Here is a 115343-nt window from a genome sequence, read left to right on the forward strand (position 1 = left end):
CGACGATTCAGCAGCTTGATCCTATCAATGTGGATATCGCTCAATCGAGCGCACAGTTACTACGCCTTAAAGCTAAATTGAAGCAAGGTAAGCTGCAAGCATCTGATAATGCTGATGTGCAATTATTACTCGAAGACGGCACACAATACAGTCATCCAGGTAAGTTGCAGTTTGCTGAAGTGAGTGTTGATCAAAATACAGGTTCGGTTATTTTGCGTGCAGAGTTTCCTAATCCTGAAGGTATTTTATTACCTGGTATGTATGTGCGCGCTATGTTGAATGCGGGCACCGATCCACAGGCCATTTTAGTACCACAAAAAGCGATCTCTCGTAACTCTAAGGGCGATGCTGTGGCTATGGTGGTTAATGAGCAAGGTATAGTTGAAGCGAGAACTGTGACAACTGCGGAAGTCATCGATAATCAGTGGCGCGTGACTTCGGGTTTAGTAGTTGGTGACAAGCTGATTGTGGAAGGATTACAAAAAATTCGTCCCGGCGCTCCAGTAACTACCAAAGTTATTTCTGAAACGAAAGCACAATAGGGCATAGCTATGGCACGTTTTTTTATTGATCGCCCCATCTTTGCATGGGTGATCGCTTTGATGATTATGCTGGCGGGGATCCTCTCGATCCGCTCGTTGCCGGTATCCCAATATCCAAGTATTGCCCCCCCAACCGTGGTAATCACTGCTAACTATCCCGGTGCGTCTGCAAAAATTGTAGAAGACTCAGTGACTCAGGTAATTGAGCAACGGATGAAAGGGATTGACCACCTGCGTTATATTGCCTCAACCAGTGATAGTTTTGGTAATGCAGAGATCAAGCTAACGTTTAATGCGGAGGCGGATCCTGATATTGCACAGGTTCAAGTGCAAAATAAGTTACAGGGTGCTATGACCCTGTTACCGCAAGAAGTGCAGTCTCAAGGCGTTAACGTTAACAAATCGAGTTCAGGCTTCCTAATGGTTTTGGCCTTTGTATCGTCTGATGGTTCGTTAGATAAAGGCGATATTGCTGACTACGTTGGTGCAAACATTCAAGACCCTATGAGCCGTGTTGCGGGTGTAGGTGAAATTCAGCTGTTTGGTGCCCAGTACGCGATGCGCATATGGCTAGATCCGCTGAAATTAACCCAATATAATTTAACCAGCTTAGATGTCATGTCGGCAATTCGTTCGCAGAATGCTCAGGTATCAGCGGGACAATTAGGTGGTTCGCCATCATTGCCTGGCCAAGAGTTAAACGCGACCGTATCGGCTCAAAGCCGATTACAAACACCTGAACAGTTTCGCAAGATTATCCTTAAATCAGATACGTCAGGCGCAAACGTCTATTTAAGTGATGTAGCACGTGTTGAGTTAGGTTCTGAAAGTTATGCAGTAGTGTCGTTGTATAACGGTAAACCTGCAGCAGGATTAGCAATTAAGCTCGCAACGGGCGCTAACGCGTTAGACACGGCTGCTGCGGTACGTGAAAAAGTTGCCGAGTTGAAGCCGTTCTTCCCGCAGGGACTAGATGTTGTTTATCCATATGATACAACGCCTTTCGTTGAGCAATCGATTGAAGGTGTGGTGCATACTCTGCTTGAAGCGATTGTACTGGTGTTTATCATCATGTACCTGTTCCTGCAAAATTTCCGCGCAACGCTGATCCCGACTATTGCAGTACCTGTTGTACTCTTAGGTACCTTTGCGATTCTGTCGATAACTGGTTTTTCGATTAATACCTTAACCATGTTTGCTATGGTGCTTGCTATCGGTCTGTTGGTGGATGATGCGATTGTGGTGGTGGAAAACGTCGAACGGGTGATGGCAGAAGAAGGCTTGAGTCCACTTGAGGCCACCCGTAAATCGATGGATCAAATCACCGGAGCTTTAGTGGGTATTGGTCTGACGTTGTCGGCCGTATTTGTCCCTATGGCATTTATGTCGGGTTCAACGGGTGTGATTTATCGTCAATTCTCGATCACTATTGTCTCTGCAATGGCGCTTTCGGTACTGGTCGCAGTGGTGTTAACACCGGCACTGTGTGCGACTATGCTTAAACCGCTTAAAAAGGGCCATGGTCATATTGAAACTGGGTTCTTCGGTTGGTTTAACCGCACATTTGACAACTTAACTAACCGTTATGAATCTAGCGTTGCAAGTATCATTAAGCGCGGTTTTAGAGTAATGGCGATTTATGTGGTGCTAGTTATTGCCGTAGGTTGGATTTTTATCCGCATGCCTACCGCATTCTTGCCCGATGAAGACCAAGGTATTTTGTTTACCCAAGCGATTTTGCCGACTAACTCTACGCAAGAAAGCACGTTAAAAGTATTGGAAAAAGTCTCTGATCATTTTATGGCTGAAGAGGGCGTAAACTCAGTGTTTAGCGTGGCGGGCTTTAGTTTTGCCGGTCAAGGGCAAAACATGGGTCTAGCTTTCGTTGGCCTTAAAGATTGGTCTGAGCGTTCAGAGCCTGGGATGGATGTTCAGTCTATCGCTGGTCGCGCCATGGGTGCATTTAGCCAGATGAAAGATGCCTTAGTCTTCGCTTTCGTGCCGCCAGCAGTAATCGAATTAGGTACTGCTAACGGTTTCGATATGTACCTGCAGGATAAGAACGGCCAAGGTCACGATAAGTTACTGGCGGCACGTAATCAGCTGCTCGGTATGGCGGCGCAGAATCCTAATTTGGTTGGCGTACGTCCTAACGGTCAAGAAGATGCACCAATCTATCAGCTACACGTTGATCACGCTAAGCTGAGTGCATTAGGTATTGAAATTGCCAGTGTCAACAGCGTGCTCGCTACGGCTTGGGGTGGTTCTTATGTGAACGACTTTATTGACCGTGGCCGGGTGAAAAAAGTGTATGTGCAAGGTGATGCGCAATATCGGATGCAACCAGGCGACATAGATAAGTGGTACGTACGCAATAATAGCGGTGACATGGTACCTTTCTCTGCCTTCGCAACAGGGGCATGGGAATATGGTTCTCCACGTTTAGAACGCTTCGATGGTTTACCAGCGATGAACATTCAAGGGGCAACCGCACCAGGGTTCAGTACGGGTGCTGCGATGACTATTATGGAAGATTTGGTAAAGCAGTTACCGCCAGGCTTTGGTATTGAGTGGAATGGCTTGTCGTACGAAGAACGTCTGTCGGGTAACCAAGCGCCAGCTCTGTATGCGCTATCTATCTTAGTGGTCTTTTTAGTATTGGCAGCACTTTATGAGAGCTGGTCAGTCCCGTTTGCCGTTGTGCTTGTGGTTCCGCTCGGGATTATCGGCGCATTGATAGCGATGAATGGTCGCGGGCTACCCAATGACGTGTTCTTCCAAGTAGGGTTGTTAACTACGGTGGGCTTAGCAACCAAGAACGCCATCTTGATTGTAGAGTTTGCTAAAGAGTTCTACGAGAAAGGCTCTGGCTTGGTCGAGGCAACGTTACACGCGGTTCGTGTGCGTTTACGTCCTATCTTAATGACGTCTCTCGCCTTTGGCCTTGGTGTTGTGCCATTAGCCATTAGCTCGGGTGTGGGTTCTGGTAGCCAAAATGCCATCGGTACTGCGGTACTTGGTGGTATGTTGAGCTCGACTTTCTTAGGTATTTTCTTTGTACCATTATTCTTTGTGATAGTGGAGCGCATCTTCAGTAAGCGCGAGAAGAAAGGTCAAGAAGAGAAACCAACCCCAACAGAATAAGCTTAGTTTTCTCTACACTAAAGCCCTGCAATAGCAGGGCTTTTTGTTATTTACATATGAGCGTATCAGTATAAATAACGATATTGATAGTCAGTCAGCTGTGGCATATTAGATTTAGGTCATCATTACTGACAGGGAAAATATGCACGATTCTACGTTGGAATTACAAGAATTAGATGCGCGAATCGCTAAGGGTAAGTTGCACAGTATTTTAGTTGTTGGTGTACTTTATTGGGGCATGCTGACATCGCTTATCGTCGCTTTGATAAATTATTTTATATGGGACGATTCATTTGGGGTAGAACTGCAAAAAGCACTCTGTATTTACCCCATTTGTGGTATTTTATTTGGTTGGTCTGCGTGGGTGCAGATTAATCACAGACGAGATAAACTGCGCGCGAATATCAGCAATCGTTAGCGTAAAAGCGAGTATAGGAGTGACATGGTATTTTCGTGGGGTAATCTTGCAACTAAGCAACTTATCGTAGGAATGGTATGCCATATCATAGCACTGGCTATTTTGGCTTATGGTGTTTATACGTTTTATTGGCTTGAGCTTATTCTGCCTGAGTTAACCCGTTGCGTCGGTGGCGCGGTATTATTTGTGGCTATGGGGTTAGCGCCTAAGCTGTTTTTTATGCCTGTCAGCCAGATAGTGTCACAAGCCGAGAACACGACAGAAAAATCTGCATTGCAGACCTATGTGTTTAATCTAGGTATTTTTTTGATGATTTGCAGCCTGTTGATGGAATGGTTATACGATTAGAATCGACCTGATAAAGTAAGGGCGTCGACTTCATCATCGTCGCCCTTTTTATTACGATTTTTATGTGTATCTAAGGTGTATAGTAAGTCGCTGCGCCTGGTCCTACTGGTAGGCCAAAACCAAATACCCATAGGAAGAAAAACGCTGTCCAGCCTACAAAAAACACTAAAGTGTACGGCAACATAGTCGCAATCAGTGTGCCGATACCTAGGTTCTTTTGGTAATGGCAAGCCACCGCTAAAATTAAACCGAAGTAACTCATCATAGGTGTGATTAAGTTAGTCACTGAATCTCCAATACGGTATGCCGCTTGAATTGTTTCGGGCGCATAACCCACCAGCATCAGCATAGGTACAAAAATCGGTGCCGTAATAGCCCATTGAGCCGAGGCGCTGCCCAGCATTAGGTTGATAAAGCCGCAGAGCACAATAAAAAATAGAAATACGATTGGGCCAGTAAGTCCAATAGATTGCAGGCCATCAGCGCCTAATACAGCTAGCACCGCGCCTAAATTACTCCAGTTGAAGAAGGCAACAAACTGCGCTGCAAAGAACACTAGCACAATATACATTCCCATAGTGCTCATACTGTGGGACATGGCATTAATGACATCTTTATCATTTTTAATACTGCCCACAATTTTACCGTAAATAAAACCCGGAATAGCAAAGCAGATAAAGATAAAGGCGACTATCCCCTTAAGGAATGGTGAGCCTGATATAAGTCCTGTTTCTGGATGTCGCAGTGGTGCACCTTCTGGTACGACTGAAAGTGCTAAGATGGCAGTGAGCACTAACATAGACAATCCTGCCCATTTTAGGCCGCGTATTTCAATGGCACTGACACTTTCCATCGATTGCAGTACGGTTTCATCCGCATCATCATCTTGATATTTACCTAACTTAGGCTCGACAATTTTCTCGGTGACAAAGGCGCCAAGAAAAGTGATTACAAAAGTTGAGACAAACATGAAGTACCAGTTTACTTCTGGGCCGACGTTATAATCAGGATCTATCATACGTGCGGCAACTTCGGTAATACCCGATAATAAAGGATCGACAGTACCCAGTAACAAGTTGGCACTATAGCCGCCAGAAACCCCAGCAAATGCGGCAGCTAAACCCGCGAGAGGATGACGGCCAAGAGAATGAAAAATCATTGCCGCCATAGGGATCAATACGACATAACCAAGTTCCGCTGCCGTGTTAGACATAATGCCAGCAAACACTGTGGTTACAGTGACCAATCGCTTTGAAGCGCCTATGACCAAGGTGCGCATGGCTGCAGATAATAAGCCAGAACGCTCAGCAATCCCAACGCCCAGTAGTGCCACCAGCACAGTACCGAGCGGTGTAAAACCGGTAAAATTAGTCACAAGATTCGAGACAATCATCCGTAAGCCTTCAGCATTCATCAGGCTTACAACATGGATTAAACCGTCGGCGCTACGACCGTGAGATCCTATGGGCCTAGGATCGATAACGGTCAGTCCAAAGTAGCCAGCAATACCTGAAGCAATAATGACTGCGATACAGAAAAGTGCAAATAGGGTGATTGGATGTGGCAGTAGATTACCTAAGCGTTCGACAACATTGAGCAAGCGTACAAACCAACCACTGGCGCTGATATCACTATGTTGTGGGCCTGAAGCTTTTTTATTGGTGATATCACTGGAGTTAACACTCATTATCTTTCCTTTATATCGACCTTGACGCAGTGCTATTCCCTTGACTCTAAATACGCCATTAGCCAATAAGACCGCAGAGAGATGATTGCGGATATAGAATGCTGGATAAACATCAAGGTGAAAGTTAAAAAATTAGCCAAGAAGTATGATTGTTAAGGTTTAATTGAAACTTAAATGTTGCGATTGGTTTTGCGGAAGTGATGAGGCAAAAATAGTATAAAAAAAATGGACTCTCGGAGAGTCCAGTATTCACGAGCAAAATTGGATGCCCTAATGTTGTGCCATATCACTATAGTCGTTATTTGCTGTATCGGAGCTGAATATCGTTAAATTTATATTTTGATTACGCTTTTTTAATCGTCAGGATCACTATTTGTTGTCGTCCCAGTTACGGCATTTAGTGGGGATATTGGATGCTAAATAGCCGTAATCCCCTCATCAGCTCTGACCAGCACAGCATTTGATCGTCTTAATCTGTACTGTAGGTGAAATTTCCACTCATTTATGATTAGCTGTATTCTGCTAATAAGAATAAGAAACCTAAGGATGGAAGATGGAAAAATTATTATTGGGATTAACGCTGATTTTTATCGTGGCCTATCTTTGGTACGTCAGCCTAGTCAAAAAGCGTAATACCGCGCTCGAAGCTCTATCGGGTATTGATGTGCAGTTAGCCAAGCGTGCTGATCTTGTGCCTAATATTCTAAAAATAGCCAAACGATTTATGGATCATGAAAAATCGCTGCTAACTGAAATCACCGAATTACGAACTCAACTGAGCAGCAGCTATACCAAGACCGATCCTAAGGCGGTTAAAGAGCACTTAGCTCAGGCTGAACGGTTGAATGATAAAATGGGCACATTGATGGTCAATGTAGAAAACTATCCTGAGCTCAAGTCCGACAACACTATGCTGCAGGCGATGCAGACCTATAACGAGGTCGAGGCCCATATTTCCGCTGCGAGGCGTTTTTATAATTCGGCGGTTTCTGAGCTAAACACTGCCGTCGAAATTTTCCCCGGTTCTATCATCGCTTCTATGGCGAACATTAAAGTAATGCCATTTTATGAAGTCAGTGAGTCGGCAAAAGCGCCCGTTGATGCAGCCGAATATTTGTAACTTTATCGCGACGGGTGATTGATCACCCTGCAATACGATGACATCAATATGAATATATTAACTTTTATTTTAGGTGTCCCGATTCGCGCTGTTCGCGGCCCGGTAAGTTTGTCAGCAGATTTAGAGGCTTTGCCTCAGCTACAAGCGTATTACGATAAAAATATCGCCCCCATCAGTCGCAAATATGAAACTCAACGCGTGGCCTGCCTTAAGGCTGCGCGCAAACGCTTGTATTTGAGCTTTATAATAGTGCTTGGGCTCACCTTGCTCACTGTTATTGGCTATCGCAGCGGAGCGGCTTATTTTCCTCCTTTGCCATTGCTTGCGTTACTTGGATTGGGTTGGTGGAGTTTTTCCCCAGTTCGCGATTTTAAACAGTCGGTGCAACAATATGTTTATCCACTGATGTTTAAATATTTTGGTGATGATTTTGTTTATAACCGCGAAATGCGTCTCGACATGAATCGGTTAGTTGCGGCTAAGGTATTGCCACATTTTGATAAAGTACGCTTTGGCAACTATATTCAAGGCTGCTATCAAGGCGTTGACTTGATGATTAATGAGCTGACCTTGACTAAAAAAGTGACAGTTGAAACGCAGGGTATCAATAGCAATAAACGAAGAACCGTTACGCGCACTCACACCCTATTTCGCGGCTTAGTGGTTGAGCTGAGTAGCCATAAGGCGTTTACCGGCCACACAGTAGTGCTGCGAGACCGTGGCGGGTTAGTTAACTTTGTATCCGATAACTATGCAGGGCTGACACGAGTAAAGCTTGAAGATCCGCAATTTGAAAAAGAGTTTGATGTGTTTTCAACGGATCAAGTGGAGTCACGTTACTTGCTAAACACGGCATTTATGGAACGCTTACAGCAACTTGCCAAACATTTTGGCAGGGATATCCAATGTGCTTTTTTTCGTAATAAGCTAATGATGTTTTTACCGAATCGCAGTATCCATTTTAATATGCAGTCTATTTTCAATGGGGCGACTTTTTCCGCTGAATTTAGTCAGATAAACCGCGAGATGAAACAACTCTTTGCTATTATTGAAGTACTTAAACTTAACCAGCATACGGGACTCTGATGTTGCCTATTCGTTCACCACTTACCCGTAGATGGACTGTAGCATCTTGTTTATCGTCTCGCAGCCTAGTCGCGCTGGGCTTGAGTTTACTACTATTACCAAGTGCTTATGCGCAAGAGGCTAGCGAGAACTCAAAACCACGTATTGTTGCGCGTTACTCCGATAATGGTATCGTCAGCCGTGAAGGCCTAGAGAAACTTAAGATTTACCAATATCAGCAAACTAATGGTGTCACTGTCTTTACCGACAAAGCTCCCGTTAATAGCACCTATCAAATCTTACTCTATGACTGTTTTGCCTGCCGCCCAGACTCAACCATTGATTGGAATGGTATCCGTCTATTTACAGCTAATTATGATGCAGTTATCACCCATGCAGCGCATAAACATCAGCTTGACCCCGCCCTAATCCGCGCAGTGATCCATGCCGAGTCTGCTTTTAATGCGCGTGCCGTTTCGCGTACCGGTGCGATGGGCTTAATGCAATTGATGCCAAACACAGCCAAAGAGATGGGCGTGGCAAATGCTTTTTTGCCTGAAGAAAATATTTTAGGGGGCAGTCGATATTTGGCACAAATGCTAAAACAGTTTAACGGTGATGTGGCATTGGCTTGTGCCGCCTACAATGCGGGGCCGACAACGGTAGTGCAGTACAATGGCATTCCACCTTATCCTGAAACTCAAGCCTATGTTGAGCGAGTAAAGATTTTATTGAAACGTTATCGTGAGCAGGCGGGGGCTTAACGGCTGGATATTAGATCCTAAATAGCAGGTTAATGGCAGCTAAAATTTAATTTTTTGCTGCCATTAAAATAGAGCGTTATTCGCCCACTTCCCATTTCACAGTAATGTTACCGCCAGCTTGTCCGAGTGTCTTACCTAAGTAATCCATTAACTCAGTTGCAATTTCATCTAACTGCCAAGGCGGGTTGATGACCCATAAGCCAGCTGCTGTCATACCAAACTCATCAGAATCGGGCTTGATTGCTTGTTCTATGCGTAGTTGGCGTTTAATACCACTGTTAGCAAGGCGCGATAACATGCCCTCGGTTTGAGCACGATTCACGACTGGATACCATAATAGGAAAACCCCAGTGGCAAAGCGTTTGTGCGCTTTTATCAGTGTTTCGGCCACATCTTGATAGTCGGTTTTCATCTCATAACTTGGATCAACCAGTACCAAAGCGCGGCGCTCTAGTGGCGGCACTGCGGCGATAAGACCTTGTAAACCATCACCATTAAGTACTTTAACTTGTCTATCTTCGCAAAAGTAATCGTCCAGTAACACATAATCAGTGCTGTGCAGCTCGTGTAGCACCATGCGATCTTTAGGCCCTAATTCCATGTCTATAATGGCGGGCGAACCCGGGTAGAAGTTGAGTTCATCAGGGTTTTCTTCATTAAAATGACGCACTGCGGCGACATAGTCCTGCAGCGATTGCGGCAAATCCGTTTTATCCCAAAGCTTAGCTACGCCTTCGAGGTATTCACCGGTTTTTTGTGCAAATTCATCGCTTAAAGCATAACCACCTGCACCCGCATGGGTATCGATATACACAAGTGGTTTGTCTTTCTTGTGCATCAGCTGAAAGGTTTGAAGCAAGATGGCGTGTTTCAACACATCGGCATAATTGCCTGCGTGATAACCATGGCGGTAACTTAACATGGAATCTTCCAAGGTGAGTGGTGCAGGTGGAATACCCGCATTCATAAGGGCAATTATAGGGATAATAGTCCTTAGGGTAAATTGGCCAAGCCAAGACAGTATTCAGCTAAGATTGCTTTTGGCATAATGACCGCAGTTTTTAATTGTATAAACAGTGGTCCCTTTGCCTATTCCAGTCTTTTTCAATCAGCAATACCCGACACTTGTGGAGATTTGTGTGCGTTGGCAACTTGTCTATGATGCGAATGCTCCCTTCGAATTGCGTTTTGAATCAAATACCTTATCACTGTATAAACGTGATGAACCTAAGCTCGATGGCATAGTGGTCGATTTTGTCACTGGCGCCGTAGCGCATCGACGTAAATTTGGTGGTGGTCGTGGGCAATCGATCGCTAAAGCGGTGGGATTAAAGCAAGGCGTCACGCCGAGTGTGGTTGATGGTACTGCAGGTTTAGGGCGCGATGCCTTCGTGCTTGCGAGCCTAGGTTGTACAGTCACTATGGTTGAGCGTCATCCTGTGGTTGCGGCATTGCTTGAAGATGGTCTGCGCCGCGCCTATCAAGATGCCGAAATCGGTGATTGGATGCGTGAGCGGATGCGTTTGTTCCCTGGTTCTAGCCTAGAAGCACTCGCGAAACTGGAGCAAGACGTTGACGTGGTTTATCTTGATCCTATGTATCCACACCGTGATAAATCGGCCTTAGTGAAAAAGGAAATGCGTGTATTTCAATCCTTAGTTGGCGCCGATTTAGATGCTGATGGCCTGCTTGCGCCAGCGCTCGCTTTAGCAACTAAGCGTGTGGTGGTTAAGCGTCCCGATTATGCTGAAGATTTAGACGGCGTGAAGCCTAATACCGTTATTAAAACTAAGAAAAACCGTTTCGATGTGTATGTAAAAGCTGCGATGAAATAACAATCACCCAAGTATAAATACTTACGTATAAGCACTTGTCGCTGAACCCATACACTGACATAATGTACCCATAGTCTGACAAAATTAACTCATTCAATGACATAAAAATGGCTTTTGTAATCATGTTACAAAAGCCATTTTCTTTAATATTAGTATGTTGAACAATTAATAACCCATAGGTTGACAATAAACTGCATGTCAGTATGCTAAATGTACATTATTCGTTCGAATTATACTTATGTATATAAGAAGCTTACGTAAACCATCACCGAACAAAAACGTATTTAAATTCGCTAGCGCAAAAGTTAGCGAAACGATAATGTGTGAAAGTTCATTGGAGTTTGATGCGTGCTTTCATCATGAATACAATGATTGTATAGAGGTGTTTGGTAGCCAGCCTGAAGGGTTCTATTACGCTTTTGAGGGCAAAAGATTGCCCTATACTCCTGATGCGATAATTCAGTTTTTTGATGGGACAGTAAAGTTCCATGAATATAAACCTTATAGTAAAACATTCGATCCAATCTTTAGGGCTAGATTTCTAGCAAAGAAAGCGGCTGCTCAGTCTTTAGGTGCAGATCTTATCTTGGTCACTGAACGTCAAATCCGTGTAAACCCGATTCTAAATAATCTTAAAATTTTGCATCGATATTCGGGAGTTTACGGCTTGAGCGACATTCAAGTTGAACTGCTCAATCTTATAAAAAAAACAGGAAAAATTAGTGTTAACGATGTGGCTGCAAAGCAATCATTAGCATTAGGGGAAATCCGTTCACACTTGTATTCCCTTATGCATAAAGGATTGGTTAAGGCGAACTTAAGCCAGGATGATCTTGGTTGTAATCCAGCGGTATGGTGCATTGAATGATGGATTTTGAGGATGAATTTAGTGAGTCTGAATTAGTTAAAAAACCAGATACCCCGATTCAATATGTGAAGTTAGAAGATACAGCATTAGTCAAAAGAGACTTAGATACCTTCCCTGAATTTTTAAGAGACAATGCGTTAAACAAATATCAACTCATTGTCTTCATAGACAAAAAAATTTCTGGTGGATGGACTCAAAAAAATCTAGATCCAATTCTTGATGTTCTTTTTACTACAGCCATGGACAAGCGGCCTAACTGGCGAACGTTAGTCCGTTGGCGTAAAAGCTACATTGAAAGTGATGGTGACCTTGCATCATTAGTCGTTAAGCGACACAAAATGGGTAATAGAACAAGTCGAGTTAAGGGGGATGAAGTTTTTTTTGAGCAAGCACTAACTCGTTTTCTAGATGCCAAAAGACCTAGAGTATCTACAGCATATCAATACTATAGAGACGCTATCACAATTGAAAATGAGAGCATTGTTGATGGACAAATTCCTATCATTTCTTATAAAAGCTTTAACCAAAGAATAAAGTCATTACCTCCTTATCCTGTTGCAGTAGCGCGGCATGGTAAATTTAAAGCAGATCAATGGTTTGCATATTGCTCATCCCATATTCCCCCAACGCGAATATTAGAACGGGTAGAAATCGATCACACTCCACTAGATCTAATCCTGATTGACGATGAATTATCTATCCCAATTGGTAGACCTTATTTAACTTTGATTGTTGATGTTTTCAGCGGTTGTGTTTTGGGATTTCACTTAAGCTATCGGTCGCCTTCATATGTTTCAGCTGCCAAGGCAATCGTACATGCAATAAAACCTAAATCACTTGAAGGTCTTGATATAGAGCTTCAAAATGAGTGGCCTTGCTATGGTAAATTTGAAAACCTAGTTGTGGATAACGGAGCTGAATTTTGGTCGAAAAGTTTAGAGCATGCCTGTAAAGAGGCAGGAATAAACATTCAATATAACCCAGTTCGTAAACCTTGGTTAAAGCCTTTTGTAGAACGTTTTTTCGGGATGATTAACGAATGCTTTTTAGCCGAAATGCCAGGTAAAACCTTCTCGAATATCCTAGCAAAAGAAGACTATAAACCGGAAAAAGACGCCATTATGCGCTTTTCTACTTTTGTTGAAGAATTCCATCGCTGGGTTGTTGATATTTATCATCAAGATTCAAACTCACGTGAAACACGAATTCCTATAAAACAGTGGCAGCGTGGCTTTGATATTTACCCGCCACTAAAGATGAGTGCAGAGGACGAACAACGGTTTACTGTGCTGATGGGTATTTCAGATGAGCGAACATTAACCAGAAATGGTTTCAAATTTGAAGAGTTAATGTATGACTCTACTGCTTTGGCCGATTACAGAAAGCATTACCCACAAACCAAAGAAACCATCAAAAAAATCATTAAAGTCGACCCTGATGATCTATCGAGTATCCATGTTTACCTCGAGGAATTAGGCGGTTATCTTAAAGTCCCCTGTACTGATAATAGTGATTATACCCACGGTTTGAGCCTTCATGAGCATAAAGTGATTAAGAAAATTAATCGTGAGATTATTCGAGAAGGGAAGGATGATTTGGGATTAGCTAAAGCGCGTATGGCTATTCATGCTCGAGTTAAACAAGAGCAAGAAGCATTTATAGCATCCAAAACCAAAGCAAAAATTACAGCGGTTAAGAAACAGGCTCAGTTGGCTGATGTGAGTAGCACAGGCCAAAATACGATAAAAATGAAAAGTGATGATCAGAGCTTACTTTTACCTAATAAATCAGCAGCTAAACAAATCCATATTTTCGAAAACTGGGACGACGATTTAGAGGCTTTTGAATGAAGACATTAAGTCCTACTCAAATTGAACAACTGGGTAAATTTAGCGACTGTATTGTCATGCATCCTCAGTTGATAACCATTTTCAATGATTTTGATGAACTAAGGTTTAATCGAACTTTTCAATCAGATCAGCAATGTATGCTCTTAACGGGAGATACCGGAGTAGGCAAAAGCCATCTAATTAACCACTATAAAAAACAAGTATTAGCTAGCCAGAATTACGGACGTGAATCTATACCAGTTCTAGTTAGTCGTATATCTAGTGGCAAAGGATTAGATGCAACACTAACTCAGATGTTGATGGATCTTGAACTGTTTGGAAGCCATCAAAGAAAGAAGCATGGCTATGCCACTGACTTGAGGAAAAAACTGGTCGATAACTTGGTTAAAGCCAAAGTTGAGCTGCTTATCATTAATGAGTTTCAAGAATTAATCGAGTTCAAAACAGTTCAAGAGAGACAGCTGATTGCAAATGCGTTCAAGTATATAAGTGAAGAAGCCAGAGTTCCTATTGTGTTAGTCGGTATGCCTTGGGCCGAACAAATTGCAGAAGAACCACAGTGGTCATCTCGCTTAGTGAGAAGAAGAAAACTTGAATATTTTAGTCTTCAAAAAGACAGCAAGTATTACCGCCAATATCTGATGGGTTTAGCTAAGTACATGCCCTTTGAGGAGCCTCCCAAGCTGGAAGATAAACATGTGGCAATTCCCTTATTTGCAGCCTGTAGAGGTGAAAATAGGATTCTAAAACACTTTCTTTTAGAAGCATTGAAGAATGCGCTACTCGCAGGTGCTAACACGCTAGAAAATCAACATTTTGCGGACGCTTATACAACACTTTTCAATCGAACATCAGGGACTGTCTCAAATAATCCATTTACTCAACCAATAGAGGATATTCTGATTTCTGAAGTTTTTGAGCATTCTAGGTATAACTCAAATGCATTGTCAGCAGAAGAAATGCTGATTGCTAGAGTATTTTCTAAACCACAAACCTTGGCTCAGCTACTGAGTAAATAATTATCAAACATTCTGACGATTTGCTCTTTATATGAACCTAGCAATGCCAAATTGTAAGAGTTCTCTTCGTCAATGGCTGACTTATGTGAAGCGCTAGCACGCCCATTAGTATTGGATAATGAAAAACCTGACAGATCTACATGTAACTTATTACCTATATTCCCTTGGGTAGCCTCACTCGATGTTAATTGCGGTAACTCTAGGTCTAAATCCTGTGATCCAGTCTGCTCGATAACCACAGATTGCTCCGGTAAATCTTGGTCAATTCTATAAGCAAACTCTGTCAGGCTTGATTCTGCTAACGTGAATAACCAAGCTTGTTGAGCCTCATTTGAATTAACCCTTAATATTCGACCTAGCACTTGTCGGTAATGCATTTCAGTTTTTATTCGGCTCAAATGACAACATACTTGCAGCCGAGGGATATCAGTACCTTCAGAAATCATCCCTACACTAACAATCCACTGGGTGTGACTTTGTCGAAATCCATCAATAATACAGGAAGGATGCTTTGAGTTAGATGTCACGATACACGCACTTTGTTTAAGATCAGAGACAAGTATTTGGAGTAATCGTTTCGCATGCTTAATTGATGCCGCGACAACTAAACCGCCGGCATTCGGGTTACTCAGGCGTATTTCAGCTAATTTTTTAACGCTTTGATTCAACATATAATGCATTATTTGATGATGATTTATTAACGCTTGATAACTGTATCTTGGGCCTAACAAGAGCTCAGCTATAGATGCAAATGTCTCAATCTCTTGATCAATTTCTAGTTTGATTTTGTTGTTATCAATTAAAACGATATTAGGCTGACGACAGACGTTATCCGCAATTGCCTGCTTTAATCCATAGCTAAAATCACAGTGGATTGTATTATCTGGTTCAGTGAATCGTGAAAGCACAATAGGGGCCTTGTCTGAGCGCCAAGGTGTACCAGAAAGCGCTAACGTATATGCCGCATGATATTGAATGTTTAGTAGTACCTCTTCTCCCCATGCATTGGCATTACTAAGAAGATTGCCCTTTAGATGATGAACTTCATCCATGATCACAAACACTTTATGTGTTCGTAAGAGCTGCCAAAACGCCTCAGTTAAGGAGGGCATGAACTGATAGGTATAGACATTACCAATTGCACCCATTAGCCCGTCAAATCGCTTGTTCAGACGCTTTGAAAAGGTTGAGCGAATGCTGTCATTCACCTCTGATGATGGAGAGAAGCACAGCACAAAATCAATTTTCCCCATAGCAATCAGTCTTGCAGCTAGTTCTGCAGCCATAATAGTTTTACCCGCACCTGGCGTGGCTAAACACATAAAGTGACTTTGAGTTTGGTATCGTACCAACGCCGCATCAACGCATTGGCTTTGCCATTGTCTTAACTTCACCGTCATAGGCCTTTGAGGTCGTTAAGGCATGACTCTACAGCTTTAATCTTCCCCATCAATGTTGTAATGGTCTAATGAAACTGTAGAGATTTATAGCTTAAAATAAGCCAAATCTTAAAGGTATTTATTATGATTAGAAAATCGAAAGTCACTGTCAGCCCGCTGCAAAAATTAGAATATGCCAAGCTGATGGTCGAACAGGGTTACACCAACAAGCAAATTGAAGATATGTCTGGTGCAGGTAAATCTGCGGTGTCTCGATGGAAAATCCAGTACCAGGCTGAATTAGCGGGTAAAACCCCAGAAAATGCCAAAGCATTCACTGAAGAACAACGAAAAATTCAACTCTTAGAAGCTCAACTAAAACAAGCAATGAGGGATAATGACATCCTAAAAAAGGCTGCAGCTTTCTTCATTCGAGACAATCAAAACTTAAAATGATCCGCGAAGTAAAGAAAGCAAATCTAGGCTTTAGAATGAGTGAGTTGTGCCGAGTATTCGAGCTCAGTTGCAGTAGTTTATATTACAAACCGATCCCCCAAAGCGCTGAAAAGCAGGCACGGATACAATTAGTAGAACAAGCGTTCTCTGACTCAAATTCGACGTATGGTAAACGTCGAATACAGGCAGACTTAGTCGATTTAGATTGTAAGGTAGGGGTTTACGCTATTGCTAGCATAATGAAAAGTATGGGGTTAATAGCGATTAGGCCAAAGAAAAAGCATTACTATCCTAACTCAGGTGATGAGCAAGTTTACGCACCTAATTTGCTCAAGCGGCAGTTTAACCCTACGACGTATAATACTCATTGGGTGGGTGATATTACCTACATAAAATCCCATCAAGGGTGGAGTTATTTAGCTTGTGTGCTTGATTTAGGCACCAAAGAAATTGTTGGGTATGCCTTATCAAGCCAACCCAATGCAGCGTTAGCGACAGCGGCCTTAAATAACGCGCTACAACGCCAGAGGCCAAATACACAGGCGTTGATGTTTCACTCTGACCAAGGTTGCCAGTACTCGGCTAAGGTGTTCAGAGAAAAGCTAAGGGGCTTAGGTATTGAACAAAGTATGAGTCGTAGAGGAAATTGTTGGGATAATGCGGTGATGGAACGATTTTTTAGGAGCTTAAAGACTGAACGATTAAACCATTTAGCCTTTATCAATCACAGCTCTGTAGTGAGCGTGGTTGAGCAATATATCCAGTTTTACAATTACAAACGTAGGCATTCAGCAATAGATTATAAGACGCCACATCAAAAATATAATGAGTTAAAAAAAGCGGCTTAACATCCCTCCAGAAAAACTTGACCATTACAACTCTAATGAGTTGTTGGATAAAGAGTAGGCAAAAACAACACCAAAAGGTTTTGGTCTGGGATAAGTCATACTCATGAATGAATTCGTAGTCTTTGTCACTGATTCATTTGGACATAAAGATTTAACAGATTTTATGTTTTCCAAAGATTTTAATAGTTCTACCTTTGATAATTTTGACTTTACCTCAATGACGCCAAAAACGGACTCAATAGGATATATTTGTACGTTATCATCATAGACTAGAGACATTCCATCAAGTTGATCATAGATGACTAAATCGCTTTGCTTAGATACATTTCTCGTCGGCCCTATTATTTCACCTGTACCTATACCAAATCTCTTTGGGAGGCGACCTGAAAGCAAAAAATCGCGTAAAGCACTTTCACGATAAGTTCCTTTATTTCCTTGGTGATTAATTTCAGAGGATATTTCTAAATCAGTTTGAAGCTTTTGGCTTATCCCTCTAAATACTTTCTTTATGTCCATATTCTACCTTTATAGAAAATCCATGACTGGGCGTATAACTTCTTAGTATTTATGCGCTGTTTGCAGGGCATAAATCGCTTGTTGGACTTGGCCGCTGCCACATCCGTGTAAATGGGCAGGGCGGGATTCAACTTTTTAAATCAAGTAACAAATTCCTCTATCGCTCGGTAAATGTACAATTCGTGAGTAAATAGCACTCAGCTTTACTCTTGGCATGATTACTTTTTATTCTAGTGACAGACGTTTTACGCTAATTGTTCATTTTTTAGGTTAGTTCGCTCTCGCCCTGTGTAAATGGGTATGAATGATGCTATAGGAATTTGCTTTTTTGCGGTAGCGGTTTTTTATACAGTTTGATGGGTAATCACTTGATATCGTTTTAGCTTTCTCATTCTTTTACGCTCACTTTCGACTGATTATTGACTTTGGTTGACAGTATTTTGTCTCCGCATTCAGACTAACACTCGTACCACATTTTCTCATTGACTAGGGTCATTGCGGTTGATAACTAATAAGGCTAGAACTCTGTAGCATTACTAAAATTTGGTCAACATACTGATGCTGAAGTGAGCTAAATGCCATTTGCTAACGAGGAATGGGGCAATTTCGATTTAGAAATTGCAGCGTAACTATGCGATCGCTGCCATTTTAGTATCAAACTTATTGTTCCCCCACAGTTACAGCTGAACAATTCACAGATAGAGAGTCATTAAAGGCCGCTAAAAAATTTGCGCAAGATCTAGGGAAGGATTTAAGAAGATAGGTCGCTAGTAACGAATGCTGGATACTCAATTAAGCAACTTTTCAATACCAATTTTGATTCACTGGTGGCTAAATTAGTAATACTACCAATACTGTTTAGTCCAATTGTCCGTTTGCAAAGGTTTAATAGTCATTTGTAGTAAAATTACATTTTCTCACTTGAGTTATTTTGTAGTTGTTCCTATTTGTCAGACTATGAGTACATTTTATGTCGATGTATGGTTACATGATTTAGCTAAGTAATTGTTTCTGGGTATACTGCTATGTCATAGTTTGGTTTCAGCGACAGCACTTGCGTATAAAAAGTCAGCTTTAATGGCGTAAGATAATAAACACCTATATTCAGACGATAGCCTTCTACTTTATTTATCAATGGATAAGTATTTCATGGCGATTTTTTGGGGTAGTGAGATTAATCATTACTTATTCCAATAATGCGTAAGTAAAAAGTAAACTAGACCGCCAGTTTAGCGATAATACTCAAATAGTTTGCTTGCCGATGAACTATTGTTACAATCCTCCGGTCTTATACTCCGCGAACGTTTGATACCAAGCTGTTTATATTTTTCTAGCAAAAAAGACCAGAGACACTCACATCATTAAGTTATTGACTAAACAAACAGGCAATTTATGGGGCGTAATGGTTTTTACCATACTGACCTTGTTTTGTTTGACGCAAAATAGTGGAATGCTTAAATTGCTACTCAATCCATCGAGTACGCAAGCGATTGCTGGCACCTCTTTTTCGAGCGATACCGCCAAAGGTGTGAATGTTAGTCACCTTTCTAGCGAGGGTGATTTAGCTAAAACTGAGCCTAAAAAATGTGAATTGTCTGAAAAGTCGATCCGCACCTGTATTGATGTACCGAGTTCTATCCCTTTTCTAACGTTATTGTTCCTACTGCCATTACTCCCCCGCGCCTCCCGCGTGATAACCCTGTTGCCTATACAGCGTTATCAAGCCAAACCTCGGCGAATACATCTCACCCATTGCCGCTTTCAAGAATGAAAATAATTTACTTATCAATTTGATAGGTGATTTTTTCAGCGTGAACTTTGTCTGTGGATCGTTAATTATCTCATCAGCTTATTGCTGATAAACAGAACTAAGTCGCGGCTGAACATCAGCTTTATACCTTTATCTCCCTATCAAATTTTTTGAACTACACCTTTTAGCGTATCGCTCCTATTAAGTCGTGAGGACTTAAATAACGAGATCATAGCGTTAGCCTGCACTTCGATGGCTAAAAGATGAGCTAAGGCATAACGTAAATGCACTTTGGAAATACACTCAACGGCGATTCACGCTTAAGTGTTACCTCGGTAGTTATGCTGACGAAATATCAAAGAGATTAATATGCAATTGAATAACTTACAGTTAATGCATACTTTGGGGATAAAATGCACATTCTAAAATTCATCTCAATCCGATTGTGGATGCTGGTTTTGCTCGTGGCGAGTCCGGCGTTATCGGCAGCATCAACCCCATGGTTAGTGAATGAACATCATTTGCCCGTCAAGGTTCGATTTATGCTGACTGGCGCAGTAGATCCAGTATCGAATACTTTGCCTGCGGTACTCGAGGTTCAACTTGAGGGCGATTGGAAAACCTATTGGCGTAGCCCTGGGGAAGGCGGTATTGCCCCGGCGATTAAATGGGATGAGTCCCGTAATCTACAACATGTTGATTGGGCATGGCCTGCACCTGAAGAGTTCTCATTATTAGGGCTACAAACCTTTGGCTATAAAGGTAATACGACCTTTCCATTACTCCTAACTGTTGATGATATTAGCGCGCCAACTCAGCTGCGCGGTAAGGTGACGTTATCGACTTGCACCACCATCTGTGTACTGACTGATTATCAAATTAATCTTGATTTCACCCCTAATGCACTGCAAGCAAATACTGATGCCATGTTGGCTTACAACAAGGCTATATCGCGGGTGCCCCAAAAGGTAGTGGCAGCAGAGGGCGCGCCGCCTGTGATGACATTAGGTTGGGATGCCGCTAAAAGTCAGCTTGAAGTCAGGCTGAATGATACCAACTGGCAGCAGCCCAGCATTATTATTGATGGCGAGCCCGATACTACATTTAAACGAGTGAGCTTAACTAAGAGCGAAACGGCCCTAGAGGGCCAGCAATTAGTCGCTATTTTTAATGGCACGAGTTGGCTAGGTGAGCCAGAAGTATTAGGTAAACCACTCAATGTTACGGTTATTGATGGTGAACGAGCACTCGAATATAGCGCCAAGGTTGAACCTAAGGTGATTACGCAGGAAAACACCTCGATATTCAGCATCATATTGTTGGCGCTTATCGGTGGCTTGATTTTAAATGTAATGCCCTGTGTATTACCGGTACTCGGGATGAAGTTGAGCTCAGTAGTCGCAGCGCCTCATTTACAGCGCAATCAAATCCGCCAACAGTTTATCGCCTCAGCGCTGGGTATTTTAGTCTCATTTTGGCTACTGGCTGGCTTCATCTTAATACTCAAACTCACTGGACAAGCGATTGGCTGGGGCGTGCAGTTCCAAAATCCGTGGTTTATCGGCTTTATGGCGCTTGTGACTACAGTGTTTGCTTTCAATATGTTAGGTGTGTTTGAGATTAACTTACCTTCTAACGTACAAACCAAGCTGGCGACAACCGGCGGCAATAGCAACCGGGGCCACTTTTTACAGGGCATGTTTGCGACTTTGTTGGCAACGCCGTGCAGTGCACCTTTTTTAGGCACCGCAGTGGCATTCGCTTTGGGCGCTGATGTACTGAGTCTGTTGGTTATCTTTACTGCTTTAGCTGTGGGGATGTCGCTGCCTTGGTTAATGGTGGCGGCATTTCCACAAGTGGCGGGTTATTTCCCTAAACCCGGCCGCTGGATGAACATAGTAAAAGTATTTTTCTCCGCCATGTTGTTACTCACCAGTTTGTGGTTAATCAGCCTATTAGCGAGTTTTGTTAATGTGATTTATCTGTGGCCACTCGGTGCTGCCATTGCGCTGATTTTTATGTTCTTTATGGCTAAAAAATACGGCGCTATTGCCATTGTCAGCAGTTTGGGTGTGGGTATTTTATTATCGGCTGTCATCGCGTTTAGCACCTCAAATCAATGGGCAAAACCCTTACCAACAGACCTTACTTGGACGCCACTGGATCAAGCGTTAATTGACCAACAGGTTGCCCAAGGAAAGACTGTATTTGTTGATGTAACTGCAGATTGGTGTATTACCTGTAAGGCCAATAAAGTGGGCGTGATCTTACAAGAACCCGTCTACAGCTTGTTGCAACAGGCACATGTATTACCCATGAAAGGCGATTGGACCACAGCATCGCAGCCTATTACTGATTACCTCCAAAGTCACAATCGTTTCGGCGTGCCCTTTAATATCATCTATGGCCCTAATGCGCCGCAAGGTATTGCATTACCTGAAATTCTATCTAGCCAACGGGTAATTGATGCGCTTAAACAAGCCTCATCTATGCCTAAAGAGGCGACAACTGAACACTAACGCTATTAACACTCGATCTTTTGGTTAATTAACTGAGAGATAGTTAACGACTGGAACGACGCGAGCTCTGGTCCATGACATTGGAAAACCTATCACGAAATCAACGATTCACGTCAAAAATGTAGTTCAAACTGATAAATTAACGCACGAAAATGGAGTCACAAACATGTCGAAATTAAGCACAATTCTTAAGCACCGTAAGCTGCAAATGTTTGCGGTATCGGGTGTAGCAATGGCGATGTTCGTCGTGTCATTACCCTCAATCAGCACTTTTGCCCATGCAGATGCTAGCAGCCTAACCGCTGCACAGCAGCAAGAAGTACGCGCCATGATTAAGGATGCTTTGATCAATGATCCTGAGTTATTGAAAGAAGCCATTATTGCGTTGCAATCACGAGAGCAACAGGGCGCTGATGCCGCGATGCAGACGAGCTTAGTGATGAATCATGAGGCCATGTATGAAACGAAAAGCGATCCATGGAAAGGTGCGGCAACCCCCGAGGTCACTATGGTGTATTTCACCGATTTTAATTGCCCTTATTGTAAAAAAATCGAACCCGCATTGAACCAATTGATTGAAGAATTCCCGCAGTTAAAAGTTATTATCAAAATGGTGCCACTGCAGGGTGAGGCGTCAAAGCTAGCTGTCGACTTTGCTCAAACCGTATGGTTAAACGAACCTGAAAAGTATCTCAAAGTGAAGGACATGTTGATGTCGAGCCCGCGTGGACTGGATGCTGCCGCTATTACCAAAGTCGCTAAACTGACAAAAACGGAGCGTTGGGCTGGTAATACAGACCCACGAGTTGCTCAAATGGTAGATGATAATGTTAACTTAATGAATGAGTTAGGCATAGGCGGCACGCCAAGTATGATAATTGCCGATACGGTTATTCCTGGCTTAGTTCCCTATGAGGTTCTAAAAGAGCAACTAGAAGCCGCGATAGCAGCGCAAGATAAGACTCAGAAGAGTAGTTAAGATGAAGCCAAAGCAAACCGAACAGACGAGCGCCGCACAGGTTTCGATCTCATTGCCTAAGCGCATATGGGATTTTGCCAAACAGTTGCTGTTGTGGCTGATCATTGCCCTTGTGGTGACGAGTGTGATGGACCTTTGGCGTGGTAAAGACATCCCGCGGGATAATTTACCCCCACTACGAGGTATAACCTTAGCGGGCGCCGAAGTCGATATTACCACTCTTAGCCAAGACCAAGCGGTACTGGTGTATTTTTGGGGGACATGGTGCCCAGTGTGTAATTTTGTCAGTCCGGCGGTTAATCAACTGTCTGAACATTATCCCGTGGTAACAGTAGCGATGGGATCGGGTGAAGACGAAAAGCTAAAGAAATACCTTCAGCATCAAGGCTATGATTTTGAAACGATTAACGATAGCGATAATACTATTGCTCGTGATTGGTCATTACAGGCGACGCCAACGATAATGGTCTTTAAAGCGGGAGAACTCCAATACTACACTACAGGCTTTACTAGCTTGCCAGGCATGTGGTGGCGAATGTTGTTTGCCTAAAATGCACTTTTTATCGGTGCTAAATTAATCAATAAAAAAGCGCTAACCTAAGTTAGCGCTTTTTTTAGCAGAATAAACTGAGCTTTACTGAGTTAACGTCAATAATGGTGTTTGGCTGACCACTTGAAAATCTAGCGCCATAGTCACACTGAGCGCTGTAATAGTGATGATTGAAAAACCAAACACTTGGCGAGCCCAGCGGTGCATATCAATACCGTGACGATAACCTTTTAATGCCATAGCAAGCCACCACAGGCTAGTCGCGCAGGTGACCGCCATAAAGGCGATACCAGTGTAACCAGCCAGTGGTAGCAGTGCGCTGACCAAAGCGAACACCGCAATATAAAGTACGATATGCAGTTTTGCCTTAGTCATGCCTTCGGCAACCGGTAATACCGGAATATTTGCAGCGGCATAGTCATTAAAGCGGAAAATCGCGATGGCATAAGAGTGTGGCATTTGCCATAAACTGAACATTAGCAGCAAAATAACTGCGCCCATGTCCATTTGCCCTGTCACGCTGCAATAGCCGACTACGGGCGGTACAGCACCCGAAAAGCTACCAACCAAAGTGCCATATACTGAGTTACGTTTCATGTAGAGGCTATAAACGCACACATAAACAAGGTAACCAATAACGGCAAATAGCAGGGCCAATGCATTGGTAAATATCGCTAAAATACCAAAGCCAATAACGCCTAATATCACACCGAAAATAAACACATTCACTAGTGCAATTTCACCCGTGACGGTCACGCGTTTACAGGTGCGTTGCATTTTGGCGTCGATATCGCGATCAATACAGTTGTTGATAGCGCAGCCAGATGCCACGACCAAAGACAATCCCACTAAGCTTGCTAGCATCAAGACTAGATTTACATCGCCTTTGGCGGCCAATAAAAAACCGCCAGCAACGGAAATCAAATTCCCGAAAATGATGCCAGGTTTAGTAACCTGTACATACCCTTTGAAGCGTGCTTTCCATTGCGGTGACATAAATCTGTCTTGTATATTCATCTGCGGCCTCTCATTACATCATCAAAGTGTTAGCTTCGAGGATGATCCACACCGACAAGCCTACTACCATGACAATAATCAAGGCGGTAAACAGGAAGGAGAAGGTATTAATTTTTCCTTCCTTGGAGAAGTCTAAGTGCAAGAAGTACTTAAGATGTACCACTATCTGCACTATTGCCATCACGAGCACTAAGCTCAGTGTGGTCGATTTCTCGAAGTGGTGGGTCATTACCGCCCAAAATGGAATAGCGGTTAATATCACCGACAGTACAAAACCCATTAAATAAGATTTAATGCTTGCGGCCAGATCGTCTGTCTTATGGCTATCAAGATGTGCGCTCATTACAGTGCTCCCAATAAATACACGACAGTGAATACACAAATCCACACGATATCGAGGAAATGCCAGAACAAACTTAGGCAACTCAAGCGGGTGATGCTGCGAGGACCTAAACCGGTTTTCGCCACTTCAACCATCATGATGACCATCCAAATTAAACCCGCAGTTACATGCAAACCGTGCATGCCGACAAGGGCGAAAAAGGATGATAGGAAAGCACTGCGCTGTGGGCCATTACCGTGTTCAATCAGGTGATGGAATTCATACACTTCCATTCCGATAAACACACAACCAAGTGCAAAGGTGATAACTAACCAAGCTAGTGTCGCGGCTTTGTTATGGCGTTTAGCAAAAATCAGCGCTAGGCCGTAGGTAATACTACTGACTAACAGAGCGGCAGTTTCGATCAACACAAAATCGAGTTCGAAAATGTCTTTACCTGAAACGCCACCATCGGTGTTCATGTAGAGCACCGCATAGGTTGCGAAAACCGAGGCAAACAAAATGCAGTCGGTCATTAAGTAAAGCCAGAAACCAAATAGAGTGTTGCCACTGGTATCGTGGTGTTCATGGTGCTCGTCACTGTGAGCAACATTTAAATCTGCTGGGATTGTAATACTCATATCAGCCCCTTACTACATGGTTTAAGTGAGCATCTTCAATGCGAGCCACTTCATCGGGTTGAACGTAATAGTCGACGTCATTGTTATAAGCACGGAAGAGGAACACGATGAACGCGCCTACTAAGCCCACAATGGCTAACCACAAGATGTGCCAAATCGCAGCAAAGCCCACAGCCGTAATGCCCAGAGCCATTAAGATACCGCTTGGGGTATTTTTAGGCATATGGATAGCTTGGTAATGCTTTGGACGTTGATACGCGGTGCCTTTTTCTTTGGCATCGGTAAAGGCATCAATATCAGCAACCTGTGGCAGCGTAGCGAAATTATAAAATTGTGGTGGTGATGCGGTTGACCATTCTAGGGTGTGGCCATTCCATGGATCGCCCGTAGTATCACGGTTTTGGTCACGATCACGAATACTCACATACAGTTGTACGAACTGTAGAATAATACCCACTAAAATAATGGCAGCGCCCACAGCGGCTAAGTAAATCCAAATGTTCCATGCTGGGTTATCAATGTGGTTGATACGGCGTGTCATACCCATAAAGCCCAGTACGTACAACGGCATAAATGCCACATAGAAACCAATTTGCCAGCACCAGAATGACGCTTTACCTAAACGTTCATTTAAGTGGAAACCTGTCGCTTTAGGGAACCAGAAGGCAAAACCGGCTAAGTAACCAAACACTGCACCACCAATAATCGTGTTATGGAAATGCGCGATTAAGAACAAGCTGTTGTGCAAGACATAATCGGCACCCGGTAAGGCCAATAGCACCCCAGTCATCCCGCCTATGGTAAAGGTCACCATAAAACCTAACGTCCACAATACGGGTACCGTGATACGCAAACGGCCACGGTAGATAGTGAACAACCAGTTAAATAGTTTTACCCCTGTCGGCACAGCAATAACCATAGTCATCACCCCGAAAAAGGCGTTAACGTTGGCGCTTGAGCCCATGGTAAAGAAGTGGTGTAGCCAAACAATAAAACCAAGTACAGAAATAACCCCACTTGCCCACACCATTGAGGTGTAACCAAAGAGTCGTTTTGACGTAAAGGTTGAAATGACTTCTGAAAATATACCAAATGCAGGCAGAACCAAAATGTAAACTTCAGGATGTCCCCACGCCCAAAATAGGTTGATATACATCATGGCGTTACCGCCACCTTCATTGGTGAAAAAGTGGAAATCCATGTAACGGTCAAGAGTCAGTAAGCCAAGTACCGCGGTCAAAATAGGGAACGAAGCAACAATGAGTATGTTTGCCCAAGTACAAGTCCAAGTGAAAATTGGCATTTGCATTAGCTTCATACCTGGAGCGCGCATTTTGAGTACCGTGGCGATAAAGTTCACCCCAGTTAAGGTCGTCCCTATACCCGATATTTGCAGTGCCCAAATATAATAATCGACCCCAACTCCCGGACTATAAGCCAGCTCTGAGAGTGGTGGATAAGCAACCCAACCAGTTTTAGCGAATTCGCCTAATCCTAATGAAATATTGATCAGCACAGCACCCGAAGCGGTAAGCCAGAAACTGAGATTATTCAAGAAAGGGAAGGCAACGTCGCGGGCACCAATTTGTAGCGGTACCACTAAGTTCATTAGACCGATCATAAATGGCATAGCCATAAAGATAATCATAATCACGCCGTGGGCAGTGAAGATTTGGTCGTAATGTTCAGGCGGCAGATAACCAGCTGCGCCGTTGGTTGCGAGTGCTTGCTGGGTACGCATCATAATGGCATCTGAGAAGCCACGGATAAGCATCACCATCGCAAGTATGATGTACATGATACCAAGGCGTTTATGGTCAACTGAAGTTAACCAGTCGTTCCAAAGTACGCTCCATTTCTTATATTTAGTGATCAAGGCTGCGATGAACAGGCCTGCGATCGCGACGACCGCGAGGGTCACCATGATGATTGGCTCGTGATACGGGATCGCATCTAAGCTTAATTTACCTAAAAATGACATGATTACTCCGCCTCCACTTTTTGGGTGGATGAGTGCTCTAATGATAAAGGTTCAGTAGATGAATCCTTTGTTAATGACGGTGCAGAATGTGTTGAGCTATCCATGTCGGCCATGTTCTGTGTATTTTCCATCGCGTGCTCGCCAGCCATATGCGCCATATCGTGCTCAGTGCCCGTATGTTCCATACCTGCGTGCATGTCCATTTTTTTGTGACCTTTCATGTCTTGATGTGAGTCCATGTGCATGTATTGCATCACGATTTGATCAAACATCCCTTTGCTCACTGAACCAAAGTATTCCACCGGGTTGTATTCGCTTGGTTTAGCCAGAGCTGCATAAGATACTGAGTCTAATGTGTGCTTCTGTTGTTTTAATTTCGCAATCCACGCATCGAAGTCGGCAGGTGTTTGAGTGGCAATCGCTTTAAATTTCATGCCTGCAAAACCTGCACCGCTGTAGTTCGCTGAAATACCATCGAAGGTACCTGGCTCGTTGGCGATCAAATGCAATTTAGTGGTCATGCCCGCCATAGAGTAAATCTGGCTGCCTAGCTGTGGGATGAAGAAGGAGTTCATTGCAGTGTCTGAGGTGATCTTAAAGTTCACCGGAACATTAGCTGGGAATGCTAGTTCGTTAACGGATGCAACACCTTGTTCTGGATAGATGAATAACCATTTCCAGTCCATTGAAACGACTTCAACCGTAATAGGTTTAGCCTCGTGGACGAGTGGTTTATAGGGGTCAAGATCATGGGTTGAACGCCAAGTGATCACGCCGAGTATAATCACAATCACAATAGGTACTATCCACACCACGGTTTCAATTGCCGTTGAATGTGCCCATTTAGGCGCATAAATCTCTTGGTCGCGACTGTCGCGGTATTTCCATGCGAAGTACAAGGTCATGAAAATAACAGGAATAACCACAATTAACATGAGTAGGGTGGCGACGACGATCAGGTGCTTTTCATCGATACCGATTTGACCCTTAGGGTCCAATACTCCGCCGTCACAACCCGCAAGCATGAGCACTAATGCTGCGGATGCTGCTTTACTTAATTTTCGAATTAACAAAGGACGATTCCTCTAACCCTAAGGTTTACAACTCTGCCAAAAAAGCACTGGCAGTTGCATTCAGTGGTGTTATCTACAAGAAGATCCGAAAAAACCAGAGGCAAAATACAGTAATGTTTTGCCGCCTCGAGCAATACGAGGGTCTACTTTTAGCACTAAATGCTTAATTTTATTTTATAAACAAAGGATTAAAATGGTGGGGCGCGACAACCGTGGGCTGTTTGTTCGAGGTATTTTAGCCTTGGAGGAGCTAAAAAAAGTGAAGCGTTAGTTAGATCTATATTATTGATAGATTTGCAGTTGCTATCGATCAAATACCATAACTGCTGAATAATAAGCGGATTAAGTAATAATAAGCTGAGCAGGCTAGCACCAACAAAATCGGTCAAAAAGCCGTCGTTTAGACAAATTAGTCCACTGACATCGATGCTGCTACCCATCAACATGCATAAAACCTCAGCGACAGGCAGCACAAACAATAACCCGAATAATAGGGTTAAGTTTGTCACGCTAAAATGAGAGAACCTAATTATCAGGCTCAATCTTTCAGCAATGAATTGGCTTATAGCTAATTTCAATGAGTGGGTCCGGCTGAACAGGAAAGGGGGAGTTAGTTGGCTGAGCAAAAAATATTCAGCATGCAACTTTTTTGTGCGACAGAGGATACCAATAAGCGGCTATTGAATGAAAGCGGTTCTCTTGTCTAAACTGGCTTAAACATTAAAAAAACCCTAATAAAAACATAGTTAATCATATAAAATAACTAATTTAACCATTATTTAACTGACCTATGTCTCATAAACTAAAGATGTGTGATGATGGTGGTACATCTATTTTGGCTAAAGTTGACTTGCTGCGCGCCTTGCTTGTTAGGTGATCACGCTGCTTTAAGTGTCAGTTGAATAGTCATAACGTTGCGAGTCGATCTCGAATATCGATCCTCGAGTATCAATCATAGTGTTACTTGGGCTTTGTCTGCCAATAGTGAGTGTGTTTAACGTAAGCATGTGCGGTGAAAAAACATACAGAGGCATGCCATGAGATTTAAATCACTTTGCTTATGTACATTAGGCTATGTGACTATATTACTTTGTGATCATTTCAACGTTAATATGAGGTTGAGATTAAACCTGTCAGTAGTGCATGATGCTCTACTCTATTAAATATCACTAATGTGAAGGGACCAACTATAAAGTCATTTATCCCATACATTACGGTAAATTTTTTCATTGCCGTCGCTTATTTAGTGGTTGGGAAGCTAGGCTTGATGATTGCTTTGCCGCCTGGATATTCGGCTGCCATTTGGCCTGCTGCAGGCATTGGCATTGCTGCTTGCCTCCTTTGGAAACCCTATGCACCTTGGATTGGCATATTCATAGGGTCAATGTTGATTAATTCTCATCTGGGTGGATATCTACATTGGAGCTGGTTGGCATTATCTATCTCAATGGGCTCGTGTATACAGGCAGTGCTCTCTGCCCATGTTCTTAGGCGCATAGATCCTTTATTCACTTTAGATAATCCTCGTGTTGTCCTTAAATCTAGCTTGAGCGTAGCGTTAACGTGTTCAATAGCGGCGATTATTGGTAACAGTTCATTGCTTTTCAGTGGTGCGATTGAGCGCTCAGATATGTGGGGCAATTTAGTTTACTGGTGGACGGGAGACCTGTTGGGTGCAGTGATTTTTATTCCGTTAACCATGCTGCTGTTTGATAAACGGGCTATTTGGCGCTCACGCCGCCTGCAAACTGGAATGTCTTTATTGGTCGGTTTTTTATTGTGCGTCGGAGTTTATTACTATGCACAGCTGAATCAGCGTCACGAGTTACAGGATAAGTTTCAGATCCAATCTAATGCGGTTATTAATAATGTTCAAAGCTTACAAACCGCGAGCCTTCAGCAAGTTATTGCATTAGCTAGTTTATTTGATAATAGCGAGCAAGTGTCTTTAAATGAGTTTACCCAGTTTGGTAAACGCAACATGGCGCCAAAGGATGAATTTAGAGTCTGGTCTTGGCTACCGTTAGTTACTGCGTCCGAGCAGAAAAATTTTGAGGCATTAACGAGTGCGGCCATTGGCAGAGCTTACAAAGTGAGCCGTCCAGAAGGTTGGCAAGCTAATAGCGATGGATGGTTAGTGCCAACCATGTATGTTCAGCCTCTGGCGGGTAATGAGGCCGCATTAGGAGTCGACCTGAATAGTGAGCCAATACGCGCCGCCGCTATTGCTAAAGCGCGCTTAACCTTAGCTCCAGTGATGACGGCCAAAGTTCAATTAATGCAAGAACCCGACGGTCCAGGTGGTGCGTTAATCCTTGTGCCTACATTGGATAAATTAGGCGAGGTTTCGGGTTTTTGCTCTGCTGTCATCGACTTTAAAAAAGTCATTAACGATGTCGAAATAATAAAGGAAATTGAGTGGAAACTGACCGATGTGAGTGACGGTGGTGCGTTGCTTTATCGTAGCACTCCAATGCTTTTCCCTGAGTTTACTGGGTCGCTGTTCAGTGATAGAACTGGGCAATATTTTCAAGCCGACCTCATGCTCGCTGATCGCCATTGGCATATCGTGATTTATCAATCTTATGCAGCATTGATGGGTGATGATTTTAGCTTACCGATACTGGTGTTATTACTCGCTTTTATTGCCTGTGCTGTGGTGGGCGGTATGACACTGGTTTCTTCTGGTGAACGTCAGCGTATTGCAGATACCGTGACCGAAAAAACGATGGCATTATCCAAAGAGATTGCCCGCAGTCAGGCATTTCAAAGCACACTGGTTGAAAGTGAACAAAGGTATCGTAGCCTGTTTGATAAGGCTCCCGTTGGGCATGCTCTCAAGCGTGTTGACGATGGTCAATTTGTGGCAATAAACCAAGCTTTTAGTGATATCACTGGCTACACCCTTGCTGAGTTAAATCAGCTCGAGCCTTGGGAGTTGACGCCGCTGCGCTATCAATTAAGTGAAAACGAGCAACTAACACGCTTAAAGCAGACTGATCGTTATGGCCCTTACCAGAAACACTATCGCCACAAAAATGGTCAACTGATTGCCGTACGTTTGAATGGCACTTTAGTGACTGCGGCAAATGGTGAGCAACAAATTCTCTTTATTGTGGAGGATATTACCGAGCAAGAGCACACCGCCGCACGATTACATCTGCTGGCACAGGTATTTCAGCAAAGCGGTGAAGGCATTAGCATCACAGATGCCAACGATATTATCGTCGACGTAAACACATCTTTTACTCAAATTACCGGTTACACACGTGAGGAAATTATCGGTAAAAATTGTCGTGATTTAGAGGCACAACGCACTGACAAAACGATTGATGCCCAAGTACGTGTCGCCCTTGAACAAACGGGTTTTTGGCAGGGCGAGGTGTGGGATAGGCATAAACAAGGTTATGATTTTCCTAAATGGTTAATGATATCAGTGGTGCGGGATGAATCGGGTGCAGTCAGCCACTATATTGGCTGCTTTACCGATATCAGTGCGCGAAAAATCACTGAGGAACAGATCCATTTTCTAGCTCATCATGATTCGTTAACCCTGTTGCCTAATCGACTCAGTTTGCAGCTGCGCCTCGAAGAAGTGTTTCGAGAAGCATTAATATCGCAGAGCCAAATAGCGGTGATGTTTATCGACATGGATCATTTTAAGAATATTAATGACACCTTAGGTCACCATATGGGCGATCAGTTGTTATTAGAGGTTGCTCGACGTTTAAAAAGTACCGTAGGTGAGCACGATATTGTGGCGCGTTTTGGTGGTGATGAGTTTGTGGTGGTGTTGTCTGACACACATCATGATGAAGTCGCTAATTTAGCTGAAGCGTTACGTTGTGGTTTGAGCCAAACCTATATTATTGATAATCAGGCACTACATTCATCACCGAGTATTGGGATAAGCTCGTTTCCCGCCGATGGTGATAGTGTTGAAGCCTTAATGAAAAATGCCGATATGGCCATGTACCGTGCTAAAGCAGCTGGCCGCAACAACTATCAATTTTTTACAGCAGCAATGAATACCTCTGTCACTGAGCGTCAACATATTGAAACCGGGTTGAGGCAAGCATTAGCGAATAATGAATTGCTACTGCATTATCAGCCGCAAATGGATATTCATAGCAGCCAAGTAGTGAGTGTTGAAGCGCTGATACGTTGGCAGCATCCAGAGCTTGGTTTAGTCGCTCCAGACCGTTTTATCCCCATCGCCGAAGAAATTGATATGATTATTCCTATTGGACAATGGGTGTTAGAAACGGCTATGGCGCAGCTTGCGGATTGGCGTGCGGCAGGCGCCACTAAATTGCGAATGGCAGTCAATTTATCAGCACATCAATTACGAAAAGACACGATTGTCAGTGATATCACCAATGTATTGCTGAAACATAATCTGGGTAAAGGGGCGTTGGAGCTCGAAATTACTGAGAGTGTGGCAATGCAACATCCTGAGCAAAATGCGCGCTTATTAGCTGAACTACGTCAGTATGGTATTGAGCTTGCTATCGATGATTTTGGTACTGGTTATTCGTCATTATCCTATTTGAAGCTTTTACCCCTAGACAGGCTGAAACTTGATCGCTCTTTTGTGAAGGATATTGAGCACGATCCTAACGATGCGGCCATCAGTGCGGCCACGATTTCTATGTCCCATGAGCTTGGCTTGACGGTCGTCGCTGAAGGCGTTGAGAACGAGGTACAACTGGTATTATTGTCGGGTATGGGTTGTGATTTAGCACAAGGGTTTTATTTCTCTAAACCCTTAGTGGCAGAGGAGTGTTTCCGTTTTATTCAGCGCTATTTATAACGACTATTAATGTTTGCCACTATAAAGTAGCGCACCCATAGTGTTGATATTTAACCGCTCAACTAAATAAAAAACGCCATAGATGGCGTTCTTCGTTTGCTGCTAGTAATCGTAAAACCTATTCTCTGTGACGTCGCTCTTGGCTTTGAGCTGTTCGACCTTGATTATGATCTACCGAGCGAGTCGCTTGCATATTTTGGCGTGGCTCACTTTGTTTTACTCTCATTTCTTCACGTTGCTTTGGCGCCGACTGTTTTACCTGTTCAATGCGCTGTTGCTCATTACGTTGCTGTGGTTGACTGCGTTGTGGTTCTGCACGTCTTACCTCAGGACGCTGAGTTTCAACTCTGGGCGTCACAGTTCGTAAGTTCTCTTGTTTCTGTGGCTGCGCCCTTTGCGGAACAACATTACGTGGTTGCGATTCCCGAGTTTGATATTGCCTTTGCTGCGGCTCTTTTACAGGTATCGGCTTTGACTGTGTAGGTCTTGATTGGGCCTCATTACGATCCTTATGAGTGGGCGATTGCACCATAGGCGCAGAGCGGCGTTCCTTTAACTCTGCCTGCGTTTTTTGGTAACTCGGTGTACGTTTATCGTGCTCACGACCATCATAGTTATGCTGTTTATCTTTATAGTCACGGCTCTTGTCATGTTGATTTTGGCGTTCATTAGATTTTGAATATTGGCTGTTGTAGTGCTTGTTACTGCCATTAGAATGCGAATCACGACCACGATACTTGTTATCGTTGTAATAGCGTTGCTTGACTATGGGGTTGTGATAATTCACGCCACGGCGATGCTCTGGCTTATGCTGCCAAGGCTGCGCGCCATGGCTAACACTGTATCTTTCCCGTGGACGATAGCGGTGCGAATGACGATAGTCGAGTACGACCACTTTGTGGCTATGCCAGTGAAAAGAGCTAAAGAAGTAGTTGAAGGAGATGTGGATCCCCGGTGACCAGTAAAAATGGTTATGACGTGGGCGATAGGGATAACCCGCATAGCCGCTAAATTCCCAATATACCGGTGGATAGGCTGCGCCCCAGCGCCATGAGCCAAACACGACACGGGGATCATAGTAGGGCACGTAGACTATTTCGCGCTTAGCTGGTTCTATGATGATTTGATTATTGGCACGGGTGATGGCCATATTATCCATATTAGCTAAGCTGTTAGCCTTATCAGCCTGTTGCCTTAAGGATTGAATGCCGTCCATCACTTGGCCTTCATCTTCTAAGAAGGCTTCACCTAATCCTTGAGTCCAGTTGAGATCATCCGCCATCCGTTGTAGCAGCGTAGGGAAAGCCAATAGTGCTTTTACACTTGGGTCCCAGTCTTGAGTGTCGGCCTGCGACATGATCTGGTCGACTGATAAGTTAGGGCGCTGCGTTAACCAACGTTGTGCCTGCACGATTTCCAGTGGATAAGTCGAAGCGATTAAGATGTGGGTTAATAGGCTATCGGGATACAGGGCAATGGGTGCCAGCATTTGTTCAAGTTCAGCTTGGCTGGACGTTGCGCTCGAGCCTTGGCTCATTGATACACCGGCCGCCTGTGCGATAGTCGTCAAAGGCAAGGTGACTAACGCTGCCGTTAGCACTAGCCAATTCCATCGTGATGTTCTGTTCATTATTCGCTCCAATAACCCTATTCGAGGATGTTATAGGCATGATAGGCGTTTGAATATGAACATAAGCTGAAAGTGTCTTACGGTATAGGATTTATATTTAATGATAAATTGAATGAGATAGTGAGTTCATCATATTGAAATTAAATGATTAAACTGAGTAAACAAAGCTGATGCTAAATTTGGCACCACCTAGCGTTGTTGAACGGGAGACGGTAATTCTACCGTTATAGCTATCGACTAAATCACGCACTATAGCAAGCCCAATCCCATTACCTTGCAGATAAGAGTCTGCACGGATACCGCGTTCAAAGATTTGCGTTTGTAGCGCTTCACTGATCCCTGGGCCATCATCTTCGATGCAAATCAGTAGCTGATAGGCATCACCGGTTATCGTTAACTTGACGGTGGATTTTGCCGCTTTACAGGCGTTGTCGAGCAGGTTGCCCACAATCTCGGTTAAATCAGCCTCATCCCCCTTAAACACAGCTTGCGCTGCAACCTCGCTACTAAGGTTTATTTGTGGTTCTCGATAGATTTTAGTCAATGTACGCAACAGTTTAGCTGCGACTTCATTTGTGCTAATCCCTAAATGCCACGAAGCGGCAGCAGCAGTTTGGGCGCGTTTCAGCTGGTGGCCAATAATTCGGCTGATTAACGACACTTGCTCACTGGAAGCTGCACTTAAATCGGCTTGGCTCTTAATGACTGCTAACGGGGTTTTGAGGCTGTGGGCAAGATCGGCTAAGGCATTTCGATAGCGTGAACGCTGGGTTTGTTCGGTATTAAGTAAAATATTGAGTTGCCGTGCCACAGCTTGTAATTCAGTGGGATATTGGCTGCTGAGCTGCATCGATTTACCTTGCTCAACATGATGTAGTTCTTGAGTAAAGCGCGCCAGCGGTCGCAGTGTCCACCATAACCAACTGAGTTGAAACACTAACATAACTAACATCAAAATTAGCAGCCAAGTCCAAAGCTGTTGATTAAATTTATCAATTTGTTGCTGGAACGCGATCTCATCTTTAATGATGTGGATGGTTACTGGCACGTTTTGATTTTGGCTGGCAAAACTCACGCTAAAGCTATAAATCAAATGAGGTTTATCGGCGAGTATGATTTGCTCAAATGCGCTTTGACCTGTCACAGGAATGGTAAAATGGGGTGGTGGCGTAATGCCCATAAAAGATTGCGAGTGCCACACAATGGTTTGTTTGCCACTGGTATCTTCAGTGGTGGCAATGGCATAAAGCCCTGATTGAACGAGGTTAAAACGATTCTCTAGCACTAACTCTGGGATGGAAATTTGTTGATTGTCTACCTCTGTAACCGCGAGAATCGAATAAACATAGGCGCTAAGTTCATTTTGAGTTGCACTTTTAACTTGCTCGGTAAAAGCATCGTTTAAGGCAATGCCAATCAAGGGTAATAACACTAAGATGAACAATAGCGCGCTGGCGACTAAGCGCGCTTTAAGAGAATTTAAAACTTGCCACGCCATAGCGCGTTTACTCATCACCGCTTTGCTCAGGTGCTAAGATTTTTAGGCGATAACCTTGGCCGCGCAGGGTTTCAATCAGATTGTATTGATTATCGGGATCGAGTTTTTTGCGTAAACGGCGGATAAAAACCTCAATCACGTTGGAATCTAAGTCAAAGTCTTGATCGTAAATATGCTCAGTCAGTACCGTTTTAGATTTTACTTCGCCTTGATGCAGCATAAAAAATTCGAATAACTTGTATTCTGAACTGCTAAGACTCACCAATTCTTCGCCTTTGCGTATTTCTAAACTGCTGGTGTTAAGGCTAAAAGGGCCGTTGTAAATCAAAGGGCTGGATTTACCTGCGGAGCGACGAATTAATGCTTTTAAGCGGGCGATGAGTTCTTGGGGATGAAAAGGTTTGGTGAGGTAATCGTCGGCGCCGGCGTCAAGTCCTTCAACCTTATCTTGCCAACTGTCTCTGGCGGTTAAAATTAAAATTGGGAAACCACGCTTCTGCTCGCGCACCTGTCGGATCAGGGCTATACCATCAAGCTTAGGTAAACCTACATCGATAATGGCCGCATCATAGTTAACTTCGAGTGCTTGAAATAGACCTTCTTCGCCATCGCTGGCAATATCGACACTGTAATGAGCCTCGAGTAAATGCTGTTTTAAGTTAGTTTGTAATTCTAAATCGTCTTCCACTAATAACAAACGCATCGTTACTTCCTCGATACTCGGCCCGTTGCGGCGTCTACTGAGACTGAAAATACTTGGCCATCATTATTGAGAATTTTAATGCGATAACCTGCACCACTAGATTGTACGCTCAGTACTTTTCCTTGAAATTGGCGCTGCGCTATTGCCACCGCTTGATCCGGATTATTGACCACCAGACGGCGCTGCTCGTTCTTTGCCTCTTGATTGCGGGACTGATTGCGATCATCACGTCTATCATTGCCAGCCGTGCTGCCAAAAGAGGCAAATAAGCAAGCGATTAGGGCCAATGTCAAACCAAATTTCATATCGGGTATCCGCAATGTTTGGCGATCTTGAGTTAATGGGTGAAGTGGATAAGTTATCGAGTTGACTAAGAATACCTCATCACCTTAACAAACATATAGAGATCAGCCAATTGGTTAGCAACATTCCTTAAAAATAACTCAAATAGTTTGTTCAACTACCTTAGTTACAATTATTTTACCGTGGTAACTGCGATGAAACGGCAGTCACTCGCTCTATTTTTAAGCGTATCTAGTGTTGTCTAATGTAGATGAATTGGCGCTGAACGAATCAATTAAGTCATAAACTTGGATGTTCAGCTTATGTTCACCTTCATTGCACTTTAATAGCTCCAATTTGAACGGATTATCCATGGGGTATTCAAGATGAACAAACACAATAACCTAGGTATGGCAGCCATAATGAATACCTTCTTAGTGAAAGGCGTAGCCATTGGCACGCTATTAATGGTCTCTTCCGTGGTGAGTGCAGAGCCTCGACACTTAGAATCGTCGCAAAACTTAACACCATTTGCAGCTGCCAGTGTGGGTATTGCCAAAAATGCCGAACAAAGCAGTGAGCAAGCCGCCGAACAGGAGCAGCAAGCTCTCACTTTGTTACAGCACGCCGCCCCCGCTAAAAATATTACTGAAGCGGCGGCAACAGTGGTTAAATCCTTAGCGCCAGCTTTGTCGACAAAAGCACCCGCAGTAAAACGAGTAGAGCTGATGGGCACTGCGCCAATGACGCGTGAGCAAGTGACGGCTAAGCATGCGAGCCAAGGGATACCCAGTTCGAGCGCTGCCAGTGACAACGTCAATCGTGCACCTGTGTACCATAGTTTTTCAATTTATGATGCCAGCAGCCGTTTGTTCGAAGACTTTGACTATGATGGTTTTTATCAAACCTTTAGCGTGACTTTTGACGTTGATGTTAATGGCTATTATCTTAATGAAAGAGCGGACTTATTTGCTGAGCTTTATTTGAGTCGTAATGGTGGCCCTTGGGTGCATTACTACACCACAGAGGTGTTTACTATTTATGGTGACTCGCAACAGGATGATTATGAAGTACTGACCACGCTTTATACGGGTTATGCAACGGATTACTATGATGTGTTAATTGATGTATATGAAGTGGGTTACAGCGATGTAGTGGCGACGATTAGCGCCGATGAAATTGATAGTTTATATGCACTGCCACTCGAAAGCAGCGATAGAGATACAGATCGTGGGCCCGATGTGATCATCGTGGAAGAAAGCGGTGGTAGCTTATCGGTATTGGGTCTGTTATTCCTCAGTTTATGCGCGGGGCTACGCTTAAATCGAACTCGAGCATAATTACCCTTATTTCTCTCTGTGTTTATCTGCGTTAAATAGGGCTAGTATGGATAGGTTAATTTAACTAAAGGGAGAAAGACATGATTGCTCAAGGTCAAAAATTACCCGCTGTAACCCTAAACCAACTGACTAAAGATGGCATGGTAACTCACCAAGTTTCTGAATTATTCGCTGGTAAAAAAGTCGTATTGTTTGCAGTGCCAGGCGCTTTTACGCCGACGTGTTCTGAAGCGCATTTACCTGGATATGTCGTGCTTGCTGACGAGTTTAAAGCTAAAGGCGTGGATTTAATTGCCTGTGTGGCTGTGAATGATGCCTTCGTCATGAAAGCATGGGGCGAAGCACAAAATGCCTCTGAATTAATGATGCTCGCCGATGGCGATGCCAGTTTTACTAAAGCATTAGGCTTAGAAATGGATACAGCTGGTTTTGGCGGCATACGCTCACAACGTTATTCGATGATTATCGAAGATGGTGTAGTGACACTGCTGAATGTTGAAGCGCCAAATGCGTTTGAAGCCAGTAAAGCCGAAGTGGTTTTAGCTGCGCTGTAATGATTAGGGTCCGAACTTAATCGGACATCAATAAAAATGGGAGCCTAAGCTCCCATTTTTATTGATGTTTTAATGGGTTAAGCGGCCCGCGACTGTGGTGGTAAGTTACCAGCATCGGCAATACCTAAACTGGTCTCAATATCTTCGACGCTTTGCTGCACTTCTTGGGCGATGACTTCGCTCTGCTGTGAACTGGTTTGTGCCTGCTCTTTTAGGCTATCCATAGTGCGCACAAATTGATCGAGATAATCGACTTGCTCCTTGGCATTGAGCGAGCCTTGTTTAGCGGTATTGGCCATGTCACTCGCTTGATTTTGCACCGTTTGCGCCACTTGCCATAGGCTTTGAGCGCGCAGTTTTTGGCTGCTGGTGGCCTGTGCTATGCCATCGACACTCTCACTGAGGGCATGATTCGATTGGGTCAGTTGCTGCAGAATCTTCACGATTTCATTTAAAGACACTTGGGTGCGCTGACTTAAATTACGCACTTCATCGGCGACCACGGCAAAGCCGCGACCTTGCTCACCCGCCCGCGCAGCTTCAATGGCGGCATTGAGGGCGAGTAAGTTAGTTTGTTCGGCGATATTGTCAATTACATCAATGATTTTCGACACGTCCGTCACTGAGTTATTCAGGCTTTCGAGGGAAGTATGGCAAAGGCCAACAGCGGTTTGTGTTTGCTCGGTTGCGCTCAATACCGCTTCAGCTTGTGTTTGGCTCGACTGCATTTGGCGCATAGTTTCGACGGCGCTGTCTTCCACGAGTGCCGAAGTATGGCTCACCTCATTGGCGAGGCTGCGGATATGTTCGGTCTGTGTTTGCGTATCGGCCACAATCGTTTGGGTGTGCTCCGTGTGTTGTGATAGCTGAGTAATGCGCGCCACCAGTTGGCTTAATGATTGAGAAACCTTAGTGATTTGCTGGCGCTGTGCTTCGTCTTCTTGTTCAAATCTTTGTAGCAATTGGTTGAAGTGGCCGGCTATTTGGCCAGTTTCACAGCGACGATTAATGTCTAAACGCTCGCGGCTATTCGATTCGCTTAACTTCATAAAAGCTTGATTAAGCCGTTTCAGCGGTTTGACAACGCGATTTTGCTGCAGAATTAAATAACCAATGGCAAACAAGGCCATGATGGAAACCATAGTGTAGAGGATTAGTTGTAGCTCATATTTCAGCAGCTGGTTCTTTGCTGCTTGAGCCTCACCTAAGCCAATAAGCTGTTGTTCCACATTGCTAATCGCTTGAATGAGTTGATCTTGCATCTCTTGGTTGGCTTGCAGCAATTGGTGCGTATTGGCGACTTCTTTGTTGTATCGATTGGCGAGACTCAGCAGTTCACTACGATCACTTTCGCCGACCTCAATCTGTTCTGGTTCGCTGGCACCGAGGGCAAACTCATCGGCTTCTTGCTGCTCATATACACCGATTAACGGCAGTGCACTAAGGACGTCGTGCCACGTATTGAGCTCTTTGCTGGTGCTGTCTAAAATGCTCTTGAGTTGCTGATTTTTGCCGATTAGATAGCCATCGGTCAGCTGGGAAAGTTGGTAGACGATAGAAGGTAAATCGCGGCTCAATTGCAGATATTGTTCGGCGACCGCCGCATTTGTGGCTAAGCCTTTATCGACATAACTGCCCAAACGACGGTTATAGTCGAGCATTTCAGATTCGGCGTGGGCCAGCAATTGCCTAGGGTTGCCAGCGAGTTTACCTGCAGCGCGGTACTTGGTATCTAAATCTTGAATGAAGCTGCTTAGGCTAGCTTGCAAGTCATTATCAGTAGCGCCCATGGTGGCGAAATTAATCTCTGTAAGCTGGTTCTTAATGGCGCTGAGTTTAGTTTTAGCTTGCTCAAGTTGGCTAGCGTTGCCGCTGGCGAGATAGCCGTCGAGATCGCGGCGTACGCCAACGAGGAAGTCTTCTTGTATGCTTTGCAGTGTGAGTGTTTGCTGTTCTATATTTTGTCGCTGATCACTGCTCCATAGCACTACGGCCGCTAATAATCCCGCGAGCAATAACAACAGGGCAGAAGCAGAGAGCGACAGTGTTGAAATTTTCATTTTGCAATCTTCATAATTGTCAGAGCCAGTTAACTGTTCTGAGTTTATGAATTTAAGGTGACATAAATATGACAAGTACCCACTTGAATATCAGCGTTATTATTTGATTTGCAGATATGTGATCTCGCGTTACTCTAACGGTAGCCACACTTGCGCTTTTAACCCACCTTCAGCACGGTTTGATAGAGTAATTTGCCCTTGGTGTCTATCGATAATCCGTTTGATGATAGCGAGACCGAGGCCTGAGCCAACGCTACCACGGGCGCTATCCCCTTGAGTAAAAGGTTGAAAGAGTTTACTGACCTGTGACTCATCAATGCCGGGGCCGTTATCTTCGACGCAAAAGCCAATCTGTTTACCATCAAACTGCGAGCTTATACGTATCCAGCCTGAACCATAGCGAAAGGCATTTTCGACTAAGTTACTCAGTACCCGTTTAATGGCAATCGTTTGGAACAGTGCTTCAGGGCAATCAGTGAGAACAAGGTCAATTTCACCGGCACGATTGGCTTCTGCTTGAGCGATATCTTGGATCAGTTTATTGATTTGCCCTAACTCACGGCTGGTGTCTTGATCTTGGCGTATGTAGGCAATAAATTGGCTGATGATGGCGTCCATATCTTCAATATCGTTCACTATGCCATCTTTAAGATATTGATCTTCCTCAACCATCATCTCAGAGGCGAGACGAATACGGGTCAGTGGTGTACGCAAATCATGGGAAATCCCCGCCATTAATAGCGCTCTGTCTTGTTCAAGTTGTTTCATGCTGTGCGCCATCTGATTGAAAGCATTGGTTACTTCAACAATTTCACTCGAACCTTTCAGCGGCAAGGATTCTGGGAATTCACCACGGGAGACCGAGATAGCCGCTTTTTGTAGTCGTCTAAGTGGACGATTTTGCTGGCGTGCAAACCACCAACCGCCCGCTACGCTTAGCGCACCAATCACCAGTAAATAAAGAGTGAGCGGCGAAAGATCGGATACATTCTGGCCGATAAGTGGCACTTTTATCCAAATTGAAGGTGCTTGCGGTGGGCGGATCCAAATCTGTAGCACATTGCCGTGGGTAACGCGAACTTCGGCATCACCACCCAAATATTCCGACATCTGTGACGACCAAAAACCATAATAAGTGGCTTGATCAATGCCCGCTTCGCGCGCCTGCTGTTGATTATAAATTTTCATGCCATCGTCACGTACTTTGGCATTGAGGGCATCGACTATGGTTAAGTGCTCGCGGCCAATATCGATACCGTCGACAAACAGCAGTTTGACTTGACGAGCGATAAGCTGATTGATTTGCTGGTAGCTAGGCTTGAGCACATAAACAGCCACCGTGATGTAAGACACCAACTGATTGATCAATAGTAAACAACCAATCAACATCACGGTTTGACTAAAAGCGCTGCGAGGTAAAAACCGCCACCAAAACTTAGCTTTCATGGCGGGCTTAATCACGACAAATTAAAGATAAAATACGGCTCATCGACGGGCAGCGCCATCGGGCACAAACACATAACCCAATCCCCAAACCGTTTGGATATAGCGCGGATTTGCGGGGTCCTTTTCTATTAAGCGACGCAGACGTGACACTTGTACGTCGATGGAACGCTCTAATGCTGAATAATCACGGCCGCGGGCAAGGTTCATCAGTTTATCCCGTGATAACGGTTCGCGCGGATGAGTAACGAGCACTTTTAGTACAGCAAATTCGCCGCTGGTGAGTGCGATAGATTCATCACCGTGATACATCTCGCGGGTAGCTAAATCTAAGGAAAACTCACCAAAGTTGATTTGTGCCTCTTGCTGCGCGGGGGCACCGGGCACATCTTGGGTTTGGCGACGCATCACCGCTTTAATTCGCGCGAGTAATTCCCGTGGGTTAAACGGTTTTGGTAAATAATCATCGGCGCCGAGTTCTAGACCAATAATTCGGTCAACTTCATCGCCTTTGGCTGTCAGCATCACGATAGGGATCCGGTTTTCTTGCTGGCGCAGACGACGGCAAATAGACAAGCCATCTTCACCGGGTAACATCAGGTCGAGTACCAGTAGATGGAAGTTTTCACGTTCTAATAAACGATCCATCTGCTCGGCATTAGCTGCGCTGCGCACCTGATAACCTTGCTCCATCAGGTAACGCTCGAGTAATGCTCGTAGGCGCATATCGTCATCGACAACGAGAATTTTCGAGGTTTCTTGTCCCATGGAATGTCCCTTAATTGCGCAGTTTGGTGTTTATTCTACTGCTGAGAAGTAGTTAAGATTAACCAACTGACTGAAATTGAAAATGAATCGGCTTAATATAGCCGCATTCCACACAGGCGACTAGCTTACTCAACAGCATGAATACAATAAATACTGATATTTATTGGCTAATATTAATGCTAAGCAAATGAAATTGCGTGGAAATACTCGTGATTTCTCACGCTAGAGGTGAAATTGTAACTAAATTGAAATTAGAGATTTTTGGTACATTTATACCGTGTTGCCATAACCTTAGTGGCAAAAGGGGTTGTATTAGTCCAGAATCATAACCCTATGATTCTATATTGTAAGGTGTTTATGCGCGTGTCGATGAGCTATAAAAATGCCTCAAAGTTGGGCTTATTTATCCTGTTAATTGGGGTAACGCTCAGTGCCGTAGCGGCATGGTGGGTACAGAGAACGAATACCCAAACAATCGCACAAGCCTTACAGGAAAACACCGAACAGATCGGTGAGAATGTCATCAACCGTATGACCTTATATCAATACGGTTTACGCGGTGTACTCGGTACGATTGTCGCAGCGGGTGAGCACAATATCAGTCGTGCAGGTTTTGGTCGTTATAGTTTGATACGGGATGTAGAACAAGAGTTTCCAGGCGCCCGTGGATTTGGTTTTATTCGCCGAGTCGCCCGTGCCGATGAGGTTAATTTTTTAACCCGAGTTCGACAACATAGCTGGCCTGATTTTATGATTCAGCAACTAGCGCCTAATGACGGTGAGCGATATGTTATTGAATATATTGAACCAATCGCGCGCAATCAAGCTGCAGTTGGCTTAGATGTTGCCTCTGAGCCGTACCGTAAGCAGGCTGCTGATGCGGCACTATTATCAGGAGAAGCGCGTTTATCTGCCCCGATTACGTTAGTGCAGGCTGAGGGAAAGACCTCACAGTCCTTCTTAATCTTACTGCCAATTTATCGAACCATTTCAGTACCTAAAACAGAAGCAGAAAGACTCTCGGCGGGTTATGGCTGGAGTTTTGCGCCATTGGTGACCAACGAAGTATTAACGGGGCTGGCATTAGATCACAAGATGACCAAGCTGTTACTGAGCGACGTCACGCAAGCTTCAGACCCTATCCCTTTTTTTGAAACTCAGCATGATGCATCACCACTGTCGTCCTACCGCCATAAAATGATCAAAGAGGTTTTTGGTCGCCAGTGGCAGATAGAAGCAATTGCATATCCTGCTTTTATTAAGGCGCTCCATCTCAATAAACCTAGCTTAGTATTTATCGGTGGTAGTGTATTTAGCTTGCTCTTAGGCGGATTAATTGCGATGTGGTCGCTGAATTTGCAGCGCAAGCAACAAGTGATCGCAGAGCAAGCAAAGCGCGCTAGCATGTTAGATCATTCGCTCGATGCGATTATTAGTTATGACACAGACGGTAGCATTACCAGTTGGAACCGAGGTGCAGAACAGTTATTTGGTTATACCGAAGAGCAGGTCTTAAACCAATTGAGTTGGGATTTAATTATCCCCCCCAATAGAGTGTTAGAAGAGCAGTTATTATTTGCGGAAGTGATGTCGGGAAAAATTGTATTAAATCGGATATCTAGCCATCAAAAACAAAATAGCAGCCATTTATCGACATCAACTACGGCACTACCTATTTACGATGCGTATGGCGCCATTGTGGGTTTGAGCCAAACTATCCGCGATATTAGCCAGCAGCAAGAGGCTGAGCAGCAAATATTAAACCTCAATGCGAGCCTTGAACAACAGGTGATTACGCGTACACAAGCGTTGCAGCAAGCATTGTTAGAGCACCAAACCTTACTGAATACGATTAATCAACAGCTGCTTTATTCTGTGACCGATGCAGACGGAATTATTCTAGAAGTGAATGATCATTTTTGCTTCGTCAGTGGTTATTCCCGTGAGCAACTGGTTGGCAGTACCCATGCAATAATGAAGTCGAATGAGCACGATACTGCATTTTGGCAAGCGATGTGGGCGCAAATAACCTCTGGCGAGTCTTGGCATGGTGAGATCTGCAACCGCGATCAAAACCAGCAACTAAAATGGTTCGACACCGTTATTGGCCCTGTTATTGATGAGCAAGGTAAAATTGAGCGTTTTGTCGCGTTAAGAATTGATATCACTGGTCGTAAGCTAATACAGATTGAAAAAAATAACTTAGGGTCATTACTCACAAATGTGCTCGATGCGGCCTCTGAAATGTCGATTATTGCGACTGATACCAAGGGTGTGGTGACCATTTTTAACCGCGGTGCCGAGCGTTTGCTGGGCTACTCAGCTACAGAGGTCGTAGGTAAATCACGGCCGACGCCTTTACACCTAAAAGAAGAGTTACTCACTCAAGCTGCAGAGATCTCCCGTGAGTATGGCCAAGATATTCAAGGTTTTGATGCCCTCATTTATAAAGCGAAAATTCAAGGCTCCGAAACACGTCAGTGGACTTATGTGCGTAAAGATGGCAGCCAATTTCAAGTATCCCTCTCGGTTACCGCAATGCACGATAGCGAAGGTAAAATTATTGGCTATTTAGGCATGGCAGTCGATATTTCGCAGGTATTACAACAACAAGAAGCACTCATTACTCTCAGTAACCATTTAAGCAAGGCTGCTGAAGTCGCTAAACTGGGTATCTGGGCTTGGAATGTGCTCGATAACACGCTCGAATGGAACGATCGTATGTATATTATTTATGATCACCCCCTAAGCTTACAAAAGCAGGGCGTCACTTATGAGCATTGGTCTATGCGCGTCCATCCTGACGATCTAGTGTCTGCTAATGCCCAATTAGAAGCGGCTTTAGCGGGAACCGTTCAATATGATCCTATTTTCAGGTTGATTAAAGCGGACGGCTCTACTTGCTATGTACAAGCGGCAGCTGCCATAGAGCGGGATAAAAACGGTAATGCAGTAAGAGTGATTGGTATTAATATCGATATTACCGAGCAGCGGCAATTAGAAGCAACTCTCAGAGAAGCTAAATTAGAGGCCGATGCGGCCAGCGCTGCTAAGTCTGCATTTTTAGCAAATATGAGCCACGAAATTCGCACACCGATGAACGCCGTATTTGGTATGTTGCAACTCATGCAACATACCTCTCTTTCCTCGCAGCAGCAGGACTATGTTAGCAAGACTCAAACCGCTGCTAAGTCATTGTTAGGTTTGCTTAATGACATTCTTGATTTCTCTAAAATCGATGCAGGTAAGCTAACACTCGATCTACAGCCATGCTCTATCGAGCTACTGATGCGCGATCTTGCCGTAGTGCTATCAGGTAACCATGGCAATCAAGATGTTGAGGTAATGTTTGACCTTGATTCAGCCTTACCGCCCTGGTTGTTAGCCGATCAGTTGAGATTGCAGCAAATTCTCATTAATTTAGCGGGTAATGCACTTAAATTTACCCTTAGTGGCCAAGTCACGGTTGCGATTAACTGCTTAGCCCGTGACACCGATACGGTTACGTTACAGATTGCGATTACGGATACGGGAATAGGCATCAGTGATGAGCAAATAGAGCGGATATTTACCGGATTTGAGCAAGCGGAATCGTCAACATCACGCCGTTTTGGGGGGACGGGGCTTGGGCTCGCCATCAGTAAAAGGCTGGTTGAGCTTATGGGCGGCCAGCTACAAGTCACCAGTCAGGTCGGTATCGGCAGCCGTTTTTGGTTTGATGTGACTTTTCCGATTATGACAGCAGGAGAAAGCCAACAGATAGATCTCAGTGGATACCGTGTTTTAGTGGTTGATGATAATCAGCTCACTGCGGAGATTTTATATAAGGTTCTCACTGGGCTGGGTTGTGAGGTCGAAATAGCCTTGGGAGGTTATTCGGCACTCACTCAATCAGCCCGTGCCGATAAAGCCTTAAATCCCTTTGACGTCATCTTGATGGACTGGCGTATGCCTGAGTTAAATGGCTTACAAACTGCCGAAATACTGCGTGATTCACATGCAGATAGTCGTACGCCACTGGTGGTAATGTTAACCGCCTATGGGCACGAAGTGATTGCAGAAAGTCAGCAGATTAAAGACGTACCTTTTGTGAACTTTTTAACAAAACCTGTCACCTCACAAGTCTTAGCTGAAACAATCATTAATGCCATCGAAGGCAAGACGATGAATAGCCATCCTAAGCCGCGTTCGCAGCGACTATTAGCCGGACTCATCATTTTAGTAGTCGAGGATAATCAGCTAAACCGACAAGTGATTGATGAGTTGTTAAGTTATGAAGGGGCAAGTGTAGTATTGGCCGAGGGCGGCGTGGCAGGAGTTGCTCTGGTGCTTGAAAATGAAAACCTATTCGACATCGTCATAATGGACATGCAAATGCCTGATATGGATGGCTTGGAGGCGACTCGTCTTATCCGTAGTGATGAACGCTTTGCTACTTTACCCATATTAGCGATGACGGCTAACGCCTCTCAGTCAGACAGGCAAGATTGCCTCGATGCCGGGATGAATGACCATGTAAGTAAACCCATTGATATGCCATTACTGCTACCCAGTATTTTGCAGTTAGTAGGACGAGAGGTCGCAACCACTCAGCAATATGCAGAGTATTATTCCACGGCAGCGGTCAGCCTAGAGGATGAGCCATTACTGGATAATATCGATCTTATCTTGCAGCGTTTTGGCGGAAATGAGTCGTTCTTTCATAAAATAGCGCAGAATTTCACGCCTGAAATGAACAAGCAACTGGCGCAATTGACCCAAGCGACTCGGGTAGCTGACTATGAAAAGGCGGCCGCCGTAAGCCATGCGATTAAAGGCGTGGCCAGTAGTTTTGGGGCTAGGCGCTTAGCGACATATAGTGCTTATTTAGAGCAACAATTTAAGCAAAAATCCTTTGAGCAAGTTGAAGTTGAGCATTGGGTTGATAAGTTAGCTGTGTTAATCCACCAAAGTAGCCAACAAATCGCGACTTATGGCGAGGCTACAGAAGCGAGTATTTTCGCGAATGATGTTACAAATCAACTCAGTCAGCCAGCCACAGCGGTACAAAATATAAAATTAGAGCTAAATACGCTAATGACGTTATTAGCAGAAAATAATTTAGAAGCTATAACGCGAGTGGAGCAGTTAGCAGAATCGTTATCGGGCCACCCACAATGGTCAGTGCTATATACGCAAGTGCAAGCTCTCGAATTCGCCCAAGCATTAGATACGCTACACATTATCGTGTTGGAGGATAAATAATGGATGTTGCAGACATAATTGTGCCACTTGAAACTGAGAGAGGTAAAATTCTTGTCGTTGATGATCAACCGCTTAATATTAAAATATTGCATCAACTCTTCCATGAAGATTATGAAATGTTTATGGCGACCAATGGCCAACAAGCGATAGCATTATGTCAAAAGTTACAGCCAGATTTAGTGCTGTTAGATATTGAAATGCCGATAATGTCAGGCTATGACGTCTGCCAACAACTTAAAGCCGATCCGCTAACGGCCAATATTGGGGTCATTTTTGTTACGGCACATTTTGATGAAGTTCAGGAGGTTAAAGGATTTCAGCTTGGCGCCGTTGATTTTATACATAAGCCTATTAACCCCATTATTACTACCGCGCGGGTTAAAAATCAGTTCATTCTTAAGCGGCAAACCGATTTACTACACTCCATCGCATTACTCGACAGTTTAACTGGGGTGGCTAACCGACGTCAGTTTGAACAACGTTTACCTGAAATCTGGAAACATAGTTGCCGAACCCAATCGCCTTTATCCGTGGTGATGTTAGACGTTGATTTTTTCAAACATTTCAATGATCGTTATGGCCATCAAGAAGGCGATCGATGTTTACGTCTGGTTGCTAAAGCAATTAGCACTACATTAAAACGCGCGGTGGACTTTGTTGCGCGATATGGTGGTGAAGAATTTATTTGCATTCTACCTGACACCCCATTGCTAGGTGCGGAACATATGGCACAGAACATAGTCGATGCAGTGCAAGCTTTGCACATTAAGCATATCGATTCGAGTTTCAACGAAGTCACTATTAGTGCCGGTGTGGCCTGCGTGCAGCCTCGTAGTGATTTGACCTGGCAAACGCTTATTGAAACGGCTGATCAGCAATTATATGTTGCGAAACAAAATGGTCGTAATGTCGTTTGCGGTTTGGCGCTGTAGTTAACCCGTTTTATATTATTTTTAGCGTTCCTATAGGATGCCGCTATTTTTGCTCAATATGTGGATAAGAGAGTTATGAAAGCACATTTGATTACCCGTCAGGGTTGGCAAGCTTTAGATAAAGAGTTGAAGTATTTATGGAAAGAATATCGACCGCAAATCACCCTTAAAGTGCAAGAAGCTGCGGCGCAGGGTGACCGTAGTGAGAACGCTGATTACACTTATAACAAGCGTTTATTAAGACAAATAGATGGTCGAGTTCGATACCTAGTTAAACGGCTTGAAGAATTGAAAATTGTCGATTATTCGCCACAGCAAGAAGGTAAAATTTACTTTGGCGCGTGGTTTGAACTCGAAAACGAAGCGGGTGAGCGTGTACGTTACCGTATTGTGGGTAAAGATGAGCTCGATACTAAATTGGGCTACATCACTATTGATTCACCTATGGCGCGTGCGTTAATCGGCAAGCAAGTGGATGATGAGGTGGTAGTGCAAACACCGTCAGGACCAAAAGAATGGTATATCAATCAGATACGTTATACACCGTTTGAAGATAATCTTACTGGTACGCCAGAGTCGCTACTCGATAGTGCTGGTTAATTTTAGACAACGACGAAGAAACTCAGCTGAAGATCAAACTCTGTGATTTCAACTTGGCTTTAGCATGAAACTTACCGTGCGCCTGTGGTATCTTTGGCGCAATAACGACTTACTTTATTAGCTAGGCACGACACTTTATTTATGCAAACTCATGCTCATAATATCGCTCAAATTATCGCTCAAGAACTGAATGTTCGTGAGCAACAAGTCACCGCAACTATCGCTCTGCTTGACGATGGTGCCACGGTTCCTTTCGTCGCCCGTTACCGTAAAGAAGCTACGGGCGGCTTAGATGATACGCAATTGCGTACCTTGTATACGCGTTTAGGTTATCTGCGTGAGCTGAATGACAGGCGTCAAGTGATCCTGTCTAGCATCCAAGCTCAAGGTAAGTTAACCCCAGAATTACAATGGGCTATTGATGAGGCTGACAGTAAAACACGTCTCGAAGATTTGTATTTACCCTTCAAACCTAAGCGTCGCACTAAGGGGCAAATCGCGATTGAAGCAGGATTAGAGCCATTAGCCGATGCATTGTTGGCTGACCGTAATGCCGATATAGACGCCAAAGCGAGCGAATATATTAATAGCGAAGCAGGATTTGCTGACATTAAAGCCGTGCTTGAAGGTACGCGTTATATTCTGATGGAACGTTACGCTGAAGATGCTGAGTTATTGCGTAAAGTTCGTGAGCATTTAGGCCAAAATAGCGTATTAGAAAGCCGTTTAATCGCTGGCAAAGAGAAAGAGGGCGCGAAATTTCGCGACTATTTCGAGCATACCGAGCCGTTAGCTAAAATCCCATCTCATCGTGCATTGGCTATGTTGCGGGGTCGTAATGAAGGCTTTCTATCACTATCGATGAATGCTGATCCAACCGCGCAAGCGGGCCAAGGTAGCTACTGTGAGGTGATTATTGCTGATCACTTACGCCTTAAACTGGGCGAAAGTAGTGTCGATCAATGGTTGAAAACCGTAGTCACCGCAACATGGCGCGTAAAAATTGCCCTGCAAATGGAAACCGAGTTTATTTCGCAAATGCGTGAACGCGCTGAAGCTGAAGCGATTAAAGTCTTTGCCCGTAATTTAGGTGATTTACTGATGGCAGCACCTGCGGGCGCAAAAGCCACTATGGGACTGGATCCCGGTTTACGCACTGGCGTGAAAGTGGCTGTGGTGGATAACACCGGCAAGATGTTGTGCCATGCGACTATTTTCCCCCATGCACCACAAAATTTGTGGGAAAAGTCGATTCGTACTTTGGCTAATCTTGTCAAAATGCATAAGGTTGAGTTGATTGCGATTGGTAACGGTACAGCATCGCGCGAAACTGACAAATTAGCCGCTGAGTTAATTGCCAGCGTGAAAGATGCCCATCCACAGTTGACCAAAGTGATGGTCAGTGAAGCGGGTGCATCGGTATATTCAGCCTCTGAATTAGCGGCGCTGGAGTTCCCAGATCTTGATGTCTCTATTCGTGGCGCGGTGTCGATTGCTCGTCGATTACAAGATCCATTAGCCGAACTGGTTAAAATTGAACCTAAATCTATAGGTGTCGGCCAATATCAACATGATGTGAGTCAAAGCCAGTTATCGGGTTCACTTGAAGCTGTGGTTGAGGACTGCGTAAACGGTGTGGGTGTCGATCTTAATATGGCTTCTGCGCCTTTGCTGTCGCAAGTGGCGGGTTTAAATAAAACATTAGCTAAAAATGTTGTGGATTATCGCGACGCCAATGGTCAGTTTAAAAACCGTAAAGAGTTATTAAAAGTACCGCGTCTAGGACCCAAAGCTTACGAACAAGCGGCAGGTTTTTTACGTATCAGCGCTGGTGACAATCCTCTGGATGCGTCATCTGTGCATCCAGAGGCGTATTCGCTGGTGGAATCAATCGCTAAGGCTAAGCAAGTTGAATTGGCAAGCCTAATAGGTAACTCAGAGCTATTGCGTAGCATCAAAGCGCAGGACTTTATTACGCCAGATTTTGGTTTACCAACCGTGACCGATATTTTGGCTGAGCTTGATAAACCCGGCCGCGATCCCCGTGGCGAGTTTAAAACTGCAACCTTTAAAGATGGCGTTGAAGAACTTAAGCATTTAAAAGCCGAAATGGTGCTTGAAGGCGTTGTGACCAACGTGACTAACTTTGGTGCTTTTGTCGATATTGGCGTACATCAAGATGGTTTAGTGCATATATCTTCATTGACTGACAAATTTATCAGCGATCCCCATACCGTGGTAAAAGCGGGTGATGTGGTGAAAGTTAAAGTGATGGAAGTCGATGTCGAGCGCCGCCGTATTAGCTTGAGTATGCGTTTGGATGAAGCTATCGATCAAACTAAATCTCAATCACGACCCAATAGCCAAAGCCGAAGTAATAACGCTAAAACGCCTACGTCGGCAAAACCTGCACAAAAATCGGCACCTAAAGCCTCTGCCAATGCGGCGATGGGAAATGCATTTGCCGATGCTTTCGCTAAACTGAAAAAATAACGTCTGCAATGTTAAAACTCGGATACAAAGTGTGTCCGAGTCATATCTTTTTACTTATTATTCACAAATTTGTTGCATAAATGCTGCTTTAAAGAATATAACGTTGGCATTTAATGCAACGTTAAGCAAAGTCAGTTGTCATAGCATGGCTCATCCACTGATTTTCTTGAATTGACACTCCAACGCAGAGTGGCTTTTTATATGTTTTGGGGTAACACATGCAAGCAAGTTTATTTTCTCGTGGGCAGAAGAAGGTCCATGGGCCTTTTCGTGCCATCTTTATTTTTTCATTATTAGTCATCTTCATTACTACCCTAAGCCGTATTGCTTTGGGATTGTGGCAGGCCGATCGCGTCACCGCAGTTGATGGTTGGTCACACCTATTAATTCAAGGGTTGCGTGTTGATATAGCAACCTTGTGTTGGTTATGGGGTATCGCAGCGTTAGGAACCACGCTATTTTCTGGTGATCATGTTGTAGGCCGTTTATGGCAGTTTATTTTACGAGTATGGCTAACTGTTGGCCTGTGGATCATTCTATTTTTGGAAGCATCAACGCCTGCATTTATTGAAGAATACGGTATTCGTCCGAACCGCTTGTATGTCGAATACCTTATCTACCCGAAAGAAGTGTTATCTATGTTCTGGGCGGGTCGTAAATTCGAACTCTTTTTCTCGGTATTGTTAACAATTGGCACACTCTGGCTTGGGTGGGTATTAAGCGGTAAGCTCACAAAAAATCTTCGCTTTCCACGTTGGTACTGGCGCCCTGTGTTGGCGTTGTTTGTGATTGCTCTGACGATCGTAGGTGCTCGCTCAACGTTAGGCCATAGGCCGATTAATCCTGCGATGGTCGCATTTGTCGATGATCCGTTGGTTAATTCTTTGGTTATCAACTCTGCTTATTCATTAGTATTTGCAATCAAGCAGATGGGCAGTGAAGAAGATGCATCAGACGTTTATGGCGATCTAGAGGATAAGGATATTATTGCTACTATCCGCCAGGAAAGTGGCCGTCCTGAAAGTGCATTTACCTCAACAGATTTACCTTCGCTGAGTTTTAATCAAGCTAGTTATACTGGTAAGCCAAAGAATTTAGTTATTCTATTGCAAGAGAGTTTAGGTGCGCGTTTTGTGGGGAGTTTAGGCGGTTTACCCCTCACTCCTAATATCGACGCTTTATCTAAAGAGGGTTGGTATTTCGATAATTTGTATGCCACAGGAACTCGCTCAGTACGCGGTATCGAAGCCGTGACGACAGGTTTTACACCAACGCCAGCTCGCTCGGTGGTCAAATTGGGTAAGAGCCAAGTTGGCTTTTTTAGTATTGCCGAACTACTTAAAAATCATGGTTATACCACCCAGTTTATTTATGGTGGTGAGAGTCATTTTGATAATATGCGTAGTTTTTTCTTGGGTAATGGCTTTAGTGACATCATAGATCAAAAGGATTACAAGTCTCCGGCCTTTGTCGGCTCGTGGGGGGCATCTGACGAAGACTTAATGCGTAAAGCTAATAGTGAGTTTGAACGCTTGCACAGCGAAGGTAAACCCTTCTTTAGTTTAGTTTTTAGCTCGAGCAACCACGACCCATTCGAGTTTCCAGATGATCGTATTAAGCTTTACGAAGAACCTAAACAAACCCGCAATAATGCGGCAAAATATGCTGACTATGCGATTGGTGAGTTCTTCAAGTTAGCGAAAAATGCCGATTACTGGAAAGACACGATTTTTATCATTGTTGCTGACCATGACAGCCGGGTTGTTGGTGCTGATCTGGTACCGATATCGCGTTTTCGTATTCCGGGTTTAATCCTTGGGGATAATCTAGCGCCAAAGCGCGATCAGCGTATTGTCAGTCAAATTGATTTACCACCAACATTGCTATCATTGATAGGTATTTCAGACTCTTATCCTATGCTTGGCCGTGACTTAACCCAAGTTAGTGACGATTGGCCTGGCCGCGCATTAATGCAATATGATAAAAACTTTGCCCTAATGGAAGGTAGTGACGTAGTGATTCTTCAGCCAGAAAAAGCTGCTCAAGGTTTCCAATATAATATCAAAACTAAGAAATTGACGCCTTATGCTCCAGCGGCAAAAGCCTTAGAAAAGAAAGCATTAAGTTGGGCATTGTGGGGCAGTTTAGCCTATCAGCAAGAGCTATATCGCTTACCGAAATAAACATTCAACAGAATAAAAATGCCGCTATTTAGCGGCATTTTTTATTGATACTAATAAAGAGATTAAATCGATGTCGACAAAGCGGGTTCTTGTTCTGGTCGTGTTTGCCGTTCGTAGAACAGGCTAATGCGTTGCCCGAGTTGTTGATAAAAATGATTTGGCTCGCTTTGGATAGATGGTCGTGCAGCATTACTTACTGTGTTTGCTTTAGCACTATTGCCCATATCACTTACTGCGCCTTGGCTGACTTTTAAGCGTATATCCTTACGTTGTAACGCCGCTTGGCCTTTTACTGCTATTTTTAGCGTTTTAGGTAAAATCCGCTCGGCCACCAAAAGGGTCGCTTTTTTCTCTTGCTGTTGTTGGTTTTGTTGCTGCGAGGATTGCTGTTGCTGCTGCTGTTTTTCTTGAACTTGCTGCTGATTGCTCTCAAGTGTTTTGGTTTGTTGCTGAGTATGATCTGCTGTGCGTTCATTTTGCGGATTAAAGGCACGTTCTTCGTGACCTTTAGTTGCTGCTTGTGGTGGAATGACCACAGGTTTCAGTTGGTTGTCGACCCGAGCCGAGTCCGTTGCGACATTACTGGTCGCGAGTGGAACTTGGGGGTAGTTACTGACAACTAACATGGAAAATTCCTCACTGCATTAATGGTTAAATACTAGCCATTAATCGCTCAAAGATAAAGCTTTAGCGTGTCTGTAATGCTAACCAAGGCATAAATATCTGCAAAAACGCTTGTTGATGGGAAATAAACGGCGCATGGGAGGCTTTGGCTAACATAGCATCTTCAATGTGGCTTGCCATTGGCATTTTAGGTTGCACGCGTTTAGGCACAAGTCCATCAAGTCGTCCCCAGATTCTAAGCCAAGGCAACTGTAGCTCTGTAAGTTGCGATCTTAAGTCAATGTCAGTCAGCATACTTAAACCCTGTGATAACGCTGTGACAGTCGGTAAAGGGCGTGCGAGCACAAGATCGCGCAGCTGTTTGATATCCTCTTTAGCCGTTTCGCTGCCCATAGCTTGAATTGCCAGAAATCGTTCTATCGTGCGCGGTAAATTTTGCCCAAGTTGTTCACTAAACTGATTAAGCACTTGGGGTGGGATGCCTGGCCAAGCTTCATCTTCTTTCGCCATAAAGCAGGGTGAAGAGGCAATAGTAATCAAGCCTTTGATTTTTTGTGGATAACTGAGCGCTGCTTGAGTAGCAACAAGCCCACCGAGCGACCAACCTGCCCAAATGGCGTGTTCTGGTAATGCTGTCACTAGAGCATCAACCCAAGTGGATAGCCCACCTTCTATTTGCTGACTATGGCCAAAGCCCGGCAAGTCGACATAGTGCACTCTATACTGAGACAGTGACTGGTGTAAGGGTGTAAATACTGCACTATTTACGCCCCAACCATGAAGCATGACCAGATCAGGCCCTTGGCCTATTATTTCAATATGCAAATTAGCTGAATTGTTGGATGTCATTTGGCTCATTTGAGTGCCTCAAAAATCGATTAGGTGAATATATGTCGCACGTTGTCAAAAGGATTTGGCTGCAAGCCGCTTTGCGGAAAATGCGTGTAGGATATCAACTCGGTACTACTTGGCTAGCGAGCAGTTTACCTAACCGTTGCTTGCTGTGCCACCAATCGATATCACTTCCCGAGAGCGGCATTTGTGCTATTTGTCTGCATTCTGGCCTATATCGCGGGCCGATTTGTTTAGGCTGCGGTAAGTCGATGCAAATTGAGGCCGATTATTGTGGTGAATGCCAAAAACGCCAGCCGCGTAAAGTGATTGCGCCTTGTAGTTATCATCAAGGTTTAGGCACTTGGGTTGGCGCGATAAAGTATCAAGGCCAGCTTGCCGCTTTACCTGTGTTATGTCGTGCTTTAGTCACGCGTATTAAAGCATTAGAACAACAAGGATTAATCACGCTTCCCCAAGCCATAATACCCGTACCTTTACATCCTAAACGTCTGCAACAACGGGGATTTAATCAAGCATGGTTAATTGCCCATGAGTTATCGCAACTCTTGCAGTTGCCGTTGATTGACGAAGGATTAACGCGCAGACAAGATACTCGACCGCAAGCTGGGCTTTCGGGGGCACAGCGGCGGCGCAATTTACACGATGCTTTCATTTTGGCAGATGATTTTGCCTTCCAACGTGTTGCACTGGTTGATGATGTGGTTACCACTGGGACTACAGTTTCTGAAATTGCGCGCTTATTTGAGGTGCATTACGTTGATGTTCAAGTGTGGTGTTTGGCACGAGCTGAGGCGCCGGGCTTGCTAGATGAGCTTGATAGTGAGTGAGTTGGCGAGTTATAAGCTCCCGTAAAAATCATATTAAACATTTGTTTTATAATAATTATTTATTTTTAACTTATCCAAGACATGCCGCTCGAGCCCGCGACATAGTAGCGTTAAAGCGTGATCGTTATGGCAAAAAATCCATAAACTTGCTACCCAAGGGACTACAAAGCAAAGGTGAGTCGGAGTATCATACGGCTAATTCTTACTAAAACACTCAGGTATCCCCTGACGGAGCAGGTTTCATGATTACTATTTCCGATACGGCTCAAGCCCATTTTGTTAAGTTGTTAGCAGATCAACCTGAAGGCACTCATATTCGCGTATTTGTGATCAGTCCAGGAACCTCGCAAGCTGAGTGTGGTGTGTCTTACTGTCCTCCAGATGCTGTTGAAAGTGATGATATTGAAATCGAGTTTACAGGTTTCAAAGCTATGGTTGATGAAAAAAGCGCGCCTTTCCTTGAAGATGCCACCATTGACTTTGTGACGGATCAATTAGGTTCTCAACTTACGCTTAAAGCCCCCAATGCTAAAATGCGTAAAGTGTCTGGTGATGCACCTTTAGTTGAGCGTATTGAATATGTGATCCAATCTGAGATTAACCCTCAGTTGGCAAGTCACGGTGGCAATATTATGTTGGTTGAAATCACGACCGAAGGCGTTGCAATATTGCAGTTCGGCGGTGGATGTAACGGTTGTTCTCAAGTTGATATCACCTTAAAGGATGGTATCGAAAAACAACTGTTAGACATGTTCCCAGGTGAATTAACGGGTGTACGTGATGTGACCGATCATCAGCATGGCGAGCATTCTTACGCTTAATCTTATTTGCTGATTTTAATAAAGAACGCGACCTTTGGGTCGCGTTTTTAGTTTTACGTTCGTAAATTATTTTGTGGCACGAATAGGGTTGTGTACGAGCCGTATTAGTTTAAGCCAAGAAATTTTTGCTGAAATAATAGTGCCCAGCAAGCGTTAAACTTCTCACGATCATAAAGGCGCTAATGGCAGCCCAGAGTGCATGGTTACCTTGCTCTGGTGATAATAGCTGCTGCAGTAAATACCAAGTGGGGAAAAATGCGCCGAAGGTAGCAAGTATCATGCTGTTACGCATTACTTTTCCTTTAGCTGCACCAATATAAACACCATCGAATAAATAAGAACTAAAGGACCATAAAGGTAAGAATATTAGCCAGATAAGATAGGCCTGTGCTGTAGTTCTGACCTCATTAATGCTGGTTAATAATGCGATAATATTGCTACCAAAAAGGCCGAAAAAGGCACAAAATCCTAGAGCCGTAATCGCGGACCAGCACCACGCTAAGATCACCGCCTCCCTTAATTGCTTAGCTTGCTTTTGTCCGTAGGCTCGGCCGACTTCTGCCTCAGCGTAATAGGCAATACCATCCAGAGCATAAGAAATTAACAACAATAAATTCAGTAATACGGCATTGGCGGCAACGGTATTATCGCCTAAACCAGCACCATGAAATGTCATAAAGGCAAAGGCTGTCTGCAGGCACAGGCTGCGGATAAAAATATCGGTATTTAGCCTCAGTAATTTGCCATAACCGGTAAATGTAATATGGGGAAGTAACTGGGATAAGTGAAAATCGGTTGCGCGCTTAAGTTGTTGTAACACCATAGTCAGCGCGACGGAGAAGGCGGTCATATCGGCAAATACTGAGGCGAGTGCTGCGCCTTTTACGCCCCAGCCTAAACCGAGTACGAATATGACATCGAGAATAATATTGGCAAGGTTAGCTAAGATAAGTTGCCACATAGCGGCTTTGGGCTGTTGTCGCCCTAATAGCCAGCCTAACATCACCAAATTGAGCAAGGCGAAGGGCGTTGACCAAATTCTTACCTGAAAATATTCGCGGCAATATCGCTCAACCTCACTACTCGCTTCGGATAACCCTAGTGCTAAATTGAGTATCGGGACTTGCATCGCGATAACACCAACACCCAATAATAGCGCCAGCATAGCGCCTTGGACTAAGAGCTTATGCTGGGCGGGCAGATCGTCAGCGCCAAATGCTTGTGCGACTAAGCCCGTGGTTGCCATACGCAAAAATCCCAATAACCAAATGATTAATGTGATAATTGTTGACCCAACAGCGACTCCGCCTAAATAATAGGCTTCACTCAGATGACCTATAACAGCCGTATCGACTAAGCCCAAAAGTGGAATAGTGATGTTGGAGAGTATCATCGGCAACGCGAGCGCCAGTAATTGACGATTTTTCGCGCCGTTAAGCATTAGGTCATACCAAGTTGATTTAGTCGTATTCATTAATTTTAGAGGTATTCACATTATGGTTAAACGTGCGCTGTTGGCACTCATCGGGCTAATCACTTTTTCGGCCCACGGGGTGGTTATTTTGCAATATCACCATGTGTCAGAAACCACTCCGGCGGCGACCAGCGTTACACCTGCACAATTTCGTGAGCAAATGCAGTTTCTCGTTGACGATGGCTTTAAGGTGATCCCGCTGTCTCAAGTGGTTGAAGCGATAAAGCAAAAACAAGATTTACCTGCAAAAACAGTCGCGATTACCTTCGATGATGGTTATCGCAGCATAGCTACAACTGCGCATCCTATCCTAAAGGAATTTGGATTTCCCTACACCTTGTTTGTGGCAATTGAGCCGATTAAACAAAAGTTTACCGAGATGATGAGCTGGGATGAATTGGTTAAGTTAGCGAAGGAAGGCGCGGATATCGCTAATCACAGTTGGGCTCATGAACATTTGATCCGTAAGTTAAGTAATGAATCACAGGCACAGTGGATAGCACGCATAAAAACCAATATTTTGGATACAGAAAAAGCCATTTTGGATGCGACAGGGCATAATTTTAAAATGCTGGCCTATCCCTACGGTGAGTATAATCAAGCTTTGCAGGACATGTTAACAGATAACGGCTTTGTCGCTTTTGGACAACAGTCTGGTGCTGCTGGCCCTTATTCACCCTTAACCGCACTGCCACGCTTTCCGGTTGCAGGGCAATATGCAGATTTAAAAAGCCTTAAGGCCAAGTTATACAGTTTAAATATGCCTGTGATAGCACAAAGTCCTAGCGATCCAGAGTTAACGGGCGGCCGTTGGCGCCCAGAGCTTAACGTCACACTCGATATGAGTGATATCTCTGCCAAACAAGTGATGTGTTATATCCAAGGCCAAGGTTCAAAAAAACCGACTTGGTTAAGTGAAAATAAGTTTAGTATTCAAGCGGATTTAGCCTTACCTGCGGGGCGTTCGCGTTACAACTGCACTGCGCCAAGTAAGGCGCGCAATGGTTACTATTGGTTTTCTCAGCCTTGGGTGAGGCCAAGGGACGATGGCTCTTGGGTCAAAGAGTGATTAACGGCTAGGTTTGTATTGCGACACTATTTTTCTAAAATCGCTAATCATTTCATCATTAACGACCTGTGGTGGTTTCCCCAATGTTGCCGTAGGTTTGAATACTGCGACTCGTGTTCCCTGGGGTGACACCAATACATAGCCTGCGCTGTGGTCAACTTGGTAGTTCTCTCCCTCACCGATCATGGCATAAGCTAGCCCTAAGCTGCGGGTGAGGGGAAATAATTGTGTGTGTTCGCCTGTCACAGCTTTAAATTCTGGATTAAAAAAATTGACATAGGTCAGCAGTTTATCCGGTGTATCCCGTTTGGGATCTACGGATAAAAATACCACTTGTAATGGCGCTATTTGATTGAGTTCAGGATAAGCTGCTGCGAGTTTATTTAAGGTCGTCGGGCACACATCGGGGCAAAACGTAAAGCCGATAAAAAATAAGCTCCATTTATCTTGTAAGTTAGCGTTGGTAAAAGGCTGTTTGTGCTGATCAACTAATTCAAAAGGCGCTATTTCGTATGCCTGTGGAAATAACAAACCACTCTCTAATTCGAGCGGTTTAGGCGAGTTAAATTTCACCGCCAATAGGCCGCCAAGGCCAATCAATAAAATGGCGCCAACTAAAATTCTTTTTTGCATAAAGTAAGCTCCATAAATACTCGTTAGTGCTACAAACTAGAACCACAAATAATGGTCAAGTAGTAATGCCATAAATAACAACATTAAATGGTAGATAGAAAAGCGAAACACCTGCATTGCCAAGCCATCATGGTCTCGATATTTAAGTTGCCACGCCTTATAGATAAATCCCGTACTGAGCAAGCTAGAGCATACAAAGTAGACTGGTCCACACATACCAACCAGCACGGGTAGCAGGCAAGCAACCGCTAATAATACTGTATAAAGCAAGATACAGGTTTTGGTAAATTCGACCCCGTGGGTAACCGGTAACATAGGAATATCTACTTTGGCATATTCGGTGCGTCTGTGAATGGCCAATGCCCAAAAGTGTGGCGGCGTCCACGTAAAAATAATGATCACAAGCAATAATGCATGGCCGTGCAATTCGTTAGTGACGGCTGTCCATCCCAATAATGGTGGCATAGCACCTGCAAGACCGCCGATCACGATATTTTGCGATGTAGCACGTTTTAAATAGGCGGTGTAAACCAAGGCGTAGCCAATCAGGCTGGCAAATGTTAACCAAGCTGTGAGTGGATTAACCCATAAATATAAAATGATAAAACCAGAGCTACCTATGCTGGCGGCGAAGATCAGGGCGCGTGTGGCTGAAATACGTCCTTTTGGCAGTGGGCGATTGTAAGTTCGCGCCATTAAACCATCGATACGGCGATCGATCAGATGATTCAATGCCGCTGCCGAGCCGGCCATCATGGCAATGCCAAGCATACCTACAAGTAAAGGTTGAACGGGCACCGCATGGGGCACTGCCAGGCACATGCCGACTAACACTGTGAGTAGCATGAGTGCGACCACTTTTGGTTTAGTCATTTCAAAATAGGCGCGCCATGTCGTGCTAAAAGTTGGCAGGCTACTGGTGATTGAGAGTGGTTTTGCCATCTTGGATCCCTCGCTTATGTCTTACGCTATAAGAACTTATGCTTTACGCCATAAAAAATAGTTGATGGCGACTAAGGTCAGCAGCAACAGTGCAGCTCCGCCGTTGTGAGACACGGCAATGCCAAGTGGTAAATGCATGACTACGTTAGAAATACCTAAGCTCACTTGTAGGATTACTAGCCCCACTAATAATAGGCTTAAGGCTCTAAGCCCCGTAGCGCCAACAAATAATCGGTAGGCGAGGACGAGTAGTAAGCTGGCGGTAACGATAGCGCCAATTCTGTGGGCAATATGGATAGTCATACGTGCAGGGTAATCGAGCACCCCAAATTCAAAACTATGATGTTCACCTTGGAACGGTGAAAAGGCTTCTACTATAGTCAAATTATCTACCCAGTTACCTTCACAAATAGGTAAAGAGGTACAGGCGAGCGCTGCATAGTTAGATGATGTCCAGGCGCCTAACATGATTTGACCAACAAGGACAAATAGGCTCAGCAGTGCAAGCGGTGCTAAGTTTTTGGCATAGGTTTCGCTATTAAAAATACGCCTTGGGCGGGTGCGTAGATAGAGGAGTAACAGCAGTGAGATTAAGCCAAAACCACCAATGAGATGCGACATTACTACTATGGGCATCAGTTTCATCGTCACTGTCCACATGCCGAGAGCGGCTTGAAAGAGGATCAGTAATAATATAATCAATGGCAGCTTTTTCGGTGCTGCTGGCGTTTTTAAACATAACACTAAGATGCATAACACCAGTAAGCCCAGTCCGCCGGCGATGTATCTGTGGATCATCTCCAACCAGGCTTTCTCTGGGTGGATATCATGATCTGGGAATATGTTTTGTGCATGGGCGATTTCATGGTCTCGTGTGGGGACTTTGATATGGCCGTAGCATCCTGGCCAGTCAGGGCAACCTAGCCCCGCATCTGATAGGCGAGTGTAGGCGCCCATTAAAATCACTAATAAGGTAAAAACTAAGGTTAAGCGTAGCAGCCAAGTGAGTTGCATCAATCTACCCTCGATAGTTTTAGCAACTTGCGCAGATCGGCAATTAGTGCCTTACCTTGAGCCAAATTGGCCTCTTTGCCCAGCACTTGTGGATAGCGCAACACTAAACTGCCTAAGGGATCGACTATGATTAGCTGTTGTTCATCTAGCCACTGGCTTAAGGCTGTATTGATAGGCTGAGTGTTGAAATTAAAGTCTTTTAAGGCACTAAGATCGCTATCGGAATTAAGCAGAATAAGCGGCTCGACTCGCGCCTGATCTGGCCCGAGTGCAGTATGACTTTGACGTAAAATATATAAGCGTTCGCGACAAGCCTCATCACAGTGGGCGGGTAATAAATACAGCAGTTGCCATTCTTTGGGCTGGGGATTCTCAACCCCAAGGTTGGCATAGTTGGTTTCCGGACTAATTAATTCACCATGATTAGTGGCACCGCCATGGTATAAATTGAGGCTCAGTACTAACTTGGCGATGACCACGGGCGCGATAAATGCCAGCAATAACAGTCCTAATGCCTTGTGTTTAGATTTATTCTGGGAGTTCATGCTTGCTCCTCTCATTCAAATTATCCCTAATTTATTGTTTTTTATTATTAAGTTTTTTTATCATTGTAAGTATGGTCTGGATTTTCCTCTTTGCTTATTGATTTTGTTATTTTTTGCCGCGGTAGCGCTTTATATATTTAATTCCCTGCCACAGCATAAGCCCTGCAAAGACGGCTGCCATCGAAAACCATTGCAATGCATAACCCCAATGTTTTTGTGCCGACAGCGGAAAGGGCTGCCAAGGATGTGGTAAATCGATAGATGCTAACTCATCAGGTTGTAACACCGCAGGTAGCAGAGGGTGACCAAGCATTTTGGCTATTTCGGGCATATTGAGATTTTGAAAACGAACACTTGCCCCTGTTTCAGCCATGAGTGACTGACTTAATGGATTAATGTGTTTTTGATAAAGCCGGCCTTCGATATTTAATTCACCACTCAGTGGGGGGATGTGAGGTAATTCATCGCGGTGGGAACTGGCGGTGATAAAACCTAATTCAACCAGCAGCCAAGGTTGGTTAACTTCGACTTGGAGAGGTTGAAAGGCTAAATATCCGACTTGACCTTGATAGATTTGATTATCCAGTAGCCAGATCTGCGAGCTGGCAGGGCTGGCATGTATTTGTAGCCGATAACCTGTTAACAATTCCTTGTTTATTTTATGCTGGAGTTGCTCAAAACTTAATGCTGGTAAAGATTGCCTAGCTTCCATTTGAGCTAAAAGCGCAGTTTTTTCCTCGCCTCGCGCTAACTGCCATAATCCTAACTTGACCAAAATAATAAATACCGCCACAGTCAATATCAGTAAAAAAAGCGTTAATTTATTCAGCAGAACATAAGGATATTGTATGAATGCCCTGTTCATTTTTAAGTTAGTCTTAGTTCTGCTATTGCTGTTTATCATTTTTAATTTGGCCAGAGCCCTATTTATTATGGTGAAAGGCGATACTCAAGTGCCGATGAGTCGTTACCTTGGTCGCCGAATAATATTTTCTGTGTTGGTTATCTTATTGCTGTTAGTCGCATTAAGCACAGGGCTCATCAGCACTCATCCCACACCTCGTTAGGGTTTATGTTTACAACACGTAAACGAACATAAATAAACATAACCAAACTACGTCTACAAAGTGCCAATACCAACTCCCCGCTTGGAAAGCAAAATGTTTATCTGCGCTAAAGTGACCCTTTAACACTCTGAAAAACAATACCAATAAAAAGAGAGTCCCGAGCGTTACGTGCATACCGTGAAAGCCTGTTAATAGGAAAAAGGTATTACCGTAAACTCCAGACGTTAGTGTGAGCCCCATTTCATGATAAGCGTGCATATACTCTTGGACTTGTAAGGCAAGGAAACTCATCCCCAAGAGTATGGTGATCCCCAGCCATAATTTAATAGCTGAGCGTTTACCCTTTTCAAGACTTACCTGAGCAAAGTGCAGGGTGATGGAGGAGGTAAGCAGCACTATGGTGTTAATTAAGGGGAGGCCGCTCCATGGCATCGCTTCGGTTTTAGTGCCATCGGGTGTGGTGAGCAGTGGCCAAACGGCTTCAAAATGTGGCCATAGTACTTCATGGGTCATTGCATTATTGGAGGCACCGCCGAGCCAAGGTACTGCAACCATACGGGCATAAAATAGTGCACCAAAAAATGCACCAAAAAACATGATTTCTGAAAAAATAAACCAGCTCATGCCTTGGCGAAAAGAACGGTCCATTTGGTGGGAGTAGAGCCCTGTCATTGATTCGTTGATCACGGTTCTAAACCAACCCACTAGCATAAATACGATAACGGCAATGCCTGCGAGTAATATATAGCCGCCACCGGATGCACCAGATTTTAACTGATGGACAAAGTGTCCTGCGCCAAAGGCAATTAAAAACAATCCTATAGCACCAATAATGGGCCAGACGCTTTGGGCAGGAACATAGTAATTTTCATGTTTTATAGTCATTTTGCAGCTCCTTGCTCTATGGCTGACGCTAACTGCTTGTCGGTAATGTCGTAGAGTGTGTAAGAGAGGGTCAGAGTGTGGATTGATTCAGGTAACTGAGGATCCACAAAGAAAATGAGTGGCAACTCCGCGCTTGTTGAAGCCGCTAAGTGCTGTTGATTAAAACAAAAACATTCTGTTTTATTAAAGTACGCAGCACCTTGGCCAGGTGATACCGAAGGTATTGCCTGACCGACCGTGGCTCTGTCTGACACATTGCGCGCCAAAAATACTGTGTGTATGAGTTCGCCAGGGTGAACTTCAAGTCGCTTGGTTTGCGGCTCAAATTTCCATGGCATACCCGTTTGCACTTGGGAGATAAATTCCACTGTGACAATACGGCTAGTGTCGACGGTTATCGCTTGATAACTACTGGCGGTATTAGCCGTTTTGCCGTTAATTCCAAGCTTGTCACATAGCACATCGTATAGCGGCACCAGCGCAAAACCAAAGCCAAACATACCGATACAACCCATGACGAGCATGCTGATCAGCTTGTGGTTTGACTTGGGCTTATCTGGCTGGTGGTGGTTCGTCATTTCATTTCACCTCAGGTGGTGTGGTGAATGAGTGATAAGGTGCTGGGCTTGGTAATGTCCATTCTAGACCTTCAGAACCTTCCCAAGGTTTAGCAGGAGCTTTTTCGCCGCCACGGATACACTTGATGACTAATACTAAGAAAATCAATTGCGATAAACCGAAGGCAAACCCACCAATTGATACGATTTGATTTACATCGGCAAATTGAATTGAGTAATCAGGAATACGTCTGGGCATACCCGCAAGTCCAAGGAAATGCATTGGGAAAAACAGTACGTTGACTGAAATTACCGAACACCAGAAATGCCATTGTCCTAGTCGCTCGTTGTACATGTGCCCGGTCCACTTAGGTAGCCAATAATAGGCAGCTGCCATGATGGAGAAAATGGCCCCTGTGACTAACACATAATGAAAATGTGCCACCACAAAATAAGTATCGTGGTATTGGAAATCCGCTGGCGTAATAGCCAGCATTAATCCCGAAAAACCCCCAATAGTGAAGAGCACGATAAAGGCCACAGCGAATAGCATTGGCGTTTCAAAACTGAGTGAACCGCGCCACATAGTCGCGACCCAGTTAAATACCTTTACACCTGTTGGTACCGAAATCAGCATAGTGCAATACATGAAGAATAATTCGGCAAAGACAGGCATACCTGTGGTGAACATATGGTGTGCCCACACAAGGAATGACAGAATAGCAATGCTGGCAGTCGCATAAACCATTGATGAGTAACCAAATAATGGCTTGCGACTGAAGGCGGGAACAATAGCGGAGATGATGCCAAAAGATGGCAAAATCATGATGTAGACTTCAGGGTGGCCGAAGAACCAGAAAATATGCTGAAACATTACTGGATCGCCGCCGCCTGCAGCCTCGAAAAAACTTGTACCAAAAAACTTATCGGTTAGCACCATAGTCACTGCACCTGCGAGCACTGGCATAACCGCTATTAGTAAAAATGCGGTGATAAGCCAAGTCCAGACAAACATGGGTAGCTTCATCCATGTCATACCGGGAGCTCGTAAGTTTACTATGGTCACAATCACGTTAATCGCGCCCATAATGGAGCTTATTCCCATGATATGGATGGAAAATACAAATAGAGCTGTACTGTCTGGGCTATAGGTGGTCGATAATGGTGCGTAGAAGGTCCAACCAAAGTTAGGCCCGCCGCCTTCCATAAATAGTGAGCTGAGCAAGATAGTAAAAGCGAAGGGTAAGATCCAAAAACTCCAGTTATTCATCCGAGGTAACGCCATGTCTGGCGCACCGATCATCATGGGGATCAGCCAGTTCGCCAACCCAGTAAAAGCTGGCATTACAGCGCCAAATACCATAATCAACCCATGAACAGTCGTCATTTGGTTGAAAAAATTGGGTTCAACTAATTGTAAACCGGGCTGAAATAGCTCAGCGCGGATTACCATGGCCATAGCGCCACCGGTTAAAAACATGATGAAGCTGAACCATAAATACAAAGTGCCTATGTCTTTGTGGTTGGTGGTTAACAGCCAGCGCATGATGCCTTTTGGCGCATCATGATGGTGGTCATCATGGGTTATGTTTTGATCTTGAGTCGTTGTGCTCATCATAATCCCCTACTGTCCATGGCTTGCGATATCAGCAGGTTGCACTGTATCGCCGGTATTGTTGCCCCAAGTATTACGCTCATAAGTAATGACTGCAGCCAGTTGCTGTGGGCTAAGTTGTTTGCCAAATGCCTGCATAGCAGTACCTGTTTTGCCGTGCATCACAATATCGATGTGATTGGCAACTGGCCCAGTGGCAATAACGCTGCCAGCAAGTGCGGGAAAGGCGGGTGGCACTCCTATTCCCGTCAATTGATGACAAGCAGCACAAATTGTGGCGTAAACAGTTTTACCTTCGGCCATAAGGGTGTCATGACTGAGTGTCGGCAGGCTTGCGGGATCGACTGCTGCGGGTTGTGGTATCGAAGTCGGATTTGGTGTTGCACTGGCAGGTGCCGTATCGGCAGATGCTGGCGTACCAACCTTGCCGTTCATGTGCTCGTTGACGTCTTTGGCTTGTACCGCATCGCCAGTATTATTGCCCCAAGCATTACGCTCGTAGGTAATTACGGCGGCAATTTCTTGCGCAGATAATTGCTTACTAAAAGCTTGCATAGCTGTCCCTGTTTTGCCGTTGAGCACGATTTCAAGGTGTCCGCTGAGTGGTCCAGTGGCTATTGGGCTGCCTTTGAGGTGTGGGAATACACCTTGTAGCCCTTCACCATTAGGTTGGTGGCAGGCTGCGCAGTGTCCTAAGTAAACTTTCTCACCTTGGGTTATTAGCTCATCTTTACTGAGTGTTTGTGATAACGCCGCTGTTGCTGCTGCGGCTGCTGCGCCTGCCGCTTGCTTTTGCTCTGTCACCCATGCTTCAAAATCAGCTTCGGATAGGGCTTGTACTACGATGGGCATAAAACCATGATCTTTACCGCAGAGTTCGGCACATTGACCGCGGTAAATACCGGGTTTGTCTATGCGAGTCCAAGACTCATTAATAAATCCAGGGTTAGCGTCTTTTTTCACAGCAAAAGCAGGTACCCACCATGAATGGATCACATCTTCAGATGTCATCAAGAAGCGAATTTTGCGGTTTATCGGTAAGACGAGCGGTTTATCGACTTCCAATAGGTAGTGTTCACCTTTGGCTTCTGTACCGTCGATTTGTGCTCTAGGGGTTGCGAGTATGCTGTAAAAATCAATGTCTTGATCAAAATAGCTGTAATGCCATTTCCACTGGGAACCGGTCACTTTAACTGTCAGATCGGCGTCGCTGGGGTCTTCCATTGCAATTAAAGTCTTTGTTGCCGGAATCGCCATTAAGATCAAAATGATGAAGGGTAGTACGGTCCAAGCAACTTCGACTTTAGTGCTTTCGTGAAAGTGAGACGCGACTGCGCCTTTAGATTTTCTGTGATTGATGATGGCATAAATCATCACGCTAAAGACCACAAGGCCAATTGCGCAGCAGATATACAAGATAGTCATGTGCAAGTGATAAACCTTGCCACTGATCTCGGTCACGCCAGGGGTCATGTTGAACCGCATGTCCGCGGCGGCCAACGATGGTGCGAATAACACCACGAGTAAACAATACAACAATTGCTTCACAAGACTTCTCCTCTGCCAATTGCGAATAGCAACTACAAAGAAGAGCAACACAGTAAGTCTTAACTCTATGCAAACTCTTCAGTTCCCAAAAAAGCTGTTTTGACTTCAATGTGTGTTGGCGGCTGTTACTTCCAATTAAGTATTGTTACTGCTGGTATTAGCCACGTTTACACATACGACTGAAATACATCTGTTCTCTATTTCTAATAATAACGGTTCAATTGATTTGCCAAGGGCAACGCTATATCACCGTCGACTGAATCAACCATACTTGCTGTTTAAATATTGATCAAGATCACCAATTAAGCTAATTATATGAAAAATTGCCAAAAAAAAGCCTCACATTCATAGGCGAGGCGGCTTTTAAGCTAAAAAATTAAATAAATATTTTAATGTATTGCACTAAAAAAAGATGGCTGACCTAGGAGCCGTCCTTGCTCAATGTGTAGATCGTTAGGTAAGTGATTGTTTACATCTTCCAGCACTATACCCATAGCCCGAGCACTTTTGGCCACAATCTGTAGGCGGCGATTATCGCGGGCATCTAATGATTGGGTCCAAGTAATCACTGCACTAGACGTTCCACTCGTTAGCGCCTTTTCCATCGCCCACAATGTTTCGACATCATCTTTAGCGTGTACGAGTAATACTCTATCCATACGCACCCCCGCGCTGGCGAGCATTTGTTTATAGCCAATGCTGGGTGGGTTGATAAGCACTAGCCAACGGCCCTGCTGACTTAGTTGGGCGAGTTGGGCGCTCAGGTGAATGAGTTCTTGGCGGCCTTGAGTTTTTGTGGGCATACAGGCGATAGGCGTGTGTTGCCAATCATAATCGGCAGCGCGAACTTCATCGCGCCATAAGCCTGGATGACGCGGGGCATTGCCAAGTAGTTTGTTCATAGCCAATCTCCATTACGGATCACACCGACGGCGAGTCCTTCAATTGTTAAACTTTGAAAGCCTAAATCCACTTTTATTGGGGAGTAGTCTTCATTTTCGGCGTGCAGATAGACCACATTACCTTTTTTTTCGAAACGTTTAACCGTGACATCGTCGTCGACTCTAGCGACAACCACTTGACCATTTCTAGCTTGTTGTACTTTATGAACTGCCAGTAAATCTCCTTCGAGAATACCGATATTTTTCATACTGTCGCCTTTAACTCGTAGTAAAAAGTTGGCAGTAGGATGGAACATGTTTGGGTCGATCTGGTAATACTGTTCTACGTGTTCTTGGGCGAGAATAGGCTCGCCCGCAGCAACTTGGCCTATAAGAGGTAAGCCGGTTTCAGTTAAGTCTTCGACTTCAGCGGTGAGACGAATACCTCGTGAGGTACCAGGTATAATCTCGATACAGCCTTTTTTCGCCAACGCTTTTAGATGTTCTTCAGCCGCATTAGCACTCTTAAAACCTAAACGAGTAGCAATTTCTGCCCGAGTAGGTGGCATGCCAGTATCGGCAATGTTTCGTTTAATTAACTCTAAAATTTCAGCTTGGCGTGGCGTCAAAGGTCTCATGGTCTTTCCTGTTTTTCTATACAGTTACTGTTAGTATATACAGTATTGTTTGCAGTGCAAGTATTAACCATTTTTTAACCATATCGGAGAGAATTAGCGAATATTCCCTATAGTCTGGTATTCTATCCGGCTAGTGAACGTACTTAATTGCATAAGAATAATGCCTAAACATGACTCTCTTTGGTTAAAATCATTACGTTGGATCCAAAAACACTTAGTGCACACTATTGTGGTGCCTCAGGATCCCTTTGCCGATCTGAATCTGGATGCCTCCAGACCTCTTGCTTATGTGATGAAAACAGAATCACTCAGTGACATTGCTGCTCTGAGTGAAATAACGGCTAAACTCGGGCTACCTAGCCCTTATGAGCCGCTAGTTGCTAACGGTGTTGTTGCACCGCGGGTCGTTTGTCTTCAAGGGCGTAAGCCATTGTTTGGTGAGCGCACTGGTAACGAACCTTTTCTCGAATGTTTTATGCGCTTATTAGCCGTACATAAACAAGATCCTGAGCTCGATATTCAACTGGTGCCTGTCAGCTTGTATTGGGGGCGAACGCCAGGGAAAGAAGATGACACAATGAAGGCGGCCGTATTTGAACGGGAAAACCCGACTTGGCTACGCAAGTGTCTGATGATTTTATTTTTAGGCCGACATAACTTCGTACAGTTTTCTAATGCGGTATCGCTGCGTTATATGGCTGACGAACATGGCACAGATATGGGGATTGCGCATAAGTTAGCGCGAGTAGCACGGGTGCATTTCCGTCGCCAACGTAAAGTGATGACCGGACCTGTGTTGCCTAATCGCCAAGCGTTATTTCATTCGTTATTAAAATCGGAATCAATACGTAAAGCGATTCAAGAAGAAGCGGCCAATAAAAAGATTTCTGAGACGCAAGCGCGCGAGACAGCTATTGAGTATCTCGATGAAATAGCTGCTGATTACTCCGATAGTTTAGTGCGTATTGCCGAACGCTTCTTAACTTGGCTGTGGAACAAGCTTTATAGTGGGATCAATATTAAAGGTGCTGAGCAAGTTCGCCAGTTGCACCACGATGGTCATGAGATTGTCTATGTGCCTTGCCATCGCAGCCACATGGATTACTTACTGCTATCTTATATTTTATATTATCAAGGTATGGTGCCGCCGCACATTGCCGCAGGTATAAACCTTAACTTCTGGCCCGCTGGACCTATGTTCCGCCGTGGTGGTGCCTTCTTTATTCGTCGTAGCTTTAATGGCAATAAGCTTTATACCGCTGTATTTCGTGAATATTTAGACCAACTGTTTGCTAAAGGTTATTCGGTAGAATACTTCTCCGAAGGCGGCCGCTCACGCACGGGGCGTTTATTGGCACCCAAAACCGGCATGATTGCCATGACAATGAATAGCGTACTACGTGGTATCGAGCGTCCTGTAACGTTAGTGCCTGTATATTTGGGTTATGACCATGTGATGGAAGTGGCGACTTACCACAAAGAATTAAGTGGTAAGAAAAAGAAAAAAGAATCTGTGTGGCAGGTATTTGGTGCTATTCGCAAACTCGGTAATTTTGGTCAAGGCTATGTGAACTTTGGTGAGCCGATTACCTTGCAAAACTTCTTAAATGAACGTGCACCTAACTGGCGTACTGAGCTTGCTGATGATCCAGAGCAAAAACCAACTTGGTTAACACCAGCGGTAAACGTACTAGCTAATCGGGTGATGACTCATATCAACGATGCAGCAGCGGCGAGTTCGGTCACATTAACAAGCTTAGTGTTACTGGCTACAGATCAAAATGCCTTACAGCGCAGCCTGCTGGAGCGTCAGCTTGATCTGTATCTGACCCTTCTCAAGAAAGTGCCTTACACTGCTTATACTTCGGTTGTTGAAGGCGATGGCAAGCTGTTAGTGCAACAAGGTTTAGATCTGAATAAGTTTGTTGTGTGTGCCGACCCATTAGGTGAAATTGTTTCTATTGAAGCAAGTCAGGCAGTATCCATGACTTACTATCGTAATAATATCATTCACTTATTTGTTGTGCCGTCATTAATTGCGAGTTGTTTAACGCATAGTGATCATATCCCGCGTCAGCAAGTGGTATCAATCGTTGCTGATTTTTATCCTCTGCTAAAAGCTGAGCTTTTTATGGGGATTAAAGATGTACCAGCTTATGTTAATCAAGTGCTGGATTTCTTCATTGAACAAGGGTTAGTGGTCGAGACCGATACCTTAACTGTCGTGCCTGAGCACACTAGCCAACTATTATTGTTAGCCAGTTCAGTGAGTGAGACTTTGCAGCGCTACGCCATTATTTTCAACTTGTTAGCCAATAGACCTAAGATGGAGCGCTCAGAGCTTGAATCTGAGAGTCATCTGCTCGCCCAGCGTTTAGGGGCATTGCATGGTATTACAGCGCCTGAGTTTTACGATAAAAAACTTTATGGCACATTGAGCGTTAAGCTAAAGGCATTGGGGTATCTGGCTGATAGCGAAGACAAGTCGAATATTAATCGCATACGGGATCAGGCTAACAGCTTGTTACGCCCCTCAGTGAGGCAAACCATAGTGGCCAGTGTCACTGCGGAGCACATTGTTTAATGGCAAACCATATGAATGCGGTTAAAAATAAGCCCGCTGGTAAGTCCCTGCTCGGTGGAGCAATGATTATTGCTGGTACGACCGTTGGCGCTGGGATGTTTTCTCTGCCCGTGGTGGGTGCGGGTATGTGGTTTGGTTATTCGATTTTAATGTTATTAGGTATTTGGTTTTGTATGTTGATGTCGGGTTTATTGTTACTCGAAACTAATTTACATTTCGAACCCGGCGCTAGTTTTGATACCTTAAGTAAGCAAACTTTAGGGCAATTTTGGCGAATTGTTAATGGAGTTTCCATTGCCTTTGTCTTGTATATTTTAACTTATGCCTACATTAGTGGCGGTGGTTCGATTGTAAATCATAGCTTACATGGCATGGGCGTTGAGTTACCGCAAAGTGTTGCTGGGCTGGTGTTTGCCATCGTTTTAGCGTGCATAGTGTTAATTAGCACTAAGGCGGTGGATCGGATTACCACGATTATGCTCGGTGGCATGATCATCACTTTCTTTCTCGCTATCGGCAATTTACTGATCGAAATCGACGTGACTAAGTTGCTCGAACCCGATGGTAATAATAGCTTTTCGCCATATTTGTGGGCGGCTTTACCCTTTGGCCTTGCCAGCTTTGGCTACCACGGTAATGTTCCCAGCTTAGTGAAGTATTACGGCAAAGACTCCTCCACCATTATCAAGGCAATCTTCGTCGGTACCTTTATCGCGCTGGTGATTTATAGCTGTTGGTTAGTGGCGACTATGGGCAATATTCCCCGCAGCCAGTTTATTGATATTATTGCCCAAGGCGGCAATATGGGTGTGCTGGTCGGCGCTTTGTCTAAGGTGATGGCGAGTAGCTGGTTGAATAGTATGTTGTCACTGTTTGCCAACTTAGCCGTGGCTTCATCTTTCCTCGGAGTTACATTAGGCTTATTTGATTATCTTGCTGATTTATTTAGCTTTGATGATTCGCGTACGGGCCGCATGAAAACCGCATTAGTGACCTTTGTGCCACCCACTATCTTAGGTTTACTGTTCCCCGATGGTTTTTTAGTGGCGATTGGTTTTGCGGCATTAGCTGCAACCATTTGGGCGGTAATTGTTCCGGCACTAATGGCCTATAAATCACGGCAGTTATTCCCTAACAGCACAGGTTTTAGAGTGTTCGGTGGGACACCACTAATCATGCTTGTGGTGTTATTTGGCATAGTGACAGGTGCTTGTCACTTATTGGCAATGGCGCATTTACTACCGCAGTATTCATAATGTAGCCCAGTATAATAAGCCCTCATCACGAGGGCTTATTTGTATTATAAATATGGCTTTTTTAGTCTTTATAATCAGGTTGTTATTACCGTTTTAACGTGCCTAGTTAGGCTGGTCGATTGTTATGGTTTCAGGACAAGAGCCTTTTTTAGCTTTGTCAGCTTTGGCTAGTAGACTTGGTAAGGAGTCTGAAGTCTTAATGACCTCGGGCAAATTAATACGGATTTCACTCAATAAGCCTTTGGCACATTCTAAGCTCATTTTAGTGTGAGCACCTTTGCCAAAACTGGCATCAAAACTTTGGTTTAATTCACTTTTGGTGACATTTTTACCAATACGTTCATGAATAAAACCTTGTACCCATGCCGAGGCGTTTACCGCTTGGGTTAGCTGGGTTGCTAATAAAAAGTATTCGTTTGGATCTTGGCTGCGGCAAGTGCCGTGTTTCCACCATTGGTGTCGCTCTAAACAGGTTCCGTAGCGGGCGCTTGGCATGACTTCTTCTAAATTTTTACGAACCGATGGGTTAAGTTCAAACTCAGGATAAGTACAGAAATCGTTTGGCTGTAGTTTTACTGTGCTGCAATAGCCATAACGTGTGCCGCATTGCTGCTTATTCGGCCACAGTCCGTGCAGACTAAAGTGTTGCCATTGGGTCGACTCACTCGTTTGGCTTAACGCGTGGCATTCTGCTTTTCGGCTGCCATAGAGTTCACAAAACGTGCTTTGCCAGCTTAATGCCAACACATTGGCATCAAATTTTTCGCCTATTCGACATTGATCCCCTTGGCTCTTTTGCGTGGCGCCATGCTCTTTAAGGCTATCTCGGTTTTTGGCTTTGATATCCGCTGCCGTGGTAGTTTGCGCGGGTTCGACTGCCGTTGCTGGTATTGATAGTTTACTGCCTGCAATATTGGATTGATATTGGCCGCAAGCACCACTAATCCAGCGCATGGGCGATTTTATCGCATTGGTTCGCACTCGCAGCCAGTCAGGTTTTAAGCTGTTACCGAGGATTTCGAGTACAGGATAGCGCTCGCCAATATTGCTCTGCCACTGATCGGGATTGGTTTGTTTATTTTTTGATTGAAATAATTCACAGCGTTTATCGGCGATAAATTCTCCGCTCGCTGGCGCAGCAAAAGTGGGTATGACTGCAATGATTAGCGTACCGAATAGGCCGAATGCAGCAAGTAATACGCGCGGTGGGCGGTTAAGTAAACCTACTATCAGCCTAATTCGGCTGATCGTTAAACAAAATGTTTTTATCATTTAATGGAATCCTTTCTGCTACAGATAGTTGAGTCAATCCTGTGGTGCGCTGCGTTAATGGTACACATAAGCGTTATAAACTTAGAGGCTTATTTTATTGTTCGTCATTTGTAGCGGCATTGCTCACGCTCTCCAAAATCGATGCTAGCATTGGTCTGTGTATGAGTTGAATCCACTAAGCTTTAGTTTTATGAAATAAAAAATCCCTTCAACCGTAATGGCTTGAGGGGATTTTTGTAGATTTATATTGTGGTTAACTTACATGCTCAGCATCTTTCTTTAGCTTGCGCGAGTAAACCAGTAAGTAGAGTGCGGGCAGGACAAATAGTGACAATAACGGTGCTGTTACCATGCCGCCAACCATGGGTGCGGCGATTTTTTGCATCACATCGTTACCCGAACCAGCGCCCCACATAATGGGTAATAGACCAAAGAAGATGGTTGCGACTGTCATCGCTTTAGGGCGAATACGCATAACCGCACCTTCTATTAAGGCCTCTTTTAAATCGCTAACACTGTGGTAAGTGTCTTTTTCTTGCCGGTGCTTGATAGCGTTATTGAGATATACCAACATCACCACCCCAAACTCGGCGGCGACACCTGCTAGGGCTATCATACCCACGGCCACAGCTACTGAGATGTTGTAATCGAGTAGATACAGCAGCCAAGTGCTGCCGACCAGCGCAAAGGGTAGGCTGAGCATGATAATGCTGGCCTGAATGGTGGAGCCGAATGTCATCATCAGCAGAATAAAAATAACTGCTAACGCCATGGGGATCACTTGTTTAAGCTTGGCATCTACGCGTTGCATATATTCATACTGCCCTGCGAAAGTATAGCTGTAGCGCGGAGGTACTTTCAGTTCGGCATTTAAAGCTTGCTTAGCGGTGGCAATATATTCGCCAATAGAAGTACCTTCAATATCGATAAATACCCAAGAGATTAAACGACCGTTTTCACTGCTGAGCATAGGCGCACCATCAGTAATTTCAATATCCGCTAAATTTCGCAGTGGCAGGTAATGCCCAGATTTAGTGATGACAGGTAACTCACGTAGTTTCTCGATATTATCGCGTAGCTCACGGGGGTAACGTAGATTGATGGGGTAACGCTCAGCACCTTGTATCGATTCACCAATATCCATGCCGCCAATGGCGTAACGCACCACATCTTGAATATCCTGTAAGGTCATGCCGTAACGCGCAGCCACATCAAGTTTTGGGCTGATATCGATATAGCGCCCACCGCCACTGCGTTCAGCATAGGCGGATTTGGTGTGTGGCACCTTACTCAAAATTGCTTCAATTTGAGTACCTATTCTTTGCAGCTCGTTGACATCGGCTCCAGTAATCTTAAGCCCAACAGGGGTTTTTATCCCCGTTGAGAGCATATCTATACGAGTTTTGATAGGTTGCACCCAAGCATTAGTGATTCCCGGCACTTTGACCGTTTGTTGCAGCTGGGCAATGATGCCATCTAAAGTCATGCCTTCACGCCATTCGTTATGGGGCTTGAGCATGATTGTCGTTTCAAGCATGGTCAGTGGCGCAGGGTCGGTGGCGGTTTCGGCGCGGCCTGCTTTGCCGAATACGCGAGCGACTTCGGGGACTGTTTTGATTAACCGGTCAGTTTGTTGTAACACTTCGGCAGCTTTACTGGCGCTGACACCGGGTAGTGTTGTTGGCATATAGAGTAAATCGCCTTCTTCAAGAGCAGGCATAAACTCACTCCCCATACGAGTCATGGGGTACCAAGCACTGGCGAGTGCGACTAACGCTAAAATTAACGTGACCTTAGGAAATTTCAACACCAGTTTTAGTGACGGCTCATAAAGTGCAATCAAGAAACGGCTAATAGGATTACTGCGTTCGCTGGGGATTTTACCGCGGATAAAATAACCCATCAAAATGGGTACTAAGGTTATCGATAAAAAAGCTGCCGCGGCCATAGCAAAGGTTTTTGTGTAAGCCAATGGCGCGAATAATCGACCTTCTTGCGCCTCGAGCGCAAACACGGGCACAAAGCTTAAGGTGATAATGATCAATGAGAAAAATAGTGCAGGGCCGACTTCAATTGAGGCTTCGGTGACGATACGCCAATGTTCTTTAGTATCAGGCTCGCGATTATTATCTGCCTTAAAATGCTCTAAATGCTTGTGCAAGTTTTCGATCATCACAATCGCACCATCCACCACCGCGCCGATAGCAATAGCAATGCCGCCAAGACTCATGATATTGGCGTTAACACCCATCTTATTCATCACGATAAAGGCGATTAGGATAGATAGCGGCAGAGTTATTACCGCCACGAGCGTGGAGCGTGCATGTAGTAAAAATAGTAAACAGACTAAACCAACCACTAACATTTCTTCGACGACTTTACTAAAGAGGTTGTCGACGGACTCAAGAATTAAATGGGATCTGTCATAGGTAGGAATAATCTCAACGCCTTCTGGCAGACCGGCTTTGAGTTCTTCGAGTTTTGCTTTAACCGCATCAATTGTCGCTAAGGCGTTTTCGCCGTAACGCATCACTACAATTCCGCCAACGACTTCACCTTCACCATCGAGTTCGGCAATGCCGCGGCGTGAGGCTGGGCCTTTACGCACAGTAGCCACATCTTTGAGTGATAAACCTGTACCAGCAGGGCTGGTGATGCCAAGGGGAATTTCACGAAAATCCTCCAAGGTTTGGCGATAACCTTTGGCGCGTACCATGTATTCAGCTTCGGCCATCTCGATCACTGAGCCGCCGGCTTCGCTGTTGGCTCTATCGATGGCTTGTTTAATGCTGGCGATATCGAGCTTATAGACCGCCATTTTATCGGGCTCAAGCACTATCTGATAAGTCTGCTCCATACCACCGACGGTAGCGACTTCTGACACGCCCGCTACGCTTTGTAGCTCTAATTTAAGATACCAATCCTGTAGACTTTTGAGTTGTGATAAATCTAAATTTCCGGAGCGATCGACCAGCGCATACTCATATACCCAACCCACGCCTGATGCATCTGGGCCAAGAGATGGCTGCACGTTTTGTGGCAAGCGACTACTGATTTGGCTCAAGTATTCGAGCACTCGTGAACGTGCCCAGTAGATGTCAGTGCCATCTTCAAAAATCACATACACATAAGAGTCACCGAACATGGAATAGCCACGTACAGTTTTGGCACCGGGTACGGCTAACATGGCGGTCGACAAAGGGTAGGTGACTTGTTCTTCTACCAATTTTGGCGCTTGACCCGGATAAGGGGTTTTAATGATCACTTGCACGTCGGATAAATCTGGCAGCGCATCGAGCGGCGTTTTACGCAGCTCCTGTACGCCCCAGACCGTGATCATGATGGCAATAATCAGCACCATAAATCGCTGCCTAATGGACGCTTCAATAATATATTTCAACATATCGCGCTCCTAGTGCTGATGACCGCTGCTTAAACGCATTAAGCTGCCCTTGAGACTGGCTTCTGAGTCGAGTAAAAACTGCCCCGAAATCACCACCCGCTCACCTTCATGCAGGCCTGAAATAATCTCGGCCTTGCCTTGGCTCATCATGCCAACAGTGACTTGTTTAGCGGTAAAACTGTCATCGGCTTGTTTAACGATTACGCGGTTTTCTTTACCCGTTTGAATCAAGGCTTCCTGCGGGACCACCAGTACATTTTCATGTGGCCCGCCAAATAGCGAAACCTTAGCGAGGGTTTTGGGTCTTAAATCTACCTTAGTATTGTTGAGCACTACCCGTACTCGAAGGCTACGAGTCACTGGATCAAGTTCGGGATAGATGTAATCGATAGTGCCTTCAATACCGTTAATATTCATGGCGGGAACGGCAATTTCGGCCTTTTGCCCTTTGGCAATCCAGCTTTGCTCGTTCTCAAACACGTCAGCAATTACCCACACTTTAGAAAGATCCACCACCGACATCACCTCGGTTGAGGGCTGAATATACATGCCATCACGTACATCGAGTGCTTTGACAATTCCCTCTTGGCGCGCATAAAAAGGTACTCGATATTGTGTTTGTTTTGATTCGGTTAATTGTTTAATTTGTTTATCATTAAACCCAAGAAAAGATAATCGTAAACCTGCGTCGCGAACCAGACCTTTATAGCGCTCTTGTCCGTTTGTTTTAGCGGTATCCATCGCCAGTAGATAATCATTTTGCGCATTGATTAAATCGGGAGAGTAGATCTCATAAAGTAGCTGATCTTTCTTAATGGTATCGCCAACTGACTTGATCATCAGCTTTTCAATCCAGCCAGTAACACGGGCATGGATATGGGTAATTTGACTTTCGTCATAGTCGACCTGACCAACGGTTTCGACAAATTTCCATAGTGTGTCGCGTTCAACTTTTGCGACTTTAAGCGCTAGCGCTTGCTGCATACTGCCAGAAACATTGATGTTGATTTCTTGGGTATTACCACCGGTTTCGACTTTCTCTAAATTCATGCCACAGATAGGGCAAGTGCCGGGCACATCACTAATGATGTGGGCGTGCATAGGGCAAACGTACTTGATTGTTATCACGTTATCTGCAGCTTTGACTAAGCTGTCGGCCTTAGGTGCAGGAGTGTCAAATACCAGACTTGAAGACTTAGTGGCTAAGGTTGGTCGGTGCTCTGCGTTTTGGTGCTCTGCGTTTTGATGCTCACTATGCTTATCTGTCGGGCTAGCGACAGCTTGTTGCTCAACTAAAAACATATTGCACTGAGGGCAGCGGCCGGGCTCATGGCTGATCACTTCTGGATGCATTGGGCAAGTATAAGTTTTTACTTGATTTATAACGTTCGCCTGCGGCGCATGTTCATGGCTGTTAGCTTGGTGTGCAGCAGTTTGATCTGTACTTGCAAGTTGTGCATGACTCAACCAAGGCGTACTAATAAGTATGCTACTCAATAGTAGTACGGTCTTAGGGGCTTGTTTTTTTACGTTGTTAAATGGATTCATATGCCTCATCTCCAGCCTAGCTTAGTGGTGTTCGTGCGCGTTGTGCAGCGTACCTTCAGCTATTTTTTCATCCGTCGCTTTGGGCTCTAAGTCCATACCACATTTAGGGCAAGTATCGCCTTTTGTGCCAACCACTTCGGGGTGCATAGGGCAAATATAGGTTTGCGCTTGCAATTGTGGACTTAGATTACCGTGCTGATGTTCGTGTGGCGCGGCCGTGGCAAACACACTGGTATTGATCAGCAGTAATGTCATTAAGGCGAGGTTAGTTAGGTTTTTCATATTATTCACTCCATCGGATTACTAGCCGAAGATTAAGTCCATAAAACATCGATGAGCCTTGTAGATTAAAGCTATTTGCTTTGATTTACAGATTGATGCCATAACTTGGCATTTGGCGCAGTGATCAATATTTTTCTGAACGTGGGTGCATAATTTAATAATAAGGCACCACAATAAACGGCAGAAACTTGCGTTAATTTGGTTGTCGTTTTAGCTTGATTGCTTCGCGTTTTTTAATGGCTGATTTGCCGATTAAAAGCAAAGTAGAGCTAGGCTATCGGTGGTTTAAAGGCCGAAGACAAAGAGATAGAGTGGAAATGAGGCATAGGAGTGGCCATTGCGGTATCGCTCATGCTCACACTTGGCCAGAGGTGTGGGCTGAATAGAGTGCCAGCGACTGAAATCGTCAAACAATGCCCACAATCATTTGAACATGATGTGGTGCCATCACAGCAATGCTGTTTCGCGCCGGGAAGCATTGTCTCGTTACAGCAATCCGCGTTGGCTATTGAATGTGAGTCAGAACTGTTCTCTGTGTTCATCTGCATCACTGTATGATGCATTTTTTGACTTGAAGCCTTATGGTTTATTGCACTCATGTCCATAGTGTGCGGCACCATGGCGTGACCATTAGACACAACACTTTGCCCGACGAGTGCGAGTAAAGTGAATACGACTAAAAAGTAACGACCGAGTGTGTGATGCATAAGTATCCCAGATGATGAACGGCTCGATTCTAGCATAGCGATATTATTCTGTAATGGGTTAGCTCACGTTTTAGCATAACCAATAGATATTTATTCTCAATAGACCCTGCAGCAGTCAATTATTTATGCCTATTTTTGCATTAATCTAATACTCCGCACCATAATAAATGTGTCGTCAGTCACATTTAAGTATTCTATAAATAAGATTTAACTTAAGCGCATTTAATTCGAATGTTAATCATTAAAATAAACTCCCCGTGTTTTATTTCGATTAGGTGGATGTAAATATCCATGTATTACGCCGTTTGTTAGAAAGTTTCTGCTTGTTACTACTGTAATAGTTAGATCTAGATCTCACTTTACGCTTTTAAACGTCATTCAATGGTTAAGTTTTGGCTTAGAATCAAATTTCTAATAAATAAAAGAATATAAACTAGACTTATAAAAACTAAATTTATCAATTTCGGAGAATAGAGTGATGAACTGGCGTGCACTGTTTAAACCTAGCGCAAAATATTCAATCCTAGCATTACTGGCCGTGGGTATTGTTGTCGGAGTTGTGGGCTACTTTGCCACCCAAACGACCTTACACGCTACCAGCCAAGATGCATTTTGTATGAGCTGCCATAGCCAACACTCATTGAAAAATGAGGTGATGTCATCTCCCCATGGTAACAACCGTGTGGGTATTGTGGTGCAGTGTCAGCAATGTCACATTGCACAGGAACCATTCCAATATTTGAAGAAAAAGATCATCGTTTCTAAAGACGTTATCGGCTTCTTAATGATTGATGGTTTTAATACTCAAGCTTGGTTAGATGAAAACCGTAAAGAGCAAGCTGAACTCGCACGTGATTATTTGCGCTCAATTGATTCTTCAACGTGCCAAAATTGTCATAATCGTATTTATGAAAACCAATCAGAAAATATGAGCAAAATGGCAGTGAGAATGCACAGCAACAATTTTAAGAAAGCGCCAGAAGATAGAAAAACCTGTATCGACTGTCATAAAGGTGTGGCTCACCCTTATCCTAAAGGATAAATTTTAGTGCAAGATCACTCTGAGTAATTACCATAAAAAAACCCTCTTACCGAGGGTTTTTTATTATTTATAATATAGGTTAAACCGCATTAGCCAGTACTCGCTGTCGATAGGTGAGCAAACTAAAAATGCCAAAGATAAATACCTGTAAATAATCTTGCTTCGTTAATGGCAGCAAGGTTTTAAACAACATATGGAAAATAGCAACCTGAAAACAATGCATCATGCAGGTAATACCAAGCAGGATATTCAAAATAATCGCGACATTGCCGTCAAAAGGGATTACTAAGTTATAGGCCATCATCAGCCAAGCAATAAGCGTGATGGCTTTACCTACATTAATCAACAAGGGCATGGTTTTCATCTTCTATAGGCTCAGTCGTATTTGTAGATTGATATTGATACAAGCGATAACTGACTTGCCCTGTATGCTTTTCTTTTAAAGCTTGCCAGTGAGATGGTATTGCCAATTGTGTCAATTCTGCTTCAACTTCGACATAAATCAATGCGCCATCATTGAGCCAGCCTTGGGTGTCGAGCAGTTGAGTCGTCTTTTCTGCCAATCCCTTGCGAAATGGCGGGTCGATAAACACTAGGTCAAAACCTTGATCGCAGCCTTGTTGTAACACCATTAATGTGTCGGCGTTGAGCACTTCGGCCTTATCGCATTTAAGGGTTTGAAGATTTTCTTTTAGCTGCAAAGCCGCGCCACGTTGTAACTCGATAATTTTAGCGTAATTTGCATAACGCGATAGGGATTCGAGCGCCAATGCGCCACTCCCGCCAAAACAGTCAAGTACACGAGCATTAACAACGCTGTTAGCTAACCAGTTAAAAAGTGTTTCGCGCACTCTATCTGGCGTTGGCCTTAAACCATCGAGATCCTGAATAGGCAAACGACGCGAACGCCATTGTCCACCAATGATCCGCACCTGACCACTACCAAGCTGACTTTTAGTCGATTGATTTTTTATCGAACGATGATTGGCCAAAGTGCCCCCGTGATTTTGCCTGAAGAAAGAAAGTGGTAGACTATGCCACCTTAATAAAGGCCGCTATTTTATATCAAAGTCTCACCAAAAGGTGAGAAGGCTGAGTGAGCTTAGCTAATTGCCGACTTTTTGGACGTAATTTCCGAGGCAATCTGGTATAACATCAGGGTCTTATTCAAAATTCAACACTGAAGTAGAGCGCTGGGATCACACATGGCAAAGAAAGGTTTTTTCTCTTGGTTTCGTAAAGATAAGTCACAAGATGAGGTCGTCGCTGAAACTCCAGTAGTTACTCCCACACAAGACGCTGAAAAAGCACCGTCTGTAGAGCAGGAACAAGTAGAGGCGCAGCGTTTAGCTATTCAAACAGCAGCAAAGCTGGCCGCAGAGCAGTTAGCTGCTGAGCAGACGCAAGCCAAAGTAGAAGCAGAACGTATTGCCCACGAGCAAGCACAAATCAACGCTCAGCGTATAGCTGAGCAACAAGCAAAAGTAGCACAGTTAGAGGCTGAACAAGCCGCAGCAGAATTTACTGCAAATAAGTTAGCCGCAGAACAATTAGCTCAAGCGCAAGCCCAAATTGAAGTAGAGCGTTTAGCGGAACAACAAGCGCAAGTAGCACGTAGGGCGGCGGCACAGTTAGAGGCTGAACAAGCTGCAGCAGAACTTACTGCTGAGAAGTTAGCCGCAGAACAATTAGCTCAAGCGCAAGCCCAAATTGAAGTAGAGCGTTTAGCGGAACAACAAGCGCAAGTAGCACGTAAGGCGGCCGCACAGTTAGAGGCTGAACAAGCTGCAGCGGAATTTACTGCTGAGAAGTTAGCCGCAGAACAATTAGCTCAAGAGCAAGCCCAAATTGAAGTTGAGCGTTTAGCAGAGCAACAAGCGCAAATCACAGCCGCTGAAGAAGTGGAACGTGTTAGCCAAGCTTTAGTAGCAGAACAGCTTACCGCAGAGCTTGAACAAGCTGTTGAGCTTGTAGCAGAATTACAACCTGAGCCGCAGGCTAGACCAGTTAAAGAAGGCTTGTTTGCGCGTCTAAAACGCGGATTGATGCGTACCAGTGAGAATATCGGTAGTGGTTTTATCGGGCTATTTCGCGGTAAAAAAATTGATGATGACTTATTTGAAGAGCTAGAAGAACAGTTATTAATCGCCGATGTTGGCGTTGAAACCACTACGCGTCTTATTAAAAACTTAACAGAACATGCGTCACGTAAACAATTAAAAGATGCCGAAGCGTTATACGAGTTATTGCGTGATGAGTTGCAAAAAACACTCGACCCTGTCGCCATTCCGTTAGTGCCAGATAATGCCAACGGGCCATTTGTAATTTTAATGGTGGGCGTCAATGGTGTGGGTAAAACGACCACTATCGGCAAAATGGCCAAGCAATACCAAAGCCAAGGTAAATCGGTGATGTTAGCTGCGGGAGATACTTTCCGTGCCGCCGCGGTTGAGCAGCTACAAGTTTGGGGACAACGTAACGACATTACTGTGATTGCCCAGCATACGGGCGCAGATAGTGCTTCGGTATTGTTTGATGCCTTACAAGCCGCCAAAGCGCGTAAAGTCGATGTATTGATTGCCGACACCGCGGGTCGTTTGCAAAATAAAGCGCATCTAATGGAAGAATTGAAAAAAGTTGTGCGAGTAATGAAAAAGCTCGACCCCGATACACCACATGAGGTCATGCTGACATTAGATGCCAGCACGGGGCAAAATGCGATTAGCCAAGCGCAATTGTTCCAAGAAGCAGTAGGGGTAACGGGAATTACCATCAGCAAGTTAGATGGAACAGCTAAGGGCGGCGTAGTGTTTGCGATTGCCGACAAGTTTAATATCCCCATCCGTTATATCGGTGTTGGTGAGCAAATTGATGATTTACGCCCCTTTAATTCGAAAGAATTTATCGACGCCTTGTTCACTCAAGAAAAAGCGGATAGCTAATTTATGATTGATTTTCAGCAGGTCAGTAAGATTTATCCTGGCGGCCAAATGGCGCTGGAAGATGTCAATTTTCATCTGCAACAGGGTGAAATGGCATTTTTAACCGGCCACTCAGGTGCGGGTAAAAGTACGCTGTTGAAGTTAATTACGGTTATTGAACGCGCGACCACTGGCCGTGTGGCGATTAATGGCCATGATATCGCCCATTTGAGTGCCAAACATGTACCGTACTTACGCCGCAATATTGGTATGATTTTTCAAAATCATCATCTTTTAATGGATAGAAGTGTTTTTGATAATGTCGCCTTACCGCTGGTGATTGAAGGTTTTTCCCATGGTGAGATACGTAAGCGTGTGGCTGGGGCCCTCGACATGGTGGGGTTATATGGCAAAGAGCGGCATAACCCGATCATGTTGTCAGGTGGTGAGCAGCAACGTGTCGGTATTGCCCGCGCAATTGTGAATAAGCCGCTTTTACTGCTTGCTGACGAACCAACGGGTAACTTAGATCCTAAGTTATCGATGGATATTTTACGTCTATTTGAAACCTTTAATGATGCCGGCACAAGCGTGCTTATCGCCACTCACGATTTGGGATTAATTGCGCGGATGAAGTACCGTACTTTTACGCTTAAACAGGGGCGTATGTTAGGCGCACAAGAGTTAGATCATAGTGTGCATGCACGAAGTACAGCGCTCAATAGAGGTGAAGGTCTATGAGCAATAGCGCAAAGTTAACTCGTAGTAAATTGCCTCTGTCGGGACGATTTGTGATGTTTTTTATTCGACATGCGCAACAAGCCATGGCGAGTTTAGGTGAACTATGGCGTAATCCAATATCCTCTGTGATGACAATGGCGGTACTCGGTGTGAGTTTGAGTTTACCGGCGGCATTACAGGTATTGGTTAAAAATGCTGAAACCATTACTAGCTCGTGGAATAGTGCTGCTGAGATATCCTTATTCATTGATGATAATCGCAGTGAACAAACAATCCAGAGTCTATTAACTCGTATTGGTACTTATTCTGAAGTTGATAAGGTGCGGTATATCGATAAAAACCAAGCCCTAGAAGAGTTTCAACGCCTTTCTGGATTTGGTGAAGCCTTAGCCTATTTGGATAAAAACCCCTTACCAGCCGTGATTACGGTGACCCCTACGAAGCGATATTCAACGCCAGTGGGAGCCCGGGAATTATTAACTAAGCTAGAGCGTGAACCTGAGATTAGTTTTGGCCGTTTAGATATTGAATGGTTAGAGCGTTTACAAGCTGTGGTTCGTGTGCTTGAGCGGACTGTAATGGCGATCGCAGCTCTTCTCATTTTGGCCGTGGTATTGGTGATTGGTAATACAATTCGTCTCGCGATTATGAATCGACGTAGCGAAATCGAAGTGATGAAATTAGTCGGTGCAACCGAAGCTTTTATCCAGCGTCCTTTCCTTTATACGGGTATTTGGTATGGGGTAATTGGTGGCATACTAGCTTGGCTTATCATTAACTTATTGGTGTGGTATCTCGATTCGGCGTTGGCAGAATTGTTGGGGCTTTACGGCAGTCAGCTCGAAATGAAATCACTGACGTTTACTGAGTTATTGCAATTAGTCGGTTTAGCATCATTTTTAGGCTGGTTAGGGTCGTATTTATCGGTTCGTCAACATTTACGTGCCATTGAACCCTCGTAACCGCTTAACCTTCGACGTTAATAAATAGCAAAAAAGTCACTAAAAAAAGCGATGGTGATGAACTTTTTTTCACTTGATATGTCTATTTTAACGAGTTAAAAAGGCTATCGGTAAACGCGCTAAGGTTGACATAGTCTGTCAATTAGCCGATAGTTCATCAGCTTATTCTTGTGGTATTTTGTTAGAGAGCTCAAGAATACACTCGTAAGTAGTCTGATAAAATGTAGGAGAGCGAATGACCTTTCAAACGCAATCAATGGCACTGACTGTCCCACAGGGCGCCAGTAGCTTAGAAGCTTATATCAATTCAGTGACTAGCATCAGCATGCTGGATGCTGAGGCTGAGTATGAGTTAGCCAAGCGTTTGCAGGAAACAGGCGATCTGCAGGCGGCGAAGCAACTGATTATGTCGCACTTACGTTTTGTTGTGCATGTCGCAAAAGGCTACTCAGGCTACGGTCTGCCACAGGCTGACTTGATCCAAGAAGGCAACATAGGTTTGATGAAAGCGGTTAAACGCTTCGATCCTGATGTTGGCGTGCGTCTGGTGTCTTTTGCTGTTCACTGGATCAAAGCTGAAATCCATGAATATGTGCTGAAAAACTGGCGCATTGTTAAAGTTGCCACCACTAAAGCGCAACGTAAGTTATTCTTTAATATCCGTAAAGCGAAAACTCGCTTAGGTTGGTTCAGCGATGCTGAAGTCAGCATGGTGGCTGAAAATCTCGGTGTTTCTAAAGCTGACGTGACCGAAATGGAATCACGTATGGCGGCGCAGGATCCTGCATTTGATTTGACTAATGATCAAGATGAGGAGCATGACTTTGCTCCTGTGCATTATCTAGAAGATCATTCGTCAGATTTAGCGGAGAATATTGAAAACGACAACTGGGAATCCGATTCTCAAGGTCGTTTATTATCGGCGATTAAAACCTTAGATGAGCGTAGCCAGCATATTTTGCGCGCTCGTTGGTTAGATGATAATAAAACGACACTGCAAGAACTGGCAGAAACCTATCAAGTGTCGGCTGAACGTATTCGCCAACTTGAGAAAAATGCTATGAATAAACTAAAAGCGTGTATGGAAATCTAAGTCGCATCACTCATTAAGCGAAGTGATTTCAGACATAAAAAAACCTGCTACGGCAGGTTTTTTTATGTCTGAAATTCGTGTTAAAAATTAGCCTTGAATAAGGCTAGCAATCAGTGATTTTCGGTTCACTTTCAGCCCTGTCTGCTCACTACTTTCTGGCCATGGGTAATAGTGTCTTGGACGTTTGAAACGGGCGATTTTATCGGCGAGGAATAACTCGAGTTCACTGGTTATCGCCTCAGGCTGACGGGCTAAACTACCGCGAATAATGGCGGCAGGAAGGTGACCAAATTTGTCGTCAGGGATAGCGAAAACGATAGCATCGTCTATTTGCGGGTGCAGCTTAAGCGCGGCTTCAATTTCTTCTGGCTGGATATTTTCGCCACCGCTGATAAACATATTATCGACGCGGCCGAGGATGCGTAGATTGCCATTTTCATCCCATTCCCCCCTGTCTTTGGTATAAAACCAGCCATCTTGATCAACGCACGTTTGTATTCCATCGGCAGTGAGGTTGCCCATAAATAGACAAGCGCCGCGCACCCAAATAACACCGTCTTCGATTTTAAGCTCACGTTTTAGGAGTAATTTGCCACTGCTGCCGTCGCTTAAGGCGAGCCCCGTGGTGATTTGTGAGCCCATTTCTGTCATACCGTAACTGGTGTAGCTGGCAATATTACGCTGCTTAAGTTGCGTGAGTAAGTCGAGTGAGACGGCGCCGCCACCGAGTAATAAGGCTTTGATGCTTTTAAGCTTGCTACTGGTGTCGGTTAATAGTTTATTTAGCTGTGCAGGAACCAGAGAGAGATGGCTTAGTTTATCTTGGTCAATCTGTTGGCTTAGACTAAGTGCATGATCTGGCATAACAACACAAGCGCCGACTAAGGCGCAGCGATTTAATATTGCCAGACCACCAATGTGGAATAAGGGGAGTGAGAGTAACCAAGCATCTTCTTGTTCTAGCGCGATTAAGCTGCGAGCACCCTCAGCGTTTGCAATATGGTTAGCTAGGCAATGAACAGCCGCTTTGGGGAAACCACTGGAGCCAGAGGTTAAAATCACATTGGCAGGACGTAACACATCGACAGGTTGAGGTAAGTTGGTGCTAACGCATTCAAAATCTAACGCTAATAGACGACAGTGTTGTAGCCCAGTATTTTCCTGACTCCAAAAATAGCCTATCTGATGACTATCGATTAAACCTTGGATCTGCGTTAGGGGGAAACGTGGTGAGATAGGGAAAAAGATTGCCCCGATATCAATACAGGCCCAGTAGAGGCAAATCATCTCCAGATTATTACTGGCAACGCAAGCGAGGGATTGGCCTTGGCTGAGACCCGCAGCACTTAGCTGCTGATTAAGTGCGATAACGCGCTGGCTTAATTCAGAGTAACTAATGTGTTGTCCTGCCTGCTTGATGGCCGTTTGCAGTGGAAACATAAGCGCGGCTTGGTGTACAGGTGACAATATTAGCGGTGGCGATAGGTGGGTATTTGGCAAGCTATCTTTCCTCACCCTTAGCGATACTAGAATCACTTTGCAGTGTTAAATCAAGGGTGTGCTGCGCAATAAGCTCAAGTTGCGCCATTGTCAGGCAGTGTTTTTTACCCGATGATATTAATAAATCTTGGCTAAAGGCACTTAGAGTATCTAACCCAGGGGTTTCATCGGGAGTGAAGATGGCAGCTAAATGAGCTAGATCGTGAATACCTAAGCTGCTTTCAAGGCATGAACTAATAATACAGCGCACGCCATAGCTCTGTGCCGTATCGATTAAATCAGCGAGCCTTTCGACAGTGCCGAGCAACATAGGTTTAATCACTAATGCCGTCAGACCCTTTTGCATCTCAAATTGATACGCGGGATCATTAAGCGACTCATCGAGGGCATATGGCATGCCAATCGCTTGATAAAATTCCACATTATCCTTTGGGTTTTGGCAAGGTTCTTCAATATATTCAATAGAATCTAGGGGGAGGCACGCAGCAAATTCGATCGCTTGCTCAAGTGTAAAACCTTGATTTGCGTCTAAACGCAATTTGAGATCGGGGCGGGTACGTAGAATGCCATAAATGAGTTTAAGTTCGTCTTCGATTGAGGCCTGAGCCACTTTCACTTTCACTGAGTGAACGTCCACGCCAAGCGCCGCAATTTTGTTATCGAGTAAGTCTGTACCTGCATCCGTAGGATGATAAATCAAAGGGACGGTAGCAGTTTGTGGACGAATAGCATCAAGTTTACCCGACAGCTTGGCATGTAATAGACTTAGACCGAAAGCTAAGGAAGGGTAAGCGCTCGTGTTAGCATATTCCAGCAATCTGTCGATATGCTGACCGCAGAGCTGCGGTAATAACTCAACTAAAGAGTGTTGCACTTGAGCCAGCGATTCGCGGCTAAATCCGACTAAAGCTTGCTGATTGATATCAACGCCTGAGAGTGGCGCAATATCAACTTCGACTTGTCGATACTCGCCTTCAATACTTATACAGGCTTGCAGCACTAATCCCGCTCGGTGATCAATTCGTTGCTTGCCTACTGGCAGCAACACGTCGAGCGGTAGTCGATATTGATACAGGTTAAGCGAGCTTAAGATCATATGTTTCCTACATTTTAATACTATTAACCTAGCAGCTTAACTAGCGTTGAGACTAATACCTCTGGAGCCGCTTGGTGTATGTTGTGTCCAGCACCATTGATGCGGTGGACGAGAATGGGCGCATGTAATTGCCACTCTTGAGCGAGGGCGTGAAACTTAGCATCTTGACTGCCGGCAAAGAAATGGCATTCACAGGCAAGCTGTGAAGGTACATCCCATAATGAAACTTGGCGCGCCAATGAGGTGGCTAAGAATACTTGTTTAAGTATTTGCTTAGGATGCATGTTCAATATATGAGTTCGATACTCGATTAAGCTTTTTATTTTGGCGGCGGTCATATCGGCAAATACGGGCTGCTGATACCACAAGCTTAAAAAATCTTTACTATTAAGATTGAGCAAACGTTCGGCCCACTGGGCATCACTTTGGCTTCTGGTGTGTTTTTCCTGCTGATCTTTAAGCCCTGGATGGCAGGACTCGAGGTTAAGACTCAATAATCGCTGCGGATAGGCCCTAGCAAGATGCAGGGCGATGCGCCCCCCTAATGAATAACCGTAGAGATGGAACATCTCAGTATTAAGTTTAAGGCTATCAAGTCGCGTCATTATGTCTTGCGTGCAAAAGTTAAAATCAAACTTAGCCTCAGTCGCCCCCTCAGCTTGATTATCACCATGGCCCGCAAAGTCTACACAAATACAGTGAAAGTGCTGACTCAACGTAGGCATTAACGGCAACCAATCGGCCTTAGTGCCTAAAAAACCATGCAGTAACACTAAAGTGGGTAATGAAGTGTCACCGTAACGGGCCATGATTGGCATTAGCTTTGTTTCACCCATAGGTTGAGCGCAGCGATTTGATCGCTAGCTTGGTTTTGGCTCACGTTGACCTCAATGATCGAAGCCCCCTGAAAATCTAGCGCCTCATTATAGCTATCTTGAAAATCGGCTAAATTATCCACTTGATTATAGGGCAAATTAAACATGGCTGCGGCATAACCAAATTCTAAGCCGTGGCTGAGTCGATAATAATCACTACGAATTTGCTCATTAGGCACGGGCAGTAAGTTGAAAATATTACCGCCATCGTTATTGAGAATGACGATGACTAACGGGCTGGTTAAACTTTTTGCGATTGCCAGCGAGTTGAGATCGTGCAATTGCGATAAATCACCAATGATCAAACTCGTGGGTTTGCCTGCGTGAGCCGCAATGCCACATGCTGTAGCAAGTAAGCCATCAATCCCTGATGCGCCACGATTGGTGAAGGTGGTCGCTGTGCAGCAACTTACGGGGGCATACATGTCGTACAAACGTACAGGTAGGCTGTTACCAATAAAAAGCTGTTGTTCTAATGGGCGTGTATTGGCAATCGCACGGACTACTTGTGCTTCACCAAATTCACCATGATCGATATTGCGCACAAATAAGTTATGCAATTCATCGTTATAGGTAATTAAAGTATTTGCCCAGTTTGCAGAGGATGAACGATACCAGTTCAATGCGGCAAACTGTCCTGCATTAGCATGCCAAAGGTGTTTGGTATTGTGGCTCGGATCGAGCCGGTTCTGCTCGGGTAAAATTTGCCAGTAACTATGCCAATTTTGTTCGGCTAAATATCCAATCAAGCGTTTTGATAATAAACGACCGCCAAATACCAGTACGCGATCGGCTTCTTGTAATAAATTGCGCGCCCTTGGGTGTTGCAACAATTGGTCGATATTACCGATGACCGCAGGATGCTGGCGCAGTTGTGACTGTGCATCGGTGAGAAGCGGCCAGCCAATTTTTTGCGACAAGGTAATGAGCTGCTGTGGATCTTGCTCTGGCGTAAGCGTACCGACAACAATGACACCTTTACCGTGGACGAACCGCATGATGGCATCGTCACTTGGACTGCTCTGCTGAGAACTCTTGCCATATTGAGTATAAGGTTGCGTGAGTTGCAGCCAATTGTGCAGTGGTTTTAAATAGGGCGATTCTGCATCGAGGATAGTGCCACCGAGTTCACTCGGATATAAAGGCTCACGGTACATACAGTTAACGTGTACAGGACGAGTTTGATTCGCTATTGCCTCATCTATGGTAGTGAGCAAAGCTTGCGGTGCAATGTGTGTATCCGGTGTCGGTAAATTCACTTGCATAGCATAATTGGCAAAAATACCGGGTTGAACTATGGCTTGATTGGCACCGCAGCCGAGTAATTCAGGCGGACGATCGCCACTTAAAACAATTAAAGGCACATGGGTTAGCCAGGCTTCAACGATTGCGGGGTACAAGTTGGCGACGGCGGTACCCGATGTGGTAATAATCGCGACTGGTGCGCGGCTGGCTTTTGCTAGCCCTAAAGCCATAAAGCCGAGTCCACGTTCGTCGAAATGTAAATGACGCTGGAGCTTAGTTTGCTGGGCGGCGGCGAGGGTTAATGGCGTCGAGCGTGAGCCTGGTGCCATACACACATGTTGCACGCCAAGACGTGCTAATTCCTCAAGAATAAGGGCGCCCCAAATAAGATTAAGTGTGGCTGTATTTTCGGTCCGCATAGCTGAATCTATTAGGATAAAGATAGGCTTAGTGTAACGTGTTTGCGGCGTAAGATGTATGGTTGGCTTAACAATTTCGCCAAGGGTTATCTAGAGCATGAGCTGGTGCTTAAGCTAAGGCTGTATCATCTCTATCTCGTACTTTTTACTCTTTTTTGCTAAACAATATGATCAACAATTTTTTTAATTTGTCCATTTAACCAAATTAAATCGTCATTTATGTTATTCGGTTGATTTTTTTGCACTAAGAATATTGCCGGTACTTCAGTTTCGGCATATAAACGTTCGGCCTCAAGTTGTGATAACTGACATGTATGTAATTCGGGGGTATCACTCGCCATTTCATAGACGACGCGATAGGGCAATAATGATAGCGCCTGACTTTCTCCGAGATATTCAAACAAACTTGAAATACTGGTAATGTTAATTTCAGTATTGAGTGTGATGCTATTTTTGAGGCAAAAATCTTGATAAGGGCTGAGTTTGCTATGCGAATTACCTAAATCGGTATTTACATAGGGATATTCTGCAATCGTTTCTAAGGTGATATCCCGCTTAAAGATAGGATGGTTGCTGCTAGCAATAAGATAAACTTTATCCATATTTTGCAGTGCCGTTGTTAAAAGCTTATCACCGAATGCGGCCACGTCTGCTGCACCTTTATTACAGCAAATACCTAACATAGTCTCGCCGTTAATAATATCTTGAGTGGTATGCATTGACCACGGAGTGATATTAATATGCATGAGTTTTTTTTCTTCTTTAATGGCCTGCATAAGCGGTTTTGGGAAAGCGTAGGCAATTAAACCTGGCGCAGAAATTTCTACGTGGGTTTTGACTAAATTAGTATTAGCTGCTCTGGCTTTATAAAACTTATCGGTACATTCAATTGCTTCTTTTGCTATTGGATATAAATGAGAAACAAACTCATTAGGGAAAAGTCCATATTTACGACGAATAAAAAGTTCATCACCAAAGATTTCACGCATATTTTTAAGGCTACGACTAATCTTAGGCGCAGGAATATCGAGAGCTTTAGACACATAAGTTGCAGACTTATTTTCATATAATGAAACAAGTATTTTCAAACTTAGAATATCGAGCCCATCAAGATTACTAATATGCATTTTTTATATCCCTTAAAATGGAGTAAATGCTTTAAACATTGATTGATTATGGCTCGGCTGAATAATATTAATGTGAAATGTATCTCAACTTCAAAACTATAGCTCCGTAATTAATAAAGGTTTTCTATATTTATATTTTTTCACATATTAAAAAATATAAAATATTATTTTTAATATGTTAATTCCAATTTTCAATATTTCAAATGTTGAAAATGTAGCTTTCATGTATTCCATTATCGAGATTTGCACTAAGTGACAATGAGGGTTGATTCTTAATTTGTTGTTTATTATTAGGTTGTTATTGTCAGGCGTGATCCTTGTCAAGTAAATAAGTTTGCTTCACGTTAATACTAAAGTTGTTTTAAAAAGGTGATAACAAAAAATAAATAGGTTATTGGAGGCGTTATGAATACTTCAGTTATTCTCAGTTATGCGTTTATGTACTTTGTGCTGTTTGTCGCAGTTCCATTCGTTTTTGTCATGTTCGTCATGACCTGTATTAAGTTTTTTAAATCAGGTTCGGATGAAGCTGAACATCACGAAATAAAACTAAAACCCATGCTGTTTGATAAGAAAAGCTTTAGTTTTTTTAAATCATTAAAAACAGTAGTAGAAGGCAAGTATGATGTTTTTTGTAATGTGCCATTAGATACAGTATTTGAGATGGATCAGCATGATGCTAGTTTAAATCATGATTATCGTCTCGATTATGTATTAATTGATCAGGACTCATCCGAAGTCAAAATGGTAATTAGTGATTCTAGTAAAGAAAATAACTCACTAATGAAAAAACTATTTAGTAAGTTCAATATTAACTTTATTGAGATGAATCAACAGAAATCGTGGGATGCACAAAGCCTTAAGCAAGCGCTAGCTGTCTGATTACGACCGTCGGGTTCGGATATTTCCGAACCCTGACACTCATCTTCGCCCTTCCCCAAATAAATGTGAGGACTCCTTAATGTCCAAAATAAAATGGCTGTGGTCGATTCGCTTGGGTGCAATTGCATTGCTTTTAAGCTTTAGTGCGATGAGCGCCGAATCTCCGCTTCAAATTAACAGTGATACAGCCTGTATGAAGTGTCACAAGCGTAACGGTTCAATGTTAGGCCATCATGGCCAAGATACGATGAAAATGTCCTGCTCAAGTTGTCATGGCGAGAAAGGGGATCACCCCAAAAAGCCAAATGACCTAGTTGTGTTTGGTCTGCAAGAAGGATCTGATCTTGATAAACAGCTTGCCGTTTGTCGCAAATGTCATACACCGAAAAAACTGAGCGCAGCAGAGTGGACACATAACGTACACGCTAAAAAAGTGCCTTGTGCTGCCTGCCATAAATTACATAGCGCAACCGATCCCATGGTTGAAATGACGCCAAAGGTTCGTAGTGAGTTGTGTAGCAGTTGCCACGCCGGCAAGCAGGAGTAAAGTCATGGAAAATTCAAAAAGAAGGTTTCTAAAGGGCACCTGTGCGTTATTAGCGGGTGCAACAGGCGCATCACTTCTTACCACAGTGAATGCCTCTGAAAGCGCTAAAGCCGGATCCGATATTAAGTATGCGATGGTTCACGATGAATCTAAGTGTATTGGATGCCGTGCATGTGAAGTGGCATGCCGTGAGGTGAATGATGTTCCCGAAGGTGTGTCTAGAATTCAAATTCTGCAGACAGGTCCCTTTGGTGAATACCCTAACCAGTTTTATCACTTTAGCCGCAAGTCTTGCCAGCATTGTGAAGATGCACCTTGCGTCAACGTGTGCCCAACAGGCGCCGCGTTTATTGATAAAGAAACCGGTATCGTTTCGGTTAATGCATGGAAATGTGTGGGTTGCCAATATTGTATTGCAGCTTGCCCTTATCAAGTTCGCTTTATTAATCCTGTCACCCACGCAGCGGATAAGTGTGATTTCTGCCGAGAAACTAACTTAGCCCAGGGTAAGCAACCTGCTTGTGTGGCCGCTTGCCCAACCAAAGCATTGGTGTTTGGTAATTTAAAAGATTCGACTTCTGAGATAGTACAAGTGCTGCGCGCTAATCCCACTCAACGCGCCAAAGTTGCCCTCGGAACACGACCTAAGTTATTCCGTATTCTGGCGAAATCTGGGGAGGTAGTGCTATGAGTGCCTTACATTTTGATACCTTAGTGTGGCATTGGCCCATTGCTATTTACTTGTTTCTTGCAGGCGTTTCTGCAGGGGCGATGTTCTTCGCTGTATTGTTAAAACATTTTGTCTTAAAGCAAAACGCTTATAAATCGGGTTTTGTGCGCGCCGCTTGTATTATCGCGCCAGTGGCGGTAATGGCCGGATTAGGCATTTTGGTTGCTGACTTAACAAAACCTCTCGATTTTTGGAAGATTTTAGTGTTTTACAATCCTACATCTGTCATGTCGATGGGTGTACTTATTCTGCTGATTTATCAAGTATTCATGTTTATGTGGATTGGTTTAACCTTCCGTAAACCGGTTGATGATTGGTGTGAAACACGTTTTCCTATCGTGCTGAAGTTAACAGCATTACTGGCTCGGTTTGAGGCTGCCATTACGGGATTACTGGTGATCCTATCTTTGGCTTTGGGAGCTTACACGGGCTTTTTACTGTCGGCGTTACCTGGTTACCCCATGCTTAAAAACCCAGTATTGCCTTTATTGTTTTTAGTTTCTGGGCTTTCCTCGGGGGCAGCTGCGGCTTTACTCGGGGGCGTGTTGATGAATGGTAAGCCTGATGACAAAGAGGTGCACTTTATCCATAAAGTTGAGATCCCGTTGATCTTAGTTGAAATAGTATTGTTGTTTACCTTCTTTATGGGATTAGTGCTTACTGGTGGGCAAAGTAAGGTCGCAACCTTTAATGCCTTAGGTTATGGCTTCTGGGGATGGGTGTTCTGGGTCGGTATTGTCGGGTTCGGTTTATCAGGTCCTTTAGCGATGAATCTATTTATGACTTCAACATCGAAACGTAAATGGGCTTATGTCGCAGGGACGGCCTGCTTAAGTTTACTCGGCGTTATATTGCTACGTAACTTCATCCTTTATACGGGGCAAATGACCATAGCCTAAAGCAGAGTCGTGTATCTCTGTAAGCATAATGATAAGAGTGGAAGGACATCGACAAATCGCGAAAACAGTATTTAAGGATAATATTGTAGATAGACCCTTGTGATGCTAGCTCTCAAGGATAAGTCTGGTCGCGATTTGTTGTGTAACAGGGAGGTCGCTGGGCAGGATGCCATTTTCTAGACTTGACTATTTTGCCCTGCCTCCAAATGGGCGTTGCCACCTTTATTTTTAGGGTGGCGTTTCTTGTTTTGGGGCAAATATAATTTATTCGCCGAGATTATTGATCCATTCACTCATAACCACATGGGTTTTGATTTTGATTATATCGGTATGAGTATCAATGTATTCACGGATCTCGTGTAAGCGGCGCATTGAAGGTGCGTTGACATAAACCAGTAAATCCATATCGCCAGAAATTCCACGGCAGGTAATTACTTCGGGTATCGCTTGAAAAACGTGTACTACGTCAGCACAGCGTGGACATTGATGCTGGATCTCGAAATAAGCCGATACGCCCTCTTTTTGTGATTCGCTCAATAGCACTTGATAGCCACGAATAACCCCAGTTTGTTCTAATTTTTTAATGCGCTCGGCCACCGCGCTGCGTGACAGGTTTACCTGTTCAGCAATATTCGACACGCTTTGACGTGCATCCTGACGCAGACTATGAATGATGGCGGTATCAAATTTATCCAAGGGTGACTCCAGTGAAAATGGTTGTTTTAAATCCATGTGCTATTTTGCCATTAGTTTGGACAGCTAAAAATTGACTGATGTTTTCAGTTTGAAATATCACTCAACTTTAAATTAGCCGCCATTTTGACTGAGATACAGCCATTTACCGTGATTATGCTTGTTCTGGACGTGAGGAACACTGAAATTAACGGCAGATTGTGGGGCTAAATCTCACTATACTAGCAGCTCAAAAACCACAGAATACTAACAGATGAATTCAAATAGCGGAACTATAGGTCGTTGGCAAGGTGCTGGATTAATGGCGACCACTTTGCTTGGTACTGGGGTATTCATTTTACCTCAAATGACAATTGAAAAAGCGCAATCTGGCGCGCTAGTCGCGTGGATATTGCTTACTCTAGCCATTATTCCAGTGGCACTTGTCTTTGGTCGTTTAGCGAGTGTATTCCCCCATGCCGCTGGCCCCGCCTATTTTGTCGAAAAAGCCTTTGGCCGCACAGCAGGCCGAACCATAGGATTGATCTTTTTGCTGGTGGTGCCGATGGGCGCTCCCGCAGCTATTTTAATGACTTTTCAGTTTGTAAACGCCTTAATACCTATATCGGGCTGGTCGAAGGTCGGTGTTGAGGTGCTAGTTATTTTTGGTTTGTTCCTGATTAACCTAAGGGGCATTCAAGTGTCGGCTAAGCTGCAATTTGGCCTGACACTGTGCATAGTTGCCGTGGTAATGGTGCTGTTTGGTGCAAATAGTTTTCAGCCAGGCCAGCTAACCACACTTGCTAGCCATGGTATGCCCGAAATGCCGACCGTAATGATGGCTGCTGGCATTGCTTTTTGGAGTTTTTTGGGTATCGAAGCTATGACCCATCTCGCCGATGATTTTCGCCGCCCGCAACAAGATATGATCCCCGCGATGATGATGGGCACGATATTGGTGGGGGTTATTTATGTGGCTTGTACACTCTTACTCTTATTAGTTCCGACAGATAAAAGCGTTGCTATGATTGGTGTTTTTGATCAAGTACTTGGTGGTTATGGCGCGCAAGTTATAGGCATTTTAGGTATTGCCAGCGGGTTGGCTACAGTTAACGTATATGCCGCCAGTGCGGCTCGTTTAGTATGGAGCTTTAGTTGTGAGGGTATTTTGCCGCGCTTTTTTGCGGTAAAGAACGCCCACGGTGTTCCTATTCGCGCTTTAGCAGCATTGTTATCAGTAATGGCAAGCGTCATCGTGCTCACCTATATTTCTGGGCAAGAGCTTGAGCACCTTATCGCATGGAGCAATAGTGTGTTTGTGGTGATCTATCTGATGGCGATGTTAGCGGCAGCTAAGTTATTACCGCGGCATAATTGGCCGTTAGTGGCGCTCGGTTGTGTATTTTGCGTTGTGCTGGCCTTTGCGCTTGGCGCCAGCATGTCCTACGTGTTGGTATTAATATTAGTGGTGGCGCCATTCCTGTGGTGGCAAAAGAGCCACATTATCCGTAAGCAAAGTTTGACTGTACCAGAGTCATTACTGTGACCAGCAGGATTAAAACCTACTGGGTATGACTTGTTTCTATGGCGATATTGCGCATGTGGATTAATTCACTGTGTTTTAGATAGAGCAAATCAGCAGTGCGGCGAATAATTTGGTCTTCGTACTGGGATAACTGCCCATCGGCGTAGGCCAGTTGCCACATTGCGAGCAATAGTTGTTGCTTCTGCTCAAGGCTAAATTCAGCATTAATGGCGGTGGTGAACTCAAAGAGTGAAGTGGCGTTGCCTTGGACTCTTTTGGCTTCATCAATTAATACTTGCGCATCTGCTTGCGACATTGACAAGGTTTCGGTCAGTAATTTAGGTAATAACTTGGCTTCTTGTGGTGACAGTGTGTCATCGGCAAATACCACCTCAAGTAACATACTGGCTGCGGCGAGCTTAAGTTGATGCGCCTTGTCTTCAGGTGAAGCGGCTTGAGTATGCGCTTCAAGAAATCGTCTTAATTTTGCAATCATATATGGCGGCTCTTATGCTGGAGGAATATAGAGTAGAGTCGATTGAGGAATGAAAGTTCACCCTAAGTATCGAGCGCTTAGGGTGAGGGCATACCGAGTTAAAGCAGTGAGCTCAGACCTTTTGTGAGTAAATCTGAGGTACCTTCTGCGCCATTGGAGTCTAAGTAAGACTTGGCAATATTGATCATTGGCATAGCCAAGTCTTTAGAAATACCTAGTTTTTCAAAAGCATCAAATACCATTGCACTACTTTGTAGTGATGATCCTAAATTTCCCGCTTTTGATAACAAGCCAGATACACCTGAGGTTGAGTCTAGTGCAGGTGCTGCCGCTAATAGGCTGTCGGCGTTAGGGATGCTGGCAGCCAATGTTGAATAGTCTGTTGTACCAAGGCTAGATTGCGCTAAACCTAATAAACTGCCTAAACCACCCTCTGCCTGAGTTTGATTTAAACCTAGCTGTGACATAACGTTACCAACTAAATCATTTGATTGAGTTGCTGTTGCCGTCGCGAGCGTTTTCTCCGTTTTTGCTTGAGCTCCAGTTAAGTTATCTAGCCATCCCGCACTGGCGGGCGCTGCCAAAATACAAGTGCCAAGGAGGATAGACAGGGTAATAGTGTGTTTCATATGGAAGCGTCCTTTAATAGTTTACGCGCTAGTTCGTTGGACAGTTTAGCGGGTTTGCGGCTTTTGTTGCAGTAGTTTTCTGTGATTAACAGTTCACACTGATGATTTCTATTGTGCATTACTAAGGGATTTTCGGTATCCTTAGCGGCAATTCTTAGTGTTAATTTATTTCAATTATTTGGAAAGTCGCATGTCACTATCCGCAATTTTGTCAGAAGCCTATAACTTCTTCCGTAATCATCTAGCACAACTCGCTATGTTGACTATGCCATTACTGTTGATCCAAGTGGGGATCCAGTTATGGTTAGGCATAGAGATGGGTAAAGTCGATTTAGAAAATCCACAGTTTGGTGCACCGCACATGATTGCGATGATGCTGTTATTGCTCACCTTTTCGGTACTTATTGCCGCAGTTACGTTGTTTTTAGAACTGCGCTCTCAGGGACACAATCCTTCTGCGGGCTTGGTACTTAAAGCCAGCTTGCCTTTTGTTCCACCACTATTATTGGCTGGGGTGTTTTCTGGCTTAGCAATCTTAGCCCCGGTCATGCTGTTTGCTGCCTTTGGACCTTTATGGCTGATTGGATTGGTCATTAGTTTTTATCTTTTTGCCCGATTAGCTTACGTCAACTTTATGGTTGTGGTCGAACGCTTAACCCCATTAGAGGCCATTAAGGGAAGCTTTAGTTTTAGCGGTCCTATTGTGCTGAAAACGATTGCGCTATTAATGCTATATCTACCACTTTCCGTTATCGGCAGTCAGCTATCTGGATTTGCTGCAATGGGTGGGTTTCCGCTACAAATGTTGATGGATACCATTATGTCTTTCATTGGCTTATTCGTTAACGTCGCGTTATTTCGCTTATATATGGTGTCGAAAAAGCCTGATGTTGCATAGTACATATCCAATCTAGTTTGTAGGGAATCACTCATGGGGATGAAAGCGGTCATTAAGGATAGTGAATTTATCCAAGATTTTTCGGCCTCTTTGAGTGATGATTATCTCAAGGCAAAAAGCTATGTGCAGGATGTGCCGACCCAGTCGCTGCTGCACATTCGTAGCTTTACTCATAAACTTGCTGAGTTACTCGGGCAAGATAAGCAAGTCGCGTTCGCGAGTCCAAATTTATACGATAGAATCGAACAACTTAACCAGCAACGCGTTATCGATGTTAAAACTACTCGCGCGCTACATCGATTGCGTGCTGACGGTAATCGCGGCGCTCACCCTGAAAAGTATCATCTCACCCAAGAGCAATTACTCGCGCTCGCGCAAAAATCCATTAAAGATGCCTTGGCCTTAGTTGAGCATTTGTATCCGAAGGTGAAGGGGTACGCGGCATCTCAATACTGTTATGAAGCGTCTGACGCTATGACAGCCAAAGATTTATGCTATCGCGCTATTATGGAAAACGATGCACACGCGCAATATCTAGTGGGGATATCCTTTAAAACCAAGGCGCTAATGCTTAAAGAGCAAGAGTCGCTCAAAGAACAAAAGTTACTTAAAGAGCAAACGCTTGTGATAGCCGCAGGCCCAGCATCAAGTGCCGATGTATCCGCTATCTCCCAGGCCAATAGTGCTTCTCATCTGAGTGCAACAGACTGTTTCTCCCGTGCAGCTTATTGGTTTTCCCTGGCGGCCCCTAGAAATATGGAGGCCTTGCATGAGCACGGCGTGGCATTAATCCACGGATATCAAGGTAAACCAGAGGTGGCTGAGGGTGAAAAAGCGATTGCCACCGCAGCCGAGGCTGGAATCGTCAATGCGATGGCGTTGTTGGGATATTTTTATCTTGTCGGCAGTGAGTCGTTTCAACCCGATAGTCAGTTAGCGCAGCATTACTTACAACGCGCGGCAGATGGCGAACAAACCGAAGCTATGGCTAATTTAGGTGTGCTGCATTACCAGCAAAAAAATCTTACTCAAGCCCATTATTTTATCAGCAAAGCCGCGCAAGCGGGTTATCCCCATGCTCAATACCATTTGGCCTTAATGTTGGCTAATGGCGATGGCTGCATGCGGGATGTTATAGCAAGCGAGCATTGGATGGCTGAAGCTGCAGAGCAAGGACAACTCGAGGCCATGCTTATGCGCGCGCAACATATGCTTAATGATGACAATGCCTTTGGCAACGATTTGACTCAGGCAGAGGATTATCTGCGTCAAGTTATTAAATACAGTTACAGTGTTGCTGCCATGATCGAGTTAAGCATGGCATTAGCCGACGGTATGCTAGGGCGAATCGATGTGGTGGGGGCAGCGGCTTTGCTTAAATTAGCACAACAAAATGCCAATAAAAAAGAGGCCGATATTATCGAGCCCCTTTGGCAGTCACTTGCATTACAGATTGAAAATGTGTTGAAAGTAACGCAAGACCCTGCAGAAATTCACAGCCTCAAACACGCGCAGACTTTACTCTCGCAAACTTAACTTAACTTAACTCTAATTCTAATTCTAATTCTAATTCTAATTCTAATTCTAATTCTAATTCTAATTCTAATTCTAATTCTAATTCTAATTCTAATTCTAATTCTAATTCTAATTCTAATTCGTTTAAGTTAGTGTTCGTCTTCTTTATGCTCAAAAGTCCGCCCTTGTTGGCGCATTCGATGGGTTTCTCTCGCATTAGACTCTCTGACAATATTAGCTGAGCTGTAAACGTGACCTTGTGGCTCTTCAGTCATGTAGTCATGTTGATTAGCGCTTGCCTGTGCTTGGTTAAATTTTGCAACCTGACGCGCCATATAGAAACGGCTAAATAAAACTAAACAGCCGAGGGCAATAGCCCCAAATAGGAGAACGAAGGGTAATAAAAATAACGATAAACAAATTAGGCTCAGACTAATCGCCATCGCTAACCAAGCCCGAGGGCCAGAAATTCGTGTCTGCATTGGACTGCGTTGGAACTGTTGATAAATCATGCGAACTCCTCGATAAGCAGTGGACATTTAGTGTGCAATAGCGAGTATGTTTAGGTCACGTTAATATTGCTTAATTTACTTTATTTTACTTTGAAACTCATTTATCGTTAAATATTTGCTTTATTTGTGAGTTAAAGATAATTTGAGTTATCAACTATAGTTTTGTTAGTTGTGTATAAGTTTTATAAAAATCTTTCTGCTGGAAATGTGAGCACCGTCTTTCTTAACTGTACAAAATATGGGACAATTTAGTCTAAATTAAGCTTTAGTTTTAATGTAAAAAGTCGCCTTGTAATATTAACTATAAATATTAGCTAAACCCGTTTAGACACAGCTCAACCCGTTCAGACACCCTATTTCTCAATGCTTTGTTAATAAATTAGACACCAACATGAACTCATATTCGCTCAAGCAAAAAATTCTGTTCTCCGTTGTGGTAGCCCTTTCACTCGTGATTGGTTTGTTGTCATGGCAAAGTTATTCCAGCCAAAAATCCCAGCTGTTGCAAAATAGCCTAGAGCAAGTACAACGCTTAGGTGATCAACAAGCCGAGCGTATTCAAGAATGGTTAGTAAGCAAACAAGATATTATGGGAGCACTGGCGAGTAAGGTTGAAGGCGATACGCTCAATACCCTGCAACAGGCACAGGTATCTGGCCGTTTTCAGTTAACTTATTTTGGCTCTCAAACTGGGCAAATGCATGATTCAGATCCCAGCATTGATCGTAGCGGTTATGACCCCCGCAGCCGTCCTTGGTATCAACAAGCCGCTAGTGCACGTGCGCCTATTTTAACTAAGCCTTATGTGGATGTTGCTTATAATATTTTAGTGGTAACGATGGCGCAACCCACGTCTCAAGGTGTTGTCGGCGGAGACTTATCTATCGCAAGCCTTGTCGATGGTGTTAATCGGATGAAATTACCAGCTAATGGTTATGCCATCATGATGCACAAAGACGGCACGGTGATCGCTTATAAAGATCAAGCGAAGACGATGAAACCGATAAGTGAAATCGATGACGAGCTTAATCGCAGTTTACCGGAGCAGAGCCGCAAGGCGGGTGCACTGTTACCGATGTATTTTGACAATGAAGGCCGCGATAAGCTGGTATGGAGTGTTGATATTCCCAATACTGAATGGGAATTAGTACTCGTGCTTGATAAAGCAACCTTAGAGGCCCCGCTATCTAGCCTATTACTGACTCAGCTAGGATTAGCGGCACTGGTGTTACTCTTGAGTGTATTAGCCATTTCTTGGTTAGTGAATGTGCTTTTAGGTCCTTTAGGGCGAGTATCACAAGCGTTGGCGCGTATCGCTGATGGTAATGGTGATTTAACGCAACGTATCTCTGTCGATACTCAAGATGAAGTGGGTGTACTTGCAGATAGTTTTAACCGTTTCGTCGGTAGCCAGCACCAATTAATTAGTCATATTCGTCAACTGGCCAGTGAGTTAGATGCTGATGCGGAGCGCAGTTTAGTCACCACGCAAACCTCAGTAAATGAATTACAGCGTCAGCAGCAGGAAGTCGCCATGGTCGCAACAGCTGTGACCGAAATGGCGAGTGCCACTAATGAAATTGCGGCTAATGCCGAGAATACCGCCACGGCAGCGCAGCAATCTGCTACGAGTAGCTTACAGGGTAAAGAGTTAGTAAATAAAACCCGTAACTCAATTAACTCTTTGGCTGATGAAGTTGCTCAAGCGACTGATGTAATTGAAGATTTGAGTCGTCATGCACAATCCATTTCGAGCATTTTAGCAACAATTCAAGGAATTGCAGAACAGACTAACTTATTGGCGCTTAACGCAGCCATTGAGGCGGCTCGTGCTGGAGAGCAAGGCCGTGGCTTTGCAGTTGTAGCTGATGAAGTACGAGTATTATCGCGTCGCACTCAAGATTCAACCCAAGAAGTGCATACAACGATTGAAACATTGCAACGTACTACAGCCAGAGCTGTGAGCTTGATGGAAAGTAGTCAGAAATTAGCTGGAAACAGTGTTGGCGATGCGAATGCAGCAGCGAAAGCGCTAGAAGAGATTACGCAAGCGGTTAACGTTATTTCAGATATGGCAAGCCAAATTGCCACCGCAGCGGAAGAGCAAACTCAAGTAACGAGTGAAATTACTCAAAATACGGTTGCGATTAAAGATGTTACGGATGAAATAAGCGCATCTGCGATGTTGGACTTAGCACAGGCTAGAGCGTTGAAAGCCCGCGCAAATGATTTAAAGGCTCAAGTAGCGACCTTTATTCTATGATCTAAGTAGATAGCGCAATCTGACAATAATTATTTTTTAATTTAAAAGTGCCATATAAATTTATGGCACTTTTTTATTATATAAACACAATGTTTCTTGTAAGTGTTTTAACTTTTTAGATACCTTATATTTAAATTTAGATGAGCTACAATTTATTTTGTATAGACGCTTTTTAAGCGAGTCTTTTGATTGCGCTAAATTTTGTTTCAACGACTCACCTTTGCTGGTGATAGTGGGATTATGAACTATATTTTTATGTATCTAAGTAAACTAACCGTGACTAAAAATAGTGGTTTTATTTTTAGTTAGTCTAATTATCTGATGTTTATTAGTGAACAATATTATGAACTCATATTCTTTAAAAAATAAAATCTTATTTTCGGTTATTATCGCGCTCTGCGCGGTTATTTTACTATTATCTTGGCAGAGTTACTCTAGCCAAAAGAAAGCACTACTAGAGGCGAACTTACAGCAAGCTCAACGGATTGGAGATCAGCAAGCTCTGTTGATTAGTAAGTGGCTTGAAAGTCATCAGCAAATTATTAAAAGTATCGTGGGACAGCCCGGTTATGATATTGCACAGGCAATAAAACAAGCTAAGCAGTCTGGAGGATTTGAATCAACCTATTTTGGTGAGTCAAACGGTAATATGCGGGACTCAGAGCCGGCAACTGACTATACCAACTTTGATCCTCGCACCCGCCCTTGATATCAAACCGCGGTGCAAGCGGGTAAAAGCATACTAACTCAACCTTATCTCGATAGTGCCTTCAATATTTTAGTGGTGACTTTAGCTGAACCCGTCGTAGGTGGTGTGGTGGCAGGAGACTTATCCATTAATATGCTCATCGAAGAAATCAATCAGATGAAGTTACCTGCAAACGGTTATGCCATCATGGTGCATAAAGACGGCACGGTTATCGCCTATAAAGATCAAACTAAGACGTTGAAACCGATAAGTGATATCGATAACGATCTTAATCGTGGTTTACCAGAGCAGAGCCGTAAGGCAGGTACTTTGTTACCGATGTATTTTGAAAGTGAGTCCCGTGACAAACTCGTTTGGGCCGTCGATATTCCCAACACTGACTGGGAGTTGGTATTAGTGCTCGATAAAGAGACGTTAAACGCGCCACTTTCTAGTTTGTTACTCACCCAACTTGGATTATCAGCACTGGTGTTGATCGTGAGTGTGTTAGCTATATCTTGGTTAGTGAATGTGCTTTTAGGGCCTTTAGGTCACGTATCAAAAGCTCTCGCTCGCATTGCCGATGGTAATGGTGATTTAACGCAACGTATCTCTGTCGATACTCACGATGAAGTGGGTATGCTTGCCGATAGCTTTAACCGTTTTGTGGGTAGTCAACATCAGTTAATTAGTCATATCCGTCAACTGGCCAGCGAATTAGATGCGGATGCAGAGCGTAGTTTAGTGACTACGCAAAACTCAGTAAATGAATTACAACGTCAGCAGCAAGAGGTGGCTATGGTCGCGACAGCTGTGACTGAAATGGCGAGTGCCACCAATGAAATTGCGGCTAATGCTGAGAATACTGCCACGGCAGCACAGCAATCGGCTATGAGTAGCTTGCAGGGTAAAGAGTTAGTGAATAAAACCCGTAACTCTATCAATTCTCTCGCCGATGAAGTGACTCAAGCGACTGATGTAATTGAAGATTTGAGCCGCCATGCGCAGTCAATTTCAAGTATTTTAGCGACTATCCAAAGCATTGCGGAACAAACTAACTTACTGGCATTAAACGCGGCGATTGAAGCCGCTCGTGCTGGTGACCAAGGCCGAGGGTTTGCGGTTGTGGCTGATGAAGTCCGCGTGTTGTCGCGCCGTACTCAAGACTCGACTCAAGAAGTACATACTACGATTGAAACCTTGCAGCGTACTACAGCCAGAGCCGTGAGCTTGATGGAAAGTAGTCAGAAATTAGCTGGAAACAGTGTTGGCGATGCTAATGCAGCGGCGAAAGCGCTAGAAGAGATTACCCAAGCGGTTAACGTTATTTCAGATATGGCTGGGCAAATTGCTACTGCAGCGGAGGAGCAAACCCAAGTCACGGGTGAAATTACTCAAAATACGGTTGCGATTAAGGATGTTACTGATGAAATCAGCGCATCAGCGATGTCAGACTTAGCACAGGCTAGAGCATTGAAAGCTCGTGCAAATGATTTGAAAGCCCAGGTAGCGACCTTTATTTTATAGCGTTACCGTTGTTTCGTTATGGCTAATGTTATGCCGTATAAAAGGCCCGATAATAACCATATTATCGGGCCTTTTTGTATCGATACTCACGGCGATATTCTCTTTTAATGATTCTCACCGTGTGCCGTTATTCTCCCACTAGACTATCAAGCGAGGAGTTACCAAGCGGGTTAAATAAGGCGGCTATGCTCTGACAAATGGTTTCTCTAATCCATTTGTGCCCTTGATCTTCATTATTTCTTTGGTGCCATAACAGTACATAGGCCATGGGCATAAACTTGAAGGGTAATGGCAATAGTTTGAGTGGATAAAGTTGACAGGCGTGGCGAGCAAAGCTCGATGGCAACGTGAAGATCAAATTGCTGTGAGCACATACACTGGCGGCACCATAAAAGTCAGGTACTGTCGTACTGATTTGCCGTCTATGTCCAAGGTCGGCAAGAAAGTAATCTAGCGCCCACCAATCGTTGCCTTCACAACGAACCTGAACATGGGCCATATCAAGGTAGAGTGCTAAATTCCACTGTTCTGAAGTCAGTGCTGTCATTAGTGGGTGGTTTTCACGCACTAAGCATACTTGCTGATCGGTAAATAATGTCTGATAAGCAATGCCTTCGGGCAGGCGATCGACTTGAAAATCGGACAATGGATGTAGATCTCGTCCTGAAATACCAAAGTCAATTTGCCCTTGCTGCAAATCTTGCATCGATTTCTCGGTCCAGACGTAGGAGTCGAGTTTGACGTTAGGTGCGGTGGTCAGCATAGGGCCAATAAAATACGGAATTAGGGTTTCATAGGCGCTTTCGACCATGGCAAAGGAAAATTGCCGATTACTACTGGCGGGATTAAAGGTCGGAGGCTGAGTTAATTGATACAAATCTTGTAATATATTCGGCAGTTTTTGTCCGAGTATAAGAGCATGTGCTGTAGGTTTTAAGCCATGGGCGGTACGCTGAAATAGCGGATCATCTAAGGTTTCTCTAAGACGGCTTAAGCTCTTACTGAGTGCGGATTGGCTTATGTGTAAGCGGCTCGCGGCGCGGGTCACGCTTTGCTCTTCTAGTAGAACCTTGAGTATGACGAGTAAGTTAAGATCGATTCTGGCTAAGTTGTCAATATTCAAAGATATTCCTCAGAGGAAATTTACTTTGGAAATTATACCATTTCTATTCATACCTTGAGTTAATTAAAATAACGCCCACTAAAATATTGTTCATTGTTTAACTGAGATGATTTATGCGGCGCAATCTGTTACCTATCTTGATGTCTATGGTGCTTCTTAGCCCATTAGCTATCGATATCTACTTACCTTCAATGCCAACTATGGCGACAGAATTCGCTGTATCTGCCAGTGACGTGCAATCCACACTGGTTTTATTTTTATTTGCTATGGGCTTAGGGCAAGTCTTAATTGGGCCATTAGCAGACCGTTATGGCCGTCGTCCTGTGGCGATATTTGGCGTATTACTTTATGGCGCAAGTAGCCTTCTTGCCGCTGCTGCTATCGAGTTTCATTGGTTACAGATTGCCCGTCTATTACAAGGGCTGGCTGCCTGTTCGACGTCAATTGTAGTATTTAGCGCAGTACGCGATTGTTACTCTCAAAAAGAGGGTGCCAAGATTTACAGCTACTTAAATGGTGCGATTTGCGTGATCCCCGCATTAGCACCGACGTTAGGTGGTTTACTGGCCCTGCAATTTGGTTGGCGCTCAACTTTCATTTTCATGATGTTATATGCCATGTTAATGATGATTGTTGTTGGTTATCGTTTACCTGAGACTCGTCCTGCTAATACCGTCACCACAGGCCCACTTTATCGTTGGAGCCGATATAAACCTGTACTAGGTAATACTCACTTTTTATTTTACGCCTTGGCTTGCATGTCAGCGATGGCGGCTATTTTAAGTTATGTGTCTTATGCACCAGTATGGTTAATTGGTCATTTAGGGGTTTCTGAACTCACCTTTAGTGGCCTATTTGGGCTTAATGCAGTGTTTAACATTGTCGCCTGTTTTGCTGCGCCAATAGTGATACGAAAGCTAGGTAATCGTCCGACGGTAGTGTTGGCGCTTTCTTTATTGATTCTTTCTTCACTTGCGGTAGTGGCGGCTCAACTATTTGGCCCGAGTTCGGGTATCGCTGCTGCGTTTGCCTTTATGCTACCAATGATGTTGTTATGTGTTGGGTTTGCCTTTTTGCTCGGCCCTGCAACCAGTATGGCACTATCGGCTTTTGGTGAACGAGCAGGAACGGCTGCGGCGATGTTAGGCTTTATTCAAATGAGCGGCGCATCAATTTTAGCTGGGCTGGTACAACAAACTGATCTGATTGCGCCTTATGCTATCGCATTAGTAATGTGCGTATCTTCCATCGGGTTGTTATTGATGATGACGTTGAGTCGATTCGATCATTGGCATCAAGAGCAGCTTACAGCAGAGCATTAGTCCATCGTATTTTTGGTAATTCAGTACACCCTTTACTCACAGTTTGTTTGACCGCAGGCTGTGGGTATTTTTTATTGTGTCTTTTCACGCTTTATCCTTTGGTATACTTGTCGTTAGATTTGTTCATCTGAGGCTACCGCTTGTCCCGTCATTATTGTATTACCTGCCGTTATCCGCAGAATGCGTGCCTATGCGCCAGTATTCAGCCCATTTCCCCAACCACTCAGCTGGTGGTGTTGCAACATCCAAGTGAAGTAGAACATAAAAAGAATAGTGTGCGGATATTGAGCCTTGTCGTACCTAAAACTCTCGTTTACGTGGGGGAATTTGCGGCTGATTTTGCGGATTTGCAGCAATATTTAACTGCGTGTAATAAACCGATTTATCTCGTTTATCCTTCGACATCTAGTGTGAGCGTGGAAGAGCAACATATTAACTCAGATTGTGTGTTGTTATTGCTTGATGGTACTTGGCGTAAGGCGTTTAAAATATTGCAGCTTAATCCTTGGTTGCTCCAGTATCCCGCGGTGCATTTGGCGCAAGGATATGAGTCACGCTATCGCATCCGTAAATCAAGCCGCAGTGATAGTTTATCTACCTTAGAGGCGTGTGCTTATATGTTAAATGCCCTCGAACCCGCGCTCGACATTCAACCATTGACGAAGGCATTCGATGCTATGGTTACGCTGCGGATTAAGGCAATGCCAAGTGCGGTGCAGGCACGTTATTTAGAACCAAACACAGTGAATGGCAAACAATCGTCAACTTAAGTTTGCAATTTGGCGTTTTGATAGCGTATCGATGTGCTGAGGTATTTTAATAAGTGTTTTTGGGATTGCGTACGCATTAAATTTGTTAAAATCTTATTCAGATCACGCTAACTTAAGATGGAATAAGGTTTAATAACGTCGATTCATTTGTACTATAAATGATGATAGATAGCCCTGCCAGCCAATTGCTTTGCAGGGGAGTGATGCCATAGTTTTTTTGTTAAATGGTGTGCTGGTAGGGCTATCGCGTTAATTCCAGTATTAGTTATCAATCGATAGCGGTGTCGTTTAGGCTAAGCATTTTTGGGTAAAAAAAGCCTGGGTGAAGTGTTCAACCGTACTAGGATAACCAAATAAAAAACCTTGCCCAAAACCTTGCCCCATTCCCGTCATTATGTCTTTTTGTTGCTGTGTTTCTATTCCTTCGGCAATGAAGTTAATCTCCAGAGCTTGCGCGAGTTGTATTATAGCATTGTAGAGTTTTTGTCCTGATGCTTCGTTTAAACGTAGGGCAAACTCAGCATCAATTTTCACACTATCAATAGGTAACGTTCCTAGGCGACTAAGGGAAGACAAGCCGGTGCCAAAATCATCGATGGCAATACTCACTCCAAGCGCTTTAATACGATTGAGTGTGGCTCTTGCTTGTTCTGGCTGGCGCAACAATGCCGACTCGGTAATTTCTAAAATCAGGGCTTCGGCGGGTAAATTTGCCATGGTTAAGGCATTTATAACCTGCTCAATAAAATCGACATGTTCTAACTGCAGCGGTGACACATTAACTGACACTCTAAAGGTCGATTGGTGGTGTTGACGCCAGAGTGCGGCTTGTAAACAAGCTTGTTCTAACACCCATTGCCCCACACTGACAATCAATCCTGTTTCTTCTAGCAAAGAAATAAAATTGGCCGCTTCATAATATTCAGTTGGCGATCTTTGCCATCGCAGTAGTGCTTCAGCGGCAATGGTCTGATTTGTCTGTAAATCCACTATGCATTGATAGGCAAGAGTGAACTGTTTTAAGCTGTGTGCATGTCTTAGGTTATTAATAAGCTGTAATTTTAGCTCAGCAGCTTGGCTCATCGCTTTGTCGTAAAAGACTAAATGTGGCTGGCTTTTTTTAGCGCAATACATGGCGGTATCGGCGAGGCTAATTAACTGTGAGGCCTGGTCGCTATGGGTTGGGTATAGAGCTATACCGATGCTGGTGCCAAGGAAGAATTTTTGCCCTTCAATTTCAAAAGGGCTGTCGAACAAGCTGAGAATTTGCTCTGCAAATAGTTGAATTTCTTCTTTGCAGCTACAGTCTTGTAACACTAAGGTAAACTCATCTCCGCCCATGCGCGCAATATCGGCTTTTTCAATACAGCCGCCTTCGAGCCTTGCTGCAACCAGCTGTAATACCTTATCGCCCATGGCATGACCAAAACTATCATTAATATTTTTGAAGCCATTGAGATCTAAAAACATTAACGCGCCAAGTGTAAGCGGATCAGTTTTGAGCTTTTCGAGGGCACTATGAAGTATTTGCTTAATATGAAACCGATTCGGCAATCCAGTTAAAGTATCGTACATGGCACGAGTCGTGAGCTGAGTTTCAAGCAGTTTTTTCGTGCTGATGTCACTAAAAATGTTCACATGATAGTGTTCATTGTTATGGGTGACAATTTTTCGACTGCTCTGCCAAGCAGGAAAATGATTACCATCTGAGCGGCGTTTCCATATTTCGCCTTGCCAAAAACCTCTTTGTTTTAGGGCCTGTCGGCAATCGTTTTCATCGCTACCAGCTAGATGACGAACATCTAAAAACTCTGGTGTATTATCGATCATTTGCTCGGCGCTATAACCGCAAATGCGACACATCGCTTTATTCACCGCTAAAATACGGTTATCAGCGTCAGTGATATAAACGGCTTCGGCACTTTCTTCTAAGGTGGTTGATATAATTTCTTTAGGAATATGCGCAAAACCATCTGACACGATTTCACGTACCTGATTACGGCGGTTTAATGCTTGTAGCTCCACCAGAACAACAGTTTGCTGCTGTAGAGTACAGTGATATAAGTTGATGCGTGACGGGAGTTCGGTACCTTGTTGGCTGAGATGCAACCAGTTGAACGCTATATTTTTACCCGCAATTGCTTCGAGTATCATTTCTCTTGAGTATTCAACACTATTGCGGCCTGATGATTGAATTCGGGGTGAAAAATCATAGGGAGTTGCATTGATAAACGCGTCGTATTTAGTCTCAAAATAATTAAGCGTGGCTCTATTCGCGCTAATAAAGCTAAAGCCTTGAATTAATGCTAAGGGAGTTTTATGGGGGTGCGCTTGCCAGAGTGACAGCTTTTGTTGCAATACCGGATCGTCGGTACTGAGTTTATTCAATAAATGTTGCCATCTGATCATATCAGCATACTCCCTTAGCGACTCTTAAGGCCACGCCCCCTTCCATAGGTATTTCGTTTATAACGAAATTTAATAAATAATACATTATTTATTAAACATTAAAAATCAATATAATGCTGTTTTTACTCAAAAATAAAATTAGAAGGTATAGTTTAAAATGCTTATATAGGTATATTTTTAATAAATTTGTTCGATATTCTTACTGAGGTTAGTTTCATGCTATGTTTGCCACCGGTCACGCAATTAGACTTTATTGTTCAGCAACGCTATGTGTCAACAAAGGAGACTCGTTATGGCGTATTTATTTAATGTATTTATGTTGTCAGTTTTATTCTTTAGCGTTCAGCTATCAGTGGCTAACGCAGCAGATACGCCTAAACCAGTATTAACGCTAGAACAAAAGACGGATAAGGCTCGGGTAGATTCTCAGTTATTGGAACAAGCACAATTAGAAAAGGCGCGTCAGGCATCAAAAGATGCTGCTGAACGAGCAGATAAGATTAAACAAAAATCTCAAACTAATGATTGGGCAACGCAGCAAAAACGTAAAGCGCAGCAACAGTCTGTGGAGCGAGAGACTCGCGAACAAAAATATTTACGAGAAGCAAAAGAGGCTGCGACACAAGAGCATAAA

Annotated in this window: 94 protein-coding genes and 1 pseudogene (2 of these 95 cut by a window edge); 47 read left to right on the forward strand and 48 right to left on the reverse strand. The window is 44.1% G+C overall.

Annotated elements, in window-relative coordinates; all coding sequences use genetic code 11:
• The 4 genes from C9I43_RS16920 to C9I43_RS16935 all read left to right on the forward strand — a co-directional run.
• Positions 1 to 542, forward strand: the final stretch of a protein-coding gene (locus tag C9I43_RS16920) for an efflux RND transporter periplasmic adaptor subunit (RefSeq protein WP_107884698.1). Its footprint begins 604 nt before the window's first position; the window shows 542 of its 1146 coding nt (coding positions 605-1146); its start codon lies beyond the left edge, outside the window; the stop codon is at positions 540 to 542.
• A 9-nt stretch (positions 543 to 551) separates the two neighbouring features.
• Positions 552 to 3686, forward strand: a complete 3135-nt coding sequence (locus tag C9I43_RS16925) for an efflux RND transporter permease subunit (protein ID WP_107884700.1) — start codon at positions 552 to 554, stop codon at positions 3684 to 3686.
• Positions 3687 to 3828: 142 nt separating this feature from the next.
• Entirely contained in the window at positions 3829 to 4104 is a 276-nt protein-coding gene (locus tag C9I43_RS16930; protein WP_107884702.1) for a hypothetical protein, read from the forward strand.
• Positions 4105 to 4128: 24 nt separating this feature from the next.
• The gene (locus C9I43_RS16935; RefSeq protein ID WP_076497313.1) at positions 4129 to 4452 is read left to right on the forward strand and encodes a hypothetical protein; all 324 of its coding nucleotides are present in this window, start codon (positions 4129 to 4131) and stop codon (positions 4450 to 4452) included.
• A 70-nt stretch (positions 4453 to 4522) separates the two neighbouring features.
• On the opposite strand, the gene C9I43_RS16940 is transcribed toward C9I43_RS16935, so the two are convergent.
• Positions 4523 to 6139, reverse strand: coding sequence for an AbgT family transporter (locus tag C9I43_RS16940; protein ID WP_107884704.1), 1617 nt, complete (start codon positions 6137 to 6139; stop codon positions 4523 to 4525).
• A gap of 553 nt (positions 6140 to 6692) precedes the next feature.
• On the opposite strand from C9I43_RS16940, the gene C9I43_RS16945 reads away from it, so the two are divergent.
• The 3 genes from C9I43_RS16945 to C9I43_RS16955 are packed head-to-tail and all read left to right on the forward strand — an operon-like array spanning position 6693 to position 9088.
• Positions 6693 to 7259 carry a LemA family protein gene (locus C9I43_RS16945; protein ID WP_107884706.1) on the forward strand — a complete coding sequence of 189 codons (567 nt, stop codon included), beginning with the start codon at positions 6693 to 6695 and terminating at the stop codon, positions 7257 to 7259.
• 48 nt (positions 7260 to 7307) lie between these two features.
• Positions 7308 to 8345, forward strand: a complete 1038-nt coding sequence (locus tag C9I43_RS16950; RefSeq protein WP_107884708.1) for a DUF3137 domain-containing protein — start codon at positions 7308 to 7310, stop codon at positions 8343 to 8345.
• The gene (locus C9I43_RS16955) at positions 8345 to 9088 is read left to right on the forward strand and encodes a lytic transglycosylase domain-containing protein (protein ID WP_107884710.1); all 744 of its coding nucleotides are present in this window, start codon (positions 8345 to 8347) and stop codon (positions 9086 to 9088) included. Before C9I43_RS16950 ends, C9I43_RS16955 begins: the two co-directional genes overlap by 1 nt.
• A gap of 76 nt (positions 9089 to 9164) precedes the next feature.
• On the opposite strand, the gene C9I43_RS16960 is transcribed toward C9I43_RS16955, so the two are convergent.
• Positions 9165 to 10010, reverse strand: coding sequence for a 23S rRNA (adenine(2030)-N(6))-methyltransferase RlmJ (locus C9I43_RS16960; RefSeq protein ID WP_107885199.1), 846 nt, complete (start codon positions 10008 to 10010; stop codon positions 9165 to 9167).
• A 163-nt stretch (positions 10011 to 10173) separates the two neighbouring features.
• Between C9I43_RS16960 and C9I43_RS16965 the strand changes: the two genes are divergently transcribed.
• The 4 genes from C9I43_RS16965 (at position 10174) to C9I43_RS16980 (ending at position 14660) form a co-directional block, all read left to right on the forward strand.
• Positions 10174 to 10923 (forward strand): class I SAM-dependent methyltransferase, encoded by a 750-nt coding sequence (locus C9I43_RS16965; RefSeq protein ID WP_107885201.1) that lies wholly within the window; start codon positions 10174 to 10176, stop codon positions 10921 to 10923.
• Positions 10924 to 11242: 319 nt separating this feature from the next.
• Positions 11243 to 11791 carry a TnsA endonuclease N-terminal domain-containing protein gene (locus tag C9I43_RS16970; RefSeq protein WP_226060240.1) on the forward strand — a complete coding sequence of 183 codons (549 nt, stop codon included), beginning with the start codon at positions 11243 to 11245 and terminating at the stop codon, positions 11789 to 11791.
• Complete coding sequence (locus C9I43_RS16975) at positions 11788 to 13641, forward strand: TnsB C-terminal domain-containing protein (RefSeq protein ID WP_107884712.1); 1854 nt, start codon at positions 11788 to 11790, stop codon at positions 13639 to 13641. The genes C9I43_RS16970 and C9I43_RS16975 overlap by 4 nt, the downstream gene beginning before the upstream one ends.
• Positions 13638 to 14660, forward strand: coding sequence for a TniB family NTP-binding protein (locus C9I43_RS16980; protein WP_107884714.1), 1023 nt, complete (start codon positions 13638 to 13640; stop codon positions 14658 to 14660). Before C9I43_RS16975 ends, C9I43_RS16980 begins: the two co-directional genes overlap by 4 nt.
• Here the strand turns inward: C9I43_RS16980 and C9I43_RS16985 are convergent.
• Positions 14642 to 16054, reverse strand: coding sequence for a DEAD/DEAH box helicase (locus tag C9I43_RS16985; protein WP_107884716.1), 1413 nt, complete (start codon positions 16052 to 16054; stop codon positions 14642 to 14644). The two genes, C9I43_RS16980 and C9I43_RS16985, sit on opposite strands and share 19 nt — an antisense overlap.
• A 129-nt stretch (positions 16055 to 16183) precedes the next feature.
• Between C9I43_RS16985 and C9I43_RS16990 the strand changes: the two genes are divergently transcribed.
• A protein-coding gene (locus C9I43_RS16990; protein ID WP_107884718.1) for an IS3 family transposase occupies positions 16184 to 17343 on the forward strand; the annotation gives its coding sequence in 2 pieces (ribosomal slippage) (positions 16184 to 16445 and positions 16445 to 17343; 1161 coding nt in all).
• A gap of 24 nt (positions 17344 to 17367) precedes the next feature.
• Here the strand turns inward: C9I43_RS16990 and C9I43_RS16995 are convergent.
• Positions 17368 to 17859: a DUF6602 domain-containing protein gene (locus C9I43_RS16995; protein WP_107884720.1), complete on the reverse strand. Its 492-nt coding sequence runs from the start codon at positions 17857 to 17859 to the stop codon at positions 17368 to 17370.
• A 1402-nt stretch (positions 17860 to 19261) separates the two neighbouring features.
• Here C9I43_RS16995 and C9I43_RS17000 point away from each other — a divergent pair.
• The 4 genes from C9I43_RS17000 to C9I43_RS17015 all read left to right on the forward strand — a co-directional run bounded on the left by C9I43_RS17000 (position 19262) and on the right by C9I43_RS17015 (position 23657).
• A complete protein-coding gene (locus C9I43_RS17000) occupies positions 19262 to 19630 on the forward strand; it encodes a hypothetical protein (protein WP_107884722.1) in 369 nt (122 codons plus the stop codon).
• 392 nt (positions 19631 to 20022) lie between these two features.
• Positions 20023 to 22128, forward strand: a complete 2106-nt coding sequence (locus tag C9I43_RS17005; protein ID WP_107884724.1) for a protein-disulfide reductase DsbD family protein — start codon at positions 20023 to 20025, stop codon at positions 22126 to 22128.
• Positions 22129 to 22294: 166 nt separating this feature from the next.
• Complete coding sequence (locus tag C9I43_RS17010; protein WP_181317926.1) at positions 22295 to 23107, forward strand: DsbA family protein; 813 nt, start codon at positions 22295 to 22297, stop codon at positions 23105 to 23107.
• Between the two features lies 1 nt (position 23108).
• On the forward strand, positions 23109 to 23657 hold the full coding sequence (locus C9I43_RS17015; protein WP_107884728.1) for a protein disulfide oxidoreductase: 549 nt from the start codon (positions 23109 to 23111) through the stop codon (positions 23655 to 23657).
• An 84-nt stretch (positions 23658 to 23741) separates the two neighbouring features.
• On the opposite strand, the gene cyoE (C9I43_RS17020) is transcribed toward C9I43_RS17015, so the two are convergent.
• The 5 genes from cyoE (C9I43_RS17020) to cyoA are packed head-to-tail and all read right to left on the reverse strand — an operon-like array spanning position 23742 to position 28691.
• Positions 23742 to 24674: a heme o synthase gene (cyoE, locus tag C9I43_RS17020; protein ID WP_107884730.1), complete on the reverse strand. Its 933-nt coding sequence runs from the start codon at positions 24672 to 24674 to the stop codon at positions 23742 to 23744.
• Positions 24675 to 24687: 13 nt separating this feature from the next.
• The gene (gene cyoD, locus C9I43_RS17025) at positions 24688 to 25017 is read right to left on the reverse strand and encodes a cytochrome o ubiquinol oxidase subunit IV (protein ID WP_076497304.1); all 330 of its coding nucleotides are present in this window, start codon (positions 25015 to 25017) and stop codon (positions 24688 to 24690) included.
• Positions 25017 to 25637, reverse strand: a complete 621-nt coding sequence (gene cyoC, locus C9I43_RS17030; protein WP_076497303.1) for a cytochrome o ubiquinol oxidase subunit III — start codon at positions 25635 to 25637, stop codon at positions 25017 to 25019. Before cyoC ends, cyoD begins: the two co-directional genes overlap by 1 nt.
• A gap of 1 nt (position 25638) precedes the next feature.
• Positions 25639 to 27618 (reverse strand): cytochrome o ubiquinol oxidase subunit I, encoded by a 1980-nt coding sequence (gene cyoB, locus C9I43_RS17035; protein WP_076497302.1) that lies wholly within the window; start codon positions 27616 to 27618, stop codon positions 25639 to 25641.
• A gap of 2 nt (positions 27619 to 27620) precedes the next feature.
• The gene (gene cyoA, locus C9I43_RS17040) at positions 27621 to 28691 is read right to left on the reverse strand and encodes a ubiquinol oxidase subunit II (RefSeq protein ID WP_107884732.1); all 1071 of its coding nucleotides are present in this window, start codon (positions 28689 to 28691) and stop codon (positions 27621 to 27623) included.
• 1267 nt (positions 28692 to 29958) lie between these two features.
• On the opposite strand from cyoA, the gene C9I43_RS17055 reads away from it, so the two are divergent.
• Complete coding sequence (locus tag C9I43_RS17055) at positions 29959 to 33504, forward strand: EAL domain-containing protein (protein ID WP_373455357.1); 3546 nt, start codon at positions 29959 to 29961, stop codon at positions 33502 to 33504.
• A gap of 118 nt (positions 33505 to 33622) precedes the next feature.
• Here the strand turns inward: C9I43_RS17055 and C9I43_RS17060 are convergent, their stop codons facing one another.
• The 4 genes from C9I43_RS17060 to C9I43_RS17075 form a co-directional block, all read right to left on the reverse strand.
• Entirely contained in the window at positions 33623 to 35134 is a 1512-nt protein-coding gene (locus C9I43_RS17060) for a DUF3300 domain-containing protein (protein ID WP_107884737.1), read from the reverse strand.
• Between the two features lie 148 nt (positions 35135 to 35282).
• Positions 35283 to 36647, reverse strand: coding sequence for an ATP-binding protein (locus C9I43_RS17065; RefSeq protein ID WP_076497297.1), 1365 nt, complete (start codon positions 36645 to 36647; stop codon positions 35283 to 35285).
• Complete coding sequence (locus C9I43_RS17070) at positions 36640 to 37335, reverse strand: response regulator transcription factor (RefSeq protein ID WP_107884739.1); 696 nt, start codon at positions 37333 to 37335, stop codon at positions 36640 to 36642. Before C9I43_RS17070 ends, C9I43_RS17065 begins: the two co-directional genes overlap by 8 nt.
• A 2-nt stretch (positions 37336 to 37337) precedes the next feature.
• On the reverse strand, positions 37338 to 37640 hold the full coding sequence (locus C9I43_RS17075; protein ID WP_107884742.1) for a PepSY domain-containing protein: 303 nt from the start codon (positions 37638 to 37640) through the stop codon (positions 37338 to 37340).
• Between the two features lie 363 nt (positions 37641 to 38003).
• Between C9I43_RS17075 and C9I43_RS17080 the strand changes: the two genes are divergently transcribed.
• Together C9I43_RS17080 and C9I43_RS17085 are read left to right on the forward strand one after the other, a co-directional pair.
• The gene (locus tag C9I43_RS17080) at positions 38004 to 38957 is read left to right on the forward strand and encodes a choice-of-anchor H family protein (RefSeq protein ID WP_107884744.1); all 954 of its coding nucleotides are present in this window, start codon (positions 38004 to 38006) and stop codon (positions 38955 to 38957) included.
• Positions 38958 to 39037: 80 nt separating this feature from the next.
• Positions 39038 to 39511: a peroxiredoxin gene (locus tag C9I43_RS17085; protein ID WP_076497293.1), complete on the forward strand. Its 474-nt coding sequence runs from the start codon at positions 39038 to 39040 to the stop codon at positions 39509 to 39511.
• A 77-nt stretch (positions 39512 to 39588) separates the two neighbouring features.
• Here the strand turns inward: C9I43_RS17085 and C9I43_RS17090 are convergent, their stop codons facing one another.
• From C9I43_RS17090 to ompR, 3 genes are all read right to left on the reverse strand, one after another.
• Complete coding sequence (locus C9I43_RS17090) at positions 39589 to 41571, reverse strand: methyl-accepting chemotaxis protein (protein WP_107884747.1); 1983 nt, start codon at positions 41569 to 41571, stop codon at positions 39589 to 39591.
• 129 nt (positions 41572 to 41700) lie between these two features.
• Positions 41701 to 43017, reverse strand: a complete 1317-nt coding sequence (gene envZ / locus C9I43_RS17095) for a two-component system sensor histidine kinase EnvZ (protein WP_107885203.1) — start codon at positions 43015 to 43017, stop codon at positions 41701 to 41703.
• A gap of 39 nt (positions 43018 to 43056) precedes the next feature.
• A complete protein-coding gene (gene ompR, locus C9I43_RS17100) occupies positions 43057 to 43782 on the reverse strand; it encodes an osmolarity response regulator transcription factor OmpR (RefSeq protein WP_076497291.1) in 726 nt (241 codons plus the stop codon).
• A 357-nt stretch (positions 43783 to 44139) separates the two neighbouring features.
• Here ompR and C9I43_RS17105 point away from each other — a divergent pair, with 357 nt between their 5' ends.
• The 5 genes from C9I43_RS17105 to C9I43_RS17125 all read left to right on the forward strand — a co-directional run bounded on the left by C9I43_RS17105 (position 44140) and on the right by C9I43_RS17125 (position 55234).
• Positions 44140 to 49026 carry a PAS domain S-box protein gene (locus tag C9I43_RS17105; protein WP_107884749.1) on the forward strand — a complete coding sequence of 1629 codons (4887 nt, stop codon included), beginning with the start codon at positions 44140 to 44142 and terminating at the stop codon, positions 49024 to 49026.
• Positions 49026 to 49958 carry a diguanylate cyclase gene (locus C9I43_RS17110; RefSeq protein WP_107884751.1) on the forward strand — a complete coding sequence of 311 codons (933 nt, stop codon included), beginning with the start codon at positions 49026 to 49028 and terminating at the stop codon, positions 49956 to 49958. Before C9I43_RS17105 ends, C9I43_RS17110 begins: the two co-directional genes overlap by 1 nt.
• Positions 49959 to 50033: 75 nt before the next feature.
• Positions 50034 to 50558: a transcription elongation factor GreB gene (greB, locus tag C9I43_RS17115; RefSeq protein ID WP_107884753.1), complete on the forward strand. Its 525-nt coding sequence runs from the start codon at positions 50034 to 50036 to the stop codon at positions 50556 to 50558.
• A 141-nt stretch (positions 50559 to 50699) separates the two neighbouring features.
• Positions 50700 to 53051 carry a Tex family protein gene (locus C9I43_RS17120; protein ID WP_107884755.1) on the forward strand — a complete coding sequence of 784 codons (2352 nt, stop codon included), beginning with the start codon at positions 50700 to 50702 and terminating at the stop codon, positions 53049 to 53051.
• Between the two features lie 218 nt (positions 53052 to 53269).
• Positions 53270 to 55234, forward strand: coding sequence for an LTA synthase family protein (locus tag C9I43_RS17125; protein WP_107884757.1), 1965 nt, complete (start codon positions 53270 to 53272; stop codon positions 55232 to 55234).
• 62 nt (positions 55235 to 55296) lie between these two features.
• On the opposite strand, the gene C9I43_RS17130 is transcribed toward C9I43_RS17125, so the two are convergent.
• Together C9I43_RS17130 and bioH are read right to left on the reverse strand one after the other, a co-directional pair.
• The gene (locus C9I43_RS17130) at positions 55297 to 55860 is read right to left on the reverse strand and encodes a hypothetical protein (protein ID WP_107884759.1); all 564 of its coding nucleotides are present in this window, start codon (positions 55858 to 55860) and stop codon (positions 55297 to 55299) included.
• A gap of 61 nt (positions 55861 to 55921) precedes the next feature.
• Positions 55922 to 56716: a pimeloyl-ACP methyl ester esterase BioH gene (gene bioH, locus C9I43_RS17135; protein ID WP_076497284.1), complete on the reverse strand. Its 795-nt coding sequence runs from the start codon at positions 56714 to 56716 to the stop codon at positions 55922 to 55924.
• 32 nt (positions 56717 to 56748) lie between these two features.
• On the opposite strand from bioH, the gene C9I43_RS17140 reads away from it, so the two are divergent.
• Positions 56749 to 57540: a ComFC family protein gene (locus C9I43_RS17140; protein WP_107884761.1), complete on the forward strand. Its 792-nt coding sequence runs from the start codon at positions 56749 to 56751 to the stop codon at positions 57538 to 57540.
• A 242-nt stretch (positions 57541 to 57782) separates the two neighbouring features.
• Positions 57783 to 58361, forward strand: a complete 579-nt coding sequence (nfuA, locus tag C9I43_RS17145; protein WP_076497282.1) for a Fe-S biogenesis protein NfuA — start codon at positions 57783 to 57785, stop codon at positions 58359 to 58361.
• 109 nt (positions 58362 to 58470) lie between these two features.
• On the opposite strand, the gene C9I43_RS17150 is transcribed toward nfuA, so the two are convergent.
• Complete coding sequence (locus C9I43_RS17150; RefSeq protein WP_107884763.1) at positions 58471 to 59835, reverse strand: MATE family efflux transporter; 1365 nt, start codon at positions 59833 to 59835, stop codon at positions 58471 to 58473.
• 22 nt (positions 59836 to 59857) lie between these two features.
• Between C9I43_RS17150 and C9I43_RS17155 the strand changes: the two genes are divergently transcribed.
• Positions 59858 to 60904 (forward strand): polysaccharide deacetylase family protein, encoded by a 1047-nt coding sequence (locus C9I43_RS17155; protein ID WP_107884765.1) that lies wholly within the window; start codon positions 59858 to 59860, stop codon positions 60902 to 60904.
• Here C9I43_RS17155 and C9I43_RS17160 read toward each other — a convergent pair whose 3' ends face one another.
• The 5 genes from C9I43_RS17160 to C9I43_RS17180 form a co-directional block, all read right to left on the reverse strand.
• Positions 60905 to 61537 carry an SCO family protein gene (locus C9I43_RS17160; RefSeq protein WP_107884768.1) on the reverse strand — a complete coding sequence of 211 codons (633 nt, stop codon included), beginning with the start codon at positions 61535 to 61537 and terminating at the stop codon, positions 60905 to 60907.
• A gap of 36 nt (positions 61538 to 61573) precedes the next feature.
• Positions 61574 to 62479 (reverse strand): heme o synthase, encoded by a 906-nt coding sequence (gene cyoE / locus C9I43_RS17165; RefSeq protein ID WP_107884770.1) that lies wholly within the window; start codon positions 62477 to 62479, stop codon positions 61574 to 61576.
• 36 nt (positions 62480 to 62515) lie between these two features.
• On the reverse strand, positions 62516 to 63493 hold the full coding sequence (locus C9I43_RS17170; protein WP_107884772.1) for a COX15/CtaA family protein: 978 nt from the start codon (positions 63491 to 63493) through the stop codon (positions 62516 to 62518).
• Positions 63493 to 64038 carry a redox-active disulfide-containing membrane protein gene (locus tag C9I43_RS17175; protein WP_107884774.1) on the reverse strand — a complete coding sequence of 182 codons (546 nt, stop codon included), beginning with the start codon at positions 64036 to 64038 and terminating at the stop codon, positions 63493 to 63495. Before C9I43_RS17175 ends, C9I43_RS17170 begins: the two co-directional genes overlap by 1 nt.
• Before the next feature lie 106 nt (positions 64039 to 64144).
• Entirely contained in the window at positions 64145 to 64888 is a 744-nt protein-coding gene (locus C9I43_RS17180; protein WP_107885207.1) for an SURF1 family protein, read from the reverse strand.
• Here C9I43_RS17180 and C9I43_RS17185 point away from each other — a divergent pair.
• Entirely contained in the window at positions 64887 to 65105 is a 219-nt protein-coding gene (locus C9I43_RS17185; protein ID WP_076497275.1) for a DUF2909 family protein, read from the forward strand. The two genes, C9I43_RS17180 and C9I43_RS17185, sit on opposite strands and share 2 nt — an antisense overlap.
• 9 nt (positions 65106 to 65114) lie before the next feature.
• Here C9I43_RS17185 and C9I43_RS17190 read toward each other — a convergent pair whose 3' ends face one another.
• The 6 genes from C9I43_RS17190 to lexA form a co-directional block, all read right to left on the reverse strand.
• Positions 65115 to 65990, reverse strand: a complete 876-nt coding sequence (locus C9I43_RS17190) for a cytochrome c oxidase subunit 3 (RefSeq protein ID WP_107884776.1) — start codon at positions 65988 to 65990, stop codon at positions 65115 to 65117.
• Positions 65987 to 66568 carry a cytochrome c oxidase assembly protein gene (locus C9I43_RS17195; protein WP_107884778.1) on the reverse strand — a complete coding sequence of 194 codons (582 nt, stop codon included), beginning with the start codon at positions 66566 to 66568 and terminating at the stop codon, positions 65987 to 65989. The genes C9I43_RS17190 and C9I43_RS17195 overlap by 4 nt, the downstream gene beginning before the upstream one ends.
• 1 nt (position 66569) lies before the next feature.
• Positions 66570 to 68162 (reverse strand): cytochrome c oxidase subunit I, encoded by a 1593-nt coding sequence (ctaD, locus tag C9I43_RS17200; protein ID WP_107884780.1) that lies wholly within the window; start codon positions 68160 to 68162, stop codon positions 66570 to 66572.
• 9 nt (positions 68163 to 68171) lie between these two features.
• Entirely contained in the window at positions 68172 to 69710 is a 1539-nt protein-coding gene (gene coxB / locus C9I43_RS17205; RefSeq protein ID WP_076497271.1) for a cytochrome c oxidase subunit II, read from the reverse strand.
• A 389-nt stretch (positions 69711 to 70099) separates the two neighbouring features.
• On the reverse strand, positions 70100 to 70612 hold the full coding sequence (locus C9I43_RS17210) for a cell division inhibitor SulA (protein ID WP_076497270.1): 513 nt from the start codon (positions 70610 to 70612) through the stop codon (positions 70100 to 70102).
• Positions 70609 to 71229 carry a transcriptional repressor LexA gene (gene lexA, locus C9I43_RS17215; RefSeq protein WP_076497269.1) on the reverse strand — a complete coding sequence of 207 codons (621 nt, stop codon included), beginning with the start codon at positions 71227 to 71229 and terminating at the stop codon, positions 70609 to 70611. The genes C9I43_RS17210 and lexA overlap by 4 nt, the downstream gene beginning before the upstream one ends.
• Positions 71230 to 71389: 160 nt before the next feature.
• On the opposite strand from lexA, the gene plsB reads away from it, so the two are divergent.
• Positions 71390 to 73813 carry a glycerol-3-phosphate 1-O-acyltransferase PlsB gene (plsB, locus tag C9I43_RS17220; RefSeq protein ID WP_107884782.1) on the forward strand — a complete coding sequence of 808 codons (2424 nt, stop codon included), beginning with the start codon at positions 71390 to 71392 and terminating at the stop codon, positions 73811 to 73813.
• Positions 73813 to 75069, forward strand: coding sequence for a tryptophan permease (mtr, locus tag C9I43_RS17225; protein ID WP_076497267.1), 1257 nt, complete (start codon positions 73813 to 73815; stop codon positions 75067 to 75069). The genes plsB and mtr overlap by 1 nt, the downstream gene beginning before the upstream one ends.
• 102 nt (positions 75070 to 75171) lie before the next feature.
• Here the strand turns inward: mtr and C9I43_RS17230 are convergent, their stop codons facing one another.
• The 5 genes from C9I43_RS17230 to C9I43_RS17250 all read right to left on the reverse strand — a co-directional run bounded on the left by C9I43_RS17230 (position 75172) and on the right by C9I43_RS17250 (position 82281).
• Positions 75172 to 76341, reverse strand: coding sequence for a ribonuclease T2 (locus tag C9I43_RS17230; RefSeq protein ID WP_107884784.1), 1170 nt, complete (start codon positions 76339 to 76341; stop codon positions 75172 to 75174).
• 253 nt (positions 76342 to 76594) lie between these two features.
• Complete coding sequence (locus tag C9I43_RS17235; RefSeq protein WP_107884786.1) at positions 76595 to 79744, reverse strand: efflux RND transporter permease subunit; 3150 nt, start codon at positions 79742 to 79744, stop codon at positions 76595 to 76597.
• A gap of 9 nt (positions 79745 to 79753) precedes the next feature.
• Positions 79754 to 81292, reverse strand: coding sequence for an efflux RND transporter periplasmic adaptor subunit (locus tag C9I43_RS17240; RefSeq protein ID WP_107884788.1), 1539 nt, complete (start codon positions 81290 to 81292; stop codon positions 79754 to 79756).
• 21 nt (positions 81293 to 81313) lie between these two features.
• Positions 81314 to 81574, reverse strand: a complete 261-nt coding sequence (locus tag C9I43_RS17245) for a heavy metal-binding domain-containing protein (protein ID WP_076497263.1) — start codon at positions 81572 to 81574, stop codon at positions 81314 to 81316.
• Between the two features lie 269 nt (positions 81575 to 81843).
• The gene (locus C9I43_RS17250; protein WP_076497262.1) at positions 81844 to 82281 is read right to left on the reverse strand and encodes a hypothetical protein; all 438 of its coding nucleotides are present in this window, start codon (positions 82279 to 82281) and stop codon (positions 81844 to 81846) included.
• A gap of 478 nt (positions 82282 to 82759) precedes the next feature.
• On the opposite strand from C9I43_RS17250, the gene C9I43_RS17255 reads away from it, so the two are divergent.
• Positions 82760 to 83323 carry a NapC/NirT family cytochrome c gene (locus C9I43_RS17255; protein ID WP_107884792.1) on the forward strand — a complete coding sequence of 188 codons (564 nt, stop codon included), beginning with the start codon at positions 82760 to 82762 and terminating at the stop codon, positions 83321 to 83323.
• Between the two features lie 79 nt (positions 83324 to 83402).
• Here C9I43_RS17255 and C9I43_RS17260 read toward each other — a convergent pair whose 3' ends face one another.
• Together C9I43_RS17260 and rsmD are read right to left on the reverse strand one after the other, a co-directional pair.
• Positions 83403 to 83687 carry a DUF1145 domain-containing protein gene (locus C9I43_RS17260; protein WP_076497260.1) on the reverse strand — a complete coding sequence of 95 codons (285 nt, stop codon included), beginning with the start codon at positions 83685 to 83687 and terminating at the stop codon, positions 83403 to 83405.
• On the reverse strand, positions 83662 to 84315 hold the full coding sequence (rsmD, locus tag C9I43_RS17265) for a 16S rRNA (guanine(966)-N(2))-methyltransferase RsmD (protein ID WP_107884796.1): 654 nt from the start codon (positions 84313 to 84315) through the stop codon (positions 83662 to 83664). Before rsmD ends, C9I43_RS17260 begins: the two co-directional genes overlap by 26 nt.
• Positions 84316 to 84528: 213 nt before the next feature.
• Here rsmD and ftsY point away from each other — a divergent pair, with 213 nt between their 5' ends.
• The 4 genes from ftsY (at position 84529) to rpoH (ending at position 89040) form a co-directional block, all read left to right on the forward strand.
• Positions 84529 to 86265 carry a signal recognition particle-docking protein FtsY gene (gene ftsY / locus C9I43_RS17270; protein ID WP_107884798.1) on the forward strand — a complete coding sequence of 579 codons (1737 nt, stop codon included), beginning with the start codon at positions 84529 to 84531 and terminating at the stop codon, positions 86263 to 86265.
• Between the two features lie 3 nt (positions 86266 to 86268).
• Positions 86269 to 86985 carry a cell division ATP-binding protein FtsE gene (ftsE, locus tag C9I43_RS17275; RefSeq protein ID WP_107884800.1) on the forward strand — a complete coding sequence of 239 codons (717 nt, stop codon included), beginning with the start codon at positions 86269 to 86271 and terminating at the stop codon, positions 86983 to 86985.
• A complete protein-coding gene (gene ftsX, locus C9I43_RS17280) occupies positions 86982 to 87947 on the forward strand; it encodes a permease-like cell division protein FtsX (RefSeq protein ID WP_076497256.1) in 966 nt (321 codons plus the stop codon). Before ftsE ends, ftsX begins: the two co-directional genes overlap by 4 nt.
• Before the next feature lie 235 nt (positions 87948 to 88182).
• Complete coding sequence (gene rpoH, locus C9I43_RS17285) at positions 88183 to 89040, forward strand: RNA polymerase sigma factor RpoH (RefSeq protein WP_076497255.1); 858 nt, start codon at positions 88183 to 88185, stop codon at positions 89038 to 89040.
• 87 nt (positions 89041 to 89127) lie between these two features.
• Here the strand turns inward: rpoH and menE are convergent, their stop codons facing one another.
• The 5 genes from menE to C9I43_RS17310 form a co-directional block, all read right to left on the reverse strand.
• Positions 89128 to 90480: an o-succinylbenzoate--CoA ligase gene (gene menE, locus C9I43_RS17290; protein ID WP_373455358.1), complete on the reverse strand. Its 1353-nt coding sequence runs from the start codon at positions 90478 to 90480 to the stop codon at positions 89128 to 89130.
• A 61-nt stretch (positions 90481 to 90541) separates the two neighbouring features.
• Positions 90542 to 91636, reverse strand: a complete 1095-nt coding sequence (gene menC / locus C9I43_RS17295) for an o-succinylbenzoate synthase (RefSeq protein ID WP_107884804.1) — start codon at positions 91634 to 91636, stop codon at positions 90542 to 90544.
• 23 nt (positions 91637 to 91659) lie between these two features.
• Positions 91660 to 92454 carry a 2-succinyl-6-hydroxy-2,4-cyclohexadiene-1-carboxylate synthase gene (gene menH / locus C9I43_RS17300; protein WP_107884806.1) on the reverse strand — a complete coding sequence of 265 codons (795 nt, stop codon included), beginning with the start codon at positions 92452 to 92454 and terminating at the stop codon, positions 91660 to 91662.
• A complete protein-coding gene (gene menD / locus C9I43_RS17305) occupies positions 92454 to 94175 on the reverse strand; it encodes a 2-succinyl-5-enolpyruvyl-6-hydroxy-3-cyclohexene-1-carboxylic-acid synthase (RefSeq protein ID WP_107884808.1) in 1722 nt (573 codons plus the stop codon). The genes menH and menD overlap by 1 nt, the downstream gene beginning before the upstream one ends.
• A gap of 158 nt (positions 94176 to 94333) precedes the next feature.
• Positions 94334 to 95302 (reverse strand): LysR family transcriptional regulator, encoded by a 969-nt coding sequence (locus tag C9I43_RS17310; protein ID WP_076497250.1) that lies wholly within the window; start codon positions 95300 to 95302, stop codon positions 94334 to 94336.
• Between the two features lie 405 nt (positions 95303 to 95707).
• Between C9I43_RS17310 and C9I43_RS17315 the strand changes: the two genes are divergently transcribed.
• The 4 genes from C9I43_RS17315 to nrfD all read left to right on the forward strand — a co-directional run bounded on the left by C9I43_RS17315 (position 95708) and on the right by nrfD (position 98360).
• Positions 95708 to 96184 carry a DUF2726 domain-containing protein gene (locus tag C9I43_RS17315; RefSeq protein ID WP_107884810.1) on the forward strand — a complete coding sequence of 159 codons (477 nt, stop codon included), beginning with the start codon at positions 95708 to 95710 and terminating at the stop codon, positions 96182 to 96184.
• 79 nt (positions 96185 to 96263) lie between these two features.
• Complete coding sequence (locus C9I43_RS17320; RefSeq protein WP_076497248.1) at positions 96264 to 96731, forward strand: nitrite reductase; 468 nt, start codon at positions 96264 to 96266, stop codon at positions 96729 to 96731.
• A gap of 4 nt (positions 96732 to 96735) precedes the next feature.
• Complete coding sequence (locus C9I43_RS17325; protein WP_076497247.1) at positions 96736 to 97422, forward strand: 4Fe-4S dicluster domain-containing protein; 687 nt, start codon at positions 96736 to 96738, stop codon at positions 97420 to 97422.
• A complete protein-coding gene (gene nrfD / locus C9I43_RS17330; RefSeq protein ID WP_076497246.1) occupies positions 97419 to 98360 on the forward strand; it encodes a cytochrome c nitrite reductase subunit NrfD in 942 nt (313 codons plus the stop codon). Before C9I43_RS17325 ends, nrfD begins: the two co-directional genes overlap by 4 nt.
• Positions 98361 to 98624: 264 nt before the next feature.
• On the opposite strand, the gene C9I43_RS17340 is transcribed toward nrfD, so the two are convergent.
• Positions 98625 to 99056, reverse strand: coding sequence for an Lrp/AsnC family transcriptional regulator (locus C9I43_RS17340; RefSeq protein ID WP_076497245.1), 432 nt, complete (start codon positions 99054 to 99056; stop codon positions 98625 to 98627).
• A 250-nt stretch (positions 99057 to 99306) separates the two neighbouring features.
• On the opposite strand from C9I43_RS17340, the gene yjeH reads away from it, so the two are divergent.
• A complete protein-coding gene (gene yjeH / locus C9I43_RS17345; RefSeq protein WP_107884812.1) occupies positions 99307 to 100578 on the forward strand; it encodes an L-methionine/branched-chain amino acid transporter in 1272 nt (423 codons plus the stop codon).
• A gap of 16 nt (positions 100579 to 100594) precedes the next feature.
• Here yjeH and C9I43_RS17350 read toward each other — a convergent pair whose 3' ends face one another.
• Both C9I43_RS17350 and C9I43_RS17355 read right to left on the reverse strand, forming a co-directional pair.
• Positions 100595 to 101053: a tellurite resistance TerB family protein gene (locus C9I43_RS17350; protein WP_107884814.1), complete on the reverse strand. Its 459-nt coding sequence runs from the start codon at positions 101051 to 101053 to the stop codon at positions 100595 to 100597.
• A 98-nt stretch (positions 101054 to 101151) separates the two neighbouring features.
• Positions 101152 to 101682: a DUF2780 domain-containing protein gene (locus C9I43_RS17355; RefSeq protein ID WP_076497242.1), complete on the reverse strand. Its 531-nt coding sequence runs from the start codon at positions 101680 to 101682 to the stop codon at positions 101152 to 101154.
• A 190-nt stretch (positions 101683 to 101872) separates the two neighbouring features.
• On the opposite strand from C9I43_RS17355, the gene C9I43_RS17360 reads away from it, so the two are divergent.
• A complete protein-coding gene (locus C9I43_RS17360) occupies positions 101873 to 102580 on the forward strand; it encodes a hypothetical protein (RefSeq protein WP_107884816.1) in 708 nt (235 codons plus the stop codon).
• A 33-nt stretch (positions 102581 to 102613) separates the two neighbouring features.
• Entirely contained in the window at positions 102614 to 104116 is a 1503-nt protein-coding gene (locus tag C9I43_RS17365) for a DUF4145 domain-containing protein (RefSeq protein WP_107884818.1), read from the forward strand.
• A gap of 128 nt (positions 104117 to 104244) precedes the next feature.
• Here C9I43_RS17365 and C9I43_RS17370 read toward each other — a convergent pair whose 3' ends face one another.
• A complete protein-coding gene (locus tag C9I43_RS17370; RefSeq protein WP_107884820.1) occupies positions 104245 to 104607 on the reverse strand; it encodes a hypothetical protein in 363 nt (120 codons plus the stop codon).
• Positions 104608 to 104998: 391 nt separating this feature from the next.
• On the opposite strand from C9I43_RS17370, the gene C9I43_RS17375 reads away from it, so the two are divergent.
• Together C9I43_RS17375 and C9I43_RS17380 are read left to right on the forward strand one after the other, a co-directional pair.
• Positions 104999 to 106870, forward strand: coding sequence for a methyl-accepting chemotaxis protein (locus tag C9I43_RS17375; protein WP_107884822.1), 1872 nt, complete (start codon positions 104999 to 105001; stop codon positions 106868 to 106870).
• A 343-nt stretch (positions 106871 to 107213) separates the two neighbouring features.
• Positions 107214 to 109085: pseudogene (locus C9I43_RS17380) on the forward strand (methyl-accepting chemotaxis protein).
• A gap of 127 nt (positions 109086 to 109212) precedes the next feature.
• Here the strand turns inward: C9I43_RS17380 and C9I43_RS17385 are convergent.
• Positions 109213 to 110208, reverse strand: a complete 996-nt coding sequence (locus C9I43_RS17385; protein ID WP_107884824.1) for a LysR substrate-binding domain-containing protein — start codon at positions 110206 to 110208, stop codon at positions 109213 to 109215.
• A gap of 113 nt (positions 110209 to 110321) precedes the next feature.
• Between C9I43_RS17385 and C9I43_RS17390 the strand changes: the two genes are divergently transcribed.
• Together C9I43_RS17390 and C9I43_RS17395 are read left to right on the forward strand one after the other, a co-directional pair.
• Complete coding sequence (locus tag C9I43_RS17390; protein WP_107884826.1) at positions 110322 to 111530, forward strand: multidrug effflux MFS transporter; 1209 nt, start codon at positions 110322 to 110324, stop codon at positions 111528 to 111530.
• Positions 111531 to 111670: 140 nt separating this feature from the next.
• Positions 111671 to 112300: a tRNA-uridine aminocarboxypropyltransferase gene (locus C9I43_RS17395; protein ID WP_107884828.1), complete on the forward strand. Its 630-nt coding sequence runs from the start codon at positions 111671 to 111673 to the stop codon at positions 112298 to 112300.
• Between the two features lie 288 nt (positions 112301 to 112588).
• Here C9I43_RS17395 and C9I43_RS17400 read toward each other — a convergent pair whose 3' ends face one another.
• Positions 112589 to 114709 (reverse strand): putative bifunctional diguanylate cyclase/phosphodiesterase, encoded by a 2121-nt coding sequence (locus C9I43_RS17400; protein WP_107884829.1) that lies wholly within the window; start codon positions 114707 to 114709, stop codon positions 112589 to 112591.
• A gap of 292 nt (positions 114710 to 115001) precedes the next feature.
• Here C9I43_RS17400 and C9I43_RS17405 point away from each other — a divergent pair, with 292 nt between their 5' ends.
• Positions 115002 to 115343, forward strand: the 5' portion of a protein-coding gene (locus tag C9I43_RS17405) for a hypothetical protein (protein ID WP_181317927.1). 15 nt of this gene lie beyond the right edge of the window; the window shows 342 of its 357 coding nt (coding positions 1-342); it begins with the start codon at positions 115002 to 115004; its stop codon lies beyond the right edge, outside the window.

The sequence above is a fragment of the Shewanella morhuae genome (genome assembly GCF_003028295.1).
GTDB lineage: Bacteria > Pseudomonadota > Gammaproteobacteria > Enterobacterales > Shewanellaceae > Shewanella > Shewanella morhuae.

Coding starts and splice junctions, on each gene's coding strand:
- C9I43_RS16925 (WP_107884700.1), top strand. CDS start 552: ATGGCACGTTTTTTTATTGATCGCCCCATCTTTGCATGGGTGATCGCT.
- C9I43_RS16930 (WP_107884702.1), top strand. CDS start 3,829: ATGCACGATTCTACGTTGGAATTACAAGAATTAGATGCGCGAATCGCT.
- C9I43_RS16935 (WP_076497313.1), top strand. CDS start 4,129: ATGGTATTTTCGTGGGGTAATCTTGCAACTAAGCAACTTATCGTAGGA.
- C9I43_RS16940 (WP_107884704.1), bottom strand. CDS start 6,139: ATGAGTGTTAACTCCAGTGATATCACCAATAAAAAAGCTTCAGGCCCA.
- C9I43_RS16945 (WP_107884706.1), top strand. CDS start 6,693: ATGGAAAAATTATTATTGGGATTAACGCTGATTTTTATCGTGGCCTAT.
- C9I43_RS16950 (WP_107884708.1), top strand. CDS start 7,308: ATGAATATATTAACTTTTATTTTAGGTGTCCCGATTCGCGCTGTTCGC.
- C9I43_RS16955 (WP_107884710.1), top strand. CDS start 8,345: ATGTTGCCTATTCGTTCACCACTTACCCGTAGATGGACTGTAGCATCT.
- C9I43_RS16960 (WP_107885199.1), bottom strand. CDS start 10,010: ATGTTAAGTTACCGCCATGGTTATCACGCAGGCAATTATGCCGATGTG.
- C9I43_RS16970 (WP_226060240.1), top strand. CDS start 11,243: ATGTGTGAAAGTTCATTGGAGTTTGATGCGTGCTTTCATCATGAATAC.
- C9I43_RS16975 (WP_107884712.1), top strand. CDS start 11,788: ATGATGGATTTTGAGGATGAATTTAGTGAGTCTGAATTAGTTAAAAAA.
- C9I43_RS16980 (WP_107884714.1), top strand. CDS start 13,638: ATGAAGACATTAAGTCCTACTCAAATTGAACAACTGGGTAAATTTAGC.
- C9I43_RS16995 (WP_107884720.1), bottom strand. CDS start 17,859: ATGGACATAAAGAAAGTATTTAGAGGGATAAGCCAAAAGCTTCAAACT.
- C9I43_RS17000 (WP_107884722.1), top strand. CDS start 19,262: ATGGTTTTTACCATACTGACCTTGTTTTGTTTGACGCAAAATAGTGGA.
- C9I43_RS17005 (WP_107884724.1), top strand. CDS start 20,023: ATGCACATTCTAAAATTCATCTCAATCCGATTGTGGATGCTGGTTTTG.
- C9I43_RS17010 (WP_181317926.1), top strand. CDS start 22,295: ATGTCGAAATTAAGCACAATTCTTAAGCACCGTAAGCTGCAAATGTTT.
- C9I43_RS17015 (WP_107884728.1), top strand. CDS start 23,109: ATGAAGCCAAAGCAAACCGAACAGACGAGCGCCGCACAGGTTTCGATC.
- cyoE (WP_107884730.1), bottom strand. CDS start 24,674: ATGAATATACAAGACAGATTTATGTCACCGCAATGGAAAGCACGCTTC.
- cyoD (WP_076497304.1), bottom strand. CDS start 25,017: ATGAGCGCACATCTTGATAGCCATAAGACAGACGATCTGGCCGCAAGC.
- cyoC (WP_076497303.1), bottom strand. CDS start 25,637: ATGAGTATTACAATCCCAGCAGATTTAAATGTTGCTCACAGTGACGAG.
- cyoB (WP_076497302.1), bottom strand. CDS start 27,618: ATGTCATTTTTAGGTAAATTAAGCTTAGATGCGATCCCGTATCACGAG.
- C9I43_RS17055 (WP_373455357.1), top strand. CDS start 29,959: ATGATTGCTTTGCCGCCTGGATATTCGGCTGCCATTTGGCCTGCTGCA.
- C9I43_RS17060 (WP_107884737.1), bottom strand. CDS start 35,134: ATGAACAGAACATCACGATGGAATTGGCTAGTGCTAACGGCAGCGTTA.
- C9I43_RS17065 (WP_076497297.1), bottom strand. CDS start 36,647: ATGAGTAAACGCGCTATGGCGTGGCAAGTTTTAAATTCTCTTAAAGCG.
- C9I43_RS17070 (WP_107884739.1), bottom strand. CDS start 37,335: ATGCGTTTGTTATTAGTGGAAGACGATTTAGAATTACAAACTAACTTA.
- C9I43_RS17075 (WP_107884742.1), bottom strand. CDS start 37,640: ATGAAATTTGGTTTGACATTGGCCCTAATCGCTTGCTTATTTGCCTCT.
- C9I43_RS17080 (WP_107884744.1), top strand. CDS start 38,004: ATGAACAAACACAATAACCTAGGTATGGCAGCCATAATGAATACCTTC.
- C9I43_RS17085 (WP_076497293.1), top strand. CDS start 39,038: ATGATTGCTCAAGGTCAAAAATTACCCGCTGTAACCCTAAACCAACTG.
- C9I43_RS17090 (WP_107884747.1), bottom strand. CDS start 41,571: ATGAAAATTTCAACACTGTCGCTCTCTGCTTCTGCCCTGTTGTTATTG.
- envZ (WP_107885203.1), bottom strand. CDS start 43,017: ATGAAAGCTAAGTTTTGGTGGCGGTTTTTACCTCGCAGCGCTTTTAGT.
- ompR (WP_076497291.1), bottom strand. CDS start 43,782: ATGGGACAAGAAACCTCGAAAATTCTCGTTGTCGATGACGATATGCGC.
- C9I43_RS17105 (WP_107884749.1), top strand. CDS start 44,140: ATGCGCGTGTCGATGAGCTATAAAAATGCCTCAAAGTTGGGCTTATTT.
- C9I43_RS17110 (WP_107884751.1), top strand. CDS start 49,026: ATGGATGTTGCAGACATAATTGTGCCACTTGAAACTGAGAGAGGTAAA.
- greB (WP_107884753.1), top strand. CDS start 50,034: ATGAAAGCACATTTGATTACCCGTCAGGGTTGGCAAGCTTTAGATAAA.
- C9I43_RS17120 (WP_107884755.1), top strand. CDS start 50,700: ATGCAAACTCATGCTCATAATATCGCTCAAATTATCGCTCAAGAACTG.
- C9I43_RS17125 (WP_107884757.1), top strand. CDS start 53,270: ATGCAAGCAAGTTTATTTTCTCGTGGGCAGAAGAAGGTCCATGGGCCT.
- C9I43_RS17130 (WP_107884759.1), bottom strand. CDS start 55,860: ATGTTAGTTGTCAGTAACTACCCCCAAGTTCCACTCGCGACCAGTAAT.
- bioH (WP_076497284.1), bottom strand. CDS start 56,716: ATGAGCCAAATGACATCCAACAATTCAGCTAATTTGCATATTGAAATA.
- C9I43_RS17140 (WP_107884761.1), top strand. CDS start 56,749: ATGTCGCACGTTGTCAAAAGGATTTGGCTGCAAGCCGCTTTGCGGAAA.
- nfuA (WP_076497282.1), top strand. CDS start 57,783: ATGATTACTATTTCCGATACGGCTCAAGCCCATTTTGTTAAGTTGTTA.
- C9I43_RS17150 (WP_107884763.1), bottom strand. CDS start 59,835: ATGAATACGACTAAATCAACTTGGTATGACCTAATGCTTAACGGCGCG.
- C9I43_RS17155 (WP_107884765.1), top strand. CDS start 59,858: ATGGTTAAACGTGCGCTGTTGGCACTCATCGGGCTAATCACTTTTTCG.
- C9I43_RS17160 (WP_107884768.1), bottom strand. CDS start 61,537: ATGCAAAAAAGAATTTTAGTTGGCGCCATTTTATTGATTGGCCTTGGC.
- cyoE (WP_107884770.1), bottom strand. CDS start 62,479: ATGGCAAAACCACTCTCAATCACCAGTAGCCTGCCAACTTTTAGCACG.
- C9I43_RS17170 (WP_107884772.1), bottom strand. CDS start 63,493: ATGCAACTCACTTGGCTGCTACGCTTAACCTTAGTTTTTACCTTATTA.
- C9I43_RS17175 (WP_107884774.1), bottom strand. CDS start 64,038: ATGAACTCCCAGAATAAATCTAAACACAAGGCATTAGGACTGTTATTG.
- C9I43_RS17185 (WP_076497275.1), top strand. CDS start 64,887: ATGAATGCCCTGTTCATTTTTAAGTTAGTCTTAGTTCTGCTATTGCTG.
- C9I43_RS17190 (WP_107884776.1), bottom strand. CDS start 65,990: ATGACTATAAAACATGAAAATTACTATGTTCCTGCCCAAAGCGTCTGG.
- C9I43_RS17195 (WP_107884778.1), bottom strand. CDS start 66,568: ATGACGAACCACCACCAGCCAGATAAGCCCAAGTCAAACCACAAGCTG.
- ctaD (WP_107884780.1), bottom strand. CDS start 68,162: ATGAGCACAACGACTCAAGATCAAAACATAACCCATGATGACCACCAT.
- C9I43_RS17210 (WP_076497270.1), bottom strand. CDS start 70,612: ATGAACAAACTACTTGGCAATGCCCCGCGTCATCCAGGCTTATGGCGC.
- lexA (WP_076497269.1), bottom strand. CDS start 71,229: ATGAGACCTTTGACGCCACGCCAAGCTGAAATTTTAGAGTTAATTAAA.
- plsB (WP_107884782.1), top strand. CDS start 71,390: ATGCCTAAACATGACTCTCTTTGGTTAAAATCATTACGTTGGATCCAA.
- mtr (WP_076497267.1), top strand. CDS start 73,813: ATGGCAAACCATATGAATGCGGTTAAAAATAAGCCCGCTGGTAAGTCC.
- C9I43_RS17230 (WP_107884784.1), bottom strand. CDS start 76,341: ATGATAAAAACATTTTGTTTAACGATCAGCCGAATTAGGCTGATAGTA.
- C9I43_RS17235 (WP_107884786.1), bottom strand. CDS start 79,744: ATGTTGAAATATATTATTGAAGCGTCCATTAGGCAGCGATTTATGGTG.
- C9I43_RS17240 (WP_107884788.1), bottom strand. CDS start 81,292: ATGAATCCATTTAACAACGTAAAAAAACAAGCCCCTAAGACCGTACTA.
- C9I43_RS17245 (WP_076497263.1), bottom strand. CDS start 81,574: ATGAAAAACCTAACTAACCTCGCCTTAATGACATTACTGCTGATCAAT.
- C9I43_RS17250 (WP_076497262.1), bottom strand. CDS start 82,281: ATGCATCACACACTCGGTCGTTACTTTTTAGTCGTATTCACTTTACTC.
- C9I43_RS17255 (WP_107884792.1), top strand. CDS start 82,760: ATGAACTGGCGTGCACTGTTTAAACCTAGCGCAAAATATTCAATCCTA.
- C9I43_RS17260 (WP_076497260.1), bottom strand. CDS start 83,687: ATGAAAACCATGCCCTTGTTGATTAATGTAGGTAAAGCCATCACGCTT.
- ftsY (WP_107884798.1), top strand. CDS start 84,529: ATGGCAAAGAAAGGTTTTTTCTCTTGGTTTCGTAAAGATAAGTCACAA.
- ftsE (WP_107884800.1), top strand. CDS start 86,269: ATGATTGATTTTCAGCAGGTCAGTAAGATTTATCCTGGCGGCCAAATG.
- ftsX (WP_076497256.1), top strand. CDS start 86,982: ATGAGCAATAGCGCAAAGTTAACTCGTAGTAAATTGCCTCTGTCGGGA.
- rpoH (WP_076497255.1), top strand. CDS start 88,183: ATGACCTTTCAAACGCAATCAATGGCACTGACTGTCCCACAGGGCGCC.
- menE (WP_373455358.1), bottom strand. CDS start 90,480: ATGTTTCCACTGCAAACGGCCATCAAGCAGGCAGGACAACACATTAGT.
- menC (WP_107884804.1), bottom strand. CDS start 91,636: ATGATCTTAAGCTCGCTTAACCTGTATCAATATCGACTACCGCTCGAC.
- menH (WP_107884806.1), bottom strand. CDS start 92,454: ATGCCAATCATGGCCCGTTACGGTGACACTTCATTACCCACTTTAGTG.
- menD (WP_107884808.1), bottom strand. CDS start 94,175: ATGCGGACCGAAAATACAGCCACACTTAATCTTATTTGGGGCGCCCTT.
- C9I43_RS17310 (WP_076497250.1), bottom strand. CDS start 95,302: ATGCATATTAGTAATCTTGATGGGCTCGATATTCTAAGTTTGAAAATA.
- C9I43_RS17315 (WP_107884810.1), top strand. CDS start 95,708: ATGAATACTTCAGTTATTCTCAGTTATGCGTTTATGTACTTTGTGCTG.
- C9I43_RS17320 (WP_076497248.1), top strand. CDS start 96,264: ATGTCCAAAATAAAATGGCTGTGGTCGATTCGCTTGGGTGCAATTGCA.
- C9I43_RS17325 (WP_076497247.1), top strand. CDS start 96,736: ATGGAAAATTCAAAAAGAAGGTTTCTAAAGGGCACCTGTGCGTTATTA.
- nrfD (WP_076497246.1), top strand. CDS start 97,419: ATGAGTGCCTTACATTTTGATACCTTAGTGTGGCATTGGCCCATTGCT.
- yjeH (WP_107884812.1), top strand. CDS start 99,307: ATGAATTCAAATAGCGGAACTATAGGTCGTTGGCAAGGTGCTGGATTA.
- C9I43_RS17350 (WP_107884814.1), bottom strand. CDS start 101,053: ATGATTGCAAAATTAAGACGATTTCTTGAAGCGCATACTCAAGCCGCT.
- C9I43_RS17355 (WP_076497242.1), bottom strand. CDS start 101,682: ATGAAACACACTATTACCCTGTCTATCCTCCTTGGCACTTGTATTTTG.
- C9I43_RS17360 (WP_107884816.1), top strand. CDS start 101,873: ATGTCACTATCCGCAATTTTGTCAGAAGCCTATAACTTCTTCCGTAAT.
- C9I43_RS17365 (WP_107884818.1), top strand. CDS start 102,614: ATGGGGATGAAAGCGGTCATTAAGGATAGTGAATTTATCCAAGATTTT.
- C9I43_RS17370 (WP_107884820.1), bottom strand. CDS start 104,607: ATGATTTATCAACAGTTCCAACGCAGTCCAATGCAGACACGAATTTCT.
- C9I43_RS17375 (WP_107884822.1), top strand. CDS start 104,999: ATGAACTCATATTCGCTCAAGCAAAAAATTCTGTTCTCCGTTGTGGTA.
- C9I43_RS17390 (WP_107884826.1), top strand. CDS start 110,322: ATGCGGCGCAATCTGTTACCTATCTTGATGTCTATGGTGCTTCTTAGC.
- C9I43_RS17400 (WP_107884829.1), bottom strand. CDS start 114,709: ATGATCAGATGGCAACATTTATTGAATAAACTCAGTACCGACGATCCG.